The organism is Erwinia sp. SLM-02 (assembly GCF_037450285.1).
In the GTDB taxonomy this organism is placed as follows: Bacteria; Pseudomonadota; Gammaproteobacteria; order Enterobacterales; family Enterobacteriaceae; genus Erwinia.
On sequence record NZ_JAQISN010000001.1, the window covers coordinates 1028523 to 1143865 of the forward strand.

Below are 115343 nucleotides of genomic sequence, written 5' to 3' on the forward strand. Positions count from 1 at the left end.
GCGTGGCCTGTCAGATCTATCTGGAGCTGGACTGCCCGCCGCTGGCCGATGAGCTTCTCAACGCCGCGCTGAACCAGCTGCATCAGCGCCACCACCTGCTGCGGATGCGCATCAACGCGCAGGAACAGGGGGTGATTGAAGCCTGGCGCCCGGTGAGCATTGAAAGCTATCACTGGCAGGATCTGACGGCAGACGACGGCGATCTTAAGCGTCGGGCGCTGCGGGAAAGTTTGTCCCACCGGGTGGCCGATCTCAGCCGGGAAAGCGGCTTCCATCTGGCAGCCAGCCACCGCCGCGAAGGCAGCCGCCTGCATATCAACATCGATATGGTGATCGCCGACGGCATGAGCGTACAGATCCTGCTGGCCGAGCTGAGCCGTGCCATTCACCAGCCGCAGACCGCATGGCCCGCGCTGGAATACAGCTTCCCGCAGTACCTGCTGGAACAGCAGCAGAACGATCTCAGCGCCAGCCGCGACTACTGGCAGCAGCGCCTGGTTGCGGGGCTGCCGCAGGCACCGCAGCTGCCGCTGCAAAATCACGCTGAACCGGGTGCGCCGCGCTTCTGCCACCGCGACTGGCAGCTGGACGCCGAACGCTGGAGCGGCCTGAAAGCGCTGGCGCGCGGTCAGGGCGTTACGCCGTCGATGCTGCTGGCGGGCTGCTATGCGGCCACGCTGCGCGGCTGGTCGGCGGCGGCGGATTTCAGCCTGAACCTCACTGTCTTCAACCGCCGTGGCGATCACCCGCAGCTGCCGGAGCTGGTGGCGGACTTTACCACGCTGCTGCTGCTGGCCTGCGAAAGCCAGCCCGGCGACACCCTGCTGGGCGGGATCCGCCGGCTCAACCAGCGCTTTATGGCCGACTTCGATCGTGCCGACTACAGCGCGGTGGACGTGATGCGCGACGGCGCGCAGCTGCACGGCCGGCAGATGGAGATGCCGGTGGTGTTCACCAGCAATCTGGGGCGCGACCTGATCGGCAGCAACACGCTCGGCGAGCTGCATTACTGGATCTCGCAGACCCCGCAGGTATGGATTGACTGCCAGGTGATGGAACATCAGGGCGCGCTGCTGCTGTGCTGGGACAGCGTCGATTCGCTGTTCCCGCCGGAGATGGTGGAGCAGATGTTCAGCTTTATGTGCCGGCTGATCGACGGTATCGCCAGCGACCCGCAGTGGCTGCATGCCCCGGTGGAGCACTACGCTGACAGCGCCACGCTGGCGCAGCGATGCCTGCCACAATCGTCTGCGAACCTCGCCGCGTTTCAGAAGTCCTCAGTATTACCGCATTCGTCGCAGTCTGTCAGTCAGGTCGGCTCCGTTTTATCAAGTCAGCTTCAGCCGACAGGGCAGCAGGATGCTTCTGCAAATCCTCAGCCCAATTCCTCAGCGCATCATACCGTGCCGCCGTTCAGCCCGCGCCTGCTGCATACGCCATTCTGGCACAGCGTGCAGCAGCAACCGCAGCAGCGGGCGCTGGTGGATGCTCAGGGCGAACTCAGCTACCGGCAGCTCGGGCATCTGGCCCGGGAACTGGCCTGGCGACTGCGTGAAGATGGCGTGCAGCCGGGCGACCGCGTGGCGATCCTGCTGCCGAAAGGCCGCCAGCAGATCGTCGCGGTGCTGGCCTGCCATGCGGTGGGTGCCGTTTACGTCCCGCTGGACGTGGCGCAGCCGCCAACCCGCCTGCAGCAGATTATCCAGCAGGCGCAGGTACGGCGGGTGGTCGGCGCGGGCGTATCCACCGTTCAGGGCGATGACCTCTGGCTGGATATCACCCAAGCCGGCGACGCGCTGCTGCCCGTAAGCGAGATCGCCTGCGGCAGCCCGGCAGATGCCGCCTATATCATCTTTACCTCCGGGTCCACCGGGGTGCCAAAGGGGGTGATGGTCAGCCACCAGGCGGCGGCGAACACCGTGGATGAGATCAACCGTCGCTACGTCGGCGAGGGGGCAATGCGGATCTTCGCGCTGTCGGCGCTGAACTTCGACCTCTCGGTTTACGATATTTTTGGCGCGTTCTCCTGCGGTGGCACGCTGGTGATCCCGGCGGAAGGCGAAGAGAAAGACGCTCCGCGCTGGCTGAATCATCTGCACCAGCAGGAAGTGACCCACTGGAACAGCGTTCCGGCGCTGTTCGACATGCTGCTGACCGCCGCAGAGCACGATCCGCGCGGACTGCCGCCGTCGCTCAGCCGGGTGCTGCTTTCCGGCGACTGGGTGGGGCTGGATCTGCTGCCGCGCCTGCGGGCGCTGGGATCGCAGGCCGGCTTTACCGCGCTCGGCGGTGCAACCGAGGCGGCCATCTGGTCAAACGCGCTGGACGTTGAGCAGATCGACCCACAGTGGCAAGCGATCCCCTACGGCTATCCGCTGGCCCACCAGTCCTATCGCGTGGTGGATCGGCAGGGCCGCGACTGCCCGGACTGGGTGGCCGGTGAGCTGTGGATCGGCGGCGTCGGTCTGGCGATGGCCTACTACGGCGACGAAGCGAAAACCGCTGCCGGTTTTGTCACGCAGGGCGGCGAACGCTTCTACCGCACCGGCGACCGCGGGCGCTTTATGCCCGGCGGCTGCCTGGAGTTCCTTGGCCGGCAGGATCGGCAAATCAAGCTGAACGGCTACCGCATTGAACTGGGCGATATCGAAGCCCAGGCCGAGCGCTTCAGCCGCGTGGGCCGCGCGGTGGCGGTCTATCTTGATAAGCCGCAGAAGCATCTGCAGCTGTTCGTTGAGGGGGAAGCGCAGCGCGAACCGCAGGTGCAGGCGCATCCGGCTGCCTCGCTGCCGGATGACGTGCGGGTGGAAGAGACCGCGCAGCAGGAAGCCGGGGCGGTGCGCCATCTGCTTTGCCAGCTGCTGACCGCGAAGCTGGGCCTGGCGCTGACGGAATGGCAGCAGCCGGAGGCGCTGCTGGCGCAGGCGCAGATCGCGCCGCGCTATCAGCCGCTGGTGCGCCACTGGCTGAGCTGGCTGGTCGGGCAGGGCTGCCTGATCTCCGGCGAGCAGGGCGTGAAAGTCGGGCAGTGGCCGGGTGAGGCTACCGTACCGCCGCATCCGCACCTGGCGGCGATCGTCCGGTCGCTGCAGCAGCGCCTGGCGTGGATTGCCGACGTGGTGCGCGGCCGGCAAAATGCGCTGGCGCTGCTGGACGATCCGGTGCTGTCGCCGGAAACGCTGGTGGCGGGCGCACCGGAAACGCAGGCGGCGCTCGGAACGATCGTAGCGCAGATTACCGCGCTGGCGCAGGAACTGCAGCGCCCGGTGCGGGTGGCTGAACTCAACGGCCGCAGCGGCCTGTTCGCCAGCGCGCTGCTGGCGGCGCTGCCGGAATCGGCCATTGAATACTGTCTGGTGGAGTCGGCCTCGTCGCTGCGCCAGCAGGCCGAGTTTCGTTTAAGCGGCTATCCGCACCGCAGCCTGCTGCTGGCCGCGGCGGACCGCAGCCGCTTCAGCGCCGACGTGGTGCTCAGCAATAACGCGCTGCACCGCTTCAGTCAGATTGCGACAGGGGTGCAGGCACTGCGCAGCCTGTGCGATGCCGACAGCCGCGCGCTGGTGCTGGAAACCCTGACGCTCAGCCCGCTGGCGCAGCTGACGGTGCTGCTGCTGCCGCAGGAAGCCGGTTATGACGACCCGCGCCGCGGCAGCCTGTCGCCGCTGCTCTCCGCTGATGCCTGGCAGGCAGCGCTGGCGGAGCAGGGAATGACGGTGGCATCACGCTGCGCGGTAGGTTCAGGCGCGCTGCTGCTGCTGAGCGGGCACGGGCAGTCTCGCGCCATTCCGGACGCCGCCGCCCTGCGCGGCTGGCTGCAGCAGCAGCTGCCCGCCTATATGCTGCCGCAGCATATCCATCTGCTGGAGGCGATGCCGCTGAGCGCTAACGGCAAAGTGGACAGGCGTGAACTGGCGGTCCGCGCCGCTGCCGATGCGCAGGCCGCAGGCGGCCAGGCGAGCGCCGTGCTGCACGGCGAGCGCGAGCATCAGGTGGCGGCGGTGTGGCAGCAGGTGCTCGGCGTGATGCCGGACGCCGCCAGCAACTTCTTCCAGCTGGGCGGCGACAGCCTGCACGCAACGCGCATTGTGGCTCAGCTCGGCGATGTCGGCCTCGGCGGCGCAACCCTCGGGCAGCTGTTTGCCTCGCCGGTGCTGCGCGACTTTGCCCGTGGGATCCCCGGGCAGCAGGCCGGCACGCAGAGCGCCGCCCTGGTCCACGATGCCGGACAGCGCTACCAGCCGTTTGCCGCCACCGACGTCCAGCAGGCCTACCTCACCGGGCGGCAGTCCGGCTTCGATCTCGGCGGCGTGGCCACGCACTACTACTCGGAATATGAAGGCGACGCGTTCGACGCTGGCAGACTGGATCGCGCGCTGGGCCAGATGGTGGCGCGGCACGATGCCCTCAGGCTGATCTTTGACGAGCAGGGAATGCAGCGCGTGCTGCCGGAACAGCCCGGTGCCGCGCTGACCGTGCTGCGCTGCCCGGCGGCAGAGTGGCAGGCCTTTACCGAACGCACGCGTGAAAGCCTCTCCCATCGCGTACTGGCACCGGGCGAATGGCCGCTGTTCCACGCCACGCTGATTGCCAGCGACAACGGGCAAACCCGCTTCTGCCTGGGGCTGGATAACCTGGTGCTGGACGGGTTGAGCATGCAGATGTTTATTGCCGAGCTGGCCGCGCTGTATGCCGATCCGCAGGCCGCACTGCCGCCGGTGGATATCGGCTTCCGCGACTACGTCACCACCGTTCACGGCAAACAGCAGCCGGGATCCGAGCAGTACTGGCTGGAGCGGCTGGAAAGCCTGCCGGACGCCCCGGCGCTGCCGCTGGCCTGCGATCCGCGCACCCTCGGCACGCCGCGCTTCCGCCGCCGTAACGGCTGGCTCTCCGCCGAACGCTGGCAGCGGCTGACCGCCAAAGCGCGCAGTCATCAGATCACCCCGTCCTGCCTGCTGCTGACCTGCTATGCGCAGGTGCTGGCGCGCTGGTCGGCGTCGCCGTCGCTGAGCATTAACGTCACGCTGTTCGATCGTCAGCCGGTCCATCCGGCGATCAATCACGTGATGGGCGACTTCACCTCGCTGCTGCTGCTGGCCTGCCACCACGAACCGGGCGAGAGCTGGCAGCACCGCGCCCGCCAGCTTCAGCAGCAGCTGGGCGACGATCTGGCACATAGGGATGTGTCGGCGGTGTGGGTGATGCGCGAGCTGAGCCGTCTGCGCGGCAGCGCGCAAACCATGATGCCGGTGGTGTTTACCAGCGCGCTGGGTGCGCAGACCACCGACTATCCGCAGGCCGATTTTCCGCCGTCAATCTGGGGCGTATCGCAGACCCCGCAGGTGTGGATTGACCACCAGGTCTTTGAGCGCAACGGCGAGCTGCACTTCAACTGGGACGTGGTGGAAGCGCTGTTCCCGGCGGGTACCATCGACGAGATGTTTGCCGCCTACGGCGATCTGCTGCGCGAGCTGAGCGAACGGGATAACTGGGACGCCGTTATTCAGCCCGCCCTGCCGGCGCATCAGCAGGCGGCGCGGCACGAGGTGAACGGCGTCACGCTGCCGGAAGACTGCCGTTCGCTGCACGGTCGTGTGGCGGATGCCATGCACCGCTATGCCGACCGCACCGCGCTGATCGACGGTGAACGCCATCTCAGCTATCGCCAGCTGGAGCTGAAGGTGCAGCGGCTGGCGCTGGCGCTGCTGGAGCAGGGAGCGCAGGCCGGGGAACATATCGGCGTGGCGCTGCCGCGCAGCAGCGAGCAGGTGATTGCGGTGCTGGCGGTGCAGTGGATCGGCGCGGTGTATGTACCGCTGGCCGTTTCCTGGCCGCTGCACCGCCGCCGGCAGATCGTCACGCAGGCAGCGGTGCAGCGGGTTATCAGCAGCCATGATGTTGAGTGGCCGTCTGACATCGTGCAGATTGCCGCCGACGCCCGTCCGCTGGGTTCCCGGCTGCCTGCCGCCGCAGAGGTGTCAACGGATGCGCTGGCCTACATCATCTTTACCTCCGGCAGTACCGGAACGCCCAAAGGCGTGGCCATCACCCACGCCGCCGCGGTGAATACCCTGGTGGCGATTAATCAGCTTTACGGCGTGACGGAGCGGGATCGCGGGCTGGCGCTGTCGGCACTGCATTTCGACCTGTCGGTGTGGGACATCTTCGGCCTGCTCTCGGCGGGCGGCAGCCTGGTCACGGTGTCGGAGCAGGATGAAAAAGACGCCTGGCGCTGGCTGGCGCTGGGGCAGGAACACCGCATTACCCTGTGGAACAGCGTCCCGGCGCTGCTGGAAATGGCGCTGCCGCTGAGCGACATGCAGGACGCACCCGCCGGGCTGGCGGATCTGCGGCTGGTGATGCTCTCCGGCGACTGGGTATCGCCAACCCTGGCGCAGCGCCTGATAACGGCGGCACCACAGGCGCAGGCCATCGCGCTGGGCGGCGCAACCGAGGCGTCGGTCTGGTCGAATCACTGGCCGATGGCGCAGCGCGTTGACGGCTGTCACTCCGTTCCTTACGGCGTGCCGCTGCCGAATCAGGCCTTCCGCGTGGTGAACGAGCTGGGCGACGACTGCCCGGACTGGGTGCCGGGCGAACTGTGGATCGGCGGGCGCGGCGTGGCGGCGGGCTACTTTGGCGATGAACAGCGCACCGCCAGCCAGTTTGTCACCCTCAACGGCCAGCGCTGGTATCGCACCGGAGACATCGGTCGCTACCTGCCCGGCGCGGTCCTGGAGTTCCTCGGCCGGCGCGATAACCAGGTCAAAGTTTCCGGCTACCGTCTGGAGCTGGACGAGATCCGCCTGGCCATCGATAGCGCACCGGGCGTTGACGACGCGCAGGTGTGGGTGGCCGAACAGGGCGGGCGTCCGATGCTGGCAGCGGTGGTGCAGTCCGCACAGCAGCCCGACTGGCGCGCGCTGGCGCAGCATCTTGCCGGCCTGCTGCCTGCCTACGCCATTCCGTCCCTGTGGGGCTACTGCGACAGCTGGCCGCTGACCGACAACGGCAAGCGCGACCGCCGGGCCATTGAAGCGCTGGCCCAGGGCATGGCGCGCCAGGCGGCGGATCGCCCGCTCAGCGACGCCGAACGGCAGCTGATTGCGCTGCTGGCCCCGCTGCTGGAGCGCGACGACATCGATATTTACGACAACTTTTTCGCCATCGGCGGCGACTCCTTTATCGCCACGCGGCTGGCCGCCGCTCTGCGCCGTGAACACGGAACAGAGCTGCCGCTGTGGCAAATCTTCCAGTTACAAACGCTGGATCGCATTGCGGAGGCCGTGGCTTCCGCCTGCGAGCAGGCGTCGGATACCCATTTTGAGGAAGGAACGTTATGACCAGCCATTCACCATCGGCGCAGCAGGCGCTTTCCCTGCTGTTATCCCTTGAAAAACAGCAGGCGCAGTTCTGGTTAGACGCGGGCGCGCTGAAGTTTCGCGCCCCGCAGGGGGTGATTGGCCCGCAGCAGATTGAGCAGCTTAAGGCACTCAAACCGGAGATTATCGCGCTGCTGGAACAGTGGAGCCGCGAGGACGCCTTTGTCGCCGAGCCGCAGGATCAGCACCTGCCGTTTGCGCTCAGCGACGTGCAGTCCGCCTACTATATTGGCCGCCAGCAGGCGTTTAACTTCGGCGGCATCGGCTGCCACGGCTATTTTGAAATTGAGGCTTCGCGCTGGGACGCCCCGCGTCTGGAGGCCGCCTGGAACCGGCTGGTGGCCCGCCATGCGATGCTGCGCGCCGTCGTCAACCTGCAGGGCGAGCAGCAGATCCTGCCGTCGGTGCCGCACTTCGCCATCGCCAGCCGCAACGCCTCGCCGCAGGCGCTGCGCGAGGAGATGTCCCACCGGGTTTACGCCACCGACCGCTGGCCGCTGTTCGATTTGCAGTTCAGCCACACCGACGCCGGTGACTGCCTGCACTTCAGTATCGATCTGCTGATTGCCGACGCGCTGAGTATTCAGATCCTGCTGGCCGAGCTGTGGCGCGAGTATCGCGGCGAGTCCGCCGGGGATGCGCCTACCGTCAGCTTCCGCGATGTGATCCAGTACCAGCAGCGCCAGCAGCGTCACCGCCGCTATGCCGAAGCGCGTGATTTCTGGCTGAACCGGCTGGAAAGCCTGCCGGAGTGCCCGCAGCTGCCGCTGCTGCCGGAGGCCGCCAACGAGGGCTCGCCGTCGTTCTTCCGCCTCAGCCAGCAGTGGAATGCCAGCCGGTGGCAGCGCCTGCGTTCGCGCTGCCAGCAGCAGGGCGTGTCGCCCTCCGCGCTGCTGCTGACGATCTATGCCGAAACCATGGCGCGCTGGTCCGCCAGCCGTCATTTCTGCCTGAATCTGACGGTGATGGATCGCCCGGACGTGCATCCTGACGTGGCCTCGCTGATTGGGGACTTTACCTCGGTCAGCCTGCTGGAGGCGGATCTGCGCCACACCTGCACCCTCGGCGAGCGGGTCAACCAGCTGCAAACCCGGCTGTGGCAGGACCTGGAGCACAACGCCTTTTCCGGCGTGTCGACCATCCGCGAACTGGCGCGCCAGCGCGGCAGCCAGCGCGCCCGCATGCCGGTGGTGTTTACCAGCGCGCTGGTCAGCGACGAAAACGCGCCGGATACCGCCAGCGCGCTACCGGGCGATGCGCACTTTACGTGGGGCATCAGCCAGACCCCGCAGGTGTGGATCGACTGCCAGGTGATGCTGTTCCAGGGCGGGCTGCTGATTAACTGGGATGTGATCGACGGGGTGTTCCCTGACGGCACGGTGGCGGCGATGTTTACTGCCTTTATCGAACAGATCGACCGGGTACTGGCAGAGGAACGCTGCTGGCTGCAGCCGGTGGCGCTGCCGCTGCCCGAGGCGCAGCAGCAGACGCGCGTTCGCGTCAACGACACCGCCCGGGATATCACCAGCGGGCTGCTGCACGGCGATCTGCTCCTGCAGGCCGCGCAACGCCCGCAGGCGGTGGCGCTGATTGATGACGACGGCGAAGTGAGCTACGGCGAACTGCTGCATCAGGCGCAGACCCTGGCCGACTGCCTGGCCGGCGCGGGCCGCTATGCGCTGGTGCTGAACGTGCGTCGCCAGCAGATTATCGCCGCGCTGGCGGTGCTGCTGGCGGGCGGCACCTATATTCCGGTCGACGCCGGGCAGCCGGAACTGCGCATCGCCCAGATCGTTGCCGACGCGGGGGTGAAGGCGGTGCTGGTGGCCGGGCACATTGAGCAGCAGGCGTGGCAGCAGCAGGGCGTGGCGGCGGTGGACGTGCTGCATCCCGTGGCCTTCGCGCCGCAGAGCGTCGCGGCGCAGGCCGATCCGCAGGATGCCGCCTACATTATCTACACCTCCGGCAGTACCGGGCAGCCGAAGGGCGTGGTCATCAGCCACGATGCGGCGCGCAATACCCTGCGCGATCTGCAACAGCGGCTGACATTAACCGCCGACGACCGCCTGCTGGCGCTTTCCCGCATCAGCTTTGACCTGTCGGTGTTCGATATCTTTGGCGTGCTCGGTGCCGGTGGCGCGCTGGTGCTGCCCGCCGAGGCCGACCAGCGCAACCCGGCGCAGTGGGCGCGGCTGATCCGCCAGCATCGGGTGACGCTGTGGAACACCGTTCCTGCTTTGATGAATATGCTGACCGGCTATCTGGCGACCGAAAACGCCATGCTGGACTCGCTGCGTTCGGTGATGATGTCCGGCGACTGGATCCCGGTGGGGCTGCCCGCGGCGATTGCCCGCTGTGCGCCACAGGCGTGCCAGCTGAGCCTGGGTGGCGCAACCGAGGCGGCCATCTGGTCCAACTGCTGGCCAATCGATCCGCAATATCACTATCAGCAAAGCATCCCCTACGGGCTGCCGCTGGCTAACCAGCGGTTCCGCGTGGTCAACGCGGTGGGCGAAGACTGCCCGGACTGGGTGGCGGGTGAACTGTGGATCGGCGGGCGCGGCGTGGCCCTCTCTTACTGGGGCGACGCGGAGAAAACCGCCGATCGCTTTATCACCGACGAACGCGGCGTGCGCTGGTATCGCACCGGCGACCGCGGCTGCTACAGCGCCGTCGGCGTGCTGATCTTCCTCGGCCGACTGGACCAGCAGGTGAAAATTCGCGGGCACCGCGTGGAGCCGGGCGAGATCGAAGCGGCGCTGTCGCGGCTGCCGCAGGTGGCGCAGGCGTCGGTAGTGGTGCGCGGCGGTCCGATGCAGAAAGAGCTGCACGCCTACGTGGAACTGGCGATGCTGGCGGCGGCGAATCCGCAGGAAAATGTCCAGTGGCAGGCGGTGCTGCCGTCGCTTCAGCAGGCGGCGGACCGCGTGACCGCCTCGCTGGATCGCGGGCAGATTGCCGAACTGACCGACGCGCTGGACCGCGTGGCGCTGATGCATATGGTAAAAGCGCTGTGCGAGAGCCGGGCGCTGAACGTCGGCCAGCCGGTGACGCTTGATGAGATGATGCAAAGCGGCGGCGTGGCGGAGGAAAACCGCCAGCTGGTGCGCCGCTGGCTGCGCGCGCTGGTGCAGCACGGCATGCTGGTGCAGGACGGCGACCGCTACCGGCTGCAGCAGTCGGTTGACGGGGCCGAAATTGCCCGCCTGTGGCAGCGCGGCGAGCAGCTGATTGCCGGGCTGGATGACAACGGCGGCCTGCTGACCTACCTGGAACGCAGCAGCCGCTGCCTGCCGGAACTGCTGCGCGGCGAAGAAGATCCGCTGAATCTGCTGTTCCCGGACGGCAAGCTCGACGTGGCGACCCACGCCTATCAGAACAACCTGATCAGCCGACTGATGAACCATCTGCTGCTGCACGCGGCGGAGGAGAAGGTCCGCACGATGGCCGAACGCCGTCGGGTGCGGGTGCTGGAGATCGGCGCGGGCGTTGGCGGCACCAGTAACGTGCTGATCCCGCTGCTGGCGGGCTATGACGTGGAGTACACCTTTACCGACGTCTCGCCGTTCTTCCTCAACGAGGCGCGCCAGCGCTATCAGCAGCACGATTTTGTGCGCTACCAGCTGTACGACTTTAACCGCCCGCCGCTGGAGCAGGGCCTGGACTGCGGCCAGTTCGATATGATCGTCTCCAACAACGTGCTGCATAACGCGGTGGTGGCCCGCGACGGGCTGGCCAATCTGCGCCAGCTGCTGGCGCCCGGCGGCTGGCTGCTGATTATCGAAGCCACCCGCGACAACTACCAGCTGATGACCTCGATGGAGTTCAAGCACGGCCTGACCGGCTTCGCCGACGAGCGTCTGGAAATTGACTCGCCGTTTATGCCGCAGGATCGCTGGCTGGCGGCGCTGGATGATGTCGGGGCGGAATCCCTGTGGGCGTGGCCGCCGGAGCAGGATGCGATATCGCGCCTCGGCCAGAGCTTTATGCTGGCGCAGTTCAACTCCCGCCGCCAGCGCTGTGAGCCGCAGGCGCTGCTGACCGCGCTGAAAGCGCAGCTGCCCGCCGCGATGATCCCAGCGCGGCTGGCGGTGCTGGAAGCGCTGCCGGTAACGGTGAACGGCAAGATCGATCGCCGCCAGCTGCCGGAACTGCCTGCCGCCGCTGAAAGCGCGGCGCAGACGGCCAGCGATGCCGGCAGCGACGCGCTGGAAAACACGCTGCTGACCCTGTGCCGCGAGCTGCTGAATAACGCCGCCATCGGGCCGCAGGATGACTTCTTTGCCAGCGGGGGCGATTCGCTGCTGATCACCCAGTGGGTCAGCCGTATCCGCGAAGCGCTCGGCGCCGACCGCGTGCCGTGGGAGGGCAGCCTGCGCCAGGTGTTACAGCAGCCGACGGTGCGCGCGCTGGCGGATTACCTGCGCGAGCAGGGCGCGGCGGACGAAGAGAACAGCGACGGCTACGCCAAAGTGGCCTGCCTCAAGCCGGGCGACGGCGAAGCGGTGTTTATCCTGCACGAAGGCAGCGGCACGGTGCTGCCGTGCCTGTCGCTGGTAGAGGCGCTGAGCGGGCCGGTTTACGCCATCAGCGTCGCCAATACCGATGCCTTCCTCGACCTGCCCGCCGAGGGGCTGATCGCGCGGCTGGCCAGCGATTATCTGGCGGAGATCCGCGCGATAGCGCCGGATGCTCACCTGTTCGGCTACTGCAAAGGCGGCCTGCTGGCCTATGAGATCGCCCGCCAGGCGATGGAAAACCAGACCCCGCTGGCGTCGGTGACGGTGGCGAGCAGCTACCGCATTCCCTACGTCATCGACGACCCGCTGATGATCGACATGGCCATCGTCTGGGCGCTGGGCATTGACGCGCCGTGGCCGCTGGACAGGAGTGAGCTGGAAGCGGTTTATCAGCAGATCCTGCACCGCAACCCGGCGTCTATCACCCCGCAGTGCGTGGCGCGCGTTGCCCGCGAGCAGGGGAAAACCGCCTTCGCCAGCGCCTATGAAGAGGTACAGCAGCGCACGGCGGAGCAGCGCCTCAACGAACTGACCGCCGCCATCGTCGGCAATTCGGGCGACCAGCCCGCGCTGGCGGAGGCCGAGTGGCAGCGCATGTGCGCGGTGTTCCGCCACAGCATTCGCGGCATCTGCTGCTACAAGCCGGGCTTCTTTGCCGGGGAGATGACCTTCGCCTGCCAGCAGGGGGATACCTATCTGCTGCCTGCGCTCCAGCGCGATATGAAATCGTTCTGGGAAGGGGTGTGCATCGACGAAGTGCGCTATGTCGATCTGCAGGGCGACCACTTCAGCTGCATGAGCGCGGAAAACGTTGCTCCGCTGGCGCAGCATCTGGAACAGCAGCGGAGAGCCGTATGAAGCAGATTATTGTGACCGGCGGCCGGGGGGAAGTGGGCCGCGCGGCGGTGGCGCTGCTGCGATCGCTCGATTACCGGGTGACGGTGGTCGGGCGCAGCCCCGGCGGGCTGGAAGCCGACTACCGGCAGTGCGACATCTTTGATGCGCAGGCGCTGGCGGACGTGTGTTCCGGGGCCGATCTGGTGCTCAACGCCGCCGGCCCGTCTTCGCTGATTGGCGCTCGCGTGGCGCGGGCTGCGCTGCTGGCGGGGGCGGGCTACGTGGACGTGGCGGGCGACCCGCCGCTGTGGCGCGAAATCGCCCAGGACGGCAGCCTGCAACACGCGCTGTCGCACCGCGCCTGCGTGCTGGGGGCCGGGTTAACCCCCGGCCTGGCGGCGATGCTGCCGCGCTATGCGCTGGCGCGGCTGGCGCACGTTTCCCACATCACCCTGTACGGCGGCGGCATTGAGCGCTTTACCGCCGTTTCCGCCGCGGATTTTATCGCCAGCCTCAATCCTTACCAGGAGCAGGGCCGGGCAGGCACGGTGATTGCCAACGGGGAAATGCAGCGGGCCACGGCGCAGCAGCGGGTTAAGGTGCCCACCGCCGCCCGGCCGTTTGACGCGCTGCCGTTCCTCAGCTTTGAGCTGGAGCAGCTGGCGGGTGAGTTCGGGCTGGGTAATCTGGCCGCCTACAGCCTGGTGGCCGATGCGCAGATGCTGCTGGCCTGCCAGCAGCAGGATGAGGCGCAGGCGGAGCTGGTGCGGCTGAGCACTGAGCTGACCGCCGCCGAAGGCGAACAGCAGCACTTCTGGCTGCAGGCGCGGGGCATCCAGGCCGGGCAGCCGGTTAACCTGGAGCTGCGCCTGCGCTTTGGCAACAGCTACCGCCTGACCGGCAGCGTGGCGGCGCTGGCGGCGGATGCGCTGCTGCGCCAGCCGGCGAACGGGCTGCAGTGGCTGCCGCAGGTGCTGACGGCGGAACCGCTGCTCAATGCGCTGCACGCGCGCGGCCTGCTGGCGCAGTTTACTGCCAGCGTGCTGCCCGCCGAACAGCCCCAGTTTACCGAGGGGGAGCTATGAGCCGTCCGTTACGCGTGGTGGTCTGCGGCACGCTGTTTGGCCAGGTGTATCTCTCTGCCTTTAACCAGCCGTTCGCCGGGTTCGAACTGGCGGGCATTGTGGCACGCGGCAGCCCGCGATCGCGCGATCTGGCGGCGAAGTACGGCGTGCCGCTTTATCAGCAGGTGGACGATCTGCCGGAGGATATTGATATCGCCTGCGTGGTGATCCGCTCGGCCATCGTCGGCGGCGCGGGCAGCGAGATCGCCCAGGCGCTGTTGCAGCGCGGCATCTCGGTGCTGCAGGAGCATCCGGTTTACCAGAGCGACGTGGCGCAGTGCCTGAAGCTGGCCCGTAAGCACGGCTGCACCTACCACGTGAACACCCACTATCCGCATAGTCCGGCGGTGCGGCGCTTTATTCGCGTGGTACAGCGTGCGCTGGCGGAGCAGCAGGCGCTGTTTATTGAGGCCACCTGCGGAGTGCAGGTGATTTGCAGCCTGCTGGATATTCTGGGCCGCGCCCTGGGACGCTTCGCCCCCTGCGCCTTCGAGGCACCGGGCGGCTGGAGCCCGGCGCTGCGGGGGCAGATGCAGGGCACGCCGCCGTACAGCCCGCTGCGCGGGGTGATTGCCGGGGTGCCGGTTACGCTGAATCTGCAAAATCAGCTCGATCCCGCCGATCCCGATAATCATTTCCACATTATGCACCGCATCAGCGTCGGCCTGCCGGGCGGCAACCTGCTGCTGGCCAGTACCCACGGCCCGCTGCTGTGGCATGCGCAGATGCATATCCCGCGCGAACGTACCGAAACGGGCTGCCGCGAACCGCTGCCGCCGGAGAGTGCACCGTACTACTACCGCACGCCGCTGTACGCGCTGGCTGAAGATAACGGCAACGATCTGGACGGCGTGCTGGCGGAACAGTGGCCGTCGGCGGTGCGCCATGCGCTGCGGGAGTTTGCCGCACGGATGGCCGATCCGCAGCCGCAGCATGCCCAGCAGCTGCTGGCGCTGACCGCCGCCTGGAAGGATCTGATGAGCCAGGTCGGTAATCCGCAGAGCGTCACCTTCGACGCGCCGCCGCCGCTGCCTGCCGCCGCGTGGGCCGCGTTTAATCAGGGCAAGGAGCAAGACGATGACTGAACACCCTTTACGCCTGCTGCGTGCCGGCACCTCCCGGCAGCTGGTCTGCTTCCATCACGCCGGGGGCATGGCCGAGTATTTTCTGCCGTGGCGCGACGGCGTGGCGCAGGAAAGCGCGCTGTACGCCGCCCAGCTTGCAGGCCACGGCGCGCGCATGAATGAAACGCCGCTGACCTGCCTGCATCAGATGGCCGATCGGCTGGCCGACGCCTGCCACTTCCTGCCGCGCCGCCCGACCTTTTTCTTCGGCCACAGCATGGGGGCAGCGCTGGCGTTCGAAGTGGCGCTGCGCCTGCAAAAACAGGGCAGACCGATTGACGGCCTGGCGGTGTCCGGCCGCCTGCCGCCGCACCGCAACAGCGGCAGTGACTATCACCGTCAGAGCGACAGCCATCTGATGGATAAGGTAACCCGGCTTTCCGGCGATGAAATGCCGTCGGGCCAGACCAGCGAGCTGCTGACGCTGCTGATGCCGGTATTCCGTGCCGATTTCCAGGCGATTGAAACCTACAAGCGCCGCTGCGCGGAAAAACTCAGCTGCCCGGTGTTTGCCGCCGTCGGCGAGCGCGACAGCGAAGTCACGGTGGATGAAATGTCGCAGTGGGAAAGGGTGACCGGGCATCGGTTCAACCTGAAAGTGTTCAGCGGCGGTCACTTTTATCTTCAGCACCAGCGCGATGCGCTGCTGGCCTTTTTGAACCGCGAGTGCGCCAGTGCATCCGGTGCCTCAGTGAAGGAATATCATGAAATATAATGCGAATATCGTCAGCCTGTTCGGTCTTTACTGCGCCCAGGGCACGCCGCTCGGCTTTGCCCTGTTTGCCCTGCCGGGGATCCTGCGCGCGCAGGGTGCGGAACTGCGCTTTATCGGCCTGGTCGGTCTGAGCATGCTGCCGTGGGCGTTTAAGTTTATCTGGGCCTCGTGGCTGGAGAACCGCCGTCCGTGGGGCTTCCGTTCGCTGCCCGCCGGGCTGGCGTGGATCCAGCTGTTAAAACTGCTGTCGCTGGCGGCGATCGCCGCGCTGTTCTGGTTCGATCCCGCCGGGCACATTATCGGCCTGGTGGTGATGGTGACGGCGGTAAACCTGTTTTACGCCACTCAGGACGTGGCGGTGGATGCGCTGGCGGTACGTACCTTTGCCGGTAGCCGCCACGTCAACGTCAACGTCGGCCAGGTGGCGGGCTTCAGCCTCGGCATGCTGGTGGGCGGGGTGGTCAGCCTGTACGTCTTTTACCGCACCGGCTGGCAGGGCACGGTACTGCTCTGCCTGCTGATCCAGGTTGTCTGCCATCTGCCGTTCCAGCTCCACCTTGGGCACTTTGCCCGCCAGCCCGCTGAAGCGGAACCGGTCGCGAAGAAGGGCGCCTCACTGCGCTATATCTTCCGCCGCAAACACTGGGGGCCGGTGATCCTCACCGCGCTGCTGTTTAAATCCGCCAGCACCCTCGGCGCCAGCCTGGTGTCGCCGCTGCTGGTGGATATGGGCGTCAGCCTCGACGAGATTGCCCTGATGTCCGGCAGCGTGCTGATCGTCAGCTATATCGCCGGGGCGGTGGCGTCCGGCGTGCTGCACCGCTGGCTGAGCAGTGCACGGCTCACGCTGATCGGCCTGTCGGGCAGCCTGCTGTGCTGGCTGGGAATGGCGGCGTCGTTAACCGTCGACCGCGCCTCCAGCCAGTGGGTCTTCACCTTCTTCGTGCTGGAGGGCTTCTTCTTTAACCTGTGCTGCGTGGCGCTGTTCGCCTGGTTTATGTGCTGGAGCGAAGGGGAGAAAGACGGCTCGGTGGTGCAGCCGGGCACCGATTTCACCCTGCTGCAGTGCTGCGAAGTGCTCGGCAGCAGCACGGCGATGGTGATCGGCGGCACGCTGGCCCACTACCTCGGGTTTGCCAACACCTTCTACGTGGCGGCCCTGTTCGGCGCGGTGATTGCGCTGGTGATTATGCGCTGCTTCCGCCGCGTGCCGGACCGCACGCACGAGGAACCACAGCCGCTGAACGAGGTGGCGCAATGAGCGAGCCGCAAAACGGCAGCGCCTTTCGCTGGCTGATGGCGCTGGTCAGCACCCAGCGCGCGCGGCTGGCGCTGTCGATGAGCCTGGCGGTGTGCTATTCGCTGCTGGCGCTGGTCCCCTACGTGCTGGTATGGCGGCTGGTTGACGGGATGCTCAGCGACCGGGCGCTGACCGCCGGGCAGGTCTGGCAGTGGGTCGGGCTGGCGGCGCTGACGCTGGCGTTGAAAATCGCGCTGCAGCTCACCTCCGGCCTGCTGTCGCATCAGGCGGCCTTCCGGCTGCTGTTCGATCTGCGCCGCCGGGTGATCGAACGGGTCGGCAGGCTGCCGCTCAGCGTCTGCCATCAGCACACCACCGCCCGTCTGAAGAAGATTATCTCCGACGATATTGGCCGCATTGAAACCTTTGTCGCCCATCATCTGCCAGATATGGCGGCGGCGATTATCACCCCGCCCGCCGCCGCGCTGCTGCTGTTTTTCTTTGACTGGCGGCTGGCGCTGGTGGCGCTGATCCCGCTGCCGGTGGCGATCGTTATGCAGTGCTGGATCTTTCGCGGCTTCAGCGGGCGCATCGGCGACTATCACCGCGTGGTGGCGGATCTGCATACCAGCATCACCGACTTTGTGAAAAGCATGCCGCTGGTGAAAACCTTCAATATGACGGTGGACTCCCACCGCCGCTACGCCCGGGCGGTGGATGAGCACTACCGGCTGGTCAGCGGCTGGCTGCGGGATACCCGCACGCCGATGGCGCTGTTCAAAATCAGCATCGATATCGGGCTGCTGTGCCTGATGCCGGTGGGGATCTGGCTGTTTGCCCAGGGGGAGGTGACCCTGGCGACGCTGTTTATGTTCCTGCTGCTTGGCGTGGGGCTGATGGAGCCGCTGTTTAATCTGCTGCAGTTTGCCGGGATGTTCAGCGAGCTGCTGAAGGGGGTGGAAAACATTCGCGACTTCGCCACGATGCCCGTTCAGCAGGAGGGCAAGCAGTGGGCGACGCTGAACCACTACGATATCCGCTTCGAGCAGGTCGGTTTTACCCACGGCAACAGCCAGAAAGCGACGCTGGATAACCTGAGTTTTACCGCTCGTCAGCATCAAATTACCGCTATCGTCGGCCCCAGCGGGGCGGGGAAAACCACCGCGGCGCAGCTGATCCCCCGGCTGTACGAGTACCAGCGCGGCGAGGTGTTCATCGGCGACGTGCCGGTTACCGCCATGCCGCTGGAGCAGCTGATGTCGCTGGTCAGCGTGGTGTTTCAGGATGTCTTTATCTTTGAAGAGACGGTGGAGAACAATATCCGCATGGGCAATACGGCGCTGAGCGAGCAGCAGGTCCAGGCGGCGGCGCGCGCGGCCTGCGCCGATGACTTTATCCGCGCCCTGCCGCAGGGTTATCACACCCCGATACGCCCCGGCATGCTGAGCGGCGGGCAGGCGCAGCGGCTGGCGATTGCCCGTGCCATTGCCAGAAACGCGCCGATCCTTGTCCTCGACGAAGCGACGGCGTTTTCCGACGCACGCAACGAGGCGCTGATCCAGCAGGCGCTGGCGGCGCTGATGCAGGGCAAAACGGTGCTGGTGATTGCTCACCGGCTGAACACCCTGACCGAGGTGGATAAGATCGTGGTGATGGCCGGGGGAACGAAAGTGGCGGAGGGGCCGCATGCTGAACTGCTGACGGCGTGCCCGCTCTATCTGCATATGTGGCAGGCGCACCAGCAGGCCCGGGAATGGCATCTGCCGGTACGGCAGCCGGAGGTGGTACATGAATGATATTTTCAAACTGATGAAACAGGTGGGGAACGCGCTGGACGGGCTGCGCAGGATGGTGCTGCTGACGGTGCTCGATGCGTTTCTCGCCTCGGTGCCTTACGCGCTGCTGTTTTACATCCTGCTCGACATGCTTTCCAGCGCGCCGGATCTGCGCTGGCAGTTTACCCTGGCGGCGGGCTGCCTGCTGTTGATGCTGGTGCGAGTGTTGCTGGCCCGGGTGCTGAACTTTAACCTGTCGCTGATGGGATTTCGCGCCGGATATCAGCTGCGCAAATCGCTGGGTGAGCACCTGCGGCGGCTGCCGATGGGCTTCTTTTACCGTACCGATATGAGCAGCGTGAACAATACGCTGCTGAAGGACATCGATATGAGCGAGAAGATCTTCACCCATCTGTACGCGCCGTTTATCGCCAGCGTTTCCGTGGTGTGCTTCTTCGCGCTCGGCCTGTTGTTTAAGGACTGGCGGATGGGGCTGGCGATGCTGTCGACCCTGCCGCTGGCGGTGGCGGCCTTCCTGCTGACCCGCCGCTACGCGCGCCGCTGGACGACGCAGATGCAGGCGCTGATGTTCCGCCTGAACGACGCGCTGATGGAGTATATCGACGGTATTAAGGAGCTGAAGGCCAGCCGGATGACCGGGCAGGCGTTTGGGCGACTGGATAAGGTGCTGGAGACGACCTGGCGACAGTCACTGACCGCCGAGAAAGCCAGCGCCTGGCCGGTTTACAGCTTTAACCTGCTGGTGGAGTGCGGATTTATCGTGCTGCTGGCGGCGGTCAGCTGGGCCTGGCTGGGGCAGACGCTGCCGCTGGCGGAGGTGCTGATGTTTCTGATCGCCGCCGTGCGCTTCTTCCGCCCGCTGCTGAATATTTCGATGTTCCTCGCCGAGCTGAACTACTTTGGCCTGGCCGCCGGGCGCATTGCGAAGGTGTTCGACCTGCCGGTGCTGCCGCAGGGCAGTGAGATGCGCGACCCTGACCGGCTGCGCATCCGGCTGGAGAACGTCAGCTTTGCCTATCCCGATAAACCGCGCCTGTTCGAACGGCTGAATCTGACCATTGAGGCGCAGCAGGTGACCGCGCTGGTCGGGCCGTCCGGCTCGGGGAAATCAACCCTCGCGTCGCTGATTGCCCGCTTCTGGGCGCTGGAAGGGGGTACCATCTGGGTTGGCAGCGAGCCGCAGCGGATTGATACGGCGAAGATGGATGCCGGCCACTGGCAGTCGTATATCAGCGTGGTGTTTCAGCAGAGCTACGTGCTGAATGACACTATCGCCAATAACCTGCGGGTGGCGCAGCCGGATGCGGATATGCAGGCGCTGCGCCGGGTGTGCGAAGCCGCGCGGCTGCTGCCGCTGATCGACAGTTTGCCCGACGGGATGGATACGCTGGTGGGGGCGGGCGGGGTGCATCTTTCCGGCGGCGAGCTACAGCGGCTGTCGATTGCCCGCGCGCTGCTGAAGGATGCGCCGCTGATTATTCTGGATGAGGCCAGCGCCTCGCTGGATCCGGAAAACGAGCGCGATATCCAGCTGGCGATGCAGTCGCTGACCGCCGGGAAGACGGTGCTGGTGATCGCCCATAAGCTCTCTTCGGTGCGGTATGCCGACCGGATTGTGGTGATGGATGAGGGGCAGATTGTGGAGCAGGGGGATCATCAGCAGTTGATGGCGGCGGAGGGGCTGTATGCAGAGATGTGGGGGTTGCAGCAGCAGGCGATGAGCTGGCGGCCTGGGGCTGCTGTTGCATAGCTAGCTGGTCGGATCGTTGGCAAGTTGGCTGGGCGATCGGGGGCCAGGCCGGTGATGGCTGTGCGAAGGTCGCCCGGGCGATTGGTGTCCGGGCCGGGGATGGCTGTGCGAAGGTCGCCGGGGAGATTCGGGTCCGGTCCGGGGGGAGATTGCGCACGCCGGACCGGCAAAGCCCGCCTCCCTGCGGGCCTCGGAACGCGCCGTCCGTGGCGCGTTACGCCCGGCTTAGCGCATTCTCCCCCCGTCCCTTTGATATCGGAGCTGGCTGTGCGAAGTTCGGCTGTGCGATCGGGGGCCGGGGATGGCTGTGCGAAGGTCGTCGGGGAGATTCGAGTTCGGGCCGGGGGGAGACTGCGCACGCCGGACCGGCAAAACCCGCCTCCCTGCGGGCCTCGGAACGCGCCGTCCGTGGCGCGTTACGCCCGGCTTAGCGCATTCTCCCCCCGTCCCTTTGATAGCGGAGCTGGCTGTGCGAAGTTCGGCTGTGCGATCGGGGGCCCGGGGATGCCTGTGCGAAGGTCGCCGGGGAGATTCGGGTCCGGGCCGGGGGGAGACTGCGCACGCCGGACCGGCAAAACCCGCCTCCCTGCGGGCCTCGGAACGCGCCGTCCGTGGCGCGTTACGCCCGGCTTAGCGCATTCTCCCCCCGTCCCTTTGATAGCGGAGATGGCTGTGGGAAGTTCAGTTTAGCGATTGGTTTCAAGGCGCTTGAGTTGTTGGTTGGTGCCTTTGAAATCGAGGTTGTGTGTTACACATCTACATCACTGGGATTTACGGTTGAGTCGCTTTTAATCAGCGACACAGAAGTTGATAAGGGAAGGCGTTGGGGCGGCTGGATGCAGACTCACGGCCAGGGATGGCCGTGAGTCAGGCTATAGGGACATACTTGCGCCGGTGCAGTAAGCTTCCCCAACGCCTTCAACCGGGCGCGAATCTAAACGCGACGTAATTCAGCCTCAGCGACTTCATCGGTCATGCAATCCAGGTGCGATCGAGGGGCGGGGCGGGGCGGGGATGGCTGTGCGAAGCTCGCCCGGGCGCTCCGGGGCCGGGCCGGGGGGCGACTGCGCACACCGGACCGGCAAAACCTGCATCCCTGCGGGCCTCGGAACGCGCCGTCCGTGGCGCGTTACGCCCGGCTTAGCGCAGTTTCCCCCCGTCCCTTTGATAGCTGAGATGGCTGCTGGAAAGTCGGTTCTGCTATCGGGCATTGGGTTCATTAATTGTTGGCTGGTCGTCTATGCGATCGGGGTTCGGGTCAGGGGTGATGGCGCACACCGGACCGGCAAAACCCGCCTCCCTGCGGGCTTCGGAACGCGCCGTCCGTGGCGCGTTACGTCCGGCTTAGCGCATTCTCCCCCCGTCCCTTTGATATCAGAGTTGCCTGCGTGAAGTTCAGTTTAGCGATCGGTTTCAAGGCGCTTGAGTTGTTGGATGGTGCCTTTGAAATCGAGGTTGTCTGTTGCACATTTACATCACTGGGATTTACGGTTGAATCGCTTTTAATAAGCGACACAGAAGTCGGTAAGGGAAGGCGTTGGGGCGGCTGGATGCAGACTCACGGCCAGGGATGGCCGTGCGTCAGGCTATAGGGACATACTCGCGCCGGTGCAGTAAGCTTCCCCAACGCCTTCAACCGGGCGCGAATCTAAACGCGACGTAATTCAGCCCCAGCGACTTCATCGGTCATGCAATCCAGGTGCGATTGGGGTCCGGGCCAGGTCGGTGATAGCTATGCGAAGGTCGCCCGGGCGATCGGGGTCCGGGCCGGAGGGAGACTGCGCACGCCGGACCGGCAAAACCCGCCTCCCTGCGGGCCTCGGAACGCGCCATCCGTGGCGCGTTACGCCCGGCTTAGCGCATTCTCCCCCCGGCCCTTTGATATCAGAGTTGCCTGCGTGAAGTTCAGTTTAGCGATCGGTTTCAAGGCGCTTGAGCTGTTGGTTGGTGCCTTTGAAATCGAGGTTGTCTGTTACACATCTACATCACTGGGATTTACGGTTGAGTCGCTTTTAATCAGCGACACAGAAGTTGGTAAGGGAAGGCGTTGGGGCGGCTGGATGCAGACTCACGGCCAGGGATGGCCGTGCGTCAGGCTATAGGGACATACTTGCGCCGGTGCAGTAAGCTTCCCCAACGCCTTCAACCGGGCGCGAATCTAAACGCGACGTAATTCAGCCCCAGCGACTTCATCGGTCATGCAATCCAGGTGCGATTGGGGTCCGGGCCAGGTCGGTGATAGCTATGCGAAGGTCGCCCGGGCGATCGGGGTCCGGGCCGGAGGGAGACTGCGCACGCCGGACCGGCAAAACCCGCCTCCCTGCGGGCCTCGGAACGCGCCATCCGTGGCGCGTTACGCCCGGCTTAGCGCAGTTTCCCCCCGTCCCTTTGATAGCTGAGATGGCTGCTGGAAAGTCGGTTCTGCTATCGGGCATTGGGTTCATTAATTGTTGGCTGGTCGTCTATGCGATCGGGGTTCGGGTCAGGGGTGATGGCGCACACCGGACCGGCAAAACCCGCCTCCCTGCGGGCTTCGGAACGCGCCGTCCGTGGCGCGTTACGTCCGGCTTAGCGCATTCTCCCCCCGTCCCTTTTATATCAGAGTTGCCTGCGTGAAGTTCAGTTTAGCGATCGGTTTCAAGGCGCTTGAGTTGTTGGATGGTGCCTTTGAAATCGAGGTTGTCTGTTGCACATTTACATCACTGGGATTTACGGTTGAATCGCTTTTAATCAGCGACACAGAAGTCGGTAAGGGAAGGCGTTGGGGCGGCTGGATGCAGACTCACGGCCAGGGATGGCCGTGCGTCAGGCTATAGGGACATACTCGCGCCGGTGCAGTAAGCCGCCCCAACGCCTTCAACCGGGCGCGAATCTAAACGCGACTTAATTTAGCCTTAGCGACTTCATCGGTCAGGCAATTCATGTGCGATCGGGCGGGGCCGATCCGGGATGGCCGTGCGTCAGGCTATAGGGACATACTTGTGCCGGTGCAGTAAGCCGCCCCAACGCCCTCCCGCTACTGGGAACTTGAAGCGAAATTCACAGATGGCTCTCGTTAACCGGCCAGTTCAGGGCTATATAATCATTCATACCTGTTCGTTCAACGTGCGGTATCCGCCGGTCGCCGACTTTAAATGAGGGACATGATGACAAACGCAGAACTGAATCAACGACGCCAGCAGGCCACTCCCCGGGGCATCGGGGTGATGTGCGATTTCTTTGCCGAGCGGGCGGAGAATGCCACGCTGTGGGACGTGGAAGGCCGTGAATACATTGATTTTGCCGCCGGAATTGCGGTGCTGAATACCGGGCATCGTCATGCAAAAATTATTGAGGCCGTCACCCGCCAGCTGACGCAGTTTACCCATACCGCCTATCAGATTGTCCCCTATGAAAGCTACGTCTCGCTGGCGGAAAAAATTAACCAGCGCGTGCCGATTGCCGGGCCGTGCAAAACGGCCTTCTTCTCAACGGGCGCGGAGGCGGTGGAAAACGCGGTGAAGATCGCCCGCGCCTTCACTGGTCGCCCCGGGGTGATTGCCTTTGGCGGCGCGTTCCACGGTCGTACCTTTATGACCCTGGCGCTGACCGGCAAGGTGGCCCCCTACAAGCTGGGCTTCGGGCCGTTCCCCGGCCAGGTCTTCCACGCCCGTTACCCCAACGCGCTGCACGGGGTGTCGACGGAGGATGCGCTTGCCAGCCTGGAAACGCTTTTTAAAACCGACATCGACCCGAACCAGGTGGCGGCCATTATTCTGGAGCCGGTGCAGGGGGAAGGGGGCTTTTACATCGCGCCCGGCGATTTTATGCGGGCGCTGCGCGAGCTGTGCGATCGGCACGGTATTCTGATGATTGCCGATGAGGTGCAGGCCGGTTTTGCCCGCACCGGCAAACTGTTTGCGATGGAACATTATCCGCAGGTGGAAGCGGATCTGCTGACGATGGCGAAAAGCCTTGCGGGTGGCCTGCCGCTGTCGGCGGTGGCCGGTAAGGCCGCGGTGATGGATGCGCCCGCGCCGGGTGGACTGGGCGGGACCTATGCGGGCAATCCGCTGGCGCTGGCCGCCGCGCATGCGGTGCTGGACATTATCGACGATGAAGGGCTGTGCGAGCGCGCGCGCCGCCTCGGCAGCGAACTGGCCGAGCGGCTCAACACCCTGAAAGCGGAATGCGCGGCGATTGCGGAGGTCCGCGCGCTGGGGTCGATGGTCGCCGTTGAGCTGAACGACCCGGCCACCGGCAGGCCGTCGCCGGAGCTGACCCGCCGGGTACAGCAGCACGCGCTGGAAAACGGTCTGCTGCTGCTCTCCTGCGGCACTAACGGCAACGTTATCCGCTTTCTTTATCCGCTAACCATCCCGGAAGCCCAGTTCCACCGGGCGCTGACGATCCTGAGTGCCGCGCTGAAAGCTCTCTGAGCGGCGATCCTGCTGAAAAAGGCCTGCATAATGCAGGCTTTTTACGTTACTGGCCGTTAAACGGCTGTGGCAGCACTAAAAACCCGACTCCTGAAGATGACGGGCTTTCAATCCGTTGTTTATCGCCAATTTTCTATTGTTCCTCTCAGAATGTAAGGAAAAGGCTATTAAATATATAGGGTGTTTCAAGTGTGACCCGCTCAAACGCACGTATAGAGTAGCCAGAGAATAACAACAGGAGTAGAGCCATGAGCAATTCGACCGATCAAGAAGCAAACGACGCAAAGCCGATTGTTGAAGCAGACAGAGAAGTACCGGCCGGAAAATGCCCTTTCCATGCGGGTAAAACCAACCAGGCCTCCGGCGGCGGCACGGGAAATCGCGACTGGTGGCCTAACCAGCTGCGCGTTGACCTGCTGAACCAGCACTCCTCCCGATCCAATCCGTTAGATGAATCTTTTGATTACCGCAAAGAATTCGCCAAACTCGACTATTCCGCTCTGAAAGGCGATCTGAAAGCGCTGCTGACCGATTCACAGTCCTGGTGGCCTGCCGACTGGGGCAGCTACATCGGGCTGTTTATTCGTATGGCGTGGCACAGCGCGGGAACCTACCGTTCGGTTGACGGACGCGGCGGTTCCGGCCGCGGCCAGCAGCGCTTTGCGCCGCTCAACTCCTGGCCTGATAACGTCAGCCTGGATAAAGCACGTCGGCTGCTCTGGCCGGTGAAGCAAAAATACGGTCAGAAAATCTCCTGGGCCGACCTCTATATTCTTGCCGGTAACGTGGCGCTGGAAAACTCCGGCTTCCGCACCTTCGGCTTTGGCGCCGGGCGTGAAGACGTCTGGGAGCCGGACCTGGATGTGAACTGGGGCGATGAAAAAAACTGGCTTGAGCACCGCCACCCGGAAGCGCTGGCGCAGTCGCCGCTGGGCGCCACGGAAATGGGGCTGATATACGTTAACCCGGAAGGCCCGGAACACAGCGGTGACCCGGCTTCGGCCGCACCCGCCATCCGCGCCACCTTTGGCAACATGGGCATGAATGACGAAGAGATCGTCGCGCTGATTGCCGGTGGTCATACCCTGGGGAAAACGCACGGGGCGGCACCGGCCAGCCACGTCGGCACCGATCCGGAAGCCTCGCCGATTGAAGCTCAGGGCCTGGGCTGGGCCAGCAGCTACGGCAGCGGATCCGGCGCGCATGCCATCACCTCCGGTCTGGAAGTGACCTGGTCGCAGACGCCAACCCAGTGGAGCAACTACTTCTTCGAGAACCTGTTCAAGTACGAGTGGGTGCAGACCCGCAGCCCGGCGGGGGCGATTCAGTTCGAAGCCAGCAACGCGGCGGACGTGATCCCGGACGCCTTCGATTCCGCGAAGAAGCACAAGCCGACCATGCTGGTCACCGATCTGACCCTGCGCTTTGACCCTCAGTTCGAAGCAATTTCCCGCCGCTTCCTCAACGATCCGCAGGCGTTTAATGAGGCCTTCGCCCGCGCCTGGTACAAGCTGACCCACCGCGATATGGGGCCAAAAGCCCGCTACATCGGTCCGGAAGTGCCAAAAGAGGATCTGATCTGGCAGGATCCGCTGCCGCAGCCGGTGTATCACCCAACGGTGAGTGATATCGCCGTGCTGAAAGAGAAAATTAAGGCATCCGGCCTGACGATCGGCGAGCTGGTTTCGGTGGCGTGGGCCTCGGCCTCGACCTTCCGCGGCGGCGATAAGCGCGGCGGTGCCAATGGGGCAAGGCTGGCCTTACTGCCGCAGCGCGAGTGGGAGGTCAACGCCGTTGCCGCCCGCGTGCTGCCAACGCTGGAAGGGATCCAGCAGTCGGTGCAAAAAGCCTCGCTGGCGGATGTCATCGTGCTGGCCGGATCGGTGGGCGTGGAGCTGGCGGCGAAGGCGGCCGGTGTGGACATCGAGGTGCCGTTTACCCCGGGCCGCGTGGATGCACGCCAGGATCAGACCGATGTTGATTCGTTCGAATGGCTGAAGCCGCTGGCCGATGGTTTCCGCAACTATCGCGGGAACAGTAGTGCTGGCTCCACCGAGAACCTGCTGATCGATAAGGCCCAGCAGCTGACGCTGACCGTGCCGGAACTGACGGTGCTGGTGGGCGGTCTGCGTGCGCTGGGGGCGAACTACGACGGCAGCCAGCACGGCGTGTTCAGCAGCCGCACCGGCGAACTGAACGCCGACTTCTTCGTTAATCTGCTGGATATGCGCACCGAGTGGAAAGCGACAGACGCCAGCGCCGAGCGGTTTGAAGGGCGCGATCGTCAGAGCGGGGCAGTGAAGTTTACCGCCACCCGTGCCGATCTGGTGTTTGGTTCCAACGCCGTGCTGCGCGCCTCGGCGGAGGTGTACGCCAGTGAGGATGCCAAAGAGAAGTTTGTGAAGGACTTTGTCGCCGCCTGGACCCGGGTGATGAATCTGGACCGCTTCGATATCTGACCGGCTTCTCCCCGGTGATATCCGCCGGGGAGACGAACATACTGCCACCAAGCCTGCCGGGTGTTCCTTCGCAGGCGCAGTGGCTATCGCTAAGTAAGTTACAGTGCTTTCTGCGGCTGGTTCGCCGTCACCTTTCCGGCTGCTGATAGCACTGCCGAAACCGGTTCAATCTTCAGCGCAAAGGTCAGCAGCGCATAGATCCCGCCGCCGGTCACCATCGACACAATCACCCCGATATTCGCCGTAGCAAACACGCTGTGGCGGGCCTCATCCGTCAGTAAAAAGCCGACGATATGCGCGATATACGGATCGCTGGAGGTAATGGTCCCCAGCCCGACCAGCGTGGCGATAAACAGTGCCAGCAGCGCCGTCCAGCGCCCTCCAATCCCGCCGGAACCGGGTTTACGGGTGGCGGTGATATCCCAGCCGCTTCGCTTCTGGCGTATAAAGTCGATCAGCTGGATAGCGCCGGCGGAGCCGATGACCACCGAGATCGATGCCAGGAACGACTGAAAGGTCGACAGGAACGAATCGGAAATAAACATCAGGTAAAACGCGCCAAAGCCGATGATCAGCGCATTCAGCACGGTGGTCGCCGCGCGGCTGACCGGCAGGCCGAGCGCCAGCAGCGCCAGTCCGGAGCTGTAGATGCCGGTAATCGCCGCCGACAGCAGGGAGATAATAATCACCACGGAGAACGGTACGTAGAACCACATCGGCAGCAGATCGGTCAGCGAGGAAATCGGTGCCTGCGCCGCCGCCGCGCTCAGGTCGGGGTTGCTGTCTGCCAGCAGGGTGCCGAGGATCAGCAGGATACTGACCGGGAAGGAGATACCCGCGGTGGTCCAGAAAATCACCTTTGAGGCCGGGGTTTTCGTGGGCAGGTAGCGGGCAAAATCGCCGCCGTAGTTCAGAAAGCCCAGCCCGACCATGGTCATCGCCATCACCGCGCCGCCAATCCAGGTCAGCAGGCTGCCCTGATGGGCGCTGACGCCCACGCGATCCCAGTGAATATGCGGCAGGATCAGGAAAATAAAGATAATGCTCATAAAGCCGGTCAGCCAGGCAATGTACTTTTCCACCTTCATAATCAGCTGATGGCCGTAGACGGCCACCGACATGGTCAGCGCCAGGCTGAGAATAAACCAGCCGAGAATGCAGCTCAGCGTCGGTTTGCCGTCGGCCAGCGCGAAGGCGGCGGGCCAGAGTTTGGCAAACAGCGCCGCGCCGGAGGTGGAGGCCAGGGTGATCAGGGTGATCTTCCAGCCCATATTCGAAATATAGGCGAACAGCGTCGGGAACTTGTTGCCGTGATAGCCAAAGCACAGGCGGGTCTGCGTCAGCGTCGGCAGGCCGGTGCGCGGGCCGCCAACGGCCAGGATGCCCACCAGAAAGCAGGAGATCAGATAGCCGACGATGCCGGCGCTGATCGACTGCCAGACGTTAAGGCCGAGGGAATAAACGTAAATCCCGTAGGCGATGCCGAGGATTGAGACGTTCCAGGAAAACCAGACCGGGAACAGCCCGGACGGCGAGCCATAGCGTTCAGACTGCGGAACGGCATTCACGCCGTTGGCTTCAACTTTTAACCCACCGGAGGCGGGCTGCTGCGTAGCGTTTGTCATCGGATAAGCCTTATCAAGAGGTTCAGTCGTTATAAATGGCGGTTTCTAAAGCGAGCCGGAACATATTGTCTAACGCGGTTTGTTGTTGTTCCTCAGCGGGTTCTTCGCCGGTATTGCTGTTAATGCAGGCGGTCAGCAGGCTTAACGCTCTGGCGCGATACTGCGCGGCGAGCGTGTACAGCGCCGACGTCTCCATCTCCACGGCCAGGATGTTCATTTTGCGCAGCGCGGGCAGCATGGCGTCGGGTTTGTCGTACAGCAGGTCGTTGGTGAAGGTGTTGCCGAACTGAGTGGGGATCTGCCTATCCTGCGCCACCGTCCAGCAGTGGCGCAGCAGATCGAAGTCCGCCACGGCGGCGTAGTCGTAGCCGGCGAAGCGGTCGCGGTTGACCGAGGAGGAGGTGCCCGCCCCGGTCGCCACGATCACCTTACGCATATCCACGCCGTCATCCACCGCACCGCAGGTGCCCACGCGGATCAGCGTGTTCACCCCGAAGCCGTTGATCAGCTCGTGGGCATAGATAGAAACGGAAGGGATCCCCATGCCGTGGGCCATCACGGAGAGGCGCTTTCCCTTGTAGAAGCCGGTATAGCCAAACATATTGCGGGTATCGCAGACGCGCCGGGCATCGGTCAGCCAGGTTTCGGCAATGCGCTGCGCGCGCAGCGGATCGCCGGGCATGATTACGGTATCGGCGAAGTCGCCGGGCTGGGCATTTATGTGGGGTGTCATCGGAGTGCTCCTGCTGGATTCAGGCCCTGATGGTAGAAAGCCCGGCGCGGCGTGAAAAAGGCAAATGTCCGGCCCTGGCCGACGGGGATCACAAAATTCATTTATTTGCCGTTCTGCACGGGGCGGGATCGGTAGAAAACGCGGCGGGCGGGCCTGAGGAGTGCGAAAATAAGCGCCGGGCAGCGTATTGACAAGGGTTCAGGAGGGCGGCTAGTCTCAGCCACTTTTTGCCGCTGAGATCGCGATATTATGACAATTATTCAGCAGTTTGCGCAGCGCGGGCATCAGATCCTGCGTGATGCGGTTAATGCGGTACCGCTGAAAAGCAAAGCGATCGGCGCCGGTGAGTTTATTTTGCGCCAGGGGGAAGAGATTACCGCCCTGTACTGGATCGCCCTGGGTGAATACACCATGCATTACAGCGCGGGCAACGGTAAGGCCTTCAGCCTCGGGCAGCGCTTCGTCAGCGATACCATTATCGGCGAGATTGAATACCTGACCCAGACCCCCAGCCAGTTCTCCGTGGTGGCCCACGAAGCGATGACGGTTAAGGTGATCCCGCGCGCGATGATGGACGCACTGTTAACCCGTCATGCCGAGGTCGGCGTCTGGCTCAGCCAGCTGCTGTCGAACAGCTATCAGCGCGGCATGGCGAAAACCATGGAGCGTTTTCTCCAGCCGCTGGTGTTGAATATCGTGGCGGATCTGTATGAACGCCATCAGCAGAACAAACCGCTGGTTGATTTCTCGCAGGTTTACCGGGAAGCCGAGCGATTTGGCTGCTCCGAGCGCACCTACCGCCGCGCGCTGCATCAGCTGGTGGACGAAAAGTATCTGGTGAAGGTCGCCAGCGAGTATGTCATTTGCGATATCGAGAGATTCCGCCAACTGCTCCTGCTTGCGTGAAGTCATACAGCCCGCGGCGCCGTCGGATGCCGGGTTCGCCGTCAACCCGGGTCGGATTAACCCTGGGGGTATTTCTTTACATTTTGTGAAAACCGTTTTGCCCCGATGTGAATGAATTCTAATTTAATCAGCCTGTTAATTACTTTCATCCTTTCGCCCCTGACATCAGGGGCGATGAAAATGGATTTTCTGCGGCGTTCTCAGGCATTGCTTCCGTGTAGTATGGCTAATAGATAAGGCATAACAAGACCTTATCAGTCCGGCAGCCGTTCCCCGGCTGCCCTTTTAGCGAAAGCAACAGGAAGCTTTATGAGCGAACAAGGAAAACAGGGCGTCCCCCCAAGGCGTCGCTTTTTGCAGCAAACTCTCGCCCTTATCCCGCTGGCCGCCGCCGGCAGCAGCGGTCTGGTGTCACTCAACGGCCTGGCGGCATCCGAAAAGTCACAGGGCGTCAGTGCCGATTACGTGCCGACCTTTTTCAACAGTGAAGAGTGGCCGTTTGTGCTGGCCGTCTGCGATCGCCTGATCCCGGCGGATGAGTATGGCCCGGGCGCCGTCAGTGAAGGCGTGCCGGTATTTATCGACCGGCAGATGGAGCTGCCCTACGGATACGGTCATCTGTGGTATATGCACGCCCCCTTCGGCAGTGCACAACCCGAGCTGGGCTATCAGTCAGCGCTGGTACCGCGTGAGACCTGGCGACGGGGCATCAAGGCCGTTAACGCCCGGTGCCAGAAAACGTTCCACAAAACCTTTGCCGAACTCAACGCTCAGCAGCAGGATGACATTTTGCGCCGGCTTGAAAGTGGCGAGCTGAGTTTTGATGACGTGCCGGGCAGCCTGTTCTTCACGCAAATGCTGGAGAACTGCAAGGAGGGCTATCTGGCCGACCCGCTGCACGGCGGCAATCAGACGCTGGCCTCGTGGAAGATGATTGGCTTCCCCGGCGCGCGCGCCGACTACCCGCAGGTGATGGATAACCCGAACCGGCCGTATCCGCTTGGCCCGGTCAGTATTTCAGGGAAGAGGAGCGTGTAGCCATGGCGATAAAAAAAGAGCCTGTGGATATTGTTATCGTCGGATTCGGCTGGACCGGGTCGCTGATGGCAAAAGAACTGGCGGACACCGGCCTGAAAATTCTGGCGCTGGAGCGGGGTGAAGCGCGGGATACCTGGCCTGATTTTGCCTATCCGCGAATTACCGACGAGCTGACCTACGGTATTCGCCTCAAGCTGTTCCAGGATCCGGCGAAAGAGACGGTGACCGTTCGCCATACCTCGTCGCAAACGGCATTGCCCTACCGCCGTTTCGGGTCTTTTTTGCCCGGCAACGGCGTGGGCGGCGCGGGCGTGCACTGGAACGGCATGCTGTGGCGTCCGCTGCATGCGGATTTAAAAATGCGCAGCACGGTGATTGAGAAGTACGGGGCGGATTTTATCCCTGCGGATATGACCGTGCAGGATTACCCGTTCAGCTATGACGAGATGGAGCCGTTTTTCGACAAGTTTGAAAAAATCTGCGGTACGGCGGGCCAGGCCGGTAACCTGAACGGGACGCGTATTGAGGGCGGGAATCCCTTCGAATGCGCGCGGCGCAACCCGTATCCCACCAAACCGCTCAAGCAGCAGTATTCGGGCATGCTGTTCAGCAAAGCCGCTAAAGAACTGGGCTATCATCCGTTTCCGGTTCCCGCGGCCAACTGTAGCGAACCCTGGACGAACCCCTACGGCGTGCAGCTCGGCGTGTGTAACTACTGTGGTTTCTGTGAAAGATACGGCTGCTTTACCTACGCGAAAGCCTCGCCGCAGTCGTGCGTTCATCCGGCCCTGAAGGCGTACAGCAACATCGAGGTGCGAACGCAGTCGCAGGTGCTGCGGGTGAATACCGACGCCAGCGGCAGAAAAGCCACCGGCGTGACCTACGTGGATGCCAGCGGCCAGGAAGTTGAGCAGCCGGCCGATCTCGTGGTGCTGAGCGCCTTCCAGCTGCATAACGTGCGCCTGCTGCTGCTGTCGAAAATCGGCAAGCCCTACGATCCGGTCAGCGGTGAAGGCGTGGTGGGACGGAACTATGCCTATCAGATGAACGGCGGGATCTCGCTGTTTTTCAATAAAGAGACGTTCTTCAACCCGTTTGCCGCCACCGGCACCACCGGGATGTTTATCGACGAATTCAACGCCGAAAACTTCGACCATTCCGCTCTGGGCTTTATCGGGGGATCGACGATTTCTGCGACGATCACCGGCGGGCGCCCCATCCAGCAAATGACCACTCCACGCGATGCACCTTCGTGGGGGACTGGCTGGAAAAAAGCCATCAAAGAGAGCTACCTGCATACGATGAACGTCAGTGCGTCCGGCTCGGTGATGCCCTACAGGCAGTGCTATCTCGACCTCGATCCCACTTACAGGGATCTGCACGGGCAGCCGCTGCTGCGCATGACCTTCGACTGGCAGGCAAACGAGCTGAAAATGACCCATTTCATCGGCGGCAAGGCGGAGGGCATCGTCCGGCAAATCAACCCCGACCGCTACGACATGGGCTTTATGGGGAAGGATGCGCACTATGATGTTCGCCCGTATCAGTCCACGCACACTACCGGCGGGGCGGTGATGGGCGATAACCCGAAAACCAGCGTGGTCAACAAATACCTGCAAAGCTGGGACGTACCGAACGTCTTTGTACTGGGCGCCTGCTGTTTCCCGCAGAATCAGGCCTACAACCCGACGGGGATCGTCGGTGCCACCGCGCTGTTTGCCGCCGAGGCAATCCGCACGCAGTATCTGGCAAATCCTGGACCGCTGGTTCAGGTCTGACAGGGAGGAATGCAGATGAAGATTCAAGGAACCATGCGGCTTTCTCTGCTGGCGCTGGCGTTAATTTCGGCCCAGGCCAGCAGTCAGCCTACCGGTGAAGGGCAGGAGCTGGTGGCGGCAGGGGACTGTATCGCCTGCCACACGAAGCCGGGCGGCAAGCCCTTTGCGGGCGGGCTGAAAATGTCGACCCCGGTAGGGGATATCTATTCCACGAATATTACGCCGGACAGGCAGACCGGCATAGGGAACTACAGCTATGAGGATTTTGCGAAAGCCCTGCGCAGGGGCGTGGCGAAAGACGGGCATAACCTGTATCCGGCGATGCCCTACACCTCGTTTTCAAAGATCTCCGATGAGGATATCCGCTTGCTGTATGACTACTTCATGCACCAGGTGGCCCCGGTAAGCCAGCGGAATCAGGACACGGATATTACGTGGCCGCTGAATATGCGCTGGCCGCTGTCGGTGTGGAATCTGCTGTTCCACGACGGGGACGTTTACCGGGCCGACGGGGGCCAGAGTGCGCAGTGGAATCGCGGGGCATATCTGGTACAGGGGCTGGGCCACTGCGGATCCTGCCATACGCCGCGCGGTATAGGCTTTGAGGAAAAGGCGCTCGATCAGCACGACGGCGCGTTTCTGACCGGGGGAACGCTGGAGGGCTGGCACGCGCCGGATCTGACCGGCAATGTTCGGGTCGGCCTGGGGCGTTGGTCAGAGCAGGATATTGCCGCGTTTCTGAAAACCGGGCACACCCGCAGCAGCGCGGCGTTCGGCCTGATGAGCGAGGTGGTGACCCGCAGCACCCAGCATATGAGCGAACCGGATCTGCAGGCGGTGGCGGTGTATCTTAAGTCGCTGGCATCCTCCGATCCGCAGGCGGCTGCGCCGAAAGCGGATACCACCACCGCAGACGCCCTGATCCGGGGAGAGGTAAGCCGCCCGGGCGCGCAGGCGTATATGGATAACTGTGCTGCCTGCCATCGCCTTGATGGCCAGGGCTATGCCGCGACCTTCCCGGCGCTGGCGCATAATCCGGTGGTGCTAAGCGAGGATCCATCATCGTTGATTAGCATGGTGCTGCTCGGCGGGAAAACGCCGGTGACGAAGAGGGCGATAACTGGCCTGACGATGCCCGGCTTTGCGTGGCGGCTGGACGATCGGCAGGTATCGGATCTGCTGAGCTTCGTGCGTAGCGGATGGGGCAACAATGCGCCTGCCGTCAGCAGCGGGGAGGTGAAGGCCGTTCGTGAAAAGCTGCCGCAGCCCGCTGAAGGGGGCAGGGTAGAAGGGCAGTAGCGCCGGACGGGCTACTCCCGCTGACGGCGGAAGCGGCCCGTATCTGACGACGTTACTCGTTGCCCCACTGATTGAGGAAGTTGGCGATGTCGTCAATGCGCTCCGCCTTGATGCCGGCTTCAGCGGCCATCTCAGCCTGCGCTTCCTCGCTGATCTCTTCATTATTCGTCAGGCGGGTAAGCAGCAGCTGGAAGTAATGCGCCAGAGGATCCAGCTCTGCCTCGCTCACCTTCAGCGCGGTTTCCTCGGAATATTCTTCAGCGATGTCATAGTATTTCAGAGGGATGTTATTGCTCATTGTTTGCTCCGGGTTTTGGCACCGTTGCCCGCTGCGCACTGCACTGCTGGCCCGGTGAACTTCATTCTCGTGACGTATTCTGTGACTGACCTGGCGTTGAGCCTCAGGCGGGTCAGATCTTAAGCAGTTTTACCGTGGCATCCACGTCAATTTCATCTTCGGAGAAGATGAGCGTGGTTCCCTGGAAAGTGGTGATCGCCAGTTTCTTCATTGAGCGCACTTCATCCGGATTTGCGGTGGCTTTCGGCTTGATGCTGCTCATCAGCGCCCCCACGGACAGCACTACGTGTTCTTTATCAATGCGCGTTTCGACAGGCACTTCTTCACTGTAAACCAGATAAGATTTGATCGAGGTGAGCTTGAGGCGCTCCCCGGCGATAAAGATGTATTTGCTCTCCGGAGCGACTTTCACACTGTAGGCGGATAACCCTTTGTTATTGGTGGTCGGTTCGAAGGTCACCGCCGCGTCTTTCTTGATCAGATCAGGGTTGGCGACCTTAATCACATGAAAATAACGGTTATCCCCGTTTTCATCTTTGATAAATCCAAAACCCTTGTCTTTAAACCAGGTTGTGATCGTTCCGTTCATCGCCATTCTCGCCTACTTAATCGTTTATCTACTCGGTTTTTGCAGCGCGCAGTGTAAAACACAATCCCCGCGCAAACCACGCCTTTGGTGATAAGTCTGGATGATAAATTTCTTCCGTGCCAGGGATAAGCAGGAGAGGGGCCACGAACAGCATGACGCGCGCAGCAGATTCGTCACCCGGCTTAAAATTGGGTATCATCCGCAGCCACTTTCCAACCGGGTTGCCTGATGTCTGAGATTATCGATACCTTTATAGCGCCACCCTGCCACGACAGGATTGAGGCGCTCTATCAGGATGAGCATCTGGTGTTAATCAATAAACCCGCCGGGCTGCTCAGCCTGTCGGGCAAAAATCCGCAAAATCTTGATTCGGTCCATCACCGGCTGGTGCAGATCTTTCCCGGCTGTACGCTGGTTCACCGCCTTGATTTTGGCACTTCCGGGCTGATGGTGGTTGCCCGGAACAAAGCCGTTAATGCCGCACTGTGCCAGCAGTTCAGCCAGCGGTCGGTGAGCAAAATGTACAGCGCGTTACTCTGTGGGCATGTGGCTCTGGACGAAGGGGTGATTGATGCGGCTATCGCGAAAGATCCGGCGCTGTTTCCACTTATGTCGATCTGCGCCGTCAGCGGCAAACCCGCACGTTCACGCTATCGGGTGGTGGAACGCTTTGAGCGCCAGTTAGCCGATGGGGCGAGGCTTCCGCTGACGCGGGTTGACCTGATTCCGGAAACCGGGCGAACCCACCAGCTGCGTATTCACTGCCAGCAGCTGGGCCACCCGATTCTGGGCTGCGATCTTTACGGCGGTCTGCTGCTGCCCGGCACCGGGCAGACCGCACGGCTAATGCTGCACGCCAGCGAACTGCATTTTACCCATCCGGTCAGCGGAGAGCCGGTAGCGGCCCGCTGTGAAAGTCCGTTTTGATCGGGATTACCACATCAGATCGTCAGGCACTTTGAAATCGGCGTATGGATCGTCCTCGTCCTGCTCTTCCAGGCTCAGCGCGCTGTTTAATACAATGCTGTCGGCATCGCGCTGGGCGATTTTATCGGCCACCACGGCAGGGATAATCGCGTAGGTGCTTTCACCCACGTTATCCACCCCCAGACGGGCAATCGCCAGCCGGCCGTTAATCAGCTGGGCCTGAGTGGTCTTATCAACAAAAATTTTCTTGATCAACGTGCCGTCGGTGAAGTTAAAACCGATATCGCCCCTGGAGAGGGTGATGCGGTTCATCTCAATCAGCTGCTTCACCTGCGCTTTGTACTCTTTAGAGAGCACGGCCTGCTTCTGCTGTTCGCTCAGCTGCCTGTCACGCTCGATCTGGGCTTTCTTATTCTCTTCCACGGCTTCCCTGGCTTCACGCGCCTGCACTCGTGACTTCTTCGCCGTTCTCTGCACTTTTTCCATTTTTTTGCTGCTCACTAAGCCAGCTTTGAGCATCTGCTCTTGTAAGGTGAGTTTTGACATTTTCGCTTCTGAATCCGTTGAGTGTTACCAGGGATTATACCTGGTTTTTTTGCGGCTGTGCCAGAGGTAGCGGCCCGGCTGGTGGAGAGCATTATGATCGGCCCACGTGTGGTTCTGTTTTGTCGTTTTGGCGCACGGTCATTCTTGTTAGAAATAATGCTATAAAACACGATGTTATTCACGGCATTACTGGAATATATTTCCATATAATTCATTATTTATCGTATGGATTTAATGTGGTGCCAATATCTACACTATGACGTTGCTGTTAATTTAAGGACTTGAGGTACTGGATGTCGTACAGAAATGGAAACTATTGCGCTTTTTATGTTGCAGAACCTTTTAATGAAGGGAGTTTAGGCGCACATGCAACAAAAGATTTTGTTTATTACAATATGCTCCGTATGTGGGAAGCGAAAGATAAAACATTCCCGTTTATTGATTCACATGATAAAACCTACAACGTCAGGGATGGCAGCGATTGGGAAAAAACGCTTAAGTCCCGCCTGCATCAGCGACTGAAACATTCAAAAAACATCGTGCATTTTTTGAGTTCGCAAACCAAATCTTCCCGCGCTTTGGTAGAAGAAATTGACTATGGTATAAACGATCAGGGACTGCCGGTTATTGTTATTTATCCAGAATATGATACGGCGCAGAGCTTGCTGGAAAATAATAATCTTAAACAGTCTGTGAAAAGTCTGTGGGGAAAACTGCCTGTACTCAGAGATTCAATGTCATCCGTACCTACGCTTCATGTTCCGTTGAATAAGAATTTAATTGTGCGCGCGCTTAACGATAATGGGTTTACCGTTAATGGTAAGGTTGACTCAGGAGCGTATCGTTATACATCTTAACGCAGGGAGCGAGCAGAGATGTTAAAGGTTAAACTGTTTGATAAGAAAGTCAGAGATGTTTTTTTTAAATATGCCTCGGGTATTACCGGTACCATTACCGTGTATGTCCTGTTTTGGGATATTCCCGATAAATATAAAACGCTCGCTGGCATTGTATGTATCCTTCTTTTGCTAGTCATTTACGCATTGGTATGGTATTGGGCGAATAAATTAACTTCCATCGATTTAACCGTTGACGGAACGACGGTGACCATTAAGGCTGGCGATATTTTTAGCCAGCCGGGTTTGAAAGCCATCGCGTTCAACGAGTATTTTGATACGCAGGTCGATGAGAAGATCATTGTCAGGCGCAGCCTGAACGGCATTTTCATCAATAAACACCTTAACCGCGCCCTGACCGAACTTGATGAACATATCGCTAGCTATCACTTTGAACGGGAAGATAGAGTTGGCGTCAATGAAGAGCGACTTAGCGGGAAAAAACAGCGTTACCAGTTGGGGACCATTTGTGTCTGGCAAGATTATCTTCTGACGGCATTTGCTCGTTTCAGTGAATATAATGAAGCGCGTTTAACAATGGCAGAATACGTGACGTTTTTGATTAACTTCTGGGATCGCGTTAATCGCGTCTATGCCATGGAGAGTGTTTCCGTACCCATTTTCGGCTCCGGGATAACCCGAATAAAGGAGCACAGGGGTATTAGCGATGAAGAGCTGCTGAAGATCATGCTCTGGACATTCCGTGTCAGTGAAATGCGATTTGCTTATCCTGCAAAGCTCACTATTATTATCCATGAGGATAAAATCAAAAAAATTAATCTCTTCGATCTTCAGTCATCTAAAAATGGGTTATGAATTTTTCCCTATAATCAGCCAAGCCATATTTATTAAATTCATTTTCAAGCATGCGGATAGGGGGAAGCGGATTCTTTATTATCACGGCTTCACTTTCCCGAATTTTAACATAATGCTCAACACAACAGAGGAGTGAGCTTTTATGATCTATCGTACAAAAACCTATCTGGCCGGGGAATGGGATGGCGATCGTGATGCCATTGAGCAGCTACATACATGGAATAATAAAAATTACTGGAGTTTGTCTTTCACCGACGCGCATAGTTTAACCCAGGCCAGAGACAGCAGCCTGAATTGCAGCATCAAGGCTTCTTTAGCTACCCGGCTTAATGCGTCAAAAACATTCGTACTGATTGTTGGTAGTAATACCAAAGATGCCAGAAGTGGCGGTTGTCGATACTGCGCGAGTTACAACAGCTGGGAGGGATATTGCAACAGGGGGCGGGCAGTGGATCATCGTAGCTATATCACCTACGAGTGCGAAAAAGCGGCTAAAGATGGATTGAAGATTGTGGTGCTTTACAACGCCGCGTCCGTCAATAAAAGCAAATGCCCGGACGCAGTAAAATACGCCGGTACCCATGTTGCCATGTGCTATAAGGTTGATGGGCAATACTACTGGGATTATCAGGCGGTGCAGGCGGCGTTAGGTGCGTGATAAGTGGTCTGGTTGTTAACCTCTGCAGCCTGACGGCTGGTTCATGTTGCACCAGACGTTATGCTGGCAGATTTCTCATAACCATTTCCGTTCAGGCCCAAGACGGCGAAACCAGCTAGTTAGGCGGTGTTATCCTTCATTGTGAGAGTATTGATAGACTATGTTAGTACTCAACAAGTTAATCCTGATTTGTGACTTAATTACAATATGGTCACTCGTTGTTAATCAGGACTCACTGAGCTAAGCTGGGAAAATGACTATACAAAATAACGAACATACCCCACGGGGACCATCGGACCATAGCATCCGGGATCGGGTCGTCGAAGCGGCTACCGAGCATTTTGGACATTTTGGTTTTGAGAAAACCACTGTTTCAGATTTGGCTAAATCAATCGGTTTTTCAAAAGCTTATATCTATAAGTTTTTTGATTCCAAGCAGGCTATTGGCGAGGTGATCTGCACTAATCGCCTGGCCATGATCATGGATATTGTCCATTCTGCGATCGCCGATGCACCTTCGGCTGCCGAAAAGATGAGGCGTTTATTCAGAGCATTGACCGAAGCCGGTAGCGATTTATTTTTTCACGACCGTAAGCTTTATGACATTGCGGCGGTGGCTGCGCGTGATAAATGGCCCTCGGCGGAGAAGCATGAAGAACGGCTGAAAAAACTCATCGAGCAAATTATCCTCGAAGGGCGACAGTCCGGTGAATTCGAACGTAAAACACCGCTGGATGAGGCCGCACATGCGATCTATCTGGTTATGCGCCCCTATATCAGCCCGGTTCAGCTGCAATATAATCTTGAAACGGCATCGTCAGCCGCTGCAATCCTCTCCTCACTGATACTGAGAAGCCTGTCACCCTGATTTGTGACTATTGACAATATTAGTCACTAGTCTGAGAATGCGGTTTCCGACCGGTTTATTCATTAAGGGAACCCATGCTCAGGCTTAAACCTTCCACCTTTGCTGTTTGCCTGTTGCCACTCGCCCTTGCGGCCTGTCGCGATCCTTCTGCTGCCAGCGATCCCCGCACTCAGCCGCCTCTGGTGAGGTCTGCTTTCGTGGTGACGGCTGTCGATGACTTCCGCGCATTCACCGGTGTGGTGGTTGCACGAACGCAAAGCGATCTTGGCTTCAGAGTTCAAGGGAAAATCCTGGAGCGTCTGGTCGACACCGGCCAGAATGTGAAACGCGGTCAGCCGTTAATGCGTTTGGATCCCGTTGACCTCAACCTGCAGGCACAGGCTCAGCAGCAGACGGTTGCGGCGGCCAAAGCGCGTTTAAGACAGGCCGCTGACGACGAATCACGCTATCGCAGCCTGGTTGCAACGGGCGCAATCTCTGCATCGGCCTACGTTCGGGTGCAGGCCGCAGCAGAAACGGCGAAAGCCGAGCTGAGTGCTGCGCAGGCGCAGGCGAATGTGGCACACAATGCAACCGGCTATGCGGTTCTGCTGGCTGATGCTGACGGGGTGGTCATGGGCACGCTGGCCGAACCCGGCCAGGTTGTCAGTGCCGGGCAGCCAGTCATTCGCCTGGCCAGAGCCGGGCAGCGCGAGGCTATCGTGCAGTTGCCTGAGACGTTACGCCCGGCAGTGGGCAGTGGGGCTTCTGCCACATTGTACGCTGGCGAAAGACGGGCGCTTCCGGCGAAACTGCGCCTGCTTTCCGATGCTGCCGATCCGCTAACCCGTACCTTCGAAGCGCGATACGTGCTGGAGGATGCGCTTGCAGACGCACCGCTGGGATCCACCATCACCCTGCATATTGCGGAAGACAAATCACCGGGCCAAATCGTGCAGGTACCTCTGGCGGCAATCTACGATCCGGGGAAAGGGCCGGGCGTCTGGACGATTTCGGGAAAGCCCGTAAAAGTCTCCTGGCAGCCGGTTCAGGTGCTGGGATTGGGTGACGATAGCGCGAGAGTCACCGGGAACGTAAAGCCGGGTGATCGGGTGGTTGCTCTGGGGGCGCATCTGCTGCATGAGAATGAAGTCGTCCGCATCGCTGAACAGAGCGATGCCAGCGTCGCCGGGAGTCAGCCATGAGCGGGGGTCGATTCAATCTTTCAGCGCTCGCCGTGCGTGAGCGCTCAATCACGCTGTTCCTGATTATCCTGATTACCGTGGCCGGTATTCTTTCGTTTTTTGAACTGGGACGGGCTGAAGATCCCCCCTTTACGGTCAAGCAGATGACCATTATTACTGCCTGGCCGGGGGCCACCGCGCAGGAGATGCAGGATCAGGTGGCTGAACCGCTTGAAAAGCGTCTGCAGGAGCTGAAGTGGTATGACCGGAGTGAGACTTACACGCGGCCCGGTCTGGCTTATACCATGCTGTCACTGCAGGACAGCACGCCGCCTTCGCAGGTACAGGAGGAATTCTACCAGGCGCGTAAGAAGCTCGGCGATGAGACCAAAAACCTGCCGACCGGCGTTATCGGACCAATGGTCAATGATGAGTTTTCCGACGTCACTTTTGCCGTGTTTGCCCTGAAGGCGAAAGGAGAGCCGCAGCGTCGGTTGGTTCGCGATGCGGAATCGTTGCGCCAGCAAATTCTGCATGTACCGGGAGTCAAGAAGGTCAATATCATTGGCGAACAGGCCGAGCGCATTTTTGTCTCGTTCTCACATGACCGGCTGGCCACGCTGGGTATCTCCCCTCAGGATATTTTCTCCGCTCTCAACGGCCAGAACGTACTGACACCTGCTGGTTCAATTGACACCCAGGGACCGCAGGTCTTGATCCGCCTCGATGGTGCCTTTGACAAACTGCAAAAAATTCCTCAAACGCCGATCGTCGTTCAGGGCAGAACCTTGCAGCTTTCTGACGTGGCAACCGTTGAACGGGGCTACGAAGATCCTGCGACCTTCCTGATCCGCAATCAGGATGAACCGGCGCTGCTGCTGGGCATCGTTATGCGCGACGGATGGAACGGTCTGGATTTGGGTAAGGCGCTGGATGCGGAAACGGCCAAAATCAATGAGGCTATGCCGCTGGGCATGACCCTGACTAAGGTCACCGATCAGTCAGTCAACATCAGCTCTGCCGTTGACGAGTTCATGATCAAATTTTTCGTCGCCTTGCTGGTGGTGATGGTGGTGTGCTTCGTCAGTATGGGATGGCGGGTGGGCGTGGTGGTGGCCGCCGCAGTGCCGCTGACGCTGGCGATTGTCTTTGTAGTGATGGAGGCTTCCGGCAAAAATTTTGACCGTATTACCCTGGGCTCGCTGATCCTGGCTCTCGGGTTGCTGGTGGATGATGCCATCATCGCCATCGAGATGATGGTGGTCAAAATGGAAGAGGGTTACGACCGCATCAAAGCCTCAGCCTATGCCTGGAGCCACACGGCGGCCCCGATGCTGGCAGGCACGTTGGTCACCGCCGTTGGATTCATGCCCAATGGTTTTGCTCAGTCCACTGCCGGTGAATACACCAGCAACATGTTCTGGATTGTCGGTATTGCCCTGATTGCTTCCTGGATTGTGGCGGTGGTGTTTACGCCTTATCTGGGCGTGAAAATGCTGCCGAAAATCAAAACGGTGGAGGGCGGGCATGCGGCGATTTACGACACCCGTCATTACAACCGTTTTCGCCGTTTACTGACCCGCGTCATCGCGCGCAAATGGATAGTCGCCGGTACCGTTATTGCCGTTTTTACGGTCGCAATACTCGGCATGGGGCTGGTGAAAAAACAATTTTTCCCGACCTCCGACCGCCCGGAAGTTCTGATTGAAGTGCAGATGCCTTATGGTACCGCGATCGAGCAGACCAACGCCGCCACAGCGAAAATCGAAGCCTGGCTGAGAAAGCAGAAAGAGGCAAAAATCGTCACGTCCTACATCGGGCAGGGTTCACCGCGTTTCTATCTTGCTATGGCGCCCGAGCTGCCTGACCCGTCGTTTGCGAAAATTGTCGTGCTGACTGACAGCCAGGAAGCGCGCGAGGCGCTCAAGTTCAGACTGCGTGAGGCAGCGGCCAGCGGCCTGGCACCGGAGGCGCGCCTGCGTGTGACCCAACTGGTGTTCGGCCCGTATTCTCCTTATCCGGTGGCCTATCGGGTGATGGGGCCGGATCCTGATAAACTGCGCGAAATTGCAGACAAGGTCGAAAAGGTGATGCAGGCCAGCCCGATGATGAGGACCGTCAACACCGACTGGGGGCCGCGTGTACCGGCGCTGCATTTCATGCTCAATCAGGACCGTCTTCAGGCGGTGGGGCTGACATCGAATGCGGTCGCGCAGCAGCTTCAGTTCCTGCTTTCAGGGGTTCCGATCACCTCGGTGCGTGAAGATATCCGTTCGGTGCAGGTGATGGGGCGAGCGGCAGGAGATATCCGGCTAGATCCGGAAAAAATCGCCGGCTTTAGCTTAGTGGGTTCTTCCGGCCAGCGCATTCCGCTGTCGCAGATCGGGGAGGTTGAGGTACACATGGAAGATCCTGTTCTGCGCCGTCGCGATCGTACGCCAACCCTCACCGTGCGCGGAGATATTGCCGAAAACCTGCAGCCGCCGGATGTCTCCACGGCAATGACCAAAGCCTTACAGCCGGTTATTGATGCGCTCCCGGCCGGATACCGTATCGAGCAGGCGGGTTCTATCGAGGAGTCCGGGAAAGCCACCCAGGCGATGGCACCGCTCTTCCCTGTCATGATTGCCATAACGCTGTTGATTATTATCCTGCAGGTGCGGTCAATGTCGGCGATGGTGATGGTCTTCCTCACCGCGCCGCTGGGGCTGATTGGGGTGGTGCCAACGCTGCTGCTCTTTAACCAGCCGTTTGGCATCAATGCGCTGGTCGGCTTAATCGCGCTGTCGGGCATCCTGATGCGTAATACCCTGATCCTGATAGGACAGATCCATCACAACGAACAGGAAGGGCTGCCGCCATTCCATGCGGTGGTGGAAGCAACGGTGCAGCGGGCCAGACCGGTTTTGCTCACCGCAATGGCCGCCATCCTGGCGTTTATACCGCTCACGCATTCGGTATTCTGGGGCACGCTGGCCTATACCCTGATTGGCGGAACGTTTGGCGGCACCATTATCACGCTGGTTTTTCTGCCCGCGATGTATGCTATCTGGTTCAGGATACGGCCTGATGCACCAAAGCCTGATGTCAAACAGCCAAGCGTTATCGAGGAGATTTTGCCATGAAGGTGCGTGACCTTTTCGCAGAAAACCGCGTGCGCCTCCGGCCCGATGACAGCCCGCGTTTAACGGGAAAGATCATCGCTTTACTGGCGGGGCTTTCAGCTATTGGCATACTGTCGACAAACATTATTCTGCCGGCATTTCCGCAAATCGGGGAGCAGTTGGGGGTATCTTCACGGGAGTTGGGCCTTACCCTCTCCAGTTTTTTTATCACTTTCGCCCTGGTACAGCTGGTGGTGGGGCCGCTGGCCGATTGCTATGGGCGTAAAAAACTGGTTTTGGGCGGGCTCTCAATTTTTATTGTGGGTACCGTGGTGGCGGGGCTTGCTGACTCGCTGACAACGCTGATCGCCGGGCGTGTAATCCAGGCAATGGGCGTTTGCGCTGCCGCAGTGCTGGCCCGTACGATTGCACGCGATCTTTATGAAGGCGAAACCCTGGCACGCGCGCTGTCACTGACGATGATAGCCACCGCGGCGGCCCCCGGTTTTTCGCCTTTAATAGGGAGTGTGTTGGCTACAACATTGGGCTGGCGGGCTATCTTCAGCCTGGTAGGGCTGGCCGCTTTCGCGGTTGCCGTTTTTTATGCCAGTGCGCTGGGCGAAACGCATCCCGCTGAACGGCGTACCGCGCTTTCAATTCCTGGCGTGGTCGTCGCGTACGCCAGGCTTATCGGGAACGGGCGCTTTATCCTTCCCGCTCTGTCGGTAAGCCTGATAATGAGCGGTTTGTTTGCCTCATTTGCTGCCGCCCCGGCGATTCTGATGAACGGGATAGGGCTGACATCATTGCAGGCCGGGCTGTATTTTGCTGCCACCGTTTTTGTGGTCTTTGCCGCCGGTATGGCCGCCCCGCGCCTTGCGCACCGTTACGGCACACACATTGTGGCCTCCGGGGGCATCCTGACCGCGTTACTTGGCGGTAGCCTGCTGTTGATTGCGCCAGAACGTCCGGGTCTGGGCTGGTACAGTTTTTCGATGGTTTTGTACCTTTGGGGGATGGGGCTGGCTAACCCTTTAGGAACGGCCATCACGATGGGGCCTTTCGGGAAACAGGCCGGTCTGGCGTCTGCGTTGCTGGGTTTCCTGACGATGACGACGGCAGCGATCGTCACCTGGCTTGGTTCTGTGTTGAACTTCCCCGCCGTGATATTGCTTGGCAGTATTCAGATGCTGGCCTGCCTGATAGCGCTGATACTTTTTTTACTGCGCAGCAAATAGAGAGGTTATGGAACCTGCGCCGCATCCTTCTGTTGCCGTTCTCATTATTCATCGCAATCAGCCACCTGAAATGAAATCCGAAGTGGAAAAACGGTATATCGCTTTCACCGCTCCCCCTGTGTAAAGTGAGGGGGCCGGTAAAAGGGCATCTGCGGGAGAATCATTTTAATTTAAGTCTGTATCAGAGGTGAGTATGCCCTTCGTGAAATATGAGAACGGACTTTTTAACCGAAACGAATCGCGCAAAATCCGCTATATCCCGGTGATGCTGTCGGCATTACTGTGTCTGATGGTGATGCTGCTGCATCTGATGTGCTTCCCGATGAAACAGAGAGGAGAGGGGTGGATAGATCACGCCGGCTGGGTATTTGACGGCCTCCAGCTACTGGCTCTTAACGTTATTCTGTGGAGTTTTAACCGTTTACTGATGAAGCCGCGCCTGCGCCTGTTGATAAACACTGGGTTGATTATCTGGATTGTCTCTGCTGCGTTTGACGTGATGGACGAAATCGTCCGGCAGCCGCTGTGGGTTGGCTACTACATTGAAGATGTAACCCAGCTTGTCGGTATGCTCAGCGTAACATTGGGTGTTTTTTATATTGTGCGCTATCTCAATGATAAATATGCCAATGCCAGCATCGATTCCTTCCGCGATGAACTCACCTCATTACCTAACCGACGCTACTTTATGACGACTCTGCGGGAGTTAACTGATGACGCGCTTTTTGTCTTCCTGATAGACATCGACTTCTTTAAAAAGATCAATGACAGCTTCGGCCACGATCGCGGAGATGACGTTCTTAGGGGCTTTGGAAAAATGTTAAGCAGCTTCTACGACGACAATATTCTTGCCTGCCGGATCGGTGGAGAGGAGTTTGCGGTGATCGTCAACACGACCGATATTATCGCCGCCCAACAGATCGCCGGGCAGCTGTTATCCTGTACCCGAACACTGGTGATTGCCGACAATATTCGCTTTACCGTGAGTATTGGCGCGTGCCTTAAAAAGGAGCAGGAATCCGTTAAAGAGGTACTTAAGCGGGCAGATGTCGCCCTCTATCAGGCTAAGTCCGGTGGCAGAAACAGGGTGCAGTGGGCAGGCACGAACAGCAAAAAGCCCGCTTAGTTTCCTAAGCGGGCTTCTTTAAATATGGCTCCTCTGACTGGACTCGAACCAGTGACATACGGATTAACAGTCCGCCGTTCTACCGACTGAACTACAGAGGAATCGTGTGAACGGGGCGAATAGTAATGGCCCCTCGGGTAGATGTCAAAACCCTTTTACTTAAAACGCGCTCGTTTGCTGAAGGATGCAGCAAAATGCGGTGATTTCCGCCGATTAGCGCCGTCACCGCTTGCTTATCCGATAGCTTAACCGTCAGTGTGTTGCCGGACTATACCTCCAGCCCCGCCCTGAACTGTCCCCACTTGAACACTGAATTCACGCCAATCGACAGGAACGGCTGCGGCGGCGTCTTGTTCGGGCCGGGTGAGGCCAGCAGGAAATCAATCAGCTCATTACGCTGACCGGCAATCATATCCGCCAGCAGCTTACCGGTTGCCGTACCGCGGGTGATCCCGAGGCCGTTGCAGCACAGCGCACCGTAGACGTTTGGTGCCAGCTGGCCGAAGAAACCTTCATGGTTTTCCGACAGGCAGATCGCACCACTCCACGAGTACTCCAGATTCACCCCGGACAGCATCGGGAAACGGCGCTCAAATGACCGGCGGTGATTCTCGATATAACGCTTCAGCAGATGCTCGCGCGGGCGACCGTTCGGGTTAAAGCTGAAGCTGTTACGCACCAGAATCCGGTTATCAACCGTACGGCGGATGGTGCTGCCGAACGGATGCGCCGGGATCACGCCCCACACCGGCTTGCCGCCCAGCCGCGCCTGCTCTTCCTCATTCAGCGGGCGCGTCAGGCTGCCGTACAGGAAGGTTGGCAGCAGGCGGCGGTTGAGGAAGCCGAAATCGGCGGCAAACGCATTGTTGGCCAGAATCAGTTTATCCGCCGTGATGCTGCCGCGATCGTGGATCAGCGTAACTTTGTCGCCGTAGTCGATAGAGGTAATCGGCGTGTTCTCATACAGCGTGACGTTAGGCGGCAGGCTGTCGGCCAGTCCTTTCACCAGCGCCGAAGGCTGTACCAGCACGGTGCCGGGAATAAACAGCGCCTTCTTGTAGTAGGAGATGCCGATGTGATCCGGCAGATCGCGCTCGTCGATCATCTGCGTCTCACGGCCAATTTTCTCCAGCCCGCTGCGATACGCCTCCAGCACCGCAATACCCGCACCGCTCACCGCCGCCTGGTATTTACCGGAGTCGGTCATCTGGCACTCAATACCGTGGGTCTTGACGATGTCGCGCAGATAGTCCTGGCCCAGCGTATTCAGCTTCAGCACGCGCTTCGCGGTGGTGATATCGCCGATATAGTCCTTCGCGCCGATATCGTGCGGAACGTCGATGGCGAAGCCCGCGTTACGCCCGGCGGGACCAAAGCCCACTTCCTGCGCTTCAATCAGGACGATCTCATCGTCGGGGAAGTTCAGCGCCATCTGGCGCGCGGCGGCAAGCCCGGTCAGGCCTGCGCCAACAATGGCCCAGCGTGTCTGTGTCTGGCCGACATGCGACGGGCGCGGCGTGCGCGGTTTACTGGTGTGATACCACCCCGGAAGCGCATCATCGGCGGGCAGAGAGGTTATTTTTTGCACTTGGGTATACTCCCGTTTATATGCGGTACAGAGTGTGTTTTCGGGTCAGGTCGGAATATCAGCCAGCAATCGCCGCGGCGACATTTTGCTTCACGCCGGCAATCACCGCTTTCAGCTGCGCCTGCTCTTCTTCCGTCAGGCCCAGCAGCGGTGCACGTGCCGGACCGGTGCTCAGGCCGGTCAGATCCACACCGTGCTTGATGGCCTGCACGAATTTCCCGCCGTCCAGGTAGTTCATCAGTGGCATCATCGCCGCCATGATTTTGCGGCCTTTGTTGAAGTCTTTTTCCACCACGCAGGCCTGATACAGGGCCACGTGTTCCTGTGGAATAAAGTTAGAACCCGCGCAGACCCAGCTGCGTGCGCCCCAGGCGAAGAACTCCAGCGCCAGGTCGTCCCAGCCGCAGGAGAGGGCGATATTCGGGAATTTGCAGGCCAGCAGGTGCAGGATATTCAGATCGCCGGAGCTTTCTTTAATCGCCACCACGTTTTTCGATTTGCTGACTTCGGTGAAATAGGTTTCACCCATGGTAATGCCCATGCGGCCCGGGTAGTTGTACAGCATGATCGGCAGCTGCGCGGCTTTATCAACGGTCAGCGCGTGGTGGGCGTTTTCCAGCTCGGTCGGCAGCGCATACGGAGGAGAAGTGACCAGAATCGCATCGGCTTTGATTTCGCGGGCGTGCGTGGCGAAAGTCACGGCATCTTCCGTGCGGATCGCACCGGTCCCGATCACCAGCGGCAGGCGGTTTGCCGTCACCTGGCGAGCGCGTTCTGCCAGCGCCAGGCGCTCTTCGGTGGATTGCGCATAATATTCGCCGGTAGAGCCGCCGATAATAATACCGTGAACGCCACCGGCAATTAATGACTCCAGGACTTCATCATAACGCGCAAAATCAATGCTGCCGTCAGCAGCGTAAGGGGTAACGGCAGGGGTAAAAATACCATCAAAGTTAATCATATCTTCTCCAGGTCTGGTCTTCAGGCAGTCGTTGATTTAACGGCGCGCGGGTGTGTTAGTCAGATAGCGGGTACTGCCGATACGGGTCAAACTCCCGTTCGGTGAGGCTCCGCTCGCTTCATTTGCTAACAATCTGCCAACAACTGTTGAGACAGGCAATATGTGGATTTTTTTTGCATACGCAAAAAAGACAAAGAAAATACGTAATAATAGTATGAAAATACCTGTGCTTTGATATTAATTATTATAATTCAATTAGTTGCAATGTTAATTGTGAGGGTTTTTTTTCTGTTTTGTTTTCAGAGAGCGATCACATTCCTGAATAATCGCCCCGATGAACGTATTTACAGCGTGAAGCGAGGAGTATAGCTTCAACATGAATTTAACCTGAAGTTAACAGTGTTGGCCCAGCGGATACCGTCGAGGACGGAGCAGTTATCATCCGGCGATGCTGAATAAACAACAGGCTGAATCATTAAAGAAAACTGTATATATCGTTTACTCAGGAATGTTTTATTTACCGTATGGAAAATAAAAACAGGGGTCGAAAAAAATGAATGGGCAACGTTAGCGACTGAAAAAGATAACCGATATCAAGACTTACATGACGTTATAAAAATAAATCAAAGTAATTTCTGAATTATTAATCCAATTCAGAGCGAATTTCTGTACCTGCAAAACATGAATCCTTACAGGAGATTCTCTGTCATGAATAAGAATAATATATCTATTGAGGATGTACCCTTAAATGGTTTTCACCAGTTGATGACCGTCCGCGCCGGGGGAGGATGGATCCTTGATGGCTATGTGCTGAGTATTATCGGCGTAGCAATTGTGCAGTTCTCCGGATATCTGCACCTGGACTCCTTCTGGCAGGGACTGGTGGCGGCATCGGCGATGTTCGGCACCTTCTTCAGTGGATTCCTCGGCGGCTGGCTGACCGATAAGGTTGGCAGACAGCGCCTGTTCTTCGTTGGACCGATTCTGTTTATCCTGGGTTCGATAGGCACCTTCTGGACGGAATCCGGCGTGGTGCTGTTCTTCCTGCGCTTCCTGATAGGCGTGGGGGTGGGGCTGGAATATCCGGTGGCGGGATCGCTGCTGACCGAGTTCCTGCCGCAGAAAAACCGTGGTCCGCGTCTGGCGGGGCTGACGATTCTGTGGTTTGCCGGTGCGGCGCTGGCCTATATCGTCGGCAACGCGATTCTGGCCCACGGCGGCGATGAGGCCTGGCGCTACGTGCTGGCCAGCCCGGCGGTTCTGGGTATGGCGCTGTTCCTGATTCGTCTGGGTACGCCGGAATCCCCGCGCTGGCTGGTCAGCAAGGGCCGCCTGGCAGAAGCCGAGCAGATTATCAAAAAGGTGTACGGCGCGACCTTCTCGTTGGCTAACCTGCCGAAAGAGTCCGAGGAGCAGAAGGTTTCTATCCGCACGCTGTTAAATGCCGGCTACGGTAAACGCATGCTGTTCGTGGCGGTGTTCTGGAGTGCGGCGGTGGTGCCAATGTTTGCCGTGTACTCGTTCGCCCCGGTGGTGCTGCAGGCGCTGAATCTGAAAGGCGAGTGGGCTTCAATGGGCTCGGTGATTATCACGCTGTTGTTTGTGGTGGGCTGCATTATCGCTACCCGGCTGATTGACACGATGGGCCGTCGTAAGCTGATTATTCACAGCTTCCTGTGGTCAAGCCTGGCACTGTTGGGTCTGGGTGCGGCTTCTCACGGTTCTGAGATGCTGGTGCTGGCGCTGTTTGGTGCCTACGCGGTGTTTATCGGTGGGGCGCAGGTGCTGGAACTGGTGTATCCGAATGAGCTGTTCCCGACCGAGGTTCGCGCATTTGCGGTCGGCATGGGGTCATCGATGTCACGTATCGGTTCTGCCGCCGGGACCTGGCTGGTGCCGTATTCTCTGGCGACGCTGGGTATTGGGCAAACGATGTATGTTGCCGCTGCCGTTTCGATTGTCGGTCTGCTGGCATCCATCTGGCTGGCGCCGGAAACGAAGGGGATGACCCTGGAGAAGGCGGCTTCACTGAGTCGTTGATTGCAAGATCGGTAATTGTTCAATCTGTAAGCCGCTGCGGGTGTTTCCGTGGCGGCTTTTTCATTTCTTCGGGATGGCTTTCTGGTAAAAGGTGCCAGCCCATCCGGGTGGATCCCTCTCCGGAGCGGGTCCTCGCGCCGCTGCGCGGTTCCCTCACTGCGTTCGTCAGCCTGCCGGACCGGCACAGACGCGCGTCCTGCGCGGCTGCGCCTTTCGCCTGCGTCCGTGCAGGCGAATCCTGGCTTCCTCTCTCCGTTCAGCGCTGCGGATGCTCCTGCGTGGGATCCACCCGTCTGAGCTTTCATCATTAGAGTTGCCTGTTGTGACAGCCCAGCCGGGTGGATCCCTCTCCGGAGCGGGTCCTCGCGCCGCTGCGCGGTGCCTTCACTGCGTTCGTCAGCCTGCCGGACCGGCACAGACGCGCGTCCTGCGCGGCTGCGCCTTTCGCCTGCGTCCATGCAGGCGAATCCTGGCTTCCTCTCTCCGTTCAGCGCTGCGGATGCTCCTGCGAGGGGTCCACCCGTCTGAGCTTTCATCATTAGAGTTGCCTGTGAGAGATAAGATCCTGGCTTCGAGATTGAATAGCGATCTGCGTAGATAATAGTGGCCGGTTTCTTCTGCCGCGGCTTTTTCATTTTTCAGGCGTTGTTTTCTGGAAACGGGTGGCTCTGCGCAGACGGGTGGATCCCTCTCCGGAGCGGGTCCTCGCGCCGCTGTGCGGTGCCTTCACTGCGTTCGTCAGCCTGCCGGACCGGCACAGACGCGCGTCCATGCAGGCGAATCCTGGCTTCCTCTCTCCGTTCAGCGCTGCGGATGCTCCTGCGTGGGATCCACCCGTCTGAGCTTTCATCATCAGAGTTGCCTGTGAGAGATAAGATCCTGGCCTCAGAATTGAATAGCGATCTGCGTAGATAATAGTGGCCGGTTTCTTCTGCCACGGCTTTTTCATTTTTCAGGCGTTGTTTTCTGGAAACGGGTGGCTCTGCGCAGACGGGTGAATCCCTCTCCGGAGCGGGTCCTCGCGCCGCTGCGCGGTGCCTTCATTGCGTTCGTCAGCCTGCCGGACCGGCACAGACGCGCGTCCTGCGCGGCTGCGCCTTTCGCCTGCGTCCATGCAGGCGAATCCTGGCTTCCTTTCTTCGTTCAGCGCTGTGGATGCTCCTGCGAGGGATCCACCCGTCTGAGCTTCATAATCTGTGTTGTTTCCTGGCAGCGAACATGAAAGAAGAGGGTGGCACGGTATTGGGCGGCTGGCGGGTAATCCGCAGCGCTGAGGTGCAGGCATCTGGCCAGGAGACGGCGACAGGACGTCGTCGTCAGGCGGAATCGCGACAGGGATGTTGCGTTTCCGCCGGTCCGTCCGGCCGGATGCCGGAACCGAGGGGACCGCGAAGCGGCGCGAGGACCGCCCACCAGCCGCCCAATACCGGGACACATTCCCCATCACCGAAGCGATAAAGCCCTTACTGTCCGCCAGGCATTTCATTTCCAGCCCCCCAGCCCGGTTGTGACCTTGCTCGCGCAGAGAAAATGCAATTGCCGTCAGTCTCAAATCTCTTGCGCCAGATCTCACTTTCCAGCGTTTCCATCAGCGATGTTAGAGGTGTGTCAAATTTTTGTTATTTGATGATTTTAAAACACGCGTTTCGGTGCTTTATTAGTGAAAGTTTCAATTAACTTTAATATGAAACAAAAAAACTGCTCTGCGGCAACGCAGGCAGGGGATGGGAAAAGTAAAACAGTGGTTTGAATTTAAGTATTTGTTTTTAATTAATTTTTTACGATGAAGTGTTAATAATAAAATAGTCATACATGTAATAGTAACCCCCTACATTTTACTAAAGTCGTCGGTCACGTTGAAGGAATGTAAAAGAAATTTTTCATTCGACGTCTCAGCCAGCCTGCGCATGCTAACGATAATAAGGGCTCCGCCATGAACGTGAAAAAAACAATTTTAGCGTCACTGTTAGTATGTATGTTACCTGTCACCAGTTTCGCCAAAGAAGTCCAGGTTGGTGTTTCTATGGCACTGTTTGATGACAACTTCCTGACTATTGTGCGCAATTCCATCAGCAAGGAAATGAAGAAAGAAAACGTCGACGGGCAGATTGAAGATGCCAAAGGCGACGTTGCCCAGCAGCTCCAGCAGGTGCAAAACTTTATCGGCCAGGGCGTTGACGCCATCATCGTAAACCCGGTTGATACCAACGCAGTAAAACCGATTGTTGACCTCACCACCAAAGCCGGCATTCCGCTGGTGTTCGTAAACCGTAAACCCGCCACTGCCCTGACCGAAAAAATGGCCTACGTTGGATCCGACTCCGAGCTGGCGGGCCGCCTGCAGATGGAAGCCCTGGCAAAACAGATGAACTACAAGGGTAACGTGGCGATTCTGATGGGTGACCTGGCGAACGAAGCCACGCGCGACCGTACCAAAGGCGTGAAAACCGTCGTGGCAAAATATCCGGGCCTGAAAGTGGTTCAGGAGCAGACGGCGAAATTCACCCGTAACGATGCGGTGGACGTAGTCAGCAACTGGATGACGGCGGGCGATGATATTCAGGCTATCGCTTCCAACAACGACGAAATGGCTATCGGTGCCCTGCAGGCACTGGGTAAAAACCCGACCAAAATCGTGATCGCGGGCGTGGATGGTACGCCGGACGCGCTGCAAATGATCAAGAACGGCAAGATGGTTGCCACCGTGTTCCAGGATGCAAAAGGACAGGGTGAAGGCTCCGTACAGGCCGCCGTTAAGCTGGCAAAAGGTGAAAAAGTTGAGCAGAACGTGATGATCCCTTATCAGCTGATCACCAAAGAAAACTACGCAGAATTTACCAGCAAAAACCTGAAATAACCGTTGCCGATAACAGTTGTACGGAGGTGTTAAATGTCCGCATATGCGCTTGAAGCCGAAGGCATCAGCAAGTTTTTCCCGGGTGTTAAGGCGTTAAGCAACGTATCGCTGCGCGTCAAACCCGGAACGGTGCATGCTCTGATGGGTGAGAATGGCGCGGGCAAATCCACTTTAATGAAGTGCCTCATCGGGATTTACCGTCCCGATGAGGGACAAATCCGCATTAAAGGGGAGCCTGTGCAGTTTACCGATACGCTGGATGCACTGCGTTCGGGAATTTCCATGATCCACCAGGAGCTTAATTTGGTACCGCATATGACGGTCGCCGAAAATATCTGGTTGGGTCGCGAGCCGATGAAACTCGGCTTCGTCGACCACGGAAAACTCAATCGTTTGACCAAAGATCTGCTGGTTAAACTGAATATCCGTCTGCGGCCTGACCAGATGGTTGGCGATTTGAGCATTGCCTCCCAGCAGATGGTTGAAATCGCCAAAGCGGTGTCCTGGAACTCGGACATCGTGATTATGGACGAACCGACGTCGGCACTGACGGAAACCGAAGTGTCGCATCTGTTCGCCATCATCCGCGACCTGCGCGAGCAGGGTAAAGCCATCATCTATATCAGCCACAAAATGGATGAGATCTTCGCCATTACCGATGAAGTCAGCGTGTTCCGTGACGGCACCTGGGTAGCCAGTGATTTAACGTCAAGCTACTCGCGCCAGTCGCTGATTACGCAGATGGTGGGGCGTGAACTGACCCAGCTGTTCCCGAAATTTGATGCCAACATCGGTGAAGATGTCCTGACCGTGCGCAATCTGACGCGCAAGGGCGTATTCCACGATGTCAGCTTTAACGTGCGCCGTGGCGAAATCCTCGGGGTGGCGGGACTGGTGGGTGCCGGACGCAGCGAAGTGATGGAGAGCCTGTTCGGCATGACCTCCATCGACAGCGGTGAAATTCTGATTGACGGTGTGCCAACCACTATCGAATCCCCGGCATCGGCGATCGATAAGGGTCTGGCGTTCCTGACCGAGGACCGTAAAAAGTCCGGCCTGTTCCTGGTGCTGTCGGTGATGGAGAACATGAGCATCGTCAAGATGACCAACTACAGCGCCAAAGCGGGCTTTGTTAATCATGGCGACATGGCGAAGGACTGCCTTGAGCAGATCCGTAAGCTGAATATCAAAACGCCGACCATGGACCAGATCATTAATAACTTGAGTGGCGGTAACCAGCAGAAGGTGCTGATTGCACGCTGGCTGCTGGCCCAGCCCAAAATTCTCATCCTTGACGAACCTACCCGTGGTATCGACGTCGGTGCGAAGGCGGAAATATACCGTCTGATCAGCGAACTGGCGAGCCGTGGCGTTGCCATCATCATGGTGTCTTCTGAACTGCCGGAAATTCTCGGCATGAGCGACCGGGTCATGGTGATGCACGGCGGTCGTATTACCGGCATCCTCAATAAAGAAGATGCTGACCAGGAAACCATTTTGTCGTTGGCGTCCGAGTAAGGGCGTAAGGTAAATAAAACATGAGTGATATGAAAATGACAACGCAACAGTCAACTGAAGCACCCTCATTCTTCAGTAATCTGAAAAGCAAGATGCCGAAAGATACCGGTATTTTCGTAGTAATGGTCGGTATCGCGCTGATTTTCGAAGCCTTTGGTTGGTATGTTCGCGACCAGTCATTCCTGATGAACCCTAACCGCCTGGTGCTGATTGTTTTACAGGTAGCGATTATCGGTATTATTGCCGTCGGGGTAACCCAGGTCATTATTACCACGGGTATCGACCTGTCGTCCGGCTCAGTCATTGCCTTAACGGCGGTGGTCGCCGCCAGTCTGGCACAAACCTCAGACAGCCTGTCGCCGATGTTCCCGTCGCTGGTGGATATGCCTGCGGTGATCCCTATCGGTGCGGGGATTGGGGTCGGTCTGCTGTGCGGTATTCTCAACGGCGTGCTGATTACTAAAACCGGTATTCCTCCGTTTATCGCCACGCTGGGGATGATGGTTTCTGCGCGCGGCCTGGCACAGTACTACACCCAGGGTAACCCAATCAGCTTCCTGTCTGACGGCTTCACCGCTATCGGTCAGGGCGCCATGCCGGTGATTATCTTCCTGGTGGTGGCGGTCATCTTCCATATCGCTCTGAAGCACACTCGCTACGGCAAATATGTTTACGCTATCGGCGGCAACATGGTGTCGGCGAAGGTGTCCGGTATCAACGTTAACAAGTACCTGATCATCGTTTACACCATCGCCGGTGGCCTCTCCGGTCTGGCGGGTGTGGTACTGGCGGCGCGCGTCAGCAGCGGCCAGTCAAGCATGGGTCTGTCCTACGAGCTGGATGCGATTGCCGCAGCGGTTATCGGCGGCAGCAGCCTGATGGGCGGCGTGGGCCGCATCACCGGGACGCTGATTGGCGCGGTGATCCTCGGTCTGATTAAGAGTGGATTCACCTTCGTCGGCGTTGATGCCTACGTGCAGGACATCATCAAAGGGATGATCATTGTGGCGGCGGTCTCTATCGATATGTACCGCAACCGTAAGAAGCGCTAATCGCTCAAAGGCAACGGCGTTCGCTCTCTGGCCGGAGGATGGTAAAACATCCTCAGGCTTTTTTTGTTTTTTACTGCGGCCATAACACGGTTAATGATCGGTCGGGGAGTTATAAAATGCTGCGCGGCGGCGGGGAGCGGCTTTTTTTCTGACGTGTGGATTTCGTATTTTCAACATGTTATACCAAGTGAAAATAATCTTACTTTCCAGTAAAATTCCCCGTTAAAGATTGATACATTTCATCGCGTTCTGGAGTTACAGTGAAAAAAATTAATATCGCCTTTGTTAAAGCCAACTGGCATACAGAGATTGTGAGCAAGGCATTAGAGGGTTTCCGTCAGCGTATCGCTCAGGAAGAGAACCTTGACGCCGTGATTAACGTGTTCGACGTTCCCGGCGCATTTGAAATGCCGTTAGTCGCCCAGAAGCTGGCGAAAACCGGTAAATACGATGCGATCGTCTGCGCCGCGCTGGTGGTTGACGGCGGCATTTACCGCCACGATTTCGTTGCTCAGGCGGTGGTCGATGGCCTGATGAACGTGCAGCTGGCCACCGAAGTTCCGGTGTTCTCCGTTTCGCTGACCCCGCATAACTTCCAGCCGGTTGATGAAATCGTTCAGTTCTACGATAAGCACTTTGTGAAAAAAGGCGCGGAAGCGGCTCAGGCAGTCCTGGCCATTAACAGCCTGGTGATTGAATAATTTTCATCTTCGGATGCCTTTATCCGTAAAGGCATCCGGCTGCTCACCCCTGTCCCCCAGGGGCGCGCGCGCCCAACCGCGCATTTACCAGCGCAGGATACGGCCGGAATAGTCCACAAAGTGGTGGCCGCCTTTGCTGCGGAATGCGTCGAACCGATCGACAATCCCGGTGGCACTCTCTTCGACGGTCAGCGTGGCGTTTTCGCCGCCCATATCGGTTTTTACCCATCCCGGATGAACGGACAGCAGCGTCACTTCCTGTTTTTCCGTCGCGTCCTGCAGGCCACGGCTCAGCATATTCAGCGCCGCTTTACTGGCGGAATACAGCGGGTAGGTGGCAACGTCATTCTCATTGAGGCTGGAAAGCTCGGACGTCATCAGCGCCAGCACGCCGGTGCGGTGATTCAGCAGGGGCAGAAATTCCGCCGCGGTGCGAACGGGGGAAATGGTATTGGTTAAAAACAGCTGAAGCATCTCTTCATCGCTCGCCTGATGAAGGTCCTGATGGTCGGGGCCAAACACGCCTGCATTGACAAAAACCAGATCGAAACGGCGTGCGGAGAGTGCGTCCTTAACCGCTTTACGGTCTTCCTGTTTATTAATATCCAGCGTAACCCATTCAACCGAAGTGGGGCCTTTTGCCGGAACCGCGCCCCGGGCCGTTGCCGTCACCTGCCAGCCACGTTTTGCCAGTACCTCCACCACACCCAAACCGATGCCGCGTGAAGCGCCGATGATCAATGCTTGCTTAGAGTCAGTCATATCCATCCTTTTATTTACGGTATTAACGTCAGTCGATCGTTTTCTTTAGTCCGGTACGTTAGCTCAGTATGGAGCAGCCTTTCGCCGGCAACAATGGCCGGAACGGGCAGGCGACGATCCCGGGGAGAAGATGCAGAATTCAGCCCCGGCTTCCCACCCTTCAGTATTTCACAAACGTCATATCCCGTTAACCACAGTGTCACACATCCCCGGCAAAGTAATGCCCATCGGTGGCAGGAAGCAGCAGTATGCAAATCGCTTCCCGCCGGGTATGACGCTGTGGAGATTTTTTTTAATGCTCAACTTATCCAGACATCCGACCACTTTATACCAGGCCATTGCCGCCCGGCTGGAAGATGAACTGCGCAGCCGCTATCGCTGCGGCGAGTATCTGCCGTCGGAAAAACAGCTGGCTGCCCATTACGAAGTTAACCGTCATACGCTGCGCCGCGCGGTGGATGAACTGGTGGATAAGGGACTGGTCCAGCGCCGTCAGGGCGTTGGCATTCTGGTGCTGATGCGCCCTTACGACTATCCGCTGCACGCCCAGGCTCGCTTCAGTCAGAACCTGATGGAGCAGGGGAGCCATCCCACCAGCGAACGCCTGCTGGCGGTGCTGCGGCCGTGCAACGCCGAAGTGGCCGCGGCGCTGGCCTGCAATGAGGGCGATACGGTGATCCACCTGCGCACCCTGCGCCGGGTCAACGGCGTGCCGGTCTGTGTGATTAACCACTATCTGCCCGATCTGAACTGGTGGCCGTCGCTGCAAAAATTTACCAGCGGTTCATTACACGATTTTATCAGCCAGCAGATGGGCGAGGGGCTGACGCGCAAACAGACGCGCATCGCCGCCCGCCGCGCACAGGCGAAAGAGAGCCGGCTGCTCGAAGTGACGCTGCATGCCCCGCTGCTCTGCGTGCGCACCCTGAATACCCGCAACGGCAGCGGCGCGATGGCGGAATACTCCGTCAGCCTGACGCGTGCCGACATGATTGAACTGACGCTGGAGCATTAAATGGAAGCACATAAGGCCCGCCAGCACTGGCTCTCCGTGCTGGCCCACAGCAGCCCGCAGCTGCTGCTTGCACACTGGCCATCAACGCTGCAACCGCAGTACCAGCTGCTGCGCGCGCCGGAGACCGGGCTGACCCGCCTCCAGGCGCGAATGGGCGGCACCGGGCGGCGCTTTATCCTCGGCGATACCACGGTAACCCGGGCGGTCGTCCAACTGGACAATGGCACCTGCGGCTACAGCTATGTTATCGGGCGCGATAAAGCCCACGCGGAACGCTGCGCGCTGCTGGATGCCCTGCTGCAGGGCGACAGCGGGCAGACCCTTCACCAACAGATTATTGCGCCGCTGGCCGCCGCGCGTGAGGAGCAGCTGCTGCTGCGCTCCCGCGAAGTCGCCAGCAGTCGCGTTGACTTCTTCACCCTTGTCAGGGGAGACAATTAATGACCCTACTCGCCAGTTTCAGCCATCCGGTTGCCGATGCCCAGCACGCCTTCCGCCGTATTCTTAAAGCCATGAGCGAGCCGGGTGTGATGGTTTCGCTGCCGTCGCTTCCCGCATGGGGCCGCACCTCGGTGGCCGCCACGGCGGTGCTGATGACGCTGGTCGACCGCGAAACGCCGCTGTGGATTGACGAACGGTTTCACGATGATGCGCTGCTGAACAACCTGCGTTTTCATACCGGTGCGCCGGTCACCGATCGTACCGATGCGCCGTTTGCCCTGCTGCACGCGAAGTCCTCTGCGGATATCGCCAGCTTCTCGCCGGGCGATAACGTCGCGCCGGAGAAGAGCAGCACGCTGATTATTGACGTGAGCGGACTGAGCGGCGGACTGACGCTGCGCCTGCGCGGTCCAGGGCTGATGGAAACCCGGGCGATTGCGCCACAGCTGCCGGAAAACGTGCTGAAGTTCCTGCGCAAACGCGCCCACACGTTCCCGCAGGGTATCGATCTGATCTTCACCTGCGGCGAGAACATGATGGCGCTGCCGCGCACCACCGACGTGGAGGTCTGCTGATGTACGTTGCGGTGAAAGGAGGCGAGAAGGCGATAGCCGCCGCCCACCGGTTGCAGGACGACCTGCGCCGGGGCGACCGCAGCGAGGCGGAGCTGCAGTGTCAGCAGATTGACCAGCAGCTGGGCCTGGCAGTGGACCGGGTGATGACCGAGGGCGGCATTCACGACCGCGAACTGGCCGCGCTGGCTATCAAGCAGGCCAGCGGCGACCTGGTGGAAGCCATTTTCCTGCTGCGCGCCTATCGCACCACGCTGCCGCGCCTCGCCGACAGCCTGCCGCTGGATAGCGGAGCCATGCGCGTGGAGCGGCGGATTTCGGCGGTGTATAAAGATCTGCCCGGCGGCCAGCTGCTGGGGCCAACCTACGATTACACCCATCGCCTGCTGGATTTTACCCTGCTGGCCGAGGGAAAAACCCCGCCCGCGCAGCGTGCCGAACAGCCGCTGGACGCGCGCTGTCCGCATATGTTCGACCTGATGACGCGTGAAGGGCTGGCGATTGCCGAAGAGGATGACGGCAGCGAGCCGCTGGATATCACCCGCGATCCGCCGTCCTACCCGCTGCCGCGTTCGGCGAAGCTGCAGCAGCTGGTGCGCGGCGATGAGGGCTTCCTGCTGGCCCTGGGGTATTCCACCCAGCGCGGCTACGGCCGCACCCACCCGTTTGCCGGTGAGATCCGCACCGGTTACGTCACGGTGGAAATCGCCCCCGAGGAGCTGGGCTTCCCGCTGGAAATCGGCGAAATCCTGCTGACGGAGTGTGAAATGGTCAACGGCTTTACCACACCCGCCGATGCCGCGCCGCATTTCACCCGTGGGTATGGCCTGGTATTTGGCCGCGCCGAGCGCAAAGCGATGGCGATGGCGCTGGTGGACCGCGCCCTGCAGACCGACGAGTACGGCGAGCGCATCACCAGCCCGGCGCAGGATGAAGAATTTGTGCTTTCCCACGCCGATAACGTGGAGGCGGCGGGTTTCGTTTCGCACCTCAAGCTGCCGCACTACGTCGATTTCCAGGCCGAGCTGGAACTGTTAAAGCGCCTGCGCGCGGAGTATCAGGAGAAGCAACGTGGCTGAACTGAACGGTTATAATCCGGGCTATCTGGATGAACAGAGCAAGCGCACCATTCGCCGGGCGATCCTGAAAGCGGTGGCCATTCCCGGCTATCAGGTGCCGTTTGGCGGGCGGGAAATGCCGATGCCCTACGGCTGGGGAACCGGCGGCATTCAGCTGACCGCCAGTATGATCGGCGAGCACGACGTGCTGAAGGTGATTGACCAGGGGGCCGACGACACCACCAATGCGGTCTCCATCCGCCGCTTTTTCCAGCGCGTTAGCGGCGCAGCGGTGACCGAGCGCACCGTCGATGCCACGCTGATCCAGACCCGCCACCGCATCCCGGAAACCCCGCTGACTGAAGACCAGGTGCTGATTTATCAGGTGCCGATCCCCGAGCCGCTGCGCTTTATTGAACCGCGTGAAACCGAAACCCGCACCATGCACGCGCTGGAAGAGTACGGGATCATGCAGGTGAAGCTGTATGAGGACATTGCCCGCTACGGCCATATCGCCACCACCTACGCCTATCCGGTTAAGGTTAACGATCGCTACGTGATGGACCCGTCACCGATCCCAAAATTCGACAACCCGAAGATGCATATGATGCCTGCGCTGCAGCTGTTCGGCGCCGGGCGTGAGAAGCGCATCTACGCACTGCCACCGTACACCAAAGTGGAAAGCCTCGACTTCGACGATCACCCGTTCACCGTCCAGCAGTGGGATCAGCCCTGCGCCCTCTGCGGATCGCGCGAAAGCTATCTGGACGAGGTGGTGATGGACGACAGCGGCACCAGGATGTTTGTCTGCTCCGATACCGATTACTGCCATCAGCAACAGGAAAGCCAGTCATGAATAGCGAGTCACCGCTGCTGACGGTCAATCAGCTCACCCACCTTTACGCGCCGGGTAAGGGGTTCAGCGATGTGTCATTCGAGCTTTTTCCCGGTGAAGTGCTGGGGATCGTCGGGGAATCCGGCTCCGGTAAAACCACACTGCTGAAGGCCATTTCGGCCCGCCTGCCGCCGCAGCACGGTGAAATTATCTATCAGGGCAGTGACCTCTACGCGATGAGCGAGAGCGAACGCCGCCGCCTGCTGCGCACCCAGTGGGGCGTGGTGCATCAGTATCCGATGGACGGCCTGCGGGCGCAGGTGTCGGCCGGGGGCAATATCGGTGAGCGGCTGATGGCGGTGGGTGAACGTCATTACGGGCAGATCCGCGAGAAGGCCGGCCAGTGGCTGGAGGATGTGGAGATCCCGCTGGCGCGTATCGACGACCTGCCGGGCACCTTCTCCGGCGGGATGCAGCAGCGTCTGCAGATCGCCCGTAACCTGGTCACCGGGCCGAAGCTGGTGTTTATGGATGAGCCAACCGGTGGGCTGGATGTGTCGGTGCAGGCCAGGCTGCTGGATCTGCTGCGCAACCTGGTGCGCGATCTCAACCTGGCGGTGGTGATTGTTACCCACGACCTCGGCGTGGCGCGCCTGCTGGCCCACCGTCTGCTGGTGATGAAGCAGGGCCAGGTGGTGGAGAGCGGGCTGACCGATCGGGTGCTTGACGATCCGCATCATCCCTATACCCAACTGCTGGTGTCATCCATTCTGTAACCTTGTTGAGAAACAGCTATGAACCTGAAACTACGCATCGAGAATCTGTCAAAAACCTTCGTCATGCACAACCAGCACGGCGCAAGGCTTCCGGTGCTGAACAACGCCTCGCTGCAGGTGGGGGCCGGTGAATGCGTGGTGCTGCACGGCCACTCCGGCAGCGGGAAATCCACGCTCCTGCGCTCGCTGTACGGCAACTATCTGCCGGACAGCGGCCATATCTGGGTTGACCATCAGCAGCAGTGGGTGGATCTGGTCAGCGCCCCGGCGCGGCAGATCCTCGCGCTGCGCCGCGACACGCTGGGCTGGGTCAGCCAGTTTCTGCGGGTGATCCCGCGTATCAGCACGCTGGAGGTGGTGATGCAGCCGCTGCTGGAGCGCGGCGTGGATCGGGCAGAAAGTGAGGAGCGGGCGCAGGCGCTGCTCGGGCACCTGAACGTGCCGTCACGGCTCTGGTCGCTGCCACCGTCGACCTTCTCCGGCGGTGAACAGCAGCGGGTGAATATCGCCCGTGGCTTTATCGCCGAGTCGCCGATCCTGCTGCTGGATGAGCCGACCGCCTCACTCGACAGCGTTAACTGTGCGGCAGTGGTTTCGCTGATTGAACAGGCGCGCGCCCGCGGTGCCGCCATTGTTGGGATTTTTCATGATAACGCGGTGCGCGAACGCGTCGCCGATCGTCTGCATGTCATGCAGTCTGTTACCCCGGAGCACGCCGTATGATTATCAACAACGTTAAGCTTATTCTTGAACGCGAAGTGGTCACCGGTTCGCTGGCCTGCGAAAACGGCATCATTACCGCCTATGCCGACACCCCCAGCCAGCTGCCGGGAGCCATCGACGGCGAGGGCGGCTGGCTGATGCCCGGCATGGTCGAGCTGCATACCGACAGTCTGGATAAATTCTTTACCCCGCGCCCGAAAGTGGACTGGCCTGCACATTCGGCGATGAGCAGCCACGATGCGTTGATTATCGCCAGCGGTATCACCACGGTGCTGGATGCCATCGGCGTGGGCGACGTGCGCGACGGCGGTCACCGCATGGAAAACCTCAACAAGATGATTAACGCCATCCGCCACAGTGAAAAACACGGGCTGAATCGCGCCGAACATCGCCTGCATCTGCGCTGCGAACTGCCGCACGACTCCACGCTGCCGCTGTTTGAACAGCTGATGTGCAATCCGGCACTGTCGCTGGTGTCGCTGATGGACCACTCGCCGGGCCAGCGTCAGTACGTGTCGCTGGACGCGTGGCGCACCTATTTTGGCGGAAAATACCAGATGAACGACGAGCAGCTGGATGCCTATCAGGCCGATCAGCTGCGCCTGGCCGCGCGCTGGTCGACGCCTAACCGCGAAGCGATTTCCGCCTGGTGCCGCCAGTACCATATTCCGCTGGCCAGCCACGATGATGCCACCCACGAACACGTGCTGGAGTCGAAAGGCGTCGGCAGCGTCATTGCCGAATTCCCGACCACCGAAGAGGCCGCGCGGTCGTCCCGCGAAATGGGGCTGCAGGTGCTGATGGGGGCGCCAAATATCGTTCGCGGCGGTTCGCACTCCGGCAACGTGGCGGCACGGGATCTCGCCTCAAAGGGGCTGCTGGATATTCTCTCCTCGGACTACTATCCGGCCAGCCTGCTCGATGCCGCCTTCCGCCTGGCTGCGGATGACGAGATCGCCATGGATCTGCCCGCCGCCGTGGCGCTGGTCACCCGCAATCCGGCGCACGCCATCGGGCTGACCGATCGCGGCGTGATTGCCGAAGGGAAACGTGCGGATCTGGTGCTGGTGCATCAGCCAAGGGAGCAGGTCTATATCAAAAACGTCTGGGCGAAAGGCCGGATGGTGTTCTGATGGCGCGGCTAATCTGGCTGATGGGCGCATCCGGCTCCGGCAAGGACAGCCTGCTGCTGGCCCTGCGGGAAAGCGCCCCGGATCGGGTGGTGGTGGCGCACCGCTATATTACCCGCTGCGCCTCTGCCGGAGGGGAAAACCATATTGCGCTCAGCGAACACGAGTTTCTGCGCCGCAGCGAGTTCGGTATGTTTGCCGTAGAGTGGCAGGCGCATCAGTTTTACTACGCGCTGGGCACCGAAATCGACCTGTGGCTGGCCGCCGGGCTGGACGTGGTGGTTAACGGTTCGCGCCGTCATCTGGCGGTAGCCCAGCAGCGCTACGGCGACCGCCTGCTGCCGGTGTGCCTGCAGGTTTCGCCTGAGGTACTGGCGCGGCGGCTTCGCCAGCGCGGCCGCGAGGATGAGGCCGAAATTATCCGCAGGATACAGCGGGCGGCAGAGCCGGTGACTGCAGGGTGCCTGACGCTGAACAACGACGGGGCGCTGGACGAGACGCTGAGGGATTTCTCGCTGCTGCTGGCGGAAATGCCGTGGGGTGTAACGGAACAGAACGACAGTTAAAAACAGTTCAGGCAGCCGTTGTGTCAGGCTGCCTGAATGCATGCCAAAACCGCATTTTCAGTTCCAACGTTTGCATTAAAAGTTGATTACGGGCTGGCAACGCCCCTTAACTATCAGAGACAACCTCGCCGTCAACTTCCTGTTTGATATAGCTGTAAAAGCGTTTTTCCGGATCCCAGACCTCCCGAACCTGATTCAGCTTTTGCCATTTCTCGGCGGAAAAACACTGATTCACCATCTCCGGCGCCACATCTAAATCGATTTCGTTAATGTAGTAGCCTTTCGCATACGGCTTAATGGCGGCATTGAGCTTGAGCATCAGCCGCCTGTTCGCCTCGATTTCTGCCTCTGTGGAGCCAATCAGATACCAGGAAATATAGTGCGGTGCCCAGTAGGTGAAGCTGCACGGTTCCGGCACCGTGGGGTTGGTATCAATCACCGAAAAACCGAAAGAGCGCGAATCAACGGCTTCGTTTTCCAGTAGCTCGGCAACCACCGGCAGCGCCAGCTCTGGCCGATCGGTGAAAAAGGCGGTTTCGCTGGTTCTGCTGGTGCTGTAGGCATCCGTTGCGCCGAGTGCCTCGAACAGATCGAGATAGGTCAACGTGCGGTTGTGCACGCTTTGCAGGGTGCACAGGTCCGGCAGTTTGCTGTTGTTGAACAGCTCTGCCACCTCCAGCGCTTCGGCCTCGGTACTGCCAAACGAAATCACGTTAAGCGCCAGATGCCAGCGCTGCTCCGACGGCGGCGTGCCGGGCGGGGAGAATTTTCCCAGCGCGCCGAGAATTTCCGAACGCTGTGCATTGGCCGGTAGCAGCGTCATCACCTCGTCCAGCGCGGGGCGCAGATCGGTAACGGGAAAATAAAAGCTGTTCATTATCGCGATGGGCGCGGTGTGCAGCTGTAATTTGTAGCGCAGTACAACGGCGAAAAACCCCGAGCCTGCGCCGCGCATCGCCCAGTAGAGATCGGTGTTCTCATCCGGTGAAGCGGTGACGGTTGAACCGTCCGCCAGCATCAGCTCTGCCGCCAGCACCGATCCGCATGCCATGCCGTAGGCCGGCATATTCCATCCCATACCGCCGCCGAGCAGGAACCCCCCTAGGGTGACGAAACCGGTGTGTGCACCGGGAAACACCAGCCCCCGGGCAAAGGTGGCTTCGTTCAGTTCCTGGCTTAATACGCCAGGCCCGGCCCAGGCGGTTTTTGACCCGGGGTCCAGTTCGATGTGGTCGAAGCGCGACATATCGATAGTCACCGCGCCGTTGCGCAGCGGCGACAGGGTGATATTGTGCCCGGAACTGCGCAGCGCCACCCGACGACCGGTTTGCTGCGCATACAGCAGCAGGATTTTGACATCGTCGGGATCCAGCGGCTGAGCAATCACATCAGGAAAACGCGGCGGTTTTTTATCGTACCAGGTCATCGCCCAGAACCAGCGGAAATAGCGCGGATCGGCGTGGCTGATAAACGAACCTTTGAAACCCGATGGCCGAATAGCCCCGCCGCCGGACGCCACGCTGACGATCGGGCGGAGGAGGCCGGAGAACAGGATGCCAACGGCCGCGGTGGCCTTTATAAAACGTCTGCGTGCCAGTAGTAAGGTCTGCACAAAGGCTCCTTGTCGGTTAGGGATTGGCGGAGGGTAACTGGCTGAAATATTCCGAAAGCTGACGAATATCGTTTTCAGTCAGGCCGTTAACCACGTTCTGCATCATGCCGTTCCTGCGGCTGCCGTCGCGGAAAGCGTTAAGCTGGCTGCGCAAATAGGGGGCTTTTTGCCCCGCCAGGTTGGGCCACTGCGGATTCTGGCTGATGCCGCCGGGGCCGTGGCAGCTCATGCAGCGGCTGGCCTCTTCGGGCTGCGCCAGTGCCTGGCTCTTAACTTCCGTTCCATCGGGCGTCGCCAGCGCCTGTGGCGCAGCGAGAATCGCCATGCTGATCAGGAAAAGCCATATCTGTAAGCCGCGATGGCTGTTTTTCATACCCACTCCGTAAGTTTTCATTAGTCGCGTGCGCCGTTATTGTTCCGTGTTGCCCTGTCTTTACGCACCTCTGACACGGCTGAAGCAGACACTTCAGCAGCCTGATTGCCCCATGACGATCGAATAAAACTTAATACGTCAGCGATATTTTCGTCGCTGAGTGAACCGGCATAGGCGGGCATCGAATAGAGCGTGTCGCTGTGTTTTGTTTCGGCGTTGGTGGCGCCCGTCAGCACAATTTTTATTAAACTGGCCGGGTCGGGATTATTGACCATCGTATTCAATGCCAGCGCCGGTAATTTATTTTTGTAGCCCAGTCCGTTAGCTAAATGGCAGCCTTCGCAGTGGGATAAATACAGTTTTCCCCCGGGAGTTAATTCATCACCACGAGTTAACCGGTTCAGGGTGGTTAAGTCGTAATAGGGTTTATCCTGTATGATATTCGGCTGCAGGGATCGCAGATAAGCGGCAATCGCATAAAGATCGCTGTCGGACATATATTGTGTGGAGTGAGTCACCACATCGGACATTGGGCCAAAGGTTGCCGTTTTGTCTGAACGCCCGGTTTTTAATAATGCGACAATCTCTTCGGCGCGGGTAAGGCCCAGCCCGGAGCGCCGTTCGCCCCGTAGGGACGGCACCGAGTAGCCATCAATAACCTGTCCACCGGATAAATACTGGCTGCCTTTGCTGTTATCAAAAACGGCTTCCTGCAGCGTGATGGCACGAGGTGTATGACAGGCACCGCAGTGACCGAGGCCGGTAACATAGTAGGTGCCAAGCGCCACGGGATCTTTCGGCAGCGCGGCAGTCAGTGCCGTTTCAGGGGCGAAAAGCCAACGCCACCAGGTCATCGGCCAGCGCAGGGAGAGCGGCCAGGGAATGGTGTTCTGCTGGCGCGGAGCAACGACCGGCGTAACGCCGTGCATGAAATAGGCATAAAGCGCCGCCATGTCGTCCTGAGTCAGACGCGAATAGGAAATCCACGGCATTGCGGGGTAAAGCGTGTCGCCCGAGGGAGCGATGCCGTATCTGACCGCACGTTCAAAGTCACCGTAGGAATAGTGACCAATGCCGGTGCTTTTATCGGGCGTAATATTGGGCGGGATCATCCCTCCAATCGGCGAGGCGATGGGCAAACCGCCGCTAAACGCCGGCTTGCCGGGTGCCGTATGGCAGGCGACACAGTCGCCCACGCGGGCGAGGTATTCTCCGCGTTTGATCTGTTGCTCATTGACGGGCAGAGGGTCTTTTGCGAGGGCGTTCCCGGATTTGGGGATGACCAGGGTGGCTAACCAGGCAAGCACGGCTACAACAACTACACAGGCAACGATCCCGCTGGTCCAGCGGCATAATCGCCATGCGGTCGAATGTTTTTTATGATGCTGAGACGCGTAGCGGCTATGTTTCATTGATTATTATGCCTTGAATGGGAATTATTATTTTTCAAGCCGGTGTTTTTTATAGTTAATGCATTTCGAACGGATAAGGAAGGTTGCCAAAAAATAATGACTAACTTTATTTTTAATAATCGGCGTGTTGAATAAAATCGGGTTGAGTATGTTCCAGAGAATTCATTTTTTTTAAACTTAAAATGCCGCCAGGACATTTTTCGCTATTCGTTGAGAGTGAGATTTACATTTCACTTCCGTTACAACGATAAATGCGAGGCAATACGCAGACATTTTTTCATGCAGCGACGTCCGATTAGGTAACCTTCTCACTGATTACATTTATCCGTCCAGGGAGAGGACATGACAGCATCGAAAAGGGGAGATGAACATCGGAAAAGTATCAGCCCGACGCCGCACGATCTGGTGTTTAAACAGTTTCTGAATAATCCCAATACCGCTCGCGATTTTATGCAGCTTCATCTGCCACGCGCGCTTCAGCAAATATGTGATTTCAGCACGCTGAAGCTACAGTCAGGGAGTTTTATCGAGGAAAACCTGCGTGCCTACTTCAGCGATGTGCTCTACCGCATGAAAACCCTCAGCGGTGATGCATACGTCCACGTTCTTATTGAACACCAGTCAACACCGGATAAACATATGGCCTTCCGATTGATGCGATACGCGGTGGCGGCGATGCAGCGCCATCTTGAGGCCGGGCATAAAAAACTGCCGCTCGTCATCCCGGTGCTGTTCTATGCCGGAAAACGCAGTCCGTATCCCTGGCCGACCCGCTGGCTGGATGAGTTTGACGATCCGGCACTGGCGGAGGAGATTTACGGAGGCGCTTTTACGCTGGTGGACGTGACGGTGATTCCGGATGATGAAATTATGCAACATCGAAGTATGGCTGCGCTGACTCTGCTGCAAAAACATATCCATCTGCGCGATCTCGCCGGGCTGGTGGACACGCTGGCAACTTTAATTTTGGCAAAACACATGACGGGACAGCAGTTGGTGACGTTGGTAAACTATTTCGCGCAGACGGCGGAAATGTCCGATGCAGAAGCCTTTATCCGTAAACTCGCGCGGCGCGTCCCACCGTATAAGGAGCAACTTATGACGCTTGCAGAGCAGCTTGAAAAGAAGGGAATGAAGAAGGGGATTTTGCTCGGGGAGCAGAGTGGTATTGAAAAGGGTCGACGAGCGGCTGCACTCAAAATCGCTCAAACGATGCTGCAAAATGGTATGGATCGTTTAACGGTGATCAAGATGACCGGTTTAAATGAGGCGGATCTGGTACTGATCGAGTGTTGATGCCCCGCTTTGTCCAATCTTATTCCATCTGTTATCAGAGTATTACTCATTACTCAGTTTTTGTTTACAACACCGGAACTGACGGGTTATGTTTCTTGCCGAACCTTTCCAGGGGGAGCCTGATATCGGGCTGAGAGTTCGCACATGCAACGGTGCGAAGACCCTTAATACCTGATCCGGATAATGCCGGCGAAGGGATGGCGCAACCTGTCTGACTCTTACCGGTCTTTGTACCAGACTGCCTGAGTACCCACATTCAGTCGCGCTGTCTTTACTTTACAGGACAACACGATGACCGAACGTTTTACCGAAACCCTGCGTAACCAGAATCTGCCGACATGGTCGGCGGCCGTCAGTCACCGTTTCGTTGAGGAGCTGGTCACCGGCACCGTTGACGACCGCGTGATGATTAATTACCTGATTCAGGATCACCGCTTCCTCGACAGCTTCCTGATCCTGGTGGGTGCGGCGATGGCCAGCGCCGATACCACCGAAGCCCGCCTGCGCTTTGGCCGCTTTGCCGGGATGGTTTCCTCGGAAGAAAACACCTATTTCCTGCGTTCGTTTACCGCGCTCGGCGTCGGTGAGCAACTGCGCAGCGAAAAGCCTGATACCGCGCCGACGGCCGGTTTCAAAGCCATCATGCGCGAAGCGGCTGCCACCCGCAGCTATGCGGCGATCCTGACGGTGCTGAACGTGGCGGAATGGCTGTATTTTGACTGGGCATCTCAGGCTGCCCGACCGCTACCGGACAATTTCGTCTATGCCGAGTGGGTCACGCTGCACGACAACCCTGATTTCAATGCGTTTGTGGCGTTTATCCGCGAGGAGCTGGACCGCGTTGGCCCGGCGGAAGCCCCGCAGTGTGAGGACCTTTTCCGCCGTGCGGTAGGGCTTGAGAAAGCGTTTTTTGATGCGGCCTATCAGTAAATCAGGCTGAAAGCAGGGTAATGCCAATTCAGGATCCCCGAGAAACTCGGGCATCCAAACTGTCATGAAGAGTGGGGCAGAATGCCAGCGCAGTCTGCCCCTGACCGGTCAGCTCCACATCGCCAGGATCGGCCAGCCCACCAGCAGCAGCAGCGAAATAAACACCACGCCGAAAATGGCACCCAGCCGCCAGTAGTCCTTCGACTTCACGTAGCCGCAGCCGTAGATAATCACGCCCGGGCCGGTGGCATACGGCGTCAGGCAGCCCATGATACCGATAGACAGCACCAGCAAAATACACAGGTGTTCCATCGGCACGCCGGGGATGCCTTTCCCCACCGCCAGGATCATCGGCAGCATGGTGGCGGTGTGGGCGGAAAGGCTGGCAAACAGATAGTGGGCAAAATAGAACACCAGCACCAGCGCAACCACGGTGCCGCTGGGGGAAAACCCTTCCAGATGTCGGCTCATGGTGTTGGCAAACCAGTCGATAAAGCCGGAGCGGGTCAGGCCATTTGCCATCACCACCAGCGTTGCCAGGTTAACCAGCGTATTCCAGGCGCTGTGGTATTTGGTGATGTCCTTCCACGGCACCACGTGCAGCGCCAGCATCAGGGAAACCGCCAGCAGCCCCACCGCCGTCGCGTTGATGATTTTGCCGCCGAATACCCACAGCCCCAGGCTCAGCAGCACCAGGCCAATCAGCGTGATCTCTTTTCGCGTCAGGCGGCCCATCTCTCTCAGCGCTTCGCCCGCCCAGTTCGATACCTCCTCGCTGTGGGTGATCTCCGGCTTGTACAGAATGTAAGAAAGCCAGGGGGCCACCACCAGAAGGATAATCCCCACGGGCAGGAAGCTGAGGAACCACTGCAGCCAGCTGATCTGAATGCCGGCAATTTTACCCACGAACTCCAGACCCAGCACGTTGGGCGCGGAACCGGTAATAAACATCGAGGAGCTGAGGCTGGTCCCAATCACCATCATCCACATCAGGTATCCGCCGATGCGCTTTGAGGAAGGGTCGTTGGGAAATGATTTAAACAGCGGCGGCAGGTTTTTGATTACCGGGAATACCGTCCCGCCGGTACGCGCGGTGTTGGACGGCGTAAACGGGGCCAGCATGACGTCGATGATGACGATAGCGTAACCCAGCGTCAGCGTGCGTTTGCCCATAAATTTGACCATAAACAGCGCAATACGGCGGCCCAGCCCGGTTACTTCGTAGCCCAGCGCGAAGATGAAGGCACCGAACACCAGCCAGACCGTCGAGCTGGAGAAGCCCGCCAGACCCCATTTCAGCGCCTGTTTCCCGGCGTTAAATTCGGGATTGGCCAGTTCAGCGGCATCAAATAACACGTAATGGCTGCTGATGATGCAGACCGTCACGGCGATAAAACTGATCGCCGTCGCCGGGATCGGCTCAAGGATCATCCCGACTATCATCGCCACGAATACCGCAAAATAGTGCCAGGCCTGCGGCGGCATGCCGTCGGGCGTCGGCAGCACCAGCATCACGGCGAGAACAACCAGCGGGGTCAGAGATTTCCATATCTTATCTTTCGCAAGGGACATAATCGATCCTCTGTCAGGGATTTAATGATTGATAACGGCGTCGGTGTGTTGCATCAGTGTGTCCATCTGGCGCAGCAGGTCGGCCGTCGTGTGCGCCCGGCTGCGGGCGCACGCCGATGCATCCTGCTGGCACAGCAGGCAGGGGCGGGCGGGCAGTCCGTAGTCTCTGCGCGACAGGAGGGTTCCCTGCGGGGTGAACACGTCAAAGTCCCACAGCCGGCCCTGCGGCGAGGCCTGTTCAAGGTCGATCAGGGCACGCTTCAGCGGCTCCGGCGGGGCACTGACCGCCAGCAGGCCTTCCGGACCGGTCGGCAGCGCAACGCAGAGCTGGTGGGTGATTTCCCAGCCGCGCTCCGCCAGCCGCTGCCTTAACGCCCGCAGGCCACGATTAAAAATACGCCGGGTCAGCGGGCTGTCTTTTACCGGCCCCGGGGCCAGCACGGTGAAGGAGACGAGCGTGCTGGCATACTGTGCCAGCCAGGCCTGCTGGCGCGCGTGGCGGGCGTCCCGGCTGGCGAGCAGCTGTTCAACGGTGAGGGTAGCCCGCGTTGCTGAGGTGATATAAAGCGGCATTGTTCACTCCCTGACCTGACGGACAATATCGATTACCGATCCATCGCGGTAGCGCACCACGGCGATGGTCCGGTCGGTAAACGCCACGGGCTGCGGTTTGCCGGTGAGCTGTTCCGCCCGCTCGCGCAGCCATTCAATGGTCACCACCTTCATACCGGCAGCTTTCAACCTATCCGCCAGCTCGGGGCGGGCAGGGTTAACCGCAATGCCGTGATCGGTGACCACAATGTCAATGCTGGACCCGGGCGTGACGCAGGTGGTGACCCTGTTGACCAGGGTTGGGATGCGGCCACGAACCAGCGGGGCAACGATAATCGACAGCGCGGCGGCCACCGCCGTGTCGCAGTGACCGCCGGACGCGCCGCGCAGCACGCCGTCGGAACCGGTCAGCACGTTGACGTTAAAGTCGGTATCCACCTCCAGCGCGCTGAGTATCACCACGTCAAGTCGGTCGACGGAGGCCCCTTTTGACCCCCAGTTGGCGTACTGATTGGCGCTGATTTCGATGTGGTTCGGGTTTCGCGCCAGCGATTCCGCCGCATGGCGATCGAAGCTCTGCACGTCGAGCAGTTTGTCGATCAGTCCCTTTTCATGCAGGTCGACCATCGCGGCGGTAATGCCGCCCAGCGCGAATGCGGCGTGAATATCGCGGCGGCGCATGCTGTCTTCCAGGAAGCGGGTCACCGCCAGCGACGCGCCGCCGGTGCCGGTTTGCAGCGAGAAGCCGTCGTTGAAGTAGCCGGAGTTCACCACCACCTCGGCGGCGCTGCGGGCGATCAGCAGCTCGCGCGGGTTGGTGGTCATGCGGGTGGTATCCGCACCAATTTTGTCGGCGTCGCCCACCTGTTCAACCTGAACAATCAGGTCCACCTGGTCCTGAGCCAGGCTGGCCGGCGCGTGCGGGTAGCTGACGATCGCCTCGGTCAGCAGCACCACCTTTCTGGCGTAGTCGGCATCCACTTTGGCATAGCCCAGCGAACCGCAGCAGGCCCGGCCGACGCGGCCATTAGCGTTACCCGCCGGGTCGCAGGCGGGCACGCCGAGGAAGGCAACGTCGATATTCAGTTCACCGCGCTCAATCAGCTCCACGCGCCCGCCGTGGGAGTGGATCTGCACCGGTTCGGCCAGCAGGCCGCGCGATATCGCCTCCGCCAGCGGGCCGCGCAGACCGGAGGTGTAAATACGGCTGACCACGTTATTGCGGATGTGTTCGACCAGCGGCGCATGGCAGTCATTCAGCGAACTGGATGCCAGCGTCAGGTTCTTAAATCCCATACGGGCGAGGGTCTCCATCACCGCGTTCAGCGTCAGGTCGCCACCGCGAAACGCATGGTGGAAGGAGAGGGTCATGCCGTCCTTCAGCCCGGACCGGCGAACGGCCTCTTCGATGCTGCCGCAGAGCTTGCCGTCGCGCGGTTTCTGCGCCTGCAGATTCAGCTTGGACGCGGGTTGATACGCCGGGTAGTCGTATGCGGGCTGGCGACGCTCGCTGATACGATCGTCGGTTTGATGCTGAGTCATAGTCTGTCCTTATTCATCACGAAGCCCGGAAAGCGCCGCGCGGGAGAGCACCAGACGAGCGCGTTCAATCACCGGGCTGTCCACCATTTTTCCGTTGAGCGATACCACGCCGCGCCCTTCCCGGGCGGCGGCTTCGGCGGCGTCGACGATGTTCTGGGCCTGGGTAAAGGCTTTGCGCGTAGGTGCGTAGAGGTTGTGCAGCAAGTCGATCTGGCGCGGGTTGATCAGCGATTTGCCGTCAAAACCCAGCTGGTGGATGTGCGCGGCTTCATGCAGGAAACCGGCATCGTTGTTGGCGTCGGAATAGACCGTATCGAACGCCTGGATCCCCGCCGAGCGTGCCGCCTGCAGGATGGAACAGCGGGCGAACAGCAGCTCCACGCCTTCGGGGGAGCGCTCGGTGCGCAGATCGCGCACATAGTCTTCTGCCCCCAGGGCGATACCGATTAAACGCGGTGATGCGTGGGCAATCGCCACCGCCTGCGTAATGCCCTGAGCGGATTCGATCGCTGCCAGCAGGCCGGTGCTGCCGGGTTCGCGGCCGCACTGTTTTTCAATGCGGCTGATTTCAGTCTCAATGTCCGTGACGTCCTGCGCGGTATCGGTTTTAGGCAGGCGGACGATATCCGCACCGCCGCGCACCACGGCCTCCAGATCGTCCAGCCCGTAGGCCGAGTCCAGCCCGTTGACCCGCACGATGGTTTCCACCTCCTGATACAGGGGATGTTGCAGCGCGTGATAGACCAGGCGGCGCGCGGCGTCTTTCTCACGCAGGATGACCGAATCCTCAAGGTCAAACATCAGCGCATCGGCGCGATAAATAAACGCGTTGCTGACCATCGCGGCGTTGGCCCCGGGAACAAACAGCATGCTGCGGCGGATGCGCGACCGCAGAGGAACGTTATGCAGGGCGGTCATTTGGTGTTCTCCCAGGGCAGTGCGGCGAGGCCGGCGGCGCGGGCCAGCAGGGTTTCCAGGCGGGCGCGGAGAATACAGTCCAGCGCCCCCTTATCGTCAACGATCAGCTGTACGCCCTGCACCCCGTAGTGGGCCAGCGTCTGCAACAGGGTGGCGCGGATCGCCGCGCCAAACTGCTTTTCAACGCTGCTGTTAATCTGCAGATCGATTTCCTGCCCATCGGCAGGGGCGATGCGGATCATCACATCGCCTGATTCCAGGGTGCCGGCAACGGCGGCATGGATTATTTTCATGTTTCACCTGTGACTGATTCAGAATGGTTTTTTTGGCCTGCGAAGAGCTTTTGCTGCAGATAGTCGAGGGTGGTGGCCGGCACCAGATGACTGATGGTGGCGAGCTCCTTTTTCACCAGCAGCTGGCGTACCCAGGAGGCAGAAATGGCTTTGCCCTGATACTGGATGCGTTCGATCTCCACCAGCGCGATGGGCGGCGCGTCCATGGCCGGATCGCTCAGGCAGCGGCGCATATCGCGGTTGTAATCGGCGGTGACGGCGCAGAGCGGTTCGCTGCCGACAAAGCGATGGGTGATCCCCAGCGCCGGGGCAATGTGCTGGCGAAAGATTTGCAGGTCGATTTCGGTATAGCAGTGGTCGATTACCCCCTGTTCTTTGATGAAGTAACAGGGGAAGGTGGCGCGGGAAATCAGGTATTCCGAGCCGCGATGGACCGTCACGTCGCTGATATCCGCGGTCCCGGCGCGGACCAGCGCCAGGCGATCCTCATACGGAAAGCGCGAGGTATCTTCCTTCACCAGGAAAACGTGCAGCCAGTCGCACTGTCCTGCGGCCTGCTGGATCAGGTAGCGGTGGCCAAGGGTGAACGGATTGGCATTCATCACGATGCAGCCCGTTTTACTGCCGCCGCGCCGCAGGGTGGTAAGGAAGCTGGCGTAGCGCTGCAGACGCGTGGCGTCGTTTTCCATCAGCACCATCACGCCGGGGACGCGGGCCAGGGGATAAAATCCGCACTGTTTAAACAGCGCCTCGTTTTCACTTTTGGTGTAAATAAACAAGTGCGTACACTGCCGCTCATAGGCGAGGTTAATTAATTCGGTCGCCAGCTTCAGCGCCAGCCCTTCGCCGCGGGCGGACTCGCTGATGGCGACGCATTTAATAATATTTCCCGCAATGCCGCCGCAGGCAATAAGTTGTTCATCGCAGGTGACGGTAATAAAAACCTCAACGGAGGTATCAATGCCCAGATCGTTTTCATGCAGAAAGCGGCTGACGGCGGCCATTTTTCTGTTTTCAGCGCGTTTCACCTGGGAAAAAACATAATCCTCTGACATGTCTGCAAAAATCCTTTATTTGACAGATAATGTAATGCGTATCCTGACGACGAATCTGGGGTAACTGACTGCAACAGCATATTACGTCGGGCAATATGGCTGTTTATTGATGTATTTCATAAAGCGCTGACTGAATTAAATAAACTTTATGGTTTTTATTTGGTTAATTAATTGGGGGCGGGTTATCGTTGATGGATTCCATATCCATTATATTTATGTCTTGTTGTGCACGACGTGCGATAATCGCAGAAAATTGCCACCTTCTTATCCCGGCAGGTGAAGGCGGCGTGGCAGGATTGTTATTCAGGGAAGGGTGGAATGTCAGGGAACAGTGAAAAGGATAAGGGCAGAATTTTCGACCGGCTGGCTTTTCCCCTGCGCATTTTCCTGCTGCTGCTGACCGTCTCCGTGCTGCTGATCGTCGCCCTCGGCCAGTACCTGACGGCCAGTTTTGAGGATTATCAGAACAAGCAGGTCCGCGATATGGCCATGAACCAGGCGCGAATTATTGCCTCAAATGACAGCGTGATCGCGGCGGTAGAGAATAACGATACCGCCCGCCTGGCGGCGATTATCGGCCGGCTGGCCAGCGGCGCTGACTTTGACTACGTGGTGATTGGCGATCGCCACTCCCGCCGCCTTTACCATCCTAATCCGGCCAAGATAGGCCACCCCATGCAGTTTACCCGGCCCGGTGCGCTGGAGCGGGGCGAAAGCTATTTTATCTCGGGTAAGGGCTCAATCGGCCGGGCCATGCGCGCCAAAACGCCCATTTTTGACGCCAGCGGGCAGGTCATCGGCGTGGTGTCACTCGGTTACCTCAACAGTAAAATTGACGGCTGGCGGCTCAATTTCCTGCTGCCGATGGCCGGGGTGTTTATTTTTATCCTGCTGATTCTGCTGCTGCTGTCGTGGCTGTTTGCCGCGCATATCCGGCGTCAGATGATGGGTATGGAACCGCGACAGATAGCGCGGGTGGTCCGCCAGCAGGAGGCGCTGTTTGGTTCCGTGTTTGAGGGGCTGATTGCGGTCGACCCGCAGGGGCGGATTACCGCGATAAACCGTAACGCGCGTAAAATGCTGGGCCTGAGTTCGCCGGGCAAACAGTGGCTCGGGCAGTCCGTTGCCACGGTGGTTCACCCCAGCGAATTTTTTACCGATCGAACGCCTGAAAATCTGCAGGATGTGATTTGCAGCTTTAACGGCCTGAGCGTGATCGCCAGCCGGGGCGCGATCCGCTACGGCAGTGAACGGCTGGGGGCGATCATCAGCTTCCGCAGCAAAGATGAAATCAGCACCCTCAATGCCCAGCTAAGCCAGATTAAACAGTACGTTGAAAATATGCGTACCCTGCGTCACGAACACCTCAACTGGATGTCGACGATCAATGGCCTGCTGCAAATGAAAGAGTACGATCGGGTGCTCAAAATGGTGCAGGGCGAATCGCAGGCGCAGCAAAGCCTGATCGACAGCCTGATGGGGGCGTTCGCCGACCGGCAGGTGGCCGGGCTGCTGTTCGGTAAAGCGCAGCGGGCCAGGGAGCTGGGTTTAACGCTGAACATCGCCGATGGCAGTCAGCTACGCCATCTCCCCGCCGGCCTGGACAGCACCGAATTCGCCGCCATCGTGGGCAATTTACTGGATAACGCCTTTGACGCCACGCTGAAAAACCCCGCAGGGAACGGCACCGTTGAACTCTATCTGAGCGATGAGGGCACCGAGGTCATCATTGAGGTGGCTGACCAGGGATGTGGCGTGCCGGAACAGCTGCGCGTAGCGATGTTTCATCGCGGCGTGAGCAGTAAAAATAATGATGAAGGCGAGCACGGCATTGGCCTCTACTTAATTGCGGGCTACGTCAGGCGCTGCGGCGGGACCATCCTGCATGAAGATAATCAGCCCTGCGGCGCGCTGTTTTCCGTTTTTTTGCCGAAAGTGAAAATGACTGATGGGACAAACACTGACCATACTGATTGTTGAAGATGAAACCGCGCTGGCCGAAATGCATGCCGGGTTTATCGTGCAAAACGGACCGCGGCGTCAGGTCTGGCTGGCGGGGAATCTGGCGGAAGCGCGGATGATGATTGCGCGGTTCAAGCCCATGCTGATCCTGCTGGATAACTACCTGCCGGACGGCAGGGGCATCACACTGCTGCACGAGCTGACCGAGGCCCACAGCCCGTGCGGAGTGGTGTTTACCACCGCCGCCAGCGACATGGCGACGGTAGCGGAAGCGGTACGCTGCGGCGTCTTCGACTATCTGATTAAACCGGTATCCTGGGCACGTCTGGAGCAGACGCTGGAACGCTACCAGCAGCGGCTGACGATGCTCTCCAGCCCCGATACCGCCAGCCAGCGTCAGATCGACGAGATGTTTAACGCCTATGCGCGGGAAGCCGGTGAGGTGCCGCTCCCGCCGGGGATTGACGCGCTCACCCTGGCGAAGGTCAGCGATCTGTTCAGGGATGAGTCCGCGCGGCATACCGCCGAAACCGTGGCCCGGGTGCTGCAGCTGAGCCGGACCACCGCCCGCCGCTATCTGGAATTCGCCGCCGGGCAGCAGCGGATCCGCGCCGACATCGTTTACGGTAAAGTCGGCCGTCCGCAGCGCATCTACCGGGCTTCATCCCCGGATTAACGCCGACCGGGGCCGCCGCTTTATGCCGCCTGCGCCACCTTCCTGCAACTGAAATCGCCCTGGTCTGCTCTTTTTTCCTCCGGCCGGATTCTTTTCGTCTGTCACCGTTTCATCACTCGCCTGTCATATGAGCGTCATCGCGCTCGCCCTTAATAAGCGCACAACGACGAACGCGCTTAACCACAACGGTATATGACAATGGCACAGGCACAGTTAAAAATTGCCCCACAGCATCAGGATGTTCCCCATCCGGCCAGCCATGCCAGAGTGCTGGCGGTCAACGGGCTGGGTAAATCCTACGGCTCACAGGCACGCGTGCTGGACGACATTAACTTCGACCTGCACGCGGGCGAACTGGTGGCGGTTATCGGCCGCTCCGGCGCGGGGAAATCCACGCTGCTGCACGTGCTGAACGGCACCATCCCGGCCAGCGAGGGTGAGATCCGCCACTTCGCCGAAGACGGTCAACAGCAGAATATCGTTGAGCTGAACGCCCGACAGATGCGCCAGTGGCGCAGTGAATGCGGCATGATCTTCCAGGACTTTTGCCTGGTGCCGCGTCTGGACGTGCTGACCAATGTCCTGCTGGGGCGTCTGAGCCAGACCTCGACGCTGAAATCCCTGTTTAAAATCTTCCCGGATGAGGATCGCGCCCGCGCCATCGGCCTGCTGGAGTGGCTGAATATGCTGCCGCAGGCGCTACAGCGCGCCGAGAACCTCTCCGGCGGACAGATGCAGCGCGTGGCTATCTGCCGCGCGCTGATGCAAAACCCGAAAATTCTGCTCGCCGACGAGCCGGTCGCCTCGCTGGATCCGAAAAACACCCGCCGCATTATGGACGTTCTGCGCCAGGTGAGTGAAAACGGCATCAGCGTAATGGTTAACCTGCACTCGGTGGAGCTGGTGAAAGAGTACTGCACGCGCGCTATCGGCATTGCCAAGGGGCGCATTGTTTTTGACGGACATCCGTCGCAGCTGACCGACAGCCTTCTGCATACTCTGTATGGCGAAGAGATGTCGCAGCTTAACTAACACTTTTTGGGATACGGACACAGCAATGAAAAAATACCTACTCGCAGCGGTAATCAGCAGTGTTATGGCCGCCAACGCCTTTGCCGCAGACGCGCCAAAAGAACTGAACCTGGGCATTCTCGGCGGCCAGAACGCCACCCAGCAGATCGGTGATAACCAGTGCGTGAAAGACTTCTTCGATAAAGAGCTGAGTGTTGATACCAAACTGCGTAACTCCTCGGACTACTCTGGCGTGATCCAGGGTCTGCTGGGCGGCAAAGTGGATATGGTACTGAGCATGTCACCGTCTTCTTATGCCTCCGTGTACATCGCCGATCCGCAGGCGGTTGACGTCGTCGGCATCGTGGTGGACGACGCGGATAAATCGCGCGGCTACCATTCCGTGGTGGTGGTGAAAGCCGACAGCCCGTACAAAAAGCTGTCCGACCTGAAAGGCAAATCCTTCGGCATGGCTGATCCGGACTCCACTTCCGGCTTCCTGATCCCGAACCAGAGCTTCAAGAAAGAGTTCGGCGGCAGCGTGGATGATAAATACAACGGCTTCTTCTCCAGCGTGACTTTCTCCGGCGGCCACGAGCAGGATGTGCTGGGCGTGCTGAACGGTCAGTTTGAAGGCGCGGTGACCTGGGCTTCAATGATCGGCGACTACAATACCGGTTATACCAGCGGCGCATTCACCCGTATGATCCGCGCCGGTCAGCCGGACCTGATGAAGAAAATCCGCATTATCTGGGAATCGCCGCTGATCCCTAACGGCCCGATTCTGGTCAGCAACAAGCTGCCTGCGGACTTCAAAGCCAAACTGATTACCGCCATCAAAAAGCTGGATACCGAACAGCACAGCTGCTTCGTGAAGGCCGTGGGCGGCGCACAGCATATCGGACCGGCCACGGTAAAAGATTACCAGGCGATCATCGATATGAAACGTGAACTGACCTCCAAGCGTTCTTAATCCGCCGCTTTCTCCCCGTTTGTAAGGGCCGGACTTCCGGCCCTTAATCCAGGTGTCCGCATGACAAATCCCGATTTTGAGCGTTACTACCAGCAGATCCGCGGCAGACAAAAGCGCGATACGCTGCTGTGGTCACTGTTGCTGCTGGGGCTGTATCTTGGCTCGGCCCATCTGGCTGAATTTAACCTGCACACCGTCTGGGTGTCGCTGCCGCACTTCTTTGACTACATTCGCGAAACGATACCGGCGCTGCGTTTTCATGCCCTGTTTGACGACGTGAAAACCGACGGCTCGCTGGCGTGGTGGGGCTATCGCCTGCATATCCAGCTGCCGCTGATCTGGGAAACGCTGCAGCTGGCGCTGGCCGCCACGGTGCTGTCGGTGATGGTGGCCGGCGTGCTGGCTTTCCTCGCCGCCGGGAATACCCAGACGCCGCGCGGCGTCAGTTTTGCTATCCGCACCGGGGTGGCTTTTTTACGCACCATGCCCGAGCTGGCGTGGGCGGTAATGTTCGTTATGGCCTTCGGTATCGGGGTGATCCCCGGCTTCCTGGCGCTGGCGCTGCACACCATCGGCAGCCTGACCAAGCTGTTTTATGAAGCTATTGAAAGCGCCTCCGACAAGCCGGTGCGCGGCCTGGCGGCGGCGGGCGCTTCGTCGTTTCAGCGTATGCGCTTCGCCCTGTGGCCGCAGGTGAAGCCGGTGTTTCTCTCCTACGGCTTTATGCGCCTGGAAATTAACTTCCGTCAGTCGACGATCCTCGGGCTGGTGGGGGCGGGCGGCATCGGGCAGGAGCTGATGACCAATATCAAACTGGATCGCTACGATCAGGTCAGCATGACGCTGCTGTTGATTATCGTGGTGGTGTCGCTGCTGGATACCTTCTCCGGCAAGATTCGCAAGCGCGTGGTTGAGGGGAAAGCCGCATGATCGTATCCATCAACAGCGAACGGCAGAACAGCATCCGGCAGCAGCACAGCGCGCTGTTTGCCGTCCAGCGCCGTTACCTGACCAAAACCGGCCTGATCGCCGGGGCCATTCTGCTCTACTATATTTTCTTCTTCGCCAACTTTGGCATCAGCTGGCAGCAGCTGACCATCGGCATGGGCCAGCTTGGCCACTACTTCCTGCGGATGTTTGTCTGGCACGACGTCGCTAACTGGCCGTTTGCCTACTACTTCGGCCAGATCGGCATCACCATCGGCATCGTTTTTGCCGGGACGCTGACCGCCACGCTGATTGCGCTGCCGCTGTCGTTCTTTGCCGCCCGCAACGTGATGAACACGCCGGTGCTGCGCCCGGTTTCGCTGATCGTCCGGCGGCTGCTGGATCTGCTGCGCGGGATTGATATGGCGATCTGGGGTCTGATCTTCGTGCGCGCCGTCGGCATGGGGCCGCTGGCCGGGGTGCTGGCGATTATCATGCAGGACGTCGGGCTGCTGGGGAAACTCTATGCCGAAGGGCATGAAGCGGTGGAACGATCGCCGGGGCGCGGACTGAACGCACTGGGCGCCGGGGCGGTGCAGAAGCAGCGCTTTGGGATTTTCACCCAGTCCTTCCCGGCCTTCCTGGCGCTCAGTCTGTATCAGATTGAGTCCAACACTCGATCGGCGGCGGTGCTGGGCTTTGTCGGGGCCGGTGGCGTCGGGCTGGTGTACGCCGAGAACATGCGTCTGTGGAACTGGGACGTGGTGATGTTTATCACCCTGATTATGGTGGTGATCGTGATGACCATGGATTACCTCTCGGCGAAGCTGCGCAAACGCTATATTCAGGGCCAGCCGGTGCCGCTGTTTGAGGCGAAAAAGTAACGGAGCAGTGTGGTTAATCGCGAGAATAAGCAGGACCGCGACTGACGAGTCGCACTACAGCCAGCTGTGATTGAGTCTGATGCGGACTTTCGGAATAGAAACGAAAGTCTGCATCATTCACGGTATCAGTTCAGCGTGTCAGCAATCAGCCACCACTTGCGGTTCAGCTCATAATACCGGTCGCCCGGATCCAGCGGTTTTTCCCACGGTTTATCAATAATGTAATGAATGTTTTTCACCCGCTGGTCGTTCCACACCTGCGGATGCTGGTGCGGCAGGGTTTTCAGCGCGTTATACACCCACGGCAGCGGCTGCCAGCGGTCGCGGTAAAACTGATTCAGGAAATCCTGCTCGGCGAAAAGATAGGTGGACAGATCGTCCAGCGCCGCCAGCCGCGCCATCATCGCGTCAAACACCGACTTATCCGGCGTCAGCAGCAGGAAGCCGCCGTTCAGATAGTTATCCACCTTGTCGGGCTGCTCAACGTGCTCCTCTCCCTTGCACCAGCTGTAAAAACAGTTGTCGGGCGTCCAGTCGGCGGGATAGCTCTCGATGTGGTTGGGGTTGCAGCGGCAGGCGTGGCAGGCCGCAATCGTTCCCGGTGCCAGCGGCAGCGCAAACAGCTCGTCCATGTTCTGCGTCACCAGCATATCGGCATCCAGAAAGGCCAGCCGTTCGAATTCGGTCAGCGTCCAGGCCGCCAGCTTGGTCCACACCTCGGCAAACCGCGGGTTGGCGTAGCGATTCTCCAGCGCCGGATTCGGGCTGACGGGCGCCACTTCACGTACCAGGCAGCCGTCAGCTTCGAGGGTGCTCCGCACTTCCGCCGTGATATTGCCGGTCACCATCACCACCAGCGGATAGCGGCTGCCGCTGACCTGCAGTGATTTGGCCAGCGCACGCACGCCGATCAGGTAGCCCGGCTGGGTCAGTAACGTAGTCCATGCCATCATAGTCATCTCTCCTTAGCCCAGCAGCCGCTGGCTGAACGCATTGCTGAATTTATGGGCCGGGTCCAGCGCATCCCGCACCTCACGAAACGCGGCCATTTGCGGGTAAAGGGACGACCAGTCGTACAGCCCGGCGTTAAAATATTTCCCCCAGTGCGGTCTGCCGCCCTCTGCCGCCAGCAGCTTTTCCACCTCGTGCAGAAACGCCACGCCTTCCTCAGAGAGCGAACCGTCTTCGGCGTAATAGACCACAAAGCCGAAGAAGCAGCTCTCCTGCTGCCAGGCTGGGCTGAGCCAGCTTTCGGATGCGCCGGTACAGCGCAGGATCACCGGGTAGTGCAGGTGCGGCTGATTCTCCGCGTGCCAGCGTTTGATATGGTCGATCACCGCCCCGGCGCGCGCCAGCGGAATGGCGATCTCGACGTTAATCTGCGGCGTGGCAATGCCGCGGCAGAACACCTGATAGACATCCCCCGTGATGTCGGAGAAGTCCTTAAAGCGGGTGACGGTGCGGAACGGTTTGCCGTTTTCATCGCGGATCTGAGTGTCGTTGCGCATGTGCGTCAGCGTGCGATCGATGGTCTGATTCATTGCATCGCTGCTCTCTTCCTGGATCAGCGGATCGCCATGATTACTCTGATACTCTGCCCGTTCCTCGTCGGTTGCTTCCCGGGCGGCCCAGACGTGAACCTGATTCTCATCGGGGAACCACCAGGCTTTGCTCAGCGCATAATTGCGGTTCCACTCCAGCAGATCCTCTGCCAGCGAGTCGCCACTGACGGCATTTTTAAAGCAGGTATAGACCGCAGAAGGGCGGGTGCGCAGGGTCACCGCCGTCACCACGCCCAGGCAGCCAAGGCCGAGCTGCACCGCGTGGAACCACGGATGCCGGCGGTCAAATTCTTCAACGCTGCCGTCGGCCAGCACCATGCGGATACGCAGCGCTTCGTCACCGATGGAACTCTGATACAGCCCCTGGCCGTGCGTACCGGTCGCCAGTGCGCCTGCCAGCGTTTGCGAGTCGATCACCCCGGGCGAGGCGGGCAGCATGCGGCCCATCCCCGTCAGCAGCTCATACACCTCATGCAGCGGCGTGCCGCCCGCGAACGTGGCGCTGTCGGCGTCATGTGACAGAAGGCCGCGCAGAAGGCTGGTGTCGATCAGCCGATCGTCAGCGTGATCCAGCGCCAGCATGCGGCCGGGCGACATCCGGCTGCCCATCACCCGCAGTTTACCTGACGTCGCGGCGACGAGTTCGCACAGTTGATGTTCATTTTCAGGCTGGAGTATCTGATCCTTATCCGCCAGCGGTGCGTTCTGCGCCCAGTTCCACAGGCGAGTTTCCTGTGCAGACAGCCGGGTATTGCGCTGTGGGAATTCGGCTTGTTTACGCGTCATCGACGGCTCCTGTGAACAACATAGTCGGGAGAGTAGAGTGTTAAGCGTAGACAAAAAACCCGTTATCAGGGGATAACGGGGGAGATATTTGTACAATTATTTATAATTTGTACAGATTAGCGGGTGGCGGGCTGCAGATAGCGCAGGGTGGCATCCACCACCAGCTTACGGTTGCGCTTGATGCTCTGGCTCTCAGACTCTTCGCTGCCGAACAGGCTGGTGAAGGTGTAGCGGTTGGAGACATTATGAAAGCAGATACTGCTGATTAACCGGTGGACGTCAACCGTCGAGACGCCGCTGGCAAACTCTCCGCTCTCCTGGCCGCGTTTCAGCACGCCATCCAGCACGTCCAGCGCGCTCTGATTCAGCGTGCGGATCGACTCTGCCTGGCTGATGTAGCGCCCGCGCATCAGATTTTCGCTGCAAATCAGCCGCATAAAATCAGGATGGTTGATGTGATAGTCAAAGCTGGCTTCGGCCAGGCAGGCAATGGCCTGCGAGGGTGACATCTCGGCGAGGTTCAGACCGGTTTCATGCTGGCGGATCTGCTGATAGACATGATGCAGCACCTCAACATAAAGCCGTTCTTTATTATTGAAATGGTAAACCACCATGCGCTTGGTGGTGCCGGCGTTATCGGCAATCTGTTCCATGCGCGCGCCCTGCAGGCCGAATTCGGCAAAGGTGGTGAGAGCGCTGGCAATAATGCGTTTTTTTAACCCTTCCGGATCGTTTTTACGTTTGGCGGGGGCAGACATAACCTGTAAATATCCATTATCTTTCCGTGGAAACCGTCACCAGAGTAACGTCTGGCGGGGTGATTTACAAAGAGAGAAAAATTTGGGTTTCGCGGCCACCGCTGACGTCCTCCCATCAGCCGGGAACAGAGTGCGGGTGGCTCTCGGCGGAATGCAGGCGGGTTACGATTCAGAATGGCTCGTTGAGAACATCTCTTTCAGATAAATAAGCCGCGCCTGCTACCGGTATTTAATGGTTACATCCATAATCCGGAAATAATTTTTATGCAGATTTAAAGAAAGGAAGCGTTAATGCGTACTCGCCCCTCATCGCGGTTGATCGTGCTATCGCAGCAAAACCACGTCTTACTGTTCAATTTTTCCCACAAAAACGATGCCTTAAGCGGTCAGTCATACTGGGCAACGCCGGGCGGGGGGCTTGAACACAATGAGTCCTATGAGCAGGCTGCCCTACGCGAACTGCTGGAAGAAACCGGGCTGGAAAGGCGTTCAGTTGGAGAGTCCGTCGCATCCCGAACCTTCCCAATGATGCTGCCTGATGGTGAGACCGTACTGGCAGAAGAGCGTTTCTTTTTAATTTATACGGATAAGACGGAAATCGATTGCTCAAGGTGGAGCAAAAATGAACAGGACGTCATCAGCAGGCACCGCTGGTGGACGAGAGAACAACTCCTTCGGACTCATGAGACCGTCTTCCCTCGCGATATCATCCTTGAAATACTGGGGGGCGGTTGACGGCATTTCGCGCCCGGTGTGGTTCCTCTATTGGCGCTATTGATGACACTCCGGTGATTGCTTTGCTTAGCGGAGTTTTTGACCATAATGAGCGCGCCTTATTTTCGCCGCATTCTCACTCATTTCAGGATATGAAACCTGAATGGTGGAGAAAAATCATGCCTGATAGCGGTGGATAAATAAGGAAGTTGCGGGCGTTTCCCCAATATTTATCTTTATTATCCATGGATGAAACCTTATGAATATCTGTACAAGAATAGCTCAACCTGATGATGTCGAAAGTATTTTCGACGTCAGGACCTCGGTTACTGAGAATCATCTAAGCCGTGAAGAAATGCAACTGATTGGGATTAACGAAAGCATCGTAGCGGATATGGTTCAGCAGAACCGATGTGCATGGGTTGCAACCCTGAACGACAAAGTCATTGGCTTCTCGATGATTTTGCCGGACGAAGGCTGCCTTTTTGCAGCGTTTGTTCTGCCTGAATATGAAGGTCGAGGTGTTGGCCGTAGCCTTGTTGAGCTAGCCGAGCATGAATTATTCAAACATCATGAAAAGATTTGGCTGGAAACGGATAAAAACAGTCGTGCGGCTCAATTCTATATGCAACTTGGCTGGGGTAAAACGAAGAACCTCAATGGCAGTGATATCAGATTAGAGAAACACCGTGGCGTTTAATCCATAGTGATACTCATCCATCTCGGCTTTTGACTCTTGTCTGCCATAAAACTGAGAGGCAACTCACAGGACAGGTCTGACTTGCAGCGAACATATTCTTCCTGCTTTGCGATGACAATCGCGGCGTATTTAACCGCCGCGCCCCATCAAAGATTACACCGCGGTAAACCACGGGTGCATGCGCTCAACGACCTGCTGATAGTGCTCTTTAATCAGCCGCTCCTGCCGCTCGGCGTCGGGGAGCGGGCTGCCGCGCAGCACGGCTTCGGCGGTGGAGCCGAAGAGAATAATGCCGCGTGTGGCGATATCGGCGGCGGCGATATAGCCCGCCATCACGTTCTCTTCCAGGCCGTTCAACGCCGACTTTTCGCGGCATTCGGCTGCCAGCTTCGTCAGCTGTTTAAACAGGCTAACCGTGTCGCCCAGCACCGGAATTTTTCGGGCAGAGTCATTAAGAATGCGTTGCAGATCGTCGAAAACGTCTGCGCCATTGCCTTCGCTGAACAGCGCTTCCAGCGCCTGCTGCCACTGATGATAGGTGTGATTGAACAGCGCGTTCTGCACCAGGATCGGGCTGGCGTGCTTCCAGTGAAACTTGTCGGTAAGGCGGGATACCTGCTTCTGCAGCGCGCTGAACTGCGCTTTGTCGGCCACAGTTTTGGGGGTGATGTCGTTCAGCTCATCGAGAAACTTCGCAATCTCTTTTTCCGCTTTTGGCGTCAGCAGCGGCTGGCTTTTACGCTGCTGCAGCAGCCTGAGCTGGGTGAGGTCGTAAAACGCCGCGCTGACCCGTTCACCCGCCAGCAGGGCGCGATTAACCAGTTGAATCACCTCCGCCGACTGCACCTGGGAGCGCTGCACCAGCAGGGCAGAATGGAGCCGATCGTAAGCAGGAGACAGGCTGAGCACTGTATTCATCAGAATCCTCGCAGAGATGAAGCCGCAGCCCGCAGGCCGGATAGTGCCACAGAGTATGGCAGATTATTTCCTGCTCAACAGCCTGAACCTGCGTTCGCCAGCCGCCAGGCGCTGGGCGTGCAGTTAAAATGCTGATGGAACACTTTGGCGAACTGCATCTGGCTGCTGTAGCCTATTGAATAGGCGATAATTTTTATTGGCAGGCTGCGGTCTTCAAGCAGTGAGGTCGCCACATTCATTCGCAGCTGTAACAGATAGTGCTTAGGGCCGTAGCCAAACTGCTGCTGGAACAGGCGGCTGAGGTAGCTGCGGTCAATATTGCAGAAGGCGGCCACTTCGCCCATGGTCACGCTGCGGTGATAGTGGCGTTCCAGATAGTTCACCGCGGCATCCAGATGGCGGTTGCCGCCGCTCTGCGCATCCTGGCGGCGGCTTCCGGCACCGTTGGCAACCAGCGCGTCCAGCAGCAGGCAGGTCAACCCGGTAATACGCAGCGAATACTGCGGATCCTCCGCGATGAGCTGCTGCAGAAGCTGAGACTCGGAGGCCGGTAAAAGGGGATCTTTTGGCCGCCAGACCGGCATATCCCGTCGTAAGCCGCTTTTTTCCAGACTTCTGGCGGCGATCAGCCCGTCAAGCTCTATCCACATGTACTCCCACGGCGTCTGTTTATCGGCCGTGTAGGTGGTTATTTCATGCGGGTGGATCAGAAACGCTTCACCTTTCACCACCGGCCAGTGCTGCTTTTCCGTATACAGCGTGCCGCTACCGGCTATCACATAATGTAAAAGATAATGCTGCCTGACGGCCGGGCCGTAGCTGTGTTTTCTGGCACAAACCTCATGGCCGTACTGATAGATATTCAGGCCAAACTGGGTAATGTCATCGGGGTTAATATCTTTTTGCATCATGCGTTCCCGTTTAGTTTCAGATCATTACAGCACCATCTGCGTTTTCTGCGGCGGTGGAAACGCGAAAAGTGTGAAGCCTCAACGCAAAATACCGCCGCCAGGCGAGCAATTAGCGAGCCGGATCACACTTCATTCCGGCGGTCATTTTTCACCATATCAATGTCAAAAAATGACATAGGCAGCCGGGAGCGGTTTGCCTAGAGTTGGGGGCGACTTCTCCTCATGATGTAACAAGGAATCGACAATGAAAATTACCTTTTTGGGTGCGGGCAGTACGGTATTTGCAAAAAATGTGCTGGGGGATATTCTCGCCACGCCGGCATTACAGCAGGTTGAAATCGCCCTTTATGATATCGACGCCCAGCGTCTGGACGACTCCTGGAGAATGCTAAACAACCTCAACGCCAATCTTTGCCAGGGAAGTGCGCGGATTGAGAAATATTCCGGCGTGGAGCAGCGTCTGCAGGCGCTTCGCGGCGCGAACTACGTCATCAATGCGATTCAGGTTGGCGGCTACGATCCCTGCACCATCACCGACTTTGAGATTGCCAAAAAATTCGGCCTGCGTCAGACCATCGCCGACACGCTGGGCATCGGCGGCATCTTCCGCGCGCTGCGCACCATCCCGGTGATGATGGACTTCGCCCGCGATATGGAAGCGGTCTGCCCCGATGCCTGGCTGCTGAACTACACCAACCCGATGGCCTCGCTGACCGGCGCGATGCTGCAGCACACCGGCATTAAAACCGTCGGCCTGTGCCACAGCGTACAGGTCTGCGCCGAAACGCTGCTCAAGTCCGTGGATATGTCCACCGACGGCGTGAAGTGGCAGATCGCCGGCATCAACCACATGGCCTGGCTGCTGAATATTACCCGCGACGGGGAAGACCTCTACCCGGAAATTAAACGCCGCTCGGCCGCGCTGCAGCAGACAAAGCATGATGACATGGTGCGCCATGAGATCATGCGGGTGTTTGGCTACTACGTTACCGAATCCTCCGAGCACAACGCCGAATACATGCCGTACTGGATCAAGCGCAACTACCCGGAGCTGATTGAGCGCTTTAACATTCCGCTGGACGAGTATCCGCGCCGCTGCATCGAGCAGATTGACCGCTGGCACCAGCAGCGCGAAAAGCTGACCCAGAACGAAAATCTCAGCCACGCCCGCAGCCATGAATACGCCTCGTGGATGATTGAGGCGATGGAAACCAACGTGCCGTACAAGATTGGCGGTAACGTGCTGAACCACGGCCTGATCACCAATCTGCCGAAAGAAGCCTGCGTTGAGGTGCCGTGCCTGGTGGACGGGCAGGGGATCACGCCGTGCTACGTGGGCGACCTGCCGCCGCAGCTGGCCGCGCTGAACCGCACCAATATCAACACCCAGCTGCTGACCATCGAGGCGGCCATCACCGGCAAGAAAGAGCACGTGTATCATGCCGCGCTGCTCGACCCGCATACCTCCGCCGAACTGTCGATTGATGACACCGTCCGCCTGTGCGACGAGCTGATCGCCGCCCACGGTGACTGGCTGCCCTCCCTGCATTAATTCTGAACGATGGGCGAGCCACGGCGGTTCGCCCACATGGCCGGGCAGGGTGCCGCGGCCGGAGAACACCAACTCTGGGGTATCACGATGAGCGTTTCGCTGAAAACAAAGGTCAGCTACGGGCTGGGTGCCTTTGGCAAAGATTTCGCTATTGGCATTATCTATATGTACCTGATGTACTACTACACCGATGTGGTTGGCGTTTCGGTCAGCATGGTGGCCTCACTGTTCCTGGTGGCGCGTATTCTGGATGCGTTTTTCGACCCGGTGATGGGCTGGATCGTTGAACGCACCCGCAGCCGCTGGGGGAAATTTAAGCCGTGGATCCTGATCGGCACGCTATCCAACTCGGTGGTGCTGGTGTCGGTGTTCTGCGCGCACTATTTTGAAGGCGCGGCGCTGATCGCCTGGATCTGGGCCACCTATCTGCTTTGGGGCTTCACCTACACGCTGATGGACGTGCCGTTCTGGTCGCTGGTGCCGTGCATCACCATCGACAAACGCGAACGCGAAGCGCTGATCCCGTGGCCGCGCTTTTTTGCCAGCCTGGCGGGCTACACCACCGGGGTGATCGGCCTGCCGCTGGTGGCGTACCTGGGCGGCGGCGATAAGGGGCAGGGCTTTATGCTGTTCTCGCTGATACTGGTGGTGTTCTTTATCCTCTCGGCGATCATTACCCTGTGCAATATCGAAGAGAAATACTCCTCCTCCGCCACGCCGAACGCCGCCGAGCACACCACGATTAAAGCCGTGCTGAGTATGATCTTCCGCAACCGCCCGCTGTTTGCCCTGCTGCTGATGGCGCTGGCGTGGAACCTGGCACACAACGTGATTACCGCCTTTGCCATCTACTACTTTACCTATGTGGTTGGCCGCGCCGAGCTGTTCCCGTGGTACATGATGTACGCCGGGATTGCCAACCTGATCGCTATCCTGCTGTTCCCGAAACTGGTTGCCCGCTTCTCGCGCCGCGCTATCTGGATCAGCGCCTCGGTGCTGCCGGTGCTCAGCTGCCTGCTGCTGCTGGCGGTGGGGATGTTTGCCCCGGGCAGCGCCACGCTGATTTCACTGTCCGGCATTCTGGTTAACGTCGGCGGAGCCTTCTTCTGGGTGATGCTGGTGATTATGGTCGCCGACACCGTGGACTACGGCGATTACGCCCTCGGCGTGCGCATCGAAAGTATCGCCTTCTCGGTGCAGACCATGGTGGTGAAAGCCGGGGCGGCGTTTGCCGGGCTGTTGATCGGCGTGATGCTTGGCGTGGTGGGCTACGTGCCGGGGGCACAGCAGTCGGCCAGCACGCTGCTCGGCATGCAGGGCATTATGATCGGCCTGCCGCTGATGTTCTTCATCCTCACCCTGTGGATCTACCTGCGCCACTACAAGCTGGATGGCGAACTGCTGCACCGCATGCAGCACGCGCTTAAGCTGAAATATGATGGCCACGGCAGCGTCACCGCACCGCAGCCCGACGCCGCGGCAGGGGATTACCCGACGGCCACGCCGCTGTCTGCAGTCACCGGCGATAATTATCCCCAGGCCGCACAGGCTGAGGCACCACGCAGCTGAATCCGCATGGCGAAATGTAACCGCTGATTTCCAATTGTAATGTTATAAAGTAACAGATATCATCCCCGGCGCAGGCGTTTGTCTGCGCTGTTCCATTTTCTGGATTAAGGATCGATACTCTGATGCGCAAAACCGTTTTATCGCCGCTGCTGGCACTGATGCTGACCGCCGTTTCCCCGGGTGCCCTCGCTGACGCTCCCCGCGTGGCAAAGCTGGTCGCTCCGTTTGAAATTAAAGGCACCGACCCCACGCTGTCGGGCGACATCTTCCTGAAAATGTCGATCGTCGAAACGCTGATTAACGCCGATGCCGCCGGGAAACCGCTGCCGGGCCTGGCCAGCAGCTGGAAAGTGAGTGACGACGGACTGACGTGGCGGTTCACCCTGCGTTCCGGCGTCACCTTCCACGACGGCAGCCAGCTCACCGCTGACAGCGTGGTCAATGCGCTGGAAGTGGCGCGCAGTCAGCCGGGCCTGCTGGACAAAGCACCGATTACCGCCATCCGCCCGGACGCGGGGGATGTCGTGATTACCCTCAGCCAGCCGTTTACCCCGCTGCTGGGCCTGCTGACCGAGAATCGCGCACAGATCCTCGCCCCCGCATCCTATAACGCCGAACATAAAGTGGTGCAGGTGATCGGCAGCGGCCCGTACCGACTGACCTCATTGCAGGCGCCGCAGAAGCTGACCGTCAGCCGCTATGACGGCTACTGGGGCGATAAGCCGGCCATTGAACAGGCCAGCTATATGTCGGCGGGGCGGGCTGAAACCCGCGCGCTGATGGCCGAGAGCGGCGATGCCGATATGGTGTTTAACCTCGACCCCGCCAGCCGCGCCAGGCTGAAGAAAAACCCTAAGCTGACTCTGCTGGCGGTGTCCATTCCGCGCACCGTGCTGGTGAAAGTCAACGCCGGGCACCCGCTGCTGAACGATGTCCGCGTGCGCCAGGCGCTGAGCCTGGCTATCGACCGCGAAGGGATTGCCCGCGCCATCCTGCGCTACCCGGCCGCCGCCGGCCAGCTGTTCCCGCCGTCGGTGGCGCAGTGGCATAATGCCAGCCTGACGCCGCTGGCGACCGATCCTGCCCGCGCGCGTGAACTGCTGGCGCAGCTGGGCTGGCAGCCGGGCGCTGACGGCATCCTGCAGCGCGACGGCAAACCGTTCTCGCTGACGCTGACCACCTATCCCGACCGCCCCGAGCTGCCGCTGATTGCTGCGGCCATCCAGCAGCAGCTGCGCGATATCGGCGTGCAGTTAACCATTAACTCGACCAACTCCGGCGAAATTGCCTTAAAACATCACGACGGCTCGATGGAGCTGGGGCTGGTGGCACGTAACTTCGCGCTGACGCCGGACCCGCTCGGCACGCTGCTGCAGGACTATCCGCCGCAGGGCGGCGACTGGGGCGCGATGAACTGGTCTGACGCCAGCTTCAATCAAACCCTGGCCCAGCTGGTGCGCGGCAGCAGTCCCGCTGACGGCGATGCGGAACGCCAGCAGCTGACGCGGATTCTGCAGACCGAGCTGCCAACCATTCCGGTGGCCTGGTATCAGCAAACCGCAGCGGTATCTTCCCGCCTGAGCGGTGCCGCTCTCGACCCGTTCGAGCGCACCTTCGGGCTGGAGAAAATGAGGTGGGCTGAATGATCCGCCTGCTGGGATACCGTCTGCTGCAGGCGGGGCTGGTGGCCCTGCTGGTCGGCGGCCTGACCTTCGTACTGATGCGGATGCTGCCGGGCGATGTTGCCTATCGCATCGCCGCCGGTCGCTACGGCTACGACCGGGTCGACGCCGCTGCCGCTCAGGCCGTGCAGCAGGAGCTGGGGCTGGATCGCCCGGCCTGGCAGGCGCTGGCCGACTGGTTTATGCAGCTGCTGCGCCTTAACCCCGGCAACTCGCTGGTTTCCGGCGAGCCGGTAATGGGCGAGATTGCCCATCAGCTGGGCCAGACGCTGCATCTGGCGGCGGTGGCGCTGCTGCTGTCGCTGCTGCTGGGGCCGCCGCTGGGCATTCTTGCCGGGCTGTCCCCCGGCGGTAAGCTCGATCGTCTGCTGCTGGCAATTTCCACCACGCTGCGCGCGCTGCCGCACTTTGTGCTGGGGCTGATCCTCGTACTGATCTTCGCGCTGGGTCTTGGCCTGCTGCCCGCCGCCGGATACGGCGATGCCGGGCACGTGCTGCTGCCCGCGATGACGCTGGCGCTGGGGCTGGCTGCGGTGTCCAGCCGCGTGGCGCGTAACGCGATGCGCCAGGTAACGGAATCAGCGTGGTACAGCTTTGGCCGCACCAAAGGGCTGAAGCCGGGCACGCTGTTCTGGCGGCACGGGCTGCGCAACGTCAGCGTGCCGGTAGTGACCTACCTGAGCGTGCAGTTTATCTATCTGGTGGAAGGGGTGATCGTGGTGGAAACCCTGTTTGCCTGGCCGGGCATCGGCCACGCGCTGGTGCATGCCATTTTCCACCGCGACGTGCCGATGATTCAGGGCACCGCGCTGGTGATGGGCCTGATGTTTGTGCTGCTTAATGCGCTGAGCGACGGCCTGTGCTACCTGCTGGATCCACGGAGGAAAACCGCATGATGACGCTTTTACGCCGGGCGACGCGCGCCCAGCAGGCGGGGGCGGCGATCCTGCTGTTCCTGTTGATTTTTGCCTTTGTCCTGCCGCTGATCTGGCCGCAGGATCCGCTGCAGCAGCAGCTGATGCTGGCCCTGCAGTGGCCGGAATGGCAGACGCCGTTTGGCTACGATCATCTTGGCCGATCGCTGTTTGCCCGACTGACGGCGGCGATCCGCCTGTCGCTGGGCCTGTCGCTGGTCAGCGTGCTGAGCGCGATGATCCCCGGTATTCTGCTGGGCGTGCTGGCGGCGTGGCGGGGCGGGGCGATCGATCGCGCCATTGGCCTGCTGTCGGATACCTTCCTGGCGCTGCCGGGCCTGCTGCTGGTACTGCTGCTTACCGCTCTGGTACCGGATTCGGCGCTGATGCTGTATGTCGGCATCTCGCTGCTGCTGTGGGTGGAATATTTCCGCCTGAGCCGCGCCATTGCCCGACCGGTGCTCAGTTCCCCGGCGGTGCAGGCATCCCGCCTGCTGGGCTTCGGTCCGTGGACGATCTTCCGCCGCCACCTCTGGCCGGAGATGGCCCCAATGGTGCTGACCGTCGCCGCCTTTGGTGCAGCCAGCGCAATTATGGCCATTGCTGCGCTGGGCTTCGTCAGCGTGGGCGTGCGCCCGCCGACCCCGGAACTGGGCCTGATGATGACCGAAATGCTGCCGTACTATGACGAAGCGCCGTATGCGCTGCTGCAGCCGGTGGCGGTGGTATTTTTACTGGTATTAAGCCTGCTGCTGCTGGCAGGGAAGGAGAAAGCATGAGCCTGCTGGACATTGAAAACGCCGCAGTGAGCGGTGATGGCGTGGTGGTTGAACCGCTGTCATTTGTCCTGAACCCCGGTGAACCGTTCACCCTGCTGGGCGAAACGGGGTCGGGGAAAAGCCTGCTGGCTCAGGCGGTGATCGGCACGCTGCCTACGGGCCTGGCCGCCAGCGGCACGCTGCATATTGATGGCGAAGCGCATGATCTTGCCAGCCGTCCGGCGATGGCGCTGTGGGGGCACCGGCTGGGGATCCTGCCGCAGGAGCCGTGGCTGGCACTGGACCCGATCATGCAGGCCGAACAGCAGGTGGCCGAGGGCTACCGCTACGTGCGCGGCATGGAAAAAGGCCCGGCGTTGCAGGCGGCCAAAGACGATCTGGAGGCGCTGGGCGTCGGCCACGCTGCGGCCCGCCTACCACAGGCGCTGTCCGGCGGCATGGCCCAGCGCGTGGCCTTCGCCGCCGCGCGGGCGGGCGGTGCGAACATTATCGTTGCCGATGAGCCGACCAAAGGACTGGACGTGGCGCGCCGCGATGAGGTAATCGCGCTGCTGATGCGGGAGGTTCGCGCGGGCGGCGGGCTGTTCACCATTACTCATGACATTGAACTGGCGCGGCAGATCGGCGGCGAAGTGGCGGTGATGCTGCACGGCAAAATTATCGAGCGCGGCAGGGCGGAGCAGGTGCTGAATCATCCCCGGCATGAGTACACCCGCCGGCTGCTGGCCGCCGACCCAGGCCGCTGGCCCGCCCGCGAGCCGCGGCCGCACGGCACACGGGTGGTGCTGGAGGCTAAAAACCTCAGCAAGACGCGCGGCGGGCGGCGGCTGTTTTCCGGCCAGTCGCTGACCGTTCATGCCGGCGAGGTGATTGGCATCACCGGGCCGAGCGGCTGCGGTAAAAGCAGCTTCGGCGATATTTTGCTCGGGCTGCTGGCGGCCGATGGCGGAGAAGTGCAGCGCGACCGCCAGCTGGCGGCGGTGAAGTATCAGAAAATTTTCCAGGATCCGCCGTCGGCCTTTGCGCCCCGCGTTACCCTGCGCCAGGCGCTGGCCGATGTGGTGCATCACCACAGGCTGGATGCCGGGCGGATCGCGCCGCTGATGGCGAGACTGAAGCTGCTGCCCGCACTGCTGGATCGTTTGCCCGGTGAGATTTCCGGCGGTGAGCTGCAGCGTTTTGCCCTGCTGCGCGTGCTGCTGCTGGATCCGGTGTTTCTGTTTGCCGATGAACCGACTTCGCGGCTGGATGTGCTGACTCAGCAGCAGACGGTGGAATTGATGGTGGAAGTGGCGGCGGAGCAGAACTGCGCTTTGCTGGTGGTGAGCCACGATGAGGCGCTGATTGATAAGATCAGCCACCGGCGGATCCGTTTCGGCGGCGAAGAGCAGGTTCAGGGTATGAGTCAGTCGGAGGGGGCGCTGGTAGGGGCGGGCGGCTGATTCAGTTGCTTGATTGTCTGCGTCTGGCGTATTGGGGTCAGGTTAAAGCGCGGTAGGTTCCGTGCCTGGCGTATCGGGGCTGGCCGGAACGCGGACCCGCTGTCACATCCCTGTCCGCTCGGCCTCGCACATCCCTGTGCTCGGACGGTCCGCTTATCCGTCCAGCCCCGATTGCCTGAATTGCTTCTGCGTTGCTGCTTGAGTAACTGATTTCTTCTGGCAGCAACGCAATGATTTGAAAGGGGAACCGTTATGGGACAGGTTAGCCGGGTGTCTGCCGCAGGGATGCGGCAGTCAAGCCTCCAGGGAAGGATTCACGGCGCCCCGGCGATCTGCCCGTAACGGTCACCCCATTCACGGAACCTGCAGTGATCAGCCCGTAACGGTCGGCCCGTTCACGGATCTCGCCGTAAAAAATCGCTAATCAATCAGATTCAAGACCATAATAAGGCAATGTTTCGGTGCTGCATATTTCGTGTCTGGCTTATCGGGGCTGGCCGGAACGCGGACCTGCTGTCACGTCCCTGTCCGCTCGGCCTCGCACTTCCTTGTGCCTGGTGAGTCGCTTCAGATTCAGCGCCTGGCGTATCGGGGCTGGCCGGAACGCGGACCCGCTGTCACATCCCTGTCCGCTCGGCCTCGCACATCCCTGTGCTCGGACGGTCCGCTTATCCGTCCAGCCCCGATTGCCTGAAGGCTTCGGTGTTGCTGAGTGAAGAACTGAATGCATCTGGCAGCAACGCGATGGTTTGAAGGGGAACCGTTACGGGACAGGTTAGCCGGGTGTCTGCCGCAGGGATGCGGCAGTCAAGCCTACATGGATGTATTCACGGCGACCCGGCGATCTGCCCGTAACGGTCGCCCCGTTCACAGACCCTGCCGCGATCTATCCGTAACGGTCGGCCCATTCACGGAATCTGCAGCGATCAGCCCATAACGGTCGGCCCGTTCACGGAGCCTGCCGCGATCTACCCCCTAACGGTCACCCCCTACGGGGATTCCACCGTGAAAACAGTCAATCCATGACTTGTTAACCGGTCTTATATTTTGTACTTTAAAGACCGGTTAAACAGTCTTAAAAAGGTATTCCTATGCCACATCTCATTCTCAGCGATACCAGCGCCAGCGTTAGCGAACTGAAGAAGAATCCAATGGCCACGGTGAACGCAGGAGAGGGCTACCCGGTCGCTATTTTAAATCGCAATCAGCCCGCTTTTTACTGCGTGCCGGCTGAACTGTACGAGAAAATACTTGAAGCCCTCGACGATAATGAACTGGTAAAACTGGTGACCGAGCGCAGTAATCAACCCCTGATTGATGTGGATTTGGACAGTTACCTATGAGGTACACGGTTAAATTCAGGGAAGATGCGCTGAAAGAGTGGCAAAAGCTGGATAAGACCATTCAACAGCAGTTTGCTAAAAAGCTGAAGAAATGCTGTGAGAATCCGCATATCCCTGCGGCTAAACTTCGCGGCATAAAGGATTGCTACAAAATTAAACTTCGCTCGTCGGGCTTTCGTCTGGTGTATCAGGTGCTGGACGATAAGGTCATTATTGCCGTTGTTGCGGTGGGTAAACGAGAACGTAGTGAGGTTTATAATCTGGCCAGTGAACGGTTAAGATAGTCGGCTGAATTAGCAGATATTGATGTCGGTCGTCCAGTTCTGAAGTCCCTGATTCAGATGCTTCAGATTCCGCGCCTGGCGTATCGGGGCTGGCCGGAACGCGGACCCGCTGTCAGGTTCCTGTCCGATTGGGAGCGTCGCTTCAGTTTCCGCGCCTGGCGTATCGGGGCTGGACGGAACGCGGACCCGCTGTCACATCCCTGTCCGCTCGGCCTCGCACATCCCTGTGCCAGGTGAGTCGCTTCAGATTCAGCGCCTGGCTTATCGGGGCTGGCCGGAACGCGGACCCGCTGTCACGTCCATGTCCGCTCGGCCTCGCACCTCCCTGTGCTCGGACGGTCCGCTTATCCGTCCAGCCCCGATTGCCTGTATGCTTCGACGTTGCTGCTGGAAAAGCTGATCAGTGATGGCAGCAATACAAATATATGAAAGGGGAGAGCGTTACGGGACAGGTTAGCCGGGTGTCTGCCGCAGGGATGCGGCAGTCAAGCTTACATGGATGTATTTACGGCGACCCGGCGATCTGCGCGTAACGGTCACCCCATTCACGGAAACTGCAGCGATCAGCCCGTAACGGTCGGCCCGTTCACGGATCTCGCCGCAAAAAATCGCTAATCAATCAGATTCAAGACCATAATAAGGCAATGTTTCGGTGCTGCATATTTCGTGTCTGGCGTATCGGGGCTGGCCAGAACGCAGACCCGCTGTCACATCCCTGTTCGCTCGGCCTCGCACTTCCTTGTGCCTGGTGAGTCGCTTCAGATTCAGCGCCTGGCGTATCGGGGCTGGCCGGAACGCGGACCCGCTGTCACATCCCTGTTCGCTCGGCCTCGCACATCCCTGTGCTCGGACGGTCTGCTTATCCATCCAGCCCCGATTGCCTGAATTTCTTCTGCGTTGCTGCTGGATTTACTGCATTTAGGCATAGCTGATTTTTTCTGTGCCGTGGCAAAAGGCCTGCATTTCTCAATAGTTTGAAGATTCGAAGATGCAGTCTGAGTAATTAGGCAGCAACACCAATATATGAAGGGGAGAGCGTTACGGGACAGGTTAGCCGGGTGTCTGCCGCAGGGATGCGGCAGCCAAGCCTACATGGATGTATTCACGGCGACCCGGCGATCTGCCCGTAACGGTCGCCCCATTCACGGAACCTGCAGCGATCTATCCGTAACGGTCACATTTCACCGCGAAAAATCCCTGAACCTCATCTTCTGGCAGCAGCATCAGTATATGAAGGGGAGAGCGTTACGGGACAGGTTAGCCGGGTGTCTGCCGCAGGGATGCGGCAGCCAAGCCCCCAGGGATGGGTTTACGGCGACCCGGCGATCTGCGCGTAACGGTCGCCCCGTTCACAGAACCTGCCGCGATCTATCCGTAACGGTCGGCACTTTCAAAGATCGCATAGCGAGGATAGCAAACACCTGGAGCGGCACATCCCTGTGCCTGAACAATCCGATTATCAGGCAGAAAGCTCTTTACGCACGATTGCAGCACCCGCACTCAGGGCTTCCAGCTTACCAGTAGCAACCTGACGAGATAATGGCGTCATGCCGCAGTTGGTTGATGGATAAAGCTTGTCGGCATCCACAAACTGCAGGGCTTTACGCAGCACGTCGGCAACCGCTTCCGGCGTTTCAATCGCATTGGTTGCCACATCGATCGCGCCGACCATCACTTTTTTACCGCGAATCAGCTCAATCAGATCCATCGGTACGCGGGAGTTCATGCACTCCAGTGAGACGATATCGATGCTTGATTTCTGCAGTTTCGGGAAGACCTCTTCATACTGGCGCCATTCGGTACCCAGCGTCTTTTTCCAGTCGGTGTTGGCTTTGATGCCATAGCCGTAGCAGATATGCACGGCCGTTTCGCATTTCAGTCCTTCAACGGCGCGCTCCAGGGCGGCGATGCCCCAGTCATTCACTTCGTCGAAGAAGACGTTAAATGCAGGCTCATCGAACTGGATGATATCAACGCCGGCGGCTTCCAGTTCTTTCGCTTCCTGGTTCAGGATTTTGGCGAATTCCCAGGCAAGCTTTTCACGACTTTTGTAGTGACCATCATACAGTGTGTCGATCATGGTCATCGGACCCGGCAGGGCCCACTTGATGGGTTTATCAGTCAACTGACGTAAAAACTTAGCATCTTCCACGAAAACCGGCTTTTTACGCACCACTTCACCAATCACCGACGGCACGCTGGCGTCGTAGCGATTACGGATCCGGACGATTTCACGCTTCTCGAAATCAACGCCGCTCAGGTGCTCAATAAAGGTAGTAACAAAGTGCTGGCGGCTCTGCTCGCCGTCGCTGACGATATCAATCCCTGCACGGATCTGATTATCCAGCGTCAGGCGTAAAGCATCCTGCTTGCCCGCGATTAACTCTTCGCCTTCCAGTTTCCACGGTGACCACAGCGTCTCCGGCTGTGCCAGCCATGACGGTTTCGGTAAGCTGCCAGCGGTAGACGTCGGTAACAAAATTTTCATAAAAACATGACCTTATAGATTTGGTGGATCAAATAGCGTAATCAGCTGTCCATTCTTCAAGAACGGCCTGATAAGGTTTAATAAAGTGCAGCTCGGTGAACTTGCCCTGTTCAACGGCTAGCTGGCTACGTTCTACTCGATCGTAAACAATCAGCGTTAATGAGTGATCCTGATGATTCAGGCTTGGCTGATAGCACTGGCCGGCTGCAGAATTTGCATTGTAAATCTCAGGACGGTAAATCTTCTGGAACGTTTCCATCGTGCTGATGGTCGCAATCAGCTCCAGGCTGGTGTAATCGCTCAGCAGATCACCGGTGAAGTAGAAGGCCAGGGGCGCAACGCTGTTGGCAGGCATGAAATAGCGCGCGCGTAAGCCCATCTTGGCGAAATATTCATCGGTCAGGGACGGTTCGTCCTGCTGATATTCGATCCCCAGCACGGGATGGACATTCCCGGTGCGGTGATAGACGTTTTTACTGGAGACGCTCAGGCAGATAACCGGTTGTTTGGCGAAGTGCGCTTTATACGTTTCCGACTTCACGAAGCATTTAAAAATGTTGCCGTGCAGGTCACCGAAATTATCCGGCGTGCTGAACCCGGTTTTATCTTTATTATGCTCAGACAGCAGCACGCTGAAATCATAATCACGCACGTAGGAAGAAAAGTTATTGCCGACAATCCCTTCAATACGTTCGTTGGTGTGTTTATCGATAATATTGGTTTTTAAAATTTCAATCACCGGGAATGCACTGGCGTGATTTTCGTCAGTAATATTCAAGTCAACCGAAATGATATCGAGTTCGATAGCGTAACGATCGCTTTTTGGATTATCCCAGTGCGCCAGGTTGTTGAGGCGATTATTCATCATCACCAGGGTATTGCGCAGGTTTTGCTGGCGGGTTTCGCCTCGGGCCAGGTTAGCAAAGTTAGTGGTGATACGCGTATTTTTGGATGGATTGTAGTCTTCATCGAAACGCGTTTTTTTAATCGAAAAGTTGAATTCTTGAGTCATGATAACCTGCCGTCTTTATTTCTGAATTCACGCTGAATGAGTTTATTGCCTTGTCAGTTCTGCAATTTTTACTGGCTTTGTTATTCAGCGTTTTTCATGATTGTCTATAGTAATTAATGCATATTTTATGCCAGACTATTGACGTGAGGAAAAGTGATTTAATTTCACCGAACATGAAGGAATCTCATGATCGGGTAGGGTTGATGCGGTTCTGAACATGTTGGTGGTTCAGCTTCTGGGTTCAGTCCCTTCAGTCACCGGGTATGGCGTATCGAAATTCTGCTGAAAACCTGCTGTTTTTTCATTCACGCTCTGCTAACTTTAAACGATGATAAATACCCGATTAGCGTTATCCCATTCAGTGATTATTATCACCTGCATAACTCAGGTGGGATAACGCATGTCATTTTCCCGCCGGTAAGGCGGGCCTTACCGGTACCAACCAGTGAGGACAGTTATGAACAACAGCACGCCAGCAAAGACAGAAAAAGCCACGCTCCACCTGCTGTGTGGAAAAATCGCCTCGGGCAAATCCACCCTGGCAGACAAACTCTCCGCATCGCCCCAGACCATGATCATCAGTGAAGACCGCTGGCTGTCGACCCTCTATGCCGGTGAAATGCACTCCGTCGCTGATTACGTGCGCTGTGCCGCAAAGCTTAAAGAAGCGATGAAACCGCACCCGGTTTCCTTACTTCAGAGCGGCGTTTCGGTGGTGCTGGATTTCCCGGCAAACACCCGGGCGAACCGTGACTGGATGATGAGCATTGTTGCGGAATCAGGTGCTGATAATCGTCTGCACTATATGAAAGTTTCTGACGACGTTTGCAGAGCACGCCTGCGCGCCCGCAACGCTGAGGGTTCACACGATTTTGCGGCAACCGATGCGCAGTTTGAGTTAATCACCCGTTATTTTACCGAGCCTGCCGGCGACGAAGGTTTTCAGGTGATTGAGTACCGGTAAGTATGCTCTTCAGCTCCCTCCTGCTGGCATTTACGAACGGTGGAGGAGGGAGTGGACTTTCGCGCAGCGTCAACGGCAACGGCGTCAGCTGCAAGCAGAGGCGATCGCTCTGGCAGGTTTATGACATAGCCTGAACGAGCGTTTTGATCTTTTCGGCTTTTTCAAAGTGATCCAGCTTCATCTCGCTGATCCACCACTGCGCGACTTCCATCAGCTGTTCCGGGTTATCGTTTTTATTGGCAAAAAAGGCATAGAACGACAGCTCGACGCTGCTGCCTTTCGCTGCGATTTTGGCATTACACGTTCTGATGATCTTTTGCTTCATCTCTTCCTGCACGCTGACTCCTTTTTGTTTCTACGGTTTGAATATGCTCAACATAATAACAGTTTGCGTGGCGGGATTCTGGTGCTTCAGATTCTCCGTCTGGCGTATCGGGGCTGGCCGGAATACGGACCCGCTGCCACATCCCTGTCCGCTCGGCCTCGCACGTTCATGTGCCCGGACGGTCCGCTTATCCGCCCAGCCCCGATTGCCTGAACGCTTTGGCGTTGCTGCTGGATTAACAGCGACCCGGCGATCTGCCCGTCACGGCCAGGTTTCTGGCCCGCGGGCCGGAGACGACACTCGGTCTGGTGCTTAGCGACAGAGCCATCAGCATCGGTGCCTGGGATTTGCCCATCGCCAGGCCGGTACATATTGTCGCCTTTGCCGATCGTCGGCAGTTGCCCAAAATCCGCCAGTACGTTGATTATTTATTGCAGCATTTCAGGGATTCGCTTTGCCTGGCGCGGTAGCCCGGGAACGGATATTGATATTCTCGTCAGCACCTCCGCGCAGGTCATTGAGGCTGCTATTAAGGCCGGTGTCCCACGTCTCTCTGGCGTTGAACTCCCGGTTCTGTTGCGCGGCTTCAGCGAGCAGAGCCGCCTGCACCGCCGGTCGCGCCTCGATACCCGTCATATAGGCCGTCAGCGCAGGCCAGCGATGGAGGTCGATGGAAAAGAACCTGCACCAGCGCAATACGGTAAACAGATAGGCATCGGCAACGCTAAAAGTCGCACCTGCCAGATAGTGACTCTCAGAAAGGCGATGCTGGAGGAAATCAAACCGCCGGAACAGCTTTTCGCAAATGGTCGCCCTGGCTTCCTCGGGCAGTGTGGTATTAAACAGCGGTGCCGAACCGGCATGGATTTCGCTGGTGATAAAATTCAGCCACTCCTGCAAACGCAACCGTTCCCAGCTGCCTGTGGTCTGCACCAGCCCGCATTCCGGCTTCAGTTCGGCCAGATACTGCACGATAACCGGCCCTTCGGTCAGAATCTGACCCTCTGCAAGCTCCAGCGCAGCCACATAGCCTTTGGGATTGATGGTGAGAAAATCACGCCCGTCTGCGGTCCTTTTGGTTTTATTGTCCACTTTGATCGGTGTGAAAGGCAGGCCAAGTTCACGCAGTACGATATGCGGTGACAGCGAGCAGGTATCCGGCGCGTAATAGAGTTTCATAGTGACTCCTGGAAAGTTGAAAAATCAGCGATGCGCTCTGTCGCCAGGCGCTGGGACACTATGTTTACCGCCTGGATTTCTGTAAAATTAATCTTTCAACCAATAAGCATTAGCTGAACTACTGACTATCATGATGAACCTCCTTCACTGGCGACTGCTGGTTTCGGTAGCAGAGACGTGCAGCATCTCGCGTGCCGCAGAACGCATCGGTATGACTCAGTCCGGTGCCAGCCAGGCGATCGCTCAACTGGAGGCCTCGCTGGGGTTCCGGGTCTTTATCCGCGAACGGCGACATTTCTCCGTCACCGCACTGGGTGAGCAGGTCATCGCGCATGCGCGGAGCATGATCGCAGAGCTGGACGCGATCCGTGACCTGGCCAACGGCAGCAAGGGCTTAAGCCATGGACGTATCCGGCTTGCCAGCTTTCCCTCGGTCATTTCAACGCTGTTACCGACACTGCTGCGCGACTTTCACCGCCTGCATCCGGGTATCGATCTGATCGCGCTGGAAGGTAGCGATGAGGAAGTGGAGGAGTGGCTGGCCGCGGATGCCGTAGAGCTGGGCGTGGTGCTCAACCCCGCGCCCGGTCGGGCGGAGGTGGTGCTGGGCCGTGACGAATGGGTTGCCGTTCTGCCGGCAGGCCATGCGCTGGGGCGGCGGGCAGCGGCGGACGGCATCACGCTTGATGAGCTGGCCGTCGAGCCTTTCATACTGGCGACCGGCGGATGCAGCGTGAATGGACAAAGTCTGATGGCGCAGGCTGGGCTGCACCTGTCCGATGTAAGGGTAACCGTGCGTGACTGGATCAGCGCCTGCATGCTGGTGCGCGAAGGCATGGGGGTGGCGATTTTACCTGAATCAGCCCTGCCCGAAGATCGGCGGGGCCTGCGCGTCCTGCCGCTGACGCCGACTATCCACCGCGAGTTTGGTCTGGTGTGCTCACCGGCAGGCCGGTCTTCCCGGGCAACGCAGGCGCTACTGGTCGGGCTGAAAAAAATCTGTCGCTGAGAGCAGGAGGCTGAATGTTGGCCTAACGGTTAACCGTAATCCCCATCCTGTCCAGCAGCACCAGCGCCTGCACGCTGTCGAGCGTTACCCCTTCCAGATCCATCCCGCGAAGCTCAAGATCGCCCAGCTCGGCCCCGCTTAAATCGCAGTGGGTGACGTTAACGGTGGCCCAGTCAAAGGATGCAAACTCGCCGCCGGACAGGTCGGAACCGCTGAACGTGGCGCCGCGCGCAACCACCCCGAGCCAGCGGTTATCCTTCAGCTCACATTTTTCCAGTACGGCTTTCGAAAAGTTGGCGTAGCTGAGGTTGCTGCCGGTGATGGTTGCGCTGCAAAACCAGCTTCGGGTGGTGATCATATTCATAAAGCTGGCTTCGCGAAAGTCCGCGCCCTGTAACCGGCAATCGCGAATTTCGATGCCCAGCGCGCTGGCATTGCGGAAATCAGCCATGGTTAAATCACAGTTTTTAAAGCAGGCATCCTTGAGGATTGCCCGGCGGAAGCTCGCACCCTGCTGCGACTCTTTGTCGTAAAAAACGCAGCCGGTGAAGGTGGTGCCGGTGAGGTCAGCGCCGGAAAAATCACAGTTCAGAAAGGATGCGTTCTCAATCTTATCGCCGGTGAATCTGCCTGCCGCGATCTTTTCATTACTCAGTATCAATGCCATTTGAAAGCCTGTTTATCTGCACAGTTGTTCAGCGCATTCTAATCGGGCTGCCTGCACGAGGATACAGCCCCGAACGGATCGGGGCCGGAACCGCACAAACGTCAATATAGAAACGTAGCTCAGGAAACCTCAGGGGTTATGGCAAGAGAATGGCGCTCTTATTTCTTGAAAATGCGTAGCATGGCGGCAAAGTCATCGGCCAGATAATCCGCCTGGGCAGCAGCCAACTGCTCACGGCTGTGCGCTCCCCACGTTACCGCGCAGGTCGACACGCCTGCCGATTTTCCCATCATGATATCGGTCGTTGCATCGCCAATCATAATGGCGTTATTTTTCCCTGACGATTCTGCCCCGAACGACTGTAGCGCGACCTCAATACCCTGAGGGTGCGGTTTATAGTGCTCCACAGAGTCAGAACCAATAAACAGATCGATATACTCCGCGAGGCCAATACTCTGCGCATTGCGCTGCGCCACGTCGGTTTTCTTACTGGTTATGATCGCCGTTTTCTTGCCTGCCGCTTTCAATTCCTGAAGGAAAGCCACCGCCCCCGGGAAAGCAGTGATATGTGTCTCACCTGCTTCACGATAGATTTCACGAAACCGCGTCAGCAACTGGGCAAACTGTTCTTTGCTAAAGTGCGCTGCGCCCATTTCACGGAATGAAATCTCAATAGGGATCCCCATGAAATGGACGATCTGTTCGGCGGATGGGGCGGCCAGACCGAGGGATTCGAATGCGCCACGGGTGGCAATCACCCCGCATTCTGATGAGTCGGCAAGCGTGCCGTCGAAGTCAAACAGGCAATATTTGTACATTGTGTTATCTCATTTCCAGGAGTGAAACATCAATGCTGCGAGATTATTCACGAAAAAACCGCGCTCATCAAACCCGACCAATGACTCGTTTTCAGCAGATCGGCCACCTCGTCATCCGTCAGCTGCCGCTTTTCAACGCCGTTTGCGGTAACTGTTTTCAGCATATTACCCAGCAGGATCGCGCGTCCTTCAGGAAGATGCTGCACGATAACCCGTTTCTGCACGAAGATAGCATCAGGGTGGGTAGAGTTGAGGTAGTTGGCCGGGACGAAATCAATCCACTCCTGCGGGGTCAGATCGAAGCCGTATTGATTGCACCATTCGCCCTCGACCTTCGCCTGTAGCAGATACTCGCCTTTAGCACTCCGGGATAGCCGGAAGGTGTCGAAGTCCTGAACAATATCGCTATCAAGAATGTCCAGCGCAACCGGCGCACGGATGCCGTAGCTGCCGAAGCCCAGGTCGCAAAGCCACTGGCGGCCACCGACTTCAGCCACCACCGCCATATGGGTTTTCGGCCGCCGCACCGGGTAGAACATCGGCCGGGCCGCCACGAAACGGTAGGGGATATTTAGCGCCTCCAGCGCCATGGCAAACAGCCCGTTAACCTCATAGCAGTAGCCGCCGCGATACCGCTTCAGCACCTTATCCGCTATTTCGTCGGGGTCCAGCGAGACGATTTTGCCTGCCTGCACATCCAGATTCTCAAACGGCACCGCAAAAAGCTGATGGCGCATCAGCGCATGCAGCGTGGCGGTATCGGCGGCGGCGGGGCCGGTATAGTTGATGCGGCGGAAATAGCTCGACAGATCAAAGTTGTTGCTGTGCATAATGCCTCCTTAACTGACTTGTGCTCATACTATAGATGGCGCAAAGCATTGGCTGTATAGTCAGATTTATCGAAAATCAGACTGTACAGATCGCCATGTCCGCCCCGTTTCTGACTGCCCCACATTACCGCCGGATCGCTGAGATGCTGCGCCTGACTCTTGCCTCGGGTGCGCTGCGGCCCGGCGACCGGATGATCTCCGCACGTAAACTGGCCGAACGCGAGCAGGTCAGCCTGCCAACGGCGCTGGAAGCGCTCCGCTGCCTGGAGGCCGAGGGCCTGATTGTAGCGCGCCCGCGCTCGGGCTACTTCGTCAGCCGGATCGCTACGCAGCAGGAGGCACCGCCCTCCCATGCGCTGCCTGGCCCCGTTCCCGTCACCCTGTCTGCCGTGGCCCGTTCCTTGTTCAGCAGCGCAGAGACCCGGCTGGTCCCGCTGGGCGCGGCGCTGCCCGATCCCACCTGGCTACCCGGCACGACGCTCCAGCGTGCGCTTCACGCCGCCGGACGCCGGCTCGATGCACACGGGCAGAGCTACAGTCTGCCGCCGGGCAGGGCGGATCTGCGCCACAATATCGCCGCCCGCGCCGCGCGGTGGGGGGCCCGTTTTGCCGCGGACGATGTGATTATCACCGCCGGTGCCACGCAGGCGCTGCGCCTGGCGCTGCATGCGGTCTGCCAGCCCGGTGACGTCGTGGCGATCGAGCAGCCCGCCTACTTCGGCACGCTCCTGCTGCTGGAGGATTTAGGCCTCAAGGCGCTGCAGATTCCCACCGATCCGACAGAGGGCCTGCTGCTGGAACCGCTGGCCGACGCGGTTCAGCGCCACCGACCCGCTGCGGTGCTGGCCTCGCCCACGGTGCAGAATCCGCTGGGTGCCAGTATGCCCGTTGCGAAAAAGCAGGCGCTGGTTGCCCTGGCTGAACGGGCGGGCATCCCGCTGATTGAGGACGATGTCTATGGCGATCTGGTTGGCGAGGGGCAGCGGCCTCCGGCCTGCAAGGCGTTCGACCAGAGCGGCAACGTCATTTACTGCAGCTCTCTTTCCAAAACCCTCGCACCGGGCTGGCGGATCGGCTGGATTGCCGCCGGGCGCTACCACACGAAGGTTTTGCAGGCCCGCATGGCCGGGGAGTGGGCCGGTGCGCCGCTGCTGGAAGCCGCCACGAGCGAAATACTGGCCAGCGGCGACTACGAGCGCCATCTGCGCCGCCTGAAGTCGCGGGTTGCTAAAGGGGTAAAGGCCGTTATCGCCCGGGTTGAGGCCGGCTTTCCGCCGGGAACGCGGGTGGCCGCGCCCGCCGCCGGTTTTCTGCTGTGGGTCGCGCTTCCCCTTGGGGTCAATGCGCTTGAGGTTCATCGCCGCGCGCTGGCGCTGGGCATCGGCGTCAGCCCCGGCCCGCTGTTTTCTCCGGGAGCGGAACTGCAGAACTATCTGCGGTTGAACTGTGCCAACGAACCCACCCCGCAACTGCTGAGTGCGGTGGACAGGATCGGCGAGATTTGCCGCGAACTGGCCGGGGAAGGCTCGCGGCTCACGAAGAAAAAACTCTCCATCAATTAACCTGTTACGCATGATGACGGCAGAAGTCGATGGATTTATCTTCGTATTAACCCGCAGGAGTAGGTATGTCCATCTTAACCGTCACCCCCCGTTACCTTCACTGTGCAACGGGTCTTTTGCCTTACCCCTCGATCGTGGACTTGAATGTCCCTGACATGTCATCATGAGAACAGGTTAAATTTTTGTATAAGCTGGCCGGAGGCCGTTGCGAATACAAACTGGCATACTTATTCAGGCGATTAAAGATGGCATATCTGGACTATTTATTTAAGTTTATTGAAGGGAATCCGGCGCTGGCCGTGGGTTTTAACCTTATTCTGCTGATCGTTTCCGGCATGTTTACCCACATTTTGTGCAAATTCCTGCTGATTAAAGTGGTGCGCAGGGTGTTCTTTGCCAGCCATAAAAAGGACGTCCCGCTGGAGAAGGATCGACGCATAGCCGAAAAACTCTCCAATTTCATGCCGGTCATTATCGTCTATTACCTCCTGCAGTTTATGCCGAATATGCCGGCTTCGCTGGTGGCGGCGATTAATACCTTCTGTGGCATTCTGTTCTTTATTTTCCTGTCGGTGTTCTTCAATGAAATGCTCGATATCGTTAACAGCTCTTATTTGCGCAAGAGCAAGCGCAAAAATCATTCGATTAAGGGCTATATTCAGATAGGAAAAATATTAATCCACGTTATTGCCGCGATTATGATCCTGGCGGTGATGTCGAATAAATCACCCGCGATTATTATCTCCAGCCTCGGTGCGGTGGCGGCGGTGCTGATGTTAGTGTTCCAGCATACCCTGCTGTCGCTGGTGGCCAACGTTCAGCTTTCGTCTAATGACGTTCTGCAGCTCGGCGACTGGATTGAAATGCCCGACAAGAACCTGAGCGGGGAGGTGACCGATATTGCGCTGCATACGATCACCATCCGCAACTGGGATAACACCATCTCGCGCATCCCGACCAAAAACTTCCTCACCGAAACCTACACCAACTGGCAGGCGATGTTTTCCTCCGGCGCGCGGCGGATAATGCGCAGTACCAGTATCGATCAGCACTCGGTTAACTTCCTTTCTCAGGAGATGCTGGCCCCGATGTTATCGATTCGCGGGGTGAATGAACCGCTGGCGAAACTGCTTGATGGCCGCGACCCCACCGGCGTGGCGGACAGCTGGTTTATTGATAACGGGCTGACTAACTTAACGCTGTTCCGCCATTATCTGATGGCGTATCTCGCCGACCGGCCGGACATTATTAAAGACATGTACATTGTGGCAAGAACGCTGAAGCCGTCGCCGTCCGGCATGCCGCTGGAAATATATTGCTTTACCTCGTCGATTTTCTGGATGGACTACGAGAATACGCAGTCCGAGATCTTCGAATACATTACCGCCGTGGCGGGGAAATTTTCCCTGCGTTTGTACCAGTATCCGGCGGGCCACGACTTCTGGCGGTTATCACAGGAAAGCAGCGGCCGGAATAGCGCGCGATAAATCTCCTGCGGGCCTGCCCGTCAGGCAGGCCCGGAGACTCATCTTATTTCTCAATTTCATCCAACGAAGAAAAATCAATAACGAACTGTTTAAGCAGGCGTTCAAGCTGTACACGGTCTTTCGGCTGCCATTGCTGGAAAACTTTCTGGTAAATGTCTTCACGCGCTGCGTCAATCTTATCGGTCATCGCTTTACCCACTGTCGTGATAACGGCTTCATTGATCCTCTTATCTTTCGCGTTCTTCTGCCGCTGTGCCAGACCCGCTTCTTCAAGCTTTGTGACCTGACGGCTGACCGTGGTGTAATCGCGGCCCACTCTGTCTGCCAGTTCGACGACACCAATAGGACCAAACCGGCTGATTTGAACCAAAAGAGGAAACAGTGCGCGATCGAGATTGATTGTCGATGCTTTAATCATTAATTCATCACGTTGCGGACGATTAAACACGCCAACAAGGGTGAGTAATGCATCATGCAGATCGGAAAAATCTTGGAGTTTATGTGTATTTTGCACGCTTTTTATTGACACCGGCTTTGGCTGAATTTAATGTGTGCATTATACACATAAATAACATTGGCTACAGGCGAACATTCAGATGAAAGCAGCGATTATTAACCAGCAGGGCGAAAAGCCAGTGTACGGTGAGTATCCTGATCCAGAGGCCAGCGATCGTCAGGCCGTTATTACCGTCACAGCCGCCGCGATTAGCCAGTTGGCAAAATCACGCGCGGCTGGAAAGCATTACAGCTCAATGACCTCTGCTCCCTTCATTCCCGGGATTGATGGGACCGGTTACCTCAGCAACGGCGATCCCGTGTACTTCCTGTCATTTAACGCTCCCTGGGGAAGCATGGCGGAGAAAACACGGGTTTCACTGGACAATGTTGTGCACTTACCCCCAGGACTGAACCCTGTTCTTGCAGCGGCGATTGCAAACCCCGGAATGTCATCCTGGGCTGCGTTAACGCGCCGGGCAATTTTACAACAGGGCGAAACGGTTCTGATCAATGGCGCAACCGGCACATCGGGCGGTCTGGCCGTACACATCGCTCGCTGTCTGGGTGCCGGGAAGATTATTGCAACGGGACGAAATAAAGATATCCTGAACAAATTACGTGAACAGGGCGCGGATGTTGTTTTAACGCTGGACTCCCTGCCATCTGAATTACCCGCCTTAATGGCTGAGGGGATTGACGTTGTTCTTGATTATCTTTGGGGTCAAAGCGCACTGGATATTATGACTGCGGCCGTTGCCGGTGGCGCAAAAACCGTGCGTTTCGTTCAGATTGGGTCACTTAGCGGTCAGGAAATTAACCTGCATAGTAAATTGCTGCGTTCATCAGGCTTAACGCTGATGGGCAGCGGGCTGGGTAGCGTTTCAGATGCAGAATTGACTGCCGCGATAGGTGAGCTTTTTCAGGCAGTATTAAACCATGGCTTGTCTGTTCCGTTTATACAACGTCCTCTGAATGAGGTGGGGGAAGCCTGGTCCGAAGACGACAGCCGCTGTCGGACCGTTCTCATTCCCTGCAACGATCCTGGCAGGAAATAGCGTTGATCTGTCGGAATAAGGACTGAAATCCGGATTGAGTCAGGTACGTCATTTTTTCTTCCTGGCTTATCGGAGCTGGCCTGAACGTCGCTTCAGTTTCCGCGCCTGGCGTATCGGGGCTGGTCGGAACGCGGACCCGCTGTCACGTCCTTGTCCGCTCGGCCTCGCACATCCCTGTGCTCGGACGGTCCGCTTTTCCGGCCAGCCCCGATTGCCTGACTATCCTGGTATGGCGGCTTGAAAAACTATGTCTGGCCTGAGATAAAGTGTTTAAGCAAGGCTGTACGATAATCATTTTTGTCAGCAACATAATGATCTGAAAGGGAGACAGTGATGGGACAGATTAGCCGGGTTTATGCGGTATGGATGGCGGTCATGCTGATAACCGCCTGCACCAGTAAGCCAAACCTGCCGCCGACCGATACCATTGTAGCGGTCAAACCGATTGCGTCCGGCATTATCGCCAGCTCTGAAAAATACAGTTATCGCTTCTTCCGCGATGGCACGCCGCAGGAATATCAGCGCTACAAAACGTTTTATGAACGCTTTCATCAGCAGGCTTCCGGGGTAAAAGTTAGCTTTTTGGTCAAAGAGCATGAGGTGACGGCGGAGTACCTGGTGGTGGTGGATAAGCGCAAACTGGATGCCGGGCAGCATGCCGTGCTGGTGAATGAATATAAGGCTGCTCCGATTGATAACGATAACCTGGGCATCCTGTTTAAAGCTCAGGGTTTCTGGTCGTCCTCTCACGCACCCGAACTGGCTGCTCCTTACCGCCTGGACAGGCCGGTGGTGGTCTCCGTCAACGATAAAACCCAGACGATAAGTACCCTGGGCACCATCGCCCTGATCCCCCTGTTGCCGCTGTTCCCGCTGGTGATGATGTACGGCTGTGCCACCGGGCCGTGTGTGTAAACGCTGATGCGGGGGAGACGTTCCCTGAAATCAGTGCCCGGCGCTGCGGGAAAGCACGTTCATCACAATCACTCCGCCGATAATCATACTTATCCCGACGATCGCCCACGCATCAAGCGTCTGCTTAAAGATAAACACGCTGACCAGTGCCGTCAGCACAATACCCAGCCCACCCCAGATAGCATATGCGATGCCTAACGGGATAACGCGCAGGGCCTGCGAGAGCATGTAGAAGGACAAAATATAACAGACTGCCATTGCGATCGTAGGCCACAGGCGGGTGAACTGAGCTGAACGTTGCAGGAATGAGGACGCCATGACTTCGGAGATAATGGCTGTCGCCAGTGAAGCATAAGCAATAAGAACGGGATTCATAACGGACCATCTGTTAAAAAACACGAACATACCATCCGGTATGTTTTCTTTCAACCGGCTCAATAACCGTCGTTGTGTCGAACCGTGCTTCCTTGGGACGGTTTAGTCGGGTGTCTGCCGCAGGCTCACCTTCCTCTGTCAGGTTCGTTAATCTCGCAAGCCCGTCGGAATCAGAAAACTCATCATTTCAAATCTGCAACGATGAGTTGCAAACCATTCTATTTTGAAAGTTATCGTTCGCAGATATGCTTCTTCCATCGCGACAACAAACGTCGTCGCCAACAAAAGATGACCCAATCAATCTATCCCTACTTAAATTAAGGAATGACATCATGAGTAAAAAACTTTCAGACAAAATTGCATTAGTCACCGGCGGCAGCTCTGGTATTGGCCTGGCATCGGCACAGGAACTGGCAGCGCAGGGCGCGACCGTGTACATCACCGGCCGCCGTCAGGAAGAACTGGATGCAGCGGTGGCCTTAATCGGACCGTCGGCCAAAGGTATCCGGGCCGATGCCTCCGTTCTGAGCGAACTCGACAGCGTGTTTTCAACAATTTTGAGCGAATCAGGCAGGCTGGACGTGCTGTTCGCCAATGCGGGTGGTGGCGATATGATGCCGCTGGGCGCGATTACCGAAGAGCACTTTGACCGCATTTTTGGCACCAACGTGCGCGGCGTGCTGTTCACC

92 protein-coding genes, 1 tRNA gene, 1 pseudogene and 1 riboswitch (2 of these 95 cut by a window edge) are annotated in these 115343 nt (G+C 59.0%); of the genes and pseudogenes, 62 read left to right on the forward strand and 32 right to left on the reverse strand.

Annotated features, from left to right (window positions below; all coding sequences use genetic code 11):
- From PGH32_RS04865 to katG, 10 genes are all read left to right on the forward strand, one after another.
- Positions 1-7343, forward strand: the 3' portion of a protein-coding gene (locus PGH32_RS04865; protein ID WP_337893339.1) for an amino acid adenylation domain-containing protein. The gene continues 4303 nt to the left of window position 1, outside the view; the window shows 7343 of its 11646 coding nt (coding positions 4304-11646); its start codon lies off the left edge, out of view; its stop codon occupies positions 7341-7343.
- Positions 7340-12760 carry a non-ribosomal peptide synthetase gene (locus PGH32_RS04870; protein WP_337893340.1) on the forward strand — a complete coding sequence of 1807 codons (5421 nt, stop codon included), beginning with the start codon at positions 7340-7342 and terminating at the stop codon, positions 12758-12760. Before PGH32_RS04865 ends, PGH32_RS04870 begins: the two co-directional genes overlap by 4 nt.
- Positions 12757-13824 carry an NAD-dependent epimerase/dehydratase family protein gene (locus PGH32_RS04875; protein WP_337893341.1) on the forward strand — a complete coding sequence of 356 codons (1068 nt, stop codon included), beginning with the start codon at positions 12757-12759 and terminating at the stop codon, positions 13822-13824. Before PGH32_RS04870 ends, PGH32_RS04875 begins: the two co-directional genes overlap by 4 nt.
- A complete protein-coding gene (locus PGH32_RS04880) occupies positions 13821-14948 on the forward strand; it encodes a Gfo/Idh/MocA family oxidoreductase (protein ID WP_314425389.1) in 1128 nt (375 codons plus the stop codon). The genes PGH32_RS04875 and PGH32_RS04880 overlap by 4 nt, the downstream gene beginning before the upstream one ends.
- Positions 14941-15702, forward strand: a complete 762-nt coding sequence (locus PGH32_RS04885) for a thioesterase II family protein (protein WP_314425386.1) — start codon at positions 14941-14943, stop codon at positions 15700-15702. The genes PGH32_RS04880 and PGH32_RS04885 overlap by 8 nt, the downstream gene beginning before the upstream one ends.
- Complete coding sequence (locus tag PGH32_RS04890; RefSeq protein WP_337893342.1) at positions 15692-16963, forward strand: MFS transporter; 1272 nt, start codon at positions 15692-15694, stop codon at positions 16961-16963. Before PGH32_RS04885 ends, PGH32_RS04890 begins: the two co-directional genes overlap by 11 nt.
- 77 nt (positions 16964-17040) lie before the next feature.
- Entirely contained in the window at positions 17041-18738 is a 1698-nt protein-coding gene (locus PGH32_RS04895) for an ABC transporter ATP-binding protein (RefSeq protein ID WP_337894258.1), read from the forward strand.
- Positions 18731-20488, forward strand: coding sequence for an ABC transporter ATP-binding protein (locus tag PGH32_RS04900; protein ID WP_337893343.1), 1758 nt, complete (start codon positions 18731-18733; stop codon positions 20486-20488). The genes PGH32_RS04895 and PGH32_RS04900 overlap by 8 nt, the downstream gene beginning before the upstream one ends.
- 3146 nt (positions 20489-23634) lie before the next feature.
- A complete protein-coding gene (locus tag PGH32_RS04905) occupies positions 23635-24906 on the forward strand; it encodes a 4-aminobutyrate--2-oxoglutarate transaminase (protein WP_337894259.1) in 1272 nt (423 codons plus the stop codon).
- A gap of 248 nt (positions 24907-25154) precedes the next feature.
- Positions 25155-27365, forward strand: coding sequence for a catalase/peroxidase HPI (gene katG / locus PGH32_RS04910; protein ID WP_337893344.1), 2211 nt, complete (start codon positions 25155-25157; stop codon positions 27363-27365).
- A 98-nt stretch (positions 27366-27463) separates the two neighbouring features.
- On the opposite strand, the gene PGH32_RS04915 is transcribed toward katG, so the two are convergent.
- Together PGH32_RS04915 and deoD are read right to left on the reverse strand one after the other, a co-directional pair.
- The gene (locus tag PGH32_RS04915) at positions 27464-28990 is read right to left on the reverse strand and encodes a purine-cytosine permease family protein (protein WP_337893345.1); all 1527 of its coding nucleotides are present in this window, start codon (positions 28988-28990) and stop codon (positions 27464-27466) included.
- Positions 28991-29012: 22 nt separating this feature from the next.
- Positions 29013-29723 (reverse strand): purine-nucleoside phosphorylase, encoded by a 711-nt coding sequence (gene deoD / locus PGH32_RS04920; protein ID WP_337893346.1) that lies wholly within the window; start codon positions 29721-29723, stop codon positions 29013-29015.
- 249 nt (positions 29724-29972) lie between these two features.
- On the opposite strand from deoD, the gene PGH32_RS04925 reads away from it, so the two are divergent.
- From PGH32_RS04925 to PGH32_RS04940, 4 genes are all read left to right on the forward strand, one after another.
- Positions 29973-30629, forward strand: coding sequence for a Crp/Fnr family transcriptional regulator (locus tag PGH32_RS04925; protein WP_337893347.1), 657 nt, complete (start codon positions 29973-29975; stop codon positions 30627-30629).
- Between the two features lie 309 nt (positions 30630-30938).
- Positions 30939-31667 (forward strand): gluconate 2-dehydrogenase subunit 3 family protein, encoded by a 729-nt coding sequence (locus PGH32_RS04930; RefSeq protein ID WP_337893348.1) that lies wholly within the window; start codon positions 30939-30941, stop codon positions 31665-31667.
- A gap of 2 nt (positions 31668-31669) precedes the next feature.
- Positions 31670-33445, forward strand: a complete 1776-nt coding sequence (locus tag PGH32_RS04935) for a GMC family oxidoreductase (protein ID WP_337893349.1) — start codon at positions 31670-31672, stop codon at positions 33443-33445.
- A gap of 15 nt (positions 33446-33460) precedes the next feature.
- A complete protein-coding gene (locus tag PGH32_RS04940) occupies positions 33461-34744 on the forward strand; it encodes a c-type cytochrome (protein ID WP_337893350.1) in 1284 nt (427 codons plus the stop codon).
- A 52-nt stretch (positions 34745-34796) separates the two neighbouring features.
- On the opposite strand, the gene PGH32_RS04945 is transcribed toward PGH32_RS04940, so the two are convergent.
- Together PGH32_RS04945 and PGH32_RS04950 are read right to left on the reverse strand one after the other, a co-directional pair.
- Positions 34797-35042, reverse strand: coding sequence for a DUF2543 family protein (locus tag PGH32_RS04945; protein ID WP_314425360.1), 246 nt, complete (start codon positions 35040-35042; stop codon positions 34797-34799).
- Positions 35043-35154: 112 nt separating this feature from the next.
- Positions 35155-35637 carry a cold-shock protein gene (locus tag PGH32_RS04950; protein WP_314425358.1) on the reverse strand — a complete coding sequence of 161 codons (483 nt, stop codon included), beginning with the start codon at positions 35635-35637 and terminating at the stop codon, positions 35155-35157.
- A 222-nt stretch (positions 35638-35859) separates the two neighbouring features.
- On the opposite strand from PGH32_RS04950, the gene PGH32_RS04955 reads away from it, so the two are divergent.
- Positions 35860-36558, forward strand: coding sequence for an RluA family pseudouridine synthase (locus PGH32_RS04955; protein ID WP_337893351.1), 699 nt, complete (start codon positions 35860-35862; stop codon positions 36556-36558).
- Between the two features lie 6 nt (positions 36559-36564).
- Here PGH32_RS04955 and PGH32_RS04960 read toward each other — a convergent pair whose 3' ends face one another.
- Positions 36565-37104: a DUF2058 domain-containing protein gene (locus tag PGH32_RS04960; RefSeq protein ID WP_314425353.1), complete on the reverse strand. Its 540-nt coding sequence runs from the start codon at positions 37102-37104 to the stop codon at positions 36565-36567.
- 293 nt (positions 37105-37397) lie between these two features.
- Here PGH32_RS04960 and PGH32_RS04965 point away from each other — a divergent pair, with 293 nt between their 5' ends.
- The 8 genes from PGH32_RS04965 (at position 37398) to PGH32_RS05000 (ending at position 46973) form a co-directional block, all read left to right on the forward strand.
- Entirely contained in the window at positions 37398-37961 is a 564-nt protein-coding gene (locus PGH32_RS04965) for a TIR domain-containing protein (protein WP_337893352.1), read from the forward strand.
- Positions 37962-37979: 18 nt separating this feature from the next.
- Positions 37980-38816, forward strand: coding sequence for a macro domain-containing protein (locus tag PGH32_RS04970; RefSeq protein ID WP_337893353.1), 837 nt, complete (start codon positions 37980-37982; stop codon positions 38814-38816).
- Between the two features lie 142 nt (positions 38817-38958).
- Positions 38959-39474, forward strand: coding sequence for a TIR domain-containing protein (locus PGH32_RS04975; RefSeq protein ID WP_337893354.1), 516 nt, complete (start codon positions 38959-38961; stop codon positions 39472-39474).
- A gap of 253 nt (positions 39475-39727) precedes the next feature.
- Complete coding sequence (locus PGH32_RS04980; protein WP_337893355.1) at positions 39728-40342, forward strand: TetR/AcrR family transcriptional regulator; 615 nt, start codon at positions 39728-39730, stop codon at positions 40340-40342.
- Positions 40343-40416: 74 nt separating this feature from the next.
- The gene (locus PGH32_RS04985; RefSeq protein ID WP_337893356.1) at positions 40417-41526 is read left to right on the forward strand and encodes an efflux RND transporter periplasmic adaptor subunit; all 1110 of its coding nucleotides are present in this window, start codon (positions 40417-40419) and stop codon (positions 41524-41526) included.
- Positions 41523-44630 carry an efflux RND transporter permease subunit gene (locus PGH32_RS04990; protein ID WP_337893357.1) on the forward strand — a complete coding sequence of 1036 codons (3108 nt, stop codon included), beginning with the start codon at positions 41523-41525 and terminating at the stop codon, positions 44628-44630. The genes PGH32_RS04985 and PGH32_RS04990 overlap by 4 nt, the downstream gene beginning before the upstream one ends.
- On the forward strand, positions 44627-45847 hold the full coding sequence (locus tag PGH32_RS04995) for a multidrug effflux MFS transporter (protein WP_337893358.1): 1221 nt from the start codon (positions 44627-44629) through the stop codon (positions 45845-45847). The genes PGH32_RS04990 and PGH32_RS04995 overlap by 4 nt, the downstream gene beginning before the upstream one ends.
- 289 nt (positions 45848-46136) lie before the next feature.
- Positions 46137-46973 (forward strand): GGDEF domain-containing protein, encoded by an 837-nt coding sequence (locus PGH32_RS05000; RefSeq protein ID WP_337893359.1) that lies wholly within the window; start codon positions 46137-46139, stop codon positions 46971-46973.
- Positions 46974-46998: 25 nt separating this feature from the next.
- Here PGH32_RS05000 and PGH32_RS05005 read toward each other — a convergent pair.
- The 3 genes from PGH32_RS05005 to PGH32_RS05015 all read right to left on the reverse strand — a co-directional run bounded on the left by PGH32_RS05005 (position 46999) and on the right by PGH32_RS05015 (position 49522).
- Positions 46999-47074, reverse strand: a tRNA-Asn gene (locus PGH32_RS05005).
- A 167-nt stretch (positions 47075-47241) separates the two neighbouring features.
- Positions 47242-48561, reverse strand: a complete 1320-nt coding sequence (locus PGH32_RS05010; protein WP_314425347.1) for an NAD(P)/FAD-dependent oxidoreductase — start codon at positions 48559-48561, stop codon at positions 47242-47244.
- Between the two features lie 58 nt (positions 48562-48619).
- On the reverse strand, positions 48620-49522 hold the full coding sequence (locus PGH32_RS05015; protein WP_314425345.1) for a dihydrodipicolinate synthase family protein: 903 nt from the start codon (positions 49520-49522) through the stop codon (positions 48620-48622).
- Between the two features lie 708 nt (positions 49523-50230).
- Between PGH32_RS05015 and PGH32_RS05020 the strand changes: the two genes are divergently transcribed.
- The 5 genes from PGH32_RS05020 (at position 50231) to PGH32_RS05040 (ending at position 57690) form a co-directional block, all read left to right on the forward strand.
- Positions 50231-51562, forward strand: a complete 1332-nt coding sequence (locus tag PGH32_RS05020; protein WP_314425342.1) for an MFS transporter — start codon at positions 50231-50233, stop codon at positions 51560-51562.
- Positions 51563-53495: 1933 nt separating this feature from the next.
- A complete protein-coding gene (locus tag PGH32_RS05025) occupies positions 53496-54419 on the forward strand; it encodes a sugar ABC transporter substrate-binding protein (RefSeq protein WP_314427123.1) in 924 nt (307 codons plus the stop codon).
- Between the two features lie 33 nt (positions 54420-54452).
- Positions 54453-55937 (forward strand): sugar ABC transporter ATP-binding protein, encoded by a 1485-nt coding sequence (locus tag PGH32_RS05030; RefSeq protein ID WP_123333125.1) that lies wholly within the window; start codon positions 54453-54455, stop codon positions 55935-55937.
- 29 nt (positions 55938-55966) lie between these two features.
- Positions 55967-56989, forward strand: coding sequence for an ABC transporter permease (locus PGH32_RS05035; protein WP_172606588.1), 1023 nt, complete (start codon positions 55967-55969; stop codon positions 56987-56989).
- 260 nt (positions 56990-57249) lie between these two features.
- Positions 57250-57690 carry a 6,7-dimethyl-8-ribityllumazine synthase gene (locus tag PGH32_RS05040; RefSeq protein ID WP_314427126.1) on the forward strand — a complete coding sequence of 147 codons (441 nt, stop codon included), beginning with the start codon at positions 57250-57252 and terminating at the stop codon, positions 57688-57690.
- Between the two features lie 84 nt (positions 57691-57774).
- Here PGH32_RS05040 and PGH32_RS05045 read toward each other — a convergent pair whose 3' ends face one another.
- Positions 57775-58452, reverse strand: a complete 678-nt coding sequence (locus tag PGH32_RS05045) for an SDR family oxidoreductase (RefSeq protein ID WP_314427129.1) — start codon at positions 58450-58452, stop codon at positions 57775-57777.
- A gap of 295 nt (positions 58453-58747) precedes the next feature.
- Between PGH32_RS05045 and phnF the strand changes: the two genes are divergently transcribed.
- The 9 genes from phnF to phnN are packed head-to-tail and all read left to right on the forward strand — an operon-like array spanning position 58748 to position 65568.
- Complete coding sequence (gene phnF, locus PGH32_RS05050) at positions 58748-59467, forward strand: phosphonate metabolism transcriptional regulator PhnF (RefSeq protein ID WP_337893360.1); 720 nt, start codon at positions 58748-58750, stop codon at positions 59465-59467.
- Positions 59468-59908: a phosphonate C-P lyase system protein PhnG gene (gene phnG, locus PGH32_RS05055; protein ID WP_314427135.1), complete on the forward strand. Its 441-nt coding sequence runs from the start codon at positions 59468-59470 to the stop codon at positions 59906-59908.
- The gene (gene phnH, locus PGH32_RS05060) at positions 59908-60483 is read left to right on the forward strand and encodes a phosphonate C-P lyase system protein PhnH (RefSeq protein WP_314427137.1); all 576 of its coding nucleotides are present in this window, start codon (positions 59908-59910) and stop codon (positions 60481-60483) included. The genes phnG and phnH overlap by 1 nt, the downstream gene beginning before the upstream one ends.
- Positions 60483-61559, forward strand: coding sequence for a carbon-phosphorus lyase complex subunit PhnI (locus tag PGH32_RS05065; RefSeq protein ID WP_337893361.1), 1077 nt, complete (start codon positions 60483-60485; stop codon positions 61557-61559). Before phnH ends, PGH32_RS05065 begins: the two co-directional genes overlap by 1 nt.
- Positions 61552-62394 carry an alpha-D-ribose 1-methylphosphonate 5-phosphate C-P-lyase PhnJ gene (locus PGH32_RS05070; RefSeq protein WP_314427142.1) on the forward strand — a complete coding sequence of 281 codons (843 nt, stop codon included), beginning with the start codon at positions 61552-61554 and terminating at the stop codon, positions 62392-62394. The genes PGH32_RS05065 and PGH32_RS05070 overlap by 8 nt, the downstream gene beginning before the upstream one ends.
- Positions 62391-63149, forward strand: coding sequence for a phosphonate C-P lyase system protein PhnK (phnK, locus tag PGH32_RS05075; protein WP_337893362.1), 759 nt, complete (start codon positions 62391-62393; stop codon positions 63147-63149). Before PGH32_RS05070 ends, phnK begins: the two co-directional genes overlap by 4 nt.
- 18 nt (positions 63150-63167) lie before the next feature.
- Entirely contained in the window at positions 63168-63872 is a 705-nt protein-coding gene (gene phnL / locus PGH32_RS05080; protein ID WP_337893363.1) for a phosphonate C-P lyase system protein PhnL, read from the forward strand.
- Entirely contained in the window at positions 63869-65005 is a 1137-nt protein-coding gene (phnM, locus tag PGH32_RS05085; RefSeq protein WP_337893364.1) for an alpha-D-ribose 1-methylphosphonate 5-triphosphate diphosphatase, read from the forward strand. The genes phnL and phnM overlap by 4 nt, the downstream gene beginning before the upstream one ends.
- A complete protein-coding gene (gene phnN / locus PGH32_RS05090; RefSeq protein WP_337893365.1) occupies positions 65005-65568 on the forward strand; it encodes a ribose 1,5-bisphosphokinase in 564 nt (187 codons plus the stop codon). Before phnM ends, phnN begins: the two co-directional genes overlap by 1 nt.
- A gap of 106 nt (positions 65569-65674) precedes the next feature.
- Here phnN and PGH32_RS05095 read toward each other — a convergent pair whose 3' ends face one another.
- The 3 genes from PGH32_RS05095 to PGH32_RS05105 are packed head-to-tail and all read right to left on the reverse strand — an operon-like array spanning position 65675 to position 68965.
- The gene (locus PGH32_RS05095; RefSeq protein WP_337893366.1) at positions 65675-67180 is read right to left on the reverse strand and encodes an FAD-binding oxidoreductase; all 1506 of its coding nucleotides are present in this window, start codon (positions 67178-67180) and stop codon (positions 65675-65677) included.
- A gap of 16 nt (positions 67181-67196) precedes the next feature.
- Positions 67197-67553, reverse strand: coding sequence for a c-type cytochrome (locus PGH32_RS05100; RefSeq protein ID WP_337893367.1), 357 nt, complete (start codon positions 67551-67553; stop codon positions 67197-67199).
- Between the two features lie 20 nt (positions 67554-67573).
- Complete coding sequence (locus PGH32_RS05105; RefSeq protein ID WP_337893368.1) at positions 67574-68965, reverse strand: c-type cytochrome; 1392 nt, start codon at positions 68963-68965, stop codon at positions 67574-67576.
- Between the two features lie 342 nt (positions 68966-69307).
- Here PGH32_RS05105 and PGH32_RS05110 point away from each other — a divergent pair, with 342 nt between their 5' ends.
- The gene (locus PGH32_RS05110; protein ID WP_337893369.1) at positions 69308-70261 is read left to right on the forward strand and encodes an Rpn family recombination-promoting nuclease/putative transposase; all 954 of its coding nucleotides are present in this window, start codon (positions 69308-69310) and stop codon (positions 70259-70261) included.
- Between the two features lie 101 nt (positions 70262-70362).
- Positions 70363-70476: riboswitch (TPP riboswitch) on the forward strand.
- Between the two features lie 76 nt (positions 70477-70552).
- On the forward strand, positions 70553-71191 hold the full coding sequence (locus tag PGH32_RS05115; RefSeq protein WP_337893371.1) for a TenA family protein: 639 nt from the start codon (positions 70553-70555) through the stop codon (positions 71189-71191).
- Positions 71192-71299: 108 nt separating this feature from the next.
- Here PGH32_RS05115 and PGH32_RS05120 read toward each other — a convergent pair whose 3' ends face one another.
- The 6 genes from PGH32_RS05120 to citC are packed head-to-tail and all read right to left on the reverse strand — an operon-like array spanning position 71300 to position 77123.
- Complete coding sequence (locus PGH32_RS05120; protein WP_314427170.1) at positions 71300-72763, reverse strand: anion permease; 1464 nt, start codon at positions 72761-72763, stop codon at positions 71300-71302.
- A 21-nt stretch (positions 72764-72784) separates the two neighbouring features.
- Positions 72785-73336: a citrate lyase holo-[acyl-carrier protein] synthase gene (gene citX / locus PGH32_RS05125; protein WP_337893372.1), complete on the reverse strand. Its 552-nt coding sequence runs from the start codon at positions 73334-73336 to the stop codon at positions 72785-72787.
- 3 nt (positions 73337-73339) lie between these two features.
- Positions 73340-74857: a citrate lyase subunit alpha gene (gene citF, locus PGH32_RS05130; RefSeq protein WP_337893373.1), complete on the reverse strand. Its 1518-nt coding sequence runs from the start codon at positions 74855-74857 to the stop codon at positions 73340-73342.
- A 9-nt stretch (positions 74858-74866) separates the two neighbouring features.
- Positions 74867-75775 (reverse strand): aldolase/citrate lyase family protein, encoded by a 909-nt coding sequence (locus PGH32_RS05135; protein ID WP_337893374.1) that lies wholly within the window; start codon positions 75773-75775, stop codon positions 74867-74869.
- Positions 75772-76068 carry a citrate lyase acyl carrier protein gene (citD, locus tag PGH32_RS05140; RefSeq protein WP_337893375.1) on the reverse strand — a complete coding sequence of 99 codons (297 nt, stop codon included), beginning with the start codon at positions 76066-76068 and terminating at the stop codon, positions 75772-75774. Before citD ends, PGH32_RS05135 begins: the two co-directional genes overlap by 4 nt.
- Positions 76065-77123: a [citrate (pro-3S)-lyase] ligase gene (gene citC / locus PGH32_RS05145; RefSeq protein WP_337893376.1), complete on the reverse strand. Its 1059-nt coding sequence runs from the start codon at positions 77121-77123 to the stop codon at positions 76065-76067. The genes citD and citC overlap by 4 nt, the downstream gene beginning before the upstream one ends.
- Before the next feature lie 318 nt (positions 77124-77441).
- On the opposite strand from citC, the gene dpiB reads away from it, so the two are divergent.
- The 6 genes from dpiB (at position 77442) to phnE (PGH32_RS05175) (ending at position 83556) form a co-directional block, all read left to right on the forward strand.
- Entirely contained in the window at positions 77442-79103 is a 1662-nt protein-coding gene (gene dpiB, locus PGH32_RS05150; protein ID WP_314427186.1) for a sensor histidine kinase DpiB, read from the forward strand.
- A complete protein-coding gene (gene dpiA / locus PGH32_RS05155) occupies positions 79072-79761 on the forward strand; it encodes a two-component response regulator DpiA (protein ID WP_314427188.1) in 690 nt (229 codons plus the stop codon). The genes dpiB and dpiA overlap by 32 nt, the downstream gene beginning before the upstream one ends.
- Positions 79762-79959: 198 nt before the next feature.
- On the forward strand, positions 79960-80793 hold the full coding sequence (gene phnC, locus PGH32_RS05160) for a phosphonate ABC transporter ATP-binding protein (protein ID WP_314427191.1): 834 nt from the start codon (positions 79960-79962) through the stop codon (positions 80791-80793).
- A gap of 25 nt (positions 80794-80818) precedes the next feature.
- The gene (gene phnD / locus PGH32_RS05165) at positions 80819-81745 is read left to right on the forward strand and encodes a phosphonate ABC transporter substrate-binding protein (RefSeq protein ID WP_314427194.1); all 927 of its coding nucleotides are present in this window, start codon (positions 80819-80821) and stop codon (positions 81743-81745) included.
- Positions 81746-81805: 60 nt separating this feature from the next.
- Positions 81806-82675, forward strand: a complete 870-nt coding sequence (gene phnE / locus PGH32_RS05170) for a phosphonate ABC transporter, permease protein PhnE (protein ID WP_314427196.1) — start codon at positions 81806-81808, stop codon at positions 82673-82675.
- Entirely contained in the window at positions 82672-83556 is an 885-nt protein-coding gene (gene phnE, locus PGH32_RS05175; RefSeq protein WP_314427199.1) for a phosphonate ABC transporter, permease protein PhnE, read from the forward strand. The genes phnE (PGH32_RS05170) and phnE (PGH32_RS05175) overlap by 4 nt, the downstream gene beginning before the upstream one ends.
- Before the next feature lie 125 nt (positions 83557-83681).
- On the opposite strand, the gene PGH32_RS05180 is transcribed toward phnE (PGH32_RS05175), so the two are convergent.
- The 3 genes from PGH32_RS05180 to PGH32_RS05190 all read right to left on the reverse strand — a co-directional run bounded on the left by PGH32_RS05180 (position 83682) and on the right by PGH32_RS05190 (position 86662).
- On the reverse strand, positions 83682-84509 hold the full coding sequence (locus PGH32_RS05180; RefSeq protein ID WP_337893377.1) for a glycosyltransferase family 8 protein: 828 nt from the start codon (positions 84507-84509) through the stop codon (positions 83682-83684).
- 12 nt (positions 84510-84521) lie between these two features.
- Entirely contained in the window at positions 84522-85904 is a 1383-nt protein-coding gene (locus PGH32_RS05185) for a D-arabinono-1,4-lactone oxidase (RefSeq protein ID WP_337893378.1), read from the reverse strand.
- A 116-nt stretch (positions 85905-86020) separates the two neighbouring features.
- On the reverse strand, positions 86021-86662 hold the full coding sequence (locus tag PGH32_RS05190) for a TetR family transcriptional regulator (protein WP_337893379.1): 642 nt from the start codon (positions 86660-86662) through the stop codon (positions 86021-86023).
- A 291-nt stretch (positions 86663-86953) separates the two neighbouring features.
- On the opposite strand from PGH32_RS05190, the gene PGH32_RS05195 reads away from it, so the two are divergent.
- Both PGH32_RS05195 and PGH32_RS05200 read left to right on the forward strand, forming a co-directional pair.
- Complete coding sequence (locus PGH32_RS05195) at positions 86954-87397, forward strand: NUDIX hydrolase (protein ID WP_337893380.1); 444 nt, start codon at positions 86954-86956, stop codon at positions 87395-87397.
- Between the two features lie 238 nt (positions 87398-87635).
- Entirely contained in the window at positions 87636-88076 is a 441-nt protein-coding gene (locus PGH32_RS05200) for a GNAT family N-acetyltransferase (RefSeq protein WP_337893381.1), read from the forward strand.
- 153 nt (positions 88077-88229) lie between these two features.
- On the opposite strand, the gene PGH32_RS05205 is transcribed toward PGH32_RS05200, so the two are convergent.
- On the reverse strand, positions 88230-88994 hold the full coding sequence (locus tag PGH32_RS05205) for a hypothetical protein (RefSeq protein ID WP_337893382.1): 765 nt from the start codon (positions 88992-88994) through the stop codon (positions 88230-88232).
- Between the two features lie 74 nt (positions 88995-89068).
- Entirely contained in the window at positions 89069-89902 is an 834-nt protein-coding gene (locus tag PGH32_RS05210; RefSeq protein ID WP_314427210.1) for an AraC family transcriptional regulator, read from the reverse strand.
- Positions 89903-90149: 247 nt separating this feature from the next.
- Between PGH32_RS05210 and PGH32_RS05215 the strand changes: the two genes are divergently transcribed.
- From PGH32_RS05215 to PGH32_RS05250, 8 genes are all read left to right on the forward strand, one after another.
- Entirely contained in the window at positions 90150-91457 is a 1308-nt protein-coding gene (locus PGH32_RS05215; protein ID WP_314427211.1) for an alpha-glucosidase/alpha-galactosidase, read from the forward strand.
- Positions 91458-91544: 87 nt separating this feature from the next.
- Entirely contained in the window at positions 91545-93026 is a 1482-nt protein-coding gene (gene melB / locus PGH32_RS05220) for a melibiose:sodium transporter MelB (protein ID WP_337893383.1), read from the forward strand.
- Between the two features lie 122 nt (positions 93027-93148).
- Positions 93149-94672: an ABC transporter substrate-binding protein gene (locus tag PGH32_RS05225; RefSeq protein WP_337893384.1), complete on the forward strand. Its 1524-nt coding sequence runs from the start codon at positions 93149-93151 to the stop codon at positions 94670-94672.
- Positions 94669-95604: an ABC transporter permease gene (locus tag PGH32_RS05230; RefSeq protein WP_337893385.1), complete on the forward strand. Its 936-nt coding sequence runs from the start codon at positions 94669-94671 to the stop codon at positions 95602-95604. The genes PGH32_RS05225 and PGH32_RS05230 overlap by 4 nt, the downstream gene beginning before the upstream one ends.
- On the forward strand, positions 95601-96401 hold the full coding sequence (locus PGH32_RS05235; RefSeq protein WP_314427220.1) for an ABC transporter permease: 801 nt from the start codon (positions 95601-95603) through the stop codon (positions 96399-96401). The genes PGH32_RS05230 and PGH32_RS05235 overlap by 4 nt, the downstream gene beginning before the upstream one ends.
- The gene (locus PGH32_RS05240) at positions 96398-97843 is read left to right on the forward strand and encodes an ABC transporter ATP-binding protein (RefSeq protein WP_337893386.1); all 1446 of its coding nucleotides are present in this window, start codon (positions 96398-96400) and stop codon (positions 97841-97843) included. The genes PGH32_RS05235 and PGH32_RS05240 overlap by 4 nt, the downstream gene beginning before the upstream one ends.
- Before the next feature lie 1091 nt (positions 97844-98934).
- Positions 98935-99186, forward strand: a complete 252-nt coding sequence (locus tag PGH32_RS05245; RefSeq protein ID WP_205064903.1) for a type II toxin-antitoxin system Phd/YefM family antitoxin — start codon at positions 98935-98937, stop codon at positions 99184-99186.
- Positions 99183-99470, forward strand: coding sequence for a type II toxin-antitoxin system RelE family toxin (locus PGH32_RS05250; RefSeq protein WP_337893387.1), 288 nt, complete (start codon positions 99183-99185; stop codon positions 99468-99470). Before PGH32_RS05245 ends, PGH32_RS05250 begins: the two co-directional genes overlap by 4 nt.
- 1459 nt (positions 99471-100929) lie before the next feature.
- On the opposite strand, the gene PGH32_RS05255 is transcribed toward PGH32_RS05250, so the two are convergent.
- Both PGH32_RS05255 and PGH32_RS05260 read right to left on the reverse strand, forming a co-directional pair.
- On the reverse strand, positions 100930-101958 hold the full coding sequence (locus tag PGH32_RS05255) for a methionine synthase (protein WP_337893388.1): 1029 nt from the start codon (positions 101956-101958) through the stop codon (positions 100930-100932).
- 28 nt (positions 101959-101986) lie between these two features.
- Positions 101987-102970, reverse strand: coding sequence for a DUF1852 domain-containing protein (locus PGH32_RS05260; RefSeq protein ID WP_337893389.1), 984 nt, complete (start codon positions 102968-102970; stop codon positions 101987-101989).
- A 457-nt stretch (positions 102971-103427) separates the two neighbouring features.
- Here PGH32_RS05260 and PGH32_RS05265 point away from each other — a divergent pair, with 457 nt between their 5' ends.
- Entirely contained in the window at positions 103428-103934 is a 507-nt protein-coding gene (locus tag PGH32_RS05265; protein ID WP_337893390.1) for an AAA family ATPase, read from the forward strand.
- Between the two features lie 118 nt (positions 103935-104052).
- On the opposite strand, the gene PGH32_RS05270 is transcribed toward PGH32_RS05265, so the two are convergent.
- Together PGH32_RS05270 and gstA are read right to left on the reverse strand one after the other, a co-directional pair.
- Positions 104053-104259, reverse strand: coding sequence for a DUF6500 family protein (locus tag PGH32_RS05270; protein ID WP_443112736.1), 207 nt, complete (start codon positions 104257-104259; stop codon positions 104053-104055).
- Between the two features lie 576 nt (positions 104260-104835).
- Positions 104836-105438 (reverse strand): annotated as a pseudogene (gene gstA / locus PGH32_RS05275) (glutathione transferase GstA); the annotation flags it as partial.
- Between the two features lie 130 nt (positions 105439-105568).
- Between gstA and PGH32_RS05280 the strand changes: the two are divergent.
- Positions 105569-106447 carry a LysR family transcriptional regulator gene (locus PGH32_RS05280; protein WP_337893392.1) on the forward strand — a complete coding sequence of 293 codons (879 nt, stop codon included), beginning with the start codon at positions 105569-105571 and terminating at the stop codon, positions 106445-106447.
- Between the two features lie 22 nt (positions 106448-106469).
- On the opposite strand, the gene PGH32_RS05285 is transcribed toward PGH32_RS05280, so the two are convergent.
- The 3 genes from PGH32_RS05285 to PGH32_RS05295 all read right to left on the reverse strand — a co-directional run bounded on the left by PGH32_RS05285 (position 106470) and on the right by PGH32_RS05295 (position 108762).
- Entirely contained in the window at positions 106470-107114 is a 645-nt protein-coding gene (locus PGH32_RS05285; protein WP_337893393.1) for a Qnr family pentapeptide repeat protein, read from the reverse strand.
- A 158-nt stretch (positions 107115-107272) separates the two neighbouring features.
- The gene (locus PGH32_RS05290; RefSeq protein WP_337893394.1) at positions 107273-107932 is read right to left on the reverse strand and encodes an HAD family hydrolase; all 660 of its coding nucleotides are present in this window, start codon (positions 107930-107932) and stop codon (positions 107273-107275) included.
- A 47-nt stretch (positions 107933-107979) separates the two neighbouring features.
- Positions 107980-108762 (reverse strand): arylamine N-acetyltransferase family protein, encoded by a 783-nt coding sequence (locus tag PGH32_RS05295; RefSeq protein ID WP_337893395.1) that lies wholly within the window; start codon positions 108760-108762, stop codon positions 107980-107982.
- A 35-nt stretch (positions 108763-108797) separates the two neighbouring features.
- Here PGH32_RS05295 and PGH32_RS05300 point away from each other — a divergent pair, with 35 nt between their 5' ends.
- Together PGH32_RS05300 and PGH32_RS05305 are read left to right on the forward strand one after the other, a co-directional pair.
- A complete protein-coding gene (locus PGH32_RS05300; protein WP_443112737.1) occupies positions 108798-110324 on the forward strand; it encodes an aminotransferase-like domain-containing protein in 1527 nt (508 codons plus the stop codon).
- A gap of 245 nt (positions 110325-110569) precedes the next feature.
- Positions 110570-111811 (forward strand): mechanosensitive ion channel family protein, encoded by a 1242-nt coding sequence (locus tag PGH32_RS05305; RefSeq protein WP_337893397.1) that lies wholly within the window; start codon positions 110570-110572, stop codon positions 111809-111811.
- 43 nt (positions 111812-111854) lie between these two features.
- On the opposite strand, the gene PGH32_RS05310 is transcribed toward PGH32_RS05305, so the two are convergent.
- Entirely contained in the window at positions 111855-112334 is a 480-nt protein-coding gene (locus PGH32_RS05310; protein WP_337894260.1) for a MarR family winged helix-turn-helix transcriptional regulator, read from the reverse strand.
- 73 nt (positions 112335-112407) lie between these two features.
- Here PGH32_RS05310 and PGH32_RS05315 point away from each other — a divergent pair, with 73 nt between their 5' ends.
- Both PGH32_RS05315 and PGH32_RS05320 read left to right on the forward strand, forming a co-directional pair.
- Positions 112408-113364: a quinone oxidoreductase family protein gene (locus tag PGH32_RS05315; protein ID WP_337893398.1), complete on the forward strand. Its 957-nt coding sequence runs from the start codon at positions 112408-112410 to the stop codon at positions 113362-113364.
- A gap of 366 nt (positions 113365-113730) precedes the next feature.
- Complete coding sequence (locus PGH32_RS05320; protein WP_443112767.1) at positions 113731-114279, forward strand: hypothetical protein; 549 nt, start codon at positions 113731-113733, stop codon at positions 114277-114279.
- Positions 114280-114309: 30 nt separating this feature from the next.
- Here PGH32_RS05320 and PGH32_RS05325 read toward each other — a convergent pair whose 3' ends face one another.
- Entirely contained in the window at positions 114310-114654 is a 345-nt protein-coding gene (locus PGH32_RS05325; protein ID WP_314427269.1) for a DMT family transporter, read from the reverse strand.
- Positions 114655-114986: 332 nt separating this feature from the next.
- Between PGH32_RS05325 and PGH32_RS05330 the strand changes: the two genes are divergently transcribed.
- Positions 114987-115343, forward strand: the 5' end (the start) of a protein-coding gene (locus PGH32_RS05330) for an SDR family NAD(P)-dependent oxidoreductase (protein ID WP_337893399.1). It continues 393 nt past the right edge of the window; only the first 357 of its 750 coding nucleotides appear in the window; its start codon is at positions 114987-114989; its stop codon lies beyond the right edge, outside the window.

Bases quoted from the DNA above. Each gene is read 5' to 3' on its own strand.
- deoD (WP_337893346.1), bottom strand. From the start codon at position 29,723: ATGACACCCCACATAAATGCCCAGCCCGGCGACTTCGCCGATACCGTA.
- phnL (WP_337893363.1), top strand. From the start codon at position 63,168: ATGAACCTGAAACTACGCATCGAGAATCTGTCAAAAACCTTCGTCATG.
- PGH32_RS05325 (WP_314427269.1), bottom strand. From the start codon at position 114,654: ATGAATCCCGTTCTTATTGCTTATGCTTCACTGGCGACAGCCATTATC.
- melB (WP_337893383.1), top strand. From the start codon at position 91,545: ATGAGCGTTTCGCTGAAAACAAAGGTCAGCTACGGGCTGGGTGCCTTT.
- PGH32_RS05295 (WP_337893395.1), bottom strand. From the start codon at position 108,762: ATGCACAGCAACAACTTTGATCTGTCGAGCTATTTCCGCCGCATCAAC.
- phnE (WP_314427199.1), top strand. From the start codon at position 82,672: ATGATCGTATCCATCAACAGCGAACGGCAGAACAGCATCCGGCAGCAG.
- PGH32_RS05180 (WP_337893377.1), bottom strand. From the start codon at position 84,509: ATGATGGCATGGACTACGTTACTGACCCAGCCGGGCTACCTGATCGGC.
- PGH32_RS05210 (WP_314427210.1), bottom strand. From the start codon at position 89,902: ATGCAAAAAGATATTAACCCCGATGACATTACCCAGTTTGGCCTGAAT.
- PGH32_RS05100 (WP_337893367.1), bottom strand. From the start codon at position 67,553: ATGAAAAACAGCCATCGCGGCTTACAGATATGGCTTTTCCTGATCAGC.
- citX (WP_337893372.1), bottom strand. From the start codon at position 73,336: ATGCCGCTTTATATCACCTCAGCAACGCGGGCTACCCTCACCGTTGAA.
- PGH32_RS05190 (WP_337893379.1), bottom strand. From the start codon at position 86,662: ATGTCTGCCCCCGCCAAACGTAAAAACGATCCGGAAGGGTTAAAAAAA.
- PGH32_RS05315 (WP_337893398.1), top strand. From the start codon at position 112,408: ATGAAAGCAGCGATTATTAACCAGCAGGGCGAAAAGCCAGTGTACGGT.
- PGH32_RS04900 (WP_337893343.1), top strand. From the start codon at position 18,731: ATGAATGATATTTTCAAACTGATGAAACAGGTGGGGAACGCGCTGGAC.
- PGH32_RS04980 (WP_337893355.1), top strand. From the start codon at position 39,728: ATGACTATACAAAATAACGAACATACCCCACGGGGACCATCGGACCAT.
- PGH32_RS05265 (WP_337893390.1), top strand. From the start codon at position 103,428: ATGAACAACAGCACGCCAGCAAAGACAGAAAAAGCCACGCTCCACCTG.
- PGH32_RS05320 (WP_443112767.1), top strand. From the start codon at position 113,731: ATGGCGGTCATGCTGATAACCGCCTGCACCAGTAAGCCAAACCTGCCG.
- PGH32_RS05200 (WP_337893381.1), top strand. From the start codon at position 87,636: ATGAATATCTGTACAAGAATAGCTCAACCTGATGATGTCGAAAGTATT.
- PGH32_RS04880 (WP_314425389.1), top strand. From the start codon at position 13,821: ATGAGCCGTCCGTTACGCGTGGTGGTCTGCGGCACGCTGTTTGGCCAG.
- PGH32_RS05025 (WP_314427123.1), top strand. From the start codon at position 53,496: ATGAACGTGAAAAAAACAATTTTAGCGTCACTGTTAGTATGTATGTTA.
- PGH32_RS04970 (WP_337893353.1), top strand. From the start codon at position 37,980: ATGTTAAAGGTTAAACTGTTTGATAAGAAAGTCAGAGATGTTTTTTTT.
- PGH32_RS04870 (WP_337893340.1), top strand. From the start codon at position 7,340: ATGACCAGCCATTCACCATCGGCGCAGCAGGCGCTTTCCCTGCTGTTA.
- phnD (WP_314427194.1), top strand. From the start codon at position 80,819: ATGAAAAAATACCTACTCGCAGCGGTAATCAGCAGTGTTATGGCCGCC.
- katG (WP_337893344.1), top strand. From the start codon at position 25,155: ATGAGCAATTCGACCGATCAAGAAGCAAACGACGCAAAGCCGATTGTT.
- PGH32_RS05020 (WP_314425342.1), top strand. From the start codon at position 50,231: ATGAATAAGAATAATATATCTATTGAGGATGTACCCTTAAATGGTTTT.
- PGH32_RS04940 (WP_337893350.1), top strand. From the start codon at position 33,461: ATGAAGATTCAAGGAACCATGCGGCTTTCTCTGCTGGCGCTGGCGTTA.
- PGH32_RS05260 (WP_337893389.1), bottom strand. From the start codon at position 102,970: ATGACTCAAGAATTCAACTTTTCGATTAAAAAAACGCGTTTCGATGAA.
- PGH32_RS04895 (WP_337894258.1), top strand. From the start codon at position 17,041: ATGAGCCTGGCGGTGTGCTATTCGCTGCTGGCGCTGGTCCCCTACGTG.
- PGH32_RS05225 (WP_337893384.1), top strand. From the start codon at position 93,149: ATGCGCAAAACCGTTTTATCGCCGCTGCTGGCACTGATGCTGACCGCC.
- PGH32_RS05280 (WP_337893392.1), top strand. From the start codon at position 105,569: ATGATGAACCTCCTTCACTGGCGACTGCTGGTTTCGGTAGCAGAGACG.
- PGH32_RS05230 (WP_337893385.1), top strand. From the start codon at position 94,669: ATGATCCGCCTGCTGGGATACCGTCTGCTGCAGGCGGGGCTGGTGGCC.
- PGH32_RS05045 (WP_314427129.1), bottom strand. From the start codon at position 58,452: ATGACTGACTCTAAGCAAGCATTGATCATCGGCGCTTCACGCGGCATC.
- PGH32_RS04955 (WP_337893351.1), top strand. From the start codon at position 35,860: ATGTCTGAGATTATCGATACCTTTATAGCGCCACCCTGCCACGACAGG.
- PGH32_RS04885 (WP_314425386.1), top strand. From the start codon at position 14,941: ATGACTGAACACCCTTTACGCCTGCTGCGTGCCGGCACCTCCCGGCAG.
- PGH32_RS04875 (WP_337893341.1), top strand. From the start codon at position 12,757: ATGAAGCAGATTATTGTGACCGGCGGCCGGGGGGAAGTGGGCCGCGCG.
- phnK (WP_337893362.1), top strand. From the start codon at position 62,391: ATGAATAGCGAGTCACCGCTGCTGACGGTCAATCAGCTCACCCACCTT.
- PGH32_RS04915 (WP_337893345.1), bottom strand. From the start codon at position 28,990: ATGACAAACGCTACGCAGCAGCCCGCCTCCGGTGGGTTAAAAGTTGAA.
- PGH32_RS05110 (WP_337893369.1), top strand. From the start codon at position 69,308: ATGACAGCATCGAAAAGGGGAGATGAACATCGGAAAAGTATCAGCCCG.
- PGH32_RS05270 (WP_443112736.1), bottom strand. From the start codon at position 104,259: ATGAAGCAAAAGATCATCAGAACGTGTAATGCCAAAATCGCAGCGAAA.
- PGH32_RS05215 (WP_314427211.1), top strand. From the start codon at position 90,150: ATGAAAATTACCTTTTTGGGTGCGGGCAGTACGGTATTTGCAAAAAAT.
- PGH32_RS05285 (WP_337893393.1), bottom strand. From the start codon at position 107,114: ATGGCATTGATACTGAGTAATGAAAAGATCGCGGCAGGCAGATTCACC.
- PGH32_RS05120 (WP_314427170.1), bottom strand. From the start codon at position 72,763: ATGTCCCTTGCGAAAGATAAGATATGGAAATCTCTGACCCCGCTGGTT.
- phnG (WP_314427135.1), top strand. From the start codon at position 59,468: ATGGAAGCACATAAGGCCCGCCAGCACTGGCTCTCCGTGCTGGCCCAC.
- phnN (WP_337893365.1), top strand. From the start codon at position 65,005: ATGGCGCGGCTAATCTGGCTGATGGGCGCATCCGGCTCCGGCAAGGAC.
- PGH32_RS05030 (WP_123333125.1), top strand. From the start codon at position 54,453: ATGTCCGCATATGCGCTTGAAGCCGAAGGCATCAGCAAGTTTTTCCCG.
- PGH32_RS04935 (WP_337893349.1), top strand. From the start codon at position 31,670: ATGGCGATAAAAAAAGAGCCTGTGGATATTGTTATCGTCGGATTCGGC.
- dpiA (WP_314427188.1), top strand. From the start codon at position 79,072: ATGGGACAAACACTGACCATACTGATTGTTGAAGATGAAACCGCGCTG.
- PGH32_RS05195 (WP_337893380.1), top strand. From the start codon at position 86,954: ATGCGTACTCGCCCCTCATCGCGGTTGATCGTGCTATCGCAGCAAAAC.
- PGH32_RS05300 (WP_443112737.1), top strand. From the start codon at position 108,798: ATGGCGCAAAGCATTGGCTGTATAGTCAGATTTATCGAAAATCAGACT.
- PGH32_RS05135 (WP_337893374.1), bottom strand. From the start codon at position 75,775: ATGACCGCCCTGCATAACGTTCCTCTGCGGTCGCGCATCCGCCGCAGC.
- PGH32_RS05205 (WP_337893382.1), bottom strand. From the start codon at position 88,994: ATGAATACAGTGCTCAGCCTGTCTCCTGCTTACGATCGGCTCCATTCT.
- PGH32_RS04990 (WP_337893357.1), top strand. From the start codon at position 41,523: ATGAGCGGGGGTCGATTCAATCTTTCAGCGCTCGCCGTGCGTGAGCGC.
- PGH32_RS05245 (WP_205064903.1), top strand. From the start codon at position 98,935: ATGCCACATCTCATTCTCAGCGATACCAGCGCCAGCGTTAGCGAACTG.
- PGH32_RS04985 (WP_337893356.1), top strand. From the start codon at position 40,417: ATGCTCAGGCTTAAACCTTCCACCTTTGCTGTTTGCCTGTTGCCACTC.
- PGH32_RS05305 (WP_337893397.1), top strand. From the start codon at position 110,570: ATGGCATATCTGGACTATTTATTTAAGTTTATTGAAGGGAATCCGGCG.
- PGH32_RS05000 (WP_337893359.1), top strand. From the start codon at position 46,137: ATGGTGATGCTGCTGCATCTGATGTGCTTCCCGATGAAACAGAGAGGA.
- PGH32_RS05250 (WP_337893387.1), top strand. From the start codon at position 99,183: ATGAGGTACACGGTTAAATTCAGGGAAGATGCGCTGAAAGAGTGGCAA.
- citC (WP_337893376.1), bottom strand. From the start codon at position 77,123: ATGTCAGAGGATTATGTTTTTTCCCAGGTGAAACGCGCTGAAAACAGA.
- PGH32_RS05240 (WP_337893386.1), top strand. From the start codon at position 96,398: ATGAGCCTGCTGGACATTGAAAACGCCGCAGTGAGCGGTGATGGCGTG.
- PGH32_RS05115 (WP_337893371.1), top strand. From the start codon at position 70,553: ATGACCGAACGTTTTACCGAAACCCTGCGTAACCAGAATCTGCCGACA.
- PGH32_RS04950 (WP_314425358.1), bottom strand. From the start codon at position 35,637: ATGGCGATGAACGGAACGATCACAACCTGGTTTAAAGACAAGGGTTTT.
- phnM (WP_337893364.1), top strand. From the start codon at position 63,869: ATGATTATCAACAACGTTAAGCTTATTCTTGAACGCGAAGTGGTCACC.
- PGH32_RS05235 (WP_314427220.1), top strand. From the start codon at position 95,601: ATGATGACGCTTTTACGCCGGGCGACGCGCGCCCAGCAGGCGGGGGCG.
- phnC (WP_314427191.1), top strand. From the start codon at position 79,960: ATGGCACAGGCACAGTTAAAAATTGCCCCACAGCATCAGGATGTTCCC.
- PGH32_RS05015 (WP_314425345.1), bottom strand. From the start codon at position 49,522: ATGATTAACTTTGATGGTATTTTTACCCCTGCCGTTACCCCTTACGCT.
- phnH (WP_314427137.1), top strand. From the start codon at position 59,908: ATGACCCTACTCGCCAGTTTCAGCCATCCGGTTGCCGATGCCCAGCAC.
- PGH32_RS04960 (WP_314425353.1), bottom strand. From the start codon at position 37,104: ATGTCAAAACTCACCTTACAAGAGCAGATGCTCAAAGCTGGCTTAGTG.
- PGH32_RS04925 (WP_337893347.1), top strand. From the start codon at position 29,973: ATGACAATTATTCAGCAGTTTGCGCAGCGCGGGCATCAGATCCTGCGT.
- PGH32_RS05065 (WP_337893361.1), top strand. From the start codon at position 60,483: ATGTACGTTGCGGTGAAAGGAGGCGAGAAGGCGATAGCCGCCGCCCAC.
- citF (WP_337893373.1), bottom strand. From the start codon at position 74,857: ATGACTCAGCATCAAACCGACGATCGTATCAGCGAGCGTCGCCAGCCC.
- PGH32_RS04905 (WP_337894259.1), top strand. From the start codon at position 23,635: ATGACAAACGCAGAACTGAATCAACGACGCCAGCAGGCCACTCCCCGG.
- PGH32_RS05255 (WP_337893388.1), bottom strand. From the start codon at position 101,958: ATGAAAATTTTGTTACCGACGTCTACCGCTGGCAGCTTACCGAAACCG.
- PGH32_RS05185 (WP_337893378.1), bottom strand. From the start codon at position 85,904: ATGACGCGTAAACAAGCCGAATTCCCACAGCGCAATACCCGGCTGTCT.
- phnF (WP_337893360.1), top strand. From the start codon at position 58,748: ATGCTCAACTTATCCAGACATCCGACCACTTTATACCAGGCCATTGCC.
- PGH32_RS04930 (WP_337893348.1), top strand. From the start codon at position 30,939: ATGAGCGAACAAGGAAAACAGGGCGTCCCCCCAAGGCGTCGCTTTTTG.
- PGH32_RS04965 (WP_337893352.1), top strand. From the start codon at position 37,398: ATGTCGTACAGAAATGGAAACTATTGCGCTTTTTATGTTGCAGAACCT.
- PGH32_RS04995 (WP_337893358.1), top strand. From the start codon at position 44,627: ATGAAGGTGCGTGACCTTTTCGCAGAAAACCGCGTGCGCCTCCGGCCC.
- phnE (WP_314427196.1), top strand. From the start codon at position 81,806: ATGACAAATCCCGATTTTGAGCGTTACTACCAGCAGATCCGCGGCAGA.
- citD (WP_337893375.1), bottom strand. From the start codon at position 76,068: ATGAAAATAATCCATGCCGCCGTTGCCGGCACCCTGGAATCAGGCGAT.
- PGH32_RS05105 (WP_337893368.1), bottom strand. From the start codon at position 68,965: ATGAAACATAGCCGCTACGCGTCTCAGCATCATAAAAAACATTCGACC.
- PGH32_RS04945 (WP_314425360.1), bottom strand. From the start codon at position 35,042: ATGAGCAATAACATCCCTCTGAAATACTATGACATCGCTGAAGAATAT.
- PGH32_RS05035 (WP_172606588.1), top strand. From the start codon at position 55,967: ATGAAAATGACAACGCAACAGTCAACTGAAGCACCCTCATTCTTCAGT.
- PGH32_RS05290 (WP_337893394.1), bottom strand. From the start codon at position 107,932: ATGTACAAATATTGCCTGTTTGACTTCGACGGCACGCTTGCCGACTCA.
- dpiB (WP_314427186.1), top strand. From the start codon at position 77,442: ATGTCAGGGAACAGTGAAAAGGATAAGGGCAGAATTTTCGACCGGCTG.
- PGH32_RS04975 (WP_337893354.1), top strand. From the start codon at position 38,959: ATGATCTATCGTACAAAAACCTATCTGGCCGGGGAATGGGATGGCGAT.
- PGH32_RS04890 (WP_337893342.1), top strand. From the start codon at position 15,692: ATGAAATATAATGCGAATATCGTCAGCCTGTTCGGTCTTTACTGCGCC.